The sequence below is a fragment of the Xenophilus arseniciresistens genome (genome assembly GCF_028023875.1).
GTDB lineage: Bacteria > Pseudomonadota > Gammaproteobacteria > Burkholderiales > Burkholderiaceae_C > Xenophilus > Xenophilus arseniciresistens.
Window position 1 is genome coordinate 1 of record NZ_JAQIPB010000010.1, and the last position, 111627, is coordinate 111627.

Annotated in this window: 102 protein-coding genes (1 of these 102 only partly in view); 36 read left to right on the top strand and 66 right to left on the bottom strand. The window is 69.5% G+C overall.

Features of this window, described 5'->3' with window-relative positions; all coding sequences use genetic code 11:
* The first annotated feature begins 120 nt into the window (after positions 1–120).
* The 4 genes from PGB34_RS18950 to PGB34_RS18965 all read left to right on the top strand — a co-directional run bounded on the left by PGB34_RS18950 (position 121) and on the right by PGB34_RS18965 (position 3069).
* Positions 121–1776 (top strand): alpha/beta hydrolase family protein, encoded by a 1656-nt coding sequence (locus PGB34_RS18950; RefSeq protein WP_271429670.1) that lies wholly within the window; start codon positions 121–123, stop codon positions 1774–1776.
* Between the two features lie 30 nt (positions 1777–1806).
* On the top strand, positions 1807–2319 hold the full coding sequence (locus tag PGB34_RS18955) for a GNAT family N-acetyltransferase (protein WP_271429854.1): 513 nt from the start codon (positions 1807–1809) through the stop codon (positions 2317–2319).
* Positions 2320–2429: 110 nt separating this feature from the next.
* A complete protein-coding gene (locus PGB34_RS18960; RefSeq protein ID WP_271429671.1) occupies positions 2430–2831 on the top strand; it encodes a VOC family protein in 402 nt (133 codons plus the stop codon).
* A gap of 1 nt (position 2832) precedes the next feature.
* A complete protein-coding gene (locus PGB34_RS18965) occupies positions 2833–3069 on the top strand; it encodes a VF530 family protein (protein ID WP_271429672.1) in 237 nt (78 codons plus the stop codon).
* Positions 3070–3086: 17 nt separating this feature from the next.
* On the opposite strand, the gene PGB34_RS18970 is transcribed toward PGB34_RS18965, so the two are convergent.
* The 3 genes from PGB34_RS18970 to purE form a co-directional block, all read right to left on the bottom strand.
* Entirely contained in the window at positions 3087–4088 is a 1002-nt protein-coding gene (locus PGB34_RS18970) for an L-threonylcarbamoyladenylate synthase (protein WP_271429673.1), read from the bottom strand.
* A gap of 92 nt (positions 4089–4180) precedes the next feature.
* Positions 4181–5377, bottom strand: a complete 1197-nt coding sequence (locus tag PGB34_RS18975) for a 5-(carboxyamino)imidazole ribonucleotide synthase (RefSeq protein ID WP_271429674.1) — start codon at positions 5375–5377, stop codon at positions 4181–4183.
* Between the two features lie 58 nt (positions 5378–5435).
* Positions 5436–5981, bottom strand: a complete 546-nt coding sequence (gene purE, locus PGB34_RS18980) for a 5-(carboxyamino)imidazole ribonucleotide mutase (protein WP_271429675.1) — start codon at positions 5979–5981, stop codon at positions 5436–5438.
* A gap of 93 nt (positions 5982–6074) precedes the next feature.
* On the opposite strand from purE, the gene PGB34_RS18985 reads away from it, so the two are divergent.
* Both PGB34_RS18985 and PGB34_RS18990 read left to right on the top strand, forming a co-directional pair.
* Positions 6075–6995, top strand: coding sequence for a tetratricopeptide repeat protein (locus tag PGB34_RS18985; RefSeq protein ID WP_271429676.1), 921 nt, complete (start codon positions 6075–6077; stop codon positions 6993–6995).
* Between the two features lie 101 nt (positions 6996–7096).
* Positions 7097–7567, top strand: a complete 471-nt coding sequence (locus PGB34_RS18990) for an META domain-containing protein (protein ID WP_271429677.1) — start codon at positions 7097–7099, stop codon at positions 7565–7567.
* 27 nt (positions 7568–7594) lie between these two features.
* Here PGB34_RS18990 and PGB34_RS18995 read toward each other — a convergent pair whose 3' ends face one another.
* From PGB34_RS18995 to def, 9 genes are all read right to left on the bottom strand, one after another.
* Positions 7595–8503 (bottom strand): phosphoribosylaminoimidazolesuccinocarboxamide synthase, encoded by a 909-nt coding sequence (locus tag PGB34_RS18995; protein ID WP_271429678.1) that lies wholly within the window; start codon positions 8501–8503, stop codon positions 7595–7597.
* Positions 8504–8610: 107 nt separating this feature from the next.
* Positions 8611–9498: a fructose bisphosphate aldolase gene (locus PGB34_RS19000; protein ID WP_271429679.1), complete on the bottom strand. Its 888-nt coding sequence runs from the start codon at positions 9496–9498 to the stop codon at positions 8611–8613.
* Positions 9499–9631: 133 nt separating this feature from the next.
* Positions 9632–11077: a pyruvate kinase gene (gene pyk, locus PGB34_RS19005; RefSeq protein ID WP_271429680.1), complete on the bottom strand. Its 1446-nt coding sequence runs from the start codon at positions 11075–11077 to the stop codon at positions 9632–9634.
* A gap of 200 nt (positions 11078–11277) precedes the next feature.
* Positions 11278–12471 carry a phosphoglycerate kinase gene (locus PGB34_RS19010; RefSeq protein WP_271429681.1) on the bottom strand — a complete coding sequence of 398 codons (1194 nt, stop codon included), beginning with the start codon at positions 12469–12471 and terminating at the stop codon, positions 11278–11280.
* A 79-nt stretch (positions 12472–12550) separates the two neighbouring features.
* Entirely contained in the window at positions 12551–12904 is a 354-nt protein-coding gene (locus PGB34_RS19015; RefSeq protein WP_271429682.1) for an AzlD domain-containing protein, read from the bottom strand.
* Positions 12901–13641, bottom strand: a complete 741-nt coding sequence (locus PGB34_RS19020) for an AzlC family ABC transporter permease (RefSeq protein ID WP_271429683.1) — start codon at positions 13639–13641, stop codon at positions 12901–12903. Before PGB34_RS19020 ends, PGB34_RS19015 begins: the two co-directional genes overlap by 4 nt.
* Positions 13641–14603: a methionyl-tRNA formyltransferase gene (fmt, locus tag PGB34_RS19025; protein WP_271429684.1), complete on the bottom strand. Its 963-nt coding sequence runs from the start codon at positions 14601–14603 to the stop codon at positions 13641–13643. The genes PGB34_RS19020 and fmt overlap by 1 nt, the downstream gene beginning before the upstream one ends.
* 107 nt (positions 14604–14710) lie before the next feature.
* Positions 14711–15208 (bottom strand): hypothetical protein, encoded by a 498-nt coding sequence (locus tag PGB34_RS19030; RefSeq protein WP_271429685.1) that lies wholly within the window; start codon positions 15206–15208, stop codon positions 14711–14713.
* Positions 15209–15421: 213 nt separating this feature from the next.
* Positions 15422–15952, bottom strand: coding sequence for a peptide deformylase (def, locus tag PGB34_RS19035; RefSeq protein ID WP_271429686.1), 531 nt, complete (start codon positions 15950–15952; stop codon positions 15422–15424).
* Positions 15953–16124: 172 nt separating this feature from the next.
* Here def and PGB34_RS19040 point away from each other — a divergent pair, with 172 nt between their 5' ends.
* Entirely contained in the window at positions 16125–17357 is a 1233-nt protein-coding gene (locus PGB34_RS19040) for a LysM peptidoglycan-binding domain-containing protein (protein WP_271429687.1), read from the top strand.
* A gap of 52 nt (positions 17358–17409) precedes the next feature.
* Positions 17410–18567, top strand: a complete 1158-nt coding sequence (gene dprA / locus PGB34_RS19045) for a DNA-processing protein DprA (RefSeq protein WP_271429688.1) — start codon at positions 17410–17412, stop codon at positions 18565–18567.
* A 36-nt stretch (positions 18568–18603) separates the two neighbouring features.
* On the opposite strand, the gene PGB34_RS19050 is transcribed toward dprA, so the two are convergent.
* From PGB34_RS19050 to PGB34_RS19070, 5 genes are all read right to left on the bottom strand, one after another.
* Positions 18604–21084 (bottom strand): DUF1631 family protein, encoded by a 2481-nt coding sequence (locus tag PGB34_RS19050; RefSeq protein WP_271429689.1) that lies wholly within the window; start codon positions 21082–21084, stop codon positions 18604–18606.
* Positions 21085–21210: 126 nt separating this feature from the next.
* Complete coding sequence (gene secF / locus PGB34_RS19055) at positions 21211–22164, bottom strand: protein translocase subunit SecF (RefSeq protein ID WP_271429690.1); 954 nt, start codon at positions 22162–22164, stop codon at positions 21211–21213.
* A 92-nt stretch (positions 22165–22256) separates the two neighbouring features.
* A complete protein-coding gene (gene secD / locus PGB34_RS19060) occupies positions 22257–24164 on the bottom strand; it encodes a protein translocase subunit SecD (protein WP_271429691.1) in 1908 nt (635 codons plus the stop codon).
* Between the two features lie 185 nt (positions 24165–24349).
* The gene (gene yajC, locus PGB34_RS19065) at positions 24350–24679 is read right to left on the bottom strand and encodes a preprotein translocase subunit YajC (protein ID WP_271429692.1); all 330 of its coding nucleotides are present in this window, start codon (positions 24677–24679) and stop codon (positions 24350–24352) included.
* Between the two features lie 204 nt (positions 24680–24883).
* A complete protein-coding gene (locus PGB34_RS19070) occupies positions 24884–28495 on the bottom strand; it encodes an indolepyruvate ferredoxin oxidoreductase family protein (RefSeq protein ID WP_271429693.1) in 3612 nt (1203 codons plus the stop codon).
* Positions 28496–28680: 185 nt separating this feature from the next.
* On the opposite strand from PGB34_RS19070, the gene PGB34_RS19075 reads away from it, so the two are divergent.
* Entirely contained in the window at positions 28681–29178 is a 498-nt protein-coding gene (locus tag PGB34_RS19075; RefSeq protein ID WP_271429694.1) for an Lrp/AsnC family transcriptional regulator, read from the top strand.
* 29 nt (positions 29179–29207) lie between these two features.
* Positions 29208–30830 (top strand): MFS transporter, encoded by a 1623-nt coding sequence (locus PGB34_RS19080; protein WP_271429695.1) that lies wholly within the window; start codon positions 29208–29210, stop codon positions 30828–30830.
* Positions 30831–30840: 10 nt separating this feature from the next.
* Here the strand turns inward: PGB34_RS19080 and PGB34_RS19085 are convergent, their stop codons facing one another.
* The 4 genes from PGB34_RS19085 to PGB34_RS19100 form a co-directional block, all read right to left on the bottom strand.
* A complete protein-coding gene (locus PGB34_RS19085) occupies positions 30841–31869 on the bottom strand; it encodes a Bug family tripartite tricarboxylate transporter substrate binding protein (protein WP_271429696.1) in 1029 nt (342 codons plus the stop codon).
* Between the two features lie 56 nt (positions 31870–31925).
* On the bottom strand, positions 31926–32261 hold the full coding sequence (locus PGB34_RS19090) for an NIPSNAP family protein (protein WP_271429697.1): 336 nt from the start codon (positions 32259–32261) through the stop codon (positions 31926–31928).
* Positions 32251–34026 (bottom strand): FAD-dependent oxidoreductase, encoded by a 1776-nt coding sequence (locus PGB34_RS19095; RefSeq protein ID WP_271429698.1) that lies wholly within the window; start codon positions 34024–34026, stop codon positions 32251–32253. Before PGB34_RS19095 ends, PGB34_RS19090 begins: the two co-directional genes overlap by 11 nt.
* A 103-nt stretch (positions 34027–34129) precedes the next feature.
* Positions 34130–35011, bottom strand: a complete 882-nt coding sequence (locus PGB34_RS19100) for an SDR family NAD(P)-dependent oxidoreductase (protein WP_271429699.1) — start codon at positions 35009–35011, stop codon at positions 34130–34132.
* 124 nt (positions 35012–35135) lie between these two features.
* Here PGB34_RS19100 and PGB34_RS19105 point away from each other — a divergent pair, with 124 nt between their 5' ends.
* On the top strand, positions 35136–36056 hold the full coding sequence (locus PGB34_RS19105; protein WP_271429700.1) for a helix-turn-helix domain-containing protein: 921 nt from the start codon (positions 35136–35138) through the stop codon (positions 36054–36056).
* A gap of 62 nt (positions 36057–36118) precedes the next feature.
* On the opposite strand, the gene PGB34_RS19110 is transcribed toward PGB34_RS19105, so the two are convergent.
* From PGB34_RS19110 to PGB34_RS19160, 11 genes are all read right to left on the bottom strand, one after another.
* A complete protein-coding gene (locus PGB34_RS19110) occupies positions 36119–36859 on the bottom strand; it encodes an aspartate dehydrogenase domain-containing protein (protein ID WP_271429701.1) in 741 nt (246 codons plus the stop codon).
* 13 nt (positions 36860–36872) lie between these two features.
* On the bottom strand, positions 36873–37247 hold the full coding sequence (locus PGB34_RS19115; RefSeq protein ID WP_271429702.1) for a TIGR04076 family protein: 375 nt from the start codon (positions 37245–37247) through the stop codon (positions 36873–36875).
* 32 nt (positions 37248–37279) lie between these two features.
* Positions 37280–38368 carry an aldo/keto reductase gene (locus tag PGB34_RS19120; RefSeq protein ID WP_271429703.1) on the bottom strand — a complete coding sequence of 363 codons (1089 nt, stop codon included), beginning with the start codon at positions 38366–38368 and terminating at the stop codon, positions 37280–37282.
* Positions 38369–38479: 111 nt separating this feature from the next.
* Complete coding sequence (locus PGB34_RS19125) at positions 38480–39745, bottom strand: ABC transporter substrate-binding protein (RefSeq protein WP_271429704.1); 1266 nt, start codon at positions 39743–39745, stop codon at positions 38480–38482.
* Positions 39746–39800: 55 nt separating this feature from the next.
* Positions 39801–40715 carry a branched-chain amino acid ABC transporter permease gene (locus PGB34_RS19130; protein ID WP_271429705.1) on the bottom strand — a complete coding sequence of 305 codons (915 nt, stop codon included), beginning with the start codon at positions 40713–40715 and terminating at the stop codon, positions 39801–39803.
* Positions 40716–40727: 12 nt separating this feature from the next.
* Positions 40728–41657, bottom strand: a complete 930-nt coding sequence (locus PGB34_RS19135; protein WP_271429706.1) for a branched-chain amino acid ABC transporter permease — start codon at positions 41655–41657, stop codon at positions 40728–40730.
* Positions 41654–42421 (bottom strand): ABC transporter ATP-binding protein, encoded by a 768-nt coding sequence (locus PGB34_RS19140; RefSeq protein WP_271429707.1) that lies wholly within the window; start codon positions 42419–42421, stop codon positions 41654–41656. Before PGB34_RS19140 ends, PGB34_RS19135 begins: the two co-directional genes overlap by 4 nt.
* Positions 42418–43173 carry an ABC transporter ATP-binding protein gene (locus tag PGB34_RS19145; RefSeq protein WP_271429708.1) on the bottom strand — a complete coding sequence of 252 codons (756 nt, stop codon included), beginning with the start codon at positions 43171–43173 and terminating at the stop codon, positions 42418–42420. Before PGB34_RS19145 ends, PGB34_RS19140 begins: the two co-directional genes overlap by 4 nt.
* Before the next feature lie 195 nt (positions 43174–43368).
* The gene (locus PGB34_RS19150; protein ID WP_271429709.1) at positions 43369–44244 is read right to left on the bottom strand and encodes a FadR/GntR family transcriptional regulator; all 876 of its coding nucleotides are present in this window, start codon (positions 44242–44244) and stop codon (positions 43369–43371) included.
* A 36-nt stretch (positions 44245–44280) separates the two neighbouring features.
* Positions 44281–45093 carry a biotin--[acetyl-CoA-carboxylase] ligase gene (locus PGB34_RS19155; RefSeq protein ID WP_271429710.1) on the bottom strand — a complete coding sequence of 271 codons (813 nt, stop codon included), beginning with the start codon at positions 45091–45093 and terminating at the stop codon, positions 44281–44283.
* A gap of 26 nt (positions 45094–45119) precedes the next feature.
* Positions 45120–45821, bottom strand: coding sequence for an SET domain-containing protein (locus PGB34_RS19160; protein ID WP_408647922.1), 702 nt, complete (start codon positions 45819–45821; stop codon positions 45120–45122).
* A 164-nt stretch (positions 45822–45985) separates the two neighbouring features.
* Between PGB34_RS19160 and PGB34_RS19165 the strand changes: the two genes are divergently transcribed.
* Both PGB34_RS19165 and PGB34_RS19170 read left to right on the top strand, forming a co-directional pair.
* Positions 45986–48925 carry a DNA topoisomerase III gene (locus PGB34_RS19165; RefSeq protein ID WP_271429711.1) on the top strand — a complete coding sequence of 980 codons (2940 nt, stop codon included), beginning with the start codon at positions 45986–45988 and terminating at the stop codon, positions 48923–48925.
* Between the two features lie 74 nt (positions 48926–48999).
* Positions 49000–49200 (top strand): hypothetical protein, encoded by a 201-nt coding sequence (locus PGB34_RS19170; RefSeq protein ID WP_271429712.1) that lies wholly within the window; start codon positions 49000–49002, stop codon positions 49198–49200.
* 15 nt (positions 49201–49215) lie between these two features.
* On the opposite strand, the gene PGB34_RS19175 is transcribed toward PGB34_RS19170, so the two are convergent.
* The 5 genes from PGB34_RS19175 to PGB34_RS19195 form a co-directional block, all read right to left on the bottom strand.
* Positions 49216–50376 carry an acyl-CoA dehydrogenase family protein gene (locus tag PGB34_RS19175; protein ID WP_271429713.1) on the bottom strand — a complete coding sequence of 387 codons (1161 nt, stop codon included), beginning with the start codon at positions 50374–50376 and terminating at the stop codon, positions 49216–49218.
* Positions 50377–50403: 27 nt separating this feature from the next.
* Positions 50404–51480, bottom strand: a complete 1077-nt coding sequence (locus PGB34_RS19180) for a CaiB/BaiF CoA transferase family protein (RefSeq protein WP_271429714.1) — start codon at positions 51478–51480, stop codon at positions 50404–50406.
* Positions 51481–51597: 117 nt separating this feature from the next.
* Positions 51598–53250: a long-chain-fatty-acid--CoA ligase gene (locus PGB34_RS19185; protein WP_271429715.1), complete on the bottom strand. Its 1653-nt coding sequence runs from the start codon at positions 53248–53250 to the stop codon at positions 51598–51600.
* An 85-nt stretch (positions 53251–53335) separates the two neighbouring features.
* A complete protein-coding gene (locus PGB34_RS19190; protein ID WP_271429716.1) occupies positions 53336–54157 on the bottom strand; it encodes an enoyl-CoA hydratase-related protein in 822 nt (273 codons plus the stop codon).
* Positions 54157–55341, bottom strand: a complete 1185-nt coding sequence (locus PGB34_RS19195; protein WP_271429717.1) for an acetyl-CoA C-acetyltransferase — start codon at positions 55339–55341, stop codon at positions 54157–54159. The genes PGB34_RS19190 and PGB34_RS19195 overlap by 1 nt, the downstream gene beginning before the upstream one ends.
* 136 nt (positions 55342–55477) lie before the next feature.
* On the opposite strand from PGB34_RS19195, the gene PGB34_RS19200 reads away from it, so the two are divergent.
* The gene (locus PGB34_RS19200; RefSeq protein ID WP_271429718.1) at positions 55478–55804 is read left to right on the top strand and encodes a type II toxin-antitoxin system Phd/YefM family antitoxin; all 327 of its coding nucleotides are present in this window, start codon (positions 55478–55480) and stop codon (positions 55802–55804) included.
* Positions 55797–56198 carry a type II toxin-antitoxin system RelE/ParE family toxin gene (locus PGB34_RS19205; RefSeq protein ID WP_271429719.1) on the top strand — a complete coding sequence of 134 codons (402 nt, stop codon included), beginning with the start codon at positions 55797–55799 and terminating at the stop codon, positions 56196–56198. The genes PGB34_RS19200 and PGB34_RS19205 overlap by 8 nt, the downstream gene beginning before the upstream one ends.
* Before the next feature lie 11 nt (positions 56199–56209).
* On the opposite strand, the gene PGB34_RS19210 is transcribed toward PGB34_RS19205, so the two are convergent.
* Complete coding sequence (locus PGB34_RS19210; RefSeq protein WP_271429720.1) at positions 56210–57004, bottom strand: SDR family NAD(P)-dependent oxidoreductase; 795 nt, start codon at positions 57002–57004, stop codon at positions 56210–56212.
* Positions 57005–57124: 120 nt separating this feature from the next.
* On the opposite strand from PGB34_RS19210, the gene PGB34_RS19215 reads away from it, so the two are divergent.
* The gene (locus PGB34_RS19215) at positions 57125–59875 is read left to right on the top strand and encodes a LuxR C-terminal-related transcriptional regulator (protein WP_271429721.1); all 2751 of its coding nucleotides are present in this window, start codon (positions 57125–57127) and stop codon (positions 59873–59875) included.
* Here PGB34_RS19215 and PGB34_RS19220 read toward each other — a convergent pair.
* Positions 59872–60759, bottom strand: a complete 888-nt coding sequence (locus tag PGB34_RS19220) for a gamma-glutamyl-gamma-aminobutyrate hydrolase family protein (RefSeq protein ID WP_271429722.1) — start codon at positions 60757–60759, stop codon at positions 59872–59874. The two genes, PGB34_RS19215 and PGB34_RS19220, sit on opposite strands and share 4 nt — an antisense overlap.
* Positions 60760–60909: 150 nt before the next feature.
* Here PGB34_RS19220 and PGB34_RS19225 point away from each other — a divergent pair, with 150 nt between their 5' ends.
* The 5 genes from PGB34_RS19225 to PGB34_RS19245 all read left to right on the top strand — a co-directional run bounded on the left by PGB34_RS19225 (position 60910) and on the right by PGB34_RS19245 (position 65524).
* Entirely contained in the window at positions 60910–61965 is a 1056-nt protein-coding gene (locus PGB34_RS19225) for a sugar phosphate isomerase/epimerase family protein (RefSeq protein WP_271429723.1), read from the top strand.
* Positions 61966–62369: 404 nt separating this feature from the next.
* Entirely contained in the window at positions 62370–62615 is a 246-nt protein-coding gene (infA, locus tag PGB34_RS19230) for a translation initiation factor IF-1 (RefSeq protein ID WP_271429724.1), read from the top strand.
* A gap of 431 nt (positions 62616–63046) precedes the next feature.
* The gene (locus PGB34_RS19235) at positions 63047–63679 is read left to right on the top strand and encodes a response regulator (protein ID WP_225782175.1); all 633 of its coding nucleotides are present in this window, start codon (positions 63047–63049) and stop codon (positions 63677–63679) included.
* Between the two features lie 132 nt (positions 63680–63811).
* Positions 63812–64159, top strand: a complete 348-nt coding sequence (locus tag PGB34_RS19240; RefSeq protein ID WP_271429725.1) for a hypothetical protein — start codon at positions 63812–63814, stop codon at positions 64157–64159.
* Between the two features lie 153 nt (positions 64160–64312).
* Positions 64313–65524, top strand: coding sequence for an MFS transporter (locus PGB34_RS19245; protein ID WP_271429726.1), 1212 nt, complete (start codon positions 64313–64315; stop codon positions 65522–65524).
* A 2-nt stretch (positions 65525–65526) separates the two neighbouring features.
* On the opposite strand, the gene PGB34_RS19250 is transcribed toward PGB34_RS19245, so the two are convergent.
* Complete coding sequence (locus PGB34_RS19250) at positions 65527–66987, bottom strand: hypothetical protein (RefSeq protein WP_271429727.1); 1461 nt, start codon at positions 66985–66987, stop codon at positions 65527–65529.
* A 48-nt stretch (positions 66988–67035) separates the two neighbouring features.
* On the bottom strand, positions 67036–67932 hold the full coding sequence (locus tag PGB34_RS19255; RefSeq protein WP_271429728.1) for a LysR substrate-binding domain-containing protein: 897 nt from the start codon (positions 67930–67932) through the stop codon (positions 67036–67038).
* A gap of 117 nt (positions 67933–68049) precedes the next feature.
* Between PGB34_RS19255 and PGB34_RS19260 the strand changes: the two genes are divergently transcribed.
* Positions 68050–69405 (top strand): M20/M25/M40 family metallo-hydrolase, encoded by a 1356-nt coding sequence (locus PGB34_RS19260; protein WP_271429729.1) that lies wholly within the window; start codon positions 68050–68052, stop codon positions 69403–69405.
* 29 nt (positions 69406–69434) lie between these two features.
* Here the strand turns inward: PGB34_RS19260 and PGB34_RS19265 are convergent, their stop codons facing one another.
* Entirely contained in the window at positions 69435–70937 is a 1503-nt protein-coding gene (locus PGB34_RS19265) for a M20 family metallopeptidase (RefSeq protein ID WP_271429730.1), read from the bottom strand.
* 100 nt (positions 70938–71037) lie between these two features.
* Here PGB34_RS19265 and PGB34_RS19270 point away from each other — a divergent pair, with 100 nt between their 5' ends.
* Entirely contained in the window at positions 71038–71913 is an 876-nt protein-coding gene (locus PGB34_RS19270) for a DUF72 domain-containing protein (RefSeq protein WP_271429731.1), read from the top strand.
* Between the two features lie 42 nt (positions 71914–71955).
* Here the strand turns inward: PGB34_RS19270 and PGB34_RS19275 are convergent, their stop codons facing one another.
* The 4 genes from PGB34_RS19275 to metX are packed head-to-tail and all read right to left on the bottom strand — an operon-like array spanning position 71956 to position 74898.
* The gene (locus tag PGB34_RS19275; RefSeq protein ID WP_271429732.1) at positions 71956–72483 is read right to left on the bottom strand and encodes a bactofilin family protein; all 528 of its coding nucleotides are present in this window, start codon (positions 72481–72483) and stop codon (positions 71956–71958) included.
* A 54-nt stretch (positions 72484–72537) separates the two neighbouring features.
* The gene (locus PGB34_RS19280; protein WP_271429733.1) at positions 72538–73140 is read right to left on the bottom strand and encodes an IMPACT family protein; all 603 of its coding nucleotides are present in this window, start codon (positions 73138–73140) and stop codon (positions 72538–72540) included.
* Positions 73141–73180: 40 nt separating this feature from the next.
* Positions 73181–73765 (bottom strand): methionine biosynthesis protein MetW, encoded by a 585-nt coding sequence (gene metW, locus PGB34_RS19285; protein WP_271429734.1) that lies wholly within the window; start codon positions 73763–73765, stop codon positions 73181–73183.
* Positions 73762–74898: a homoserine O-succinyltransferase MetX gene (gene metX / locus PGB34_RS19290; RefSeq protein WP_271429735.1), complete on the bottom strand. Its 1137-nt coding sequence runs from the start codon at positions 74896–74898 to the stop codon at positions 73762–73764. The genes metW and metX overlap by 4 nt, the downstream gene beginning before the upstream one ends.
* Positions 74899–75477: 579 nt before the next feature.
* On the opposite strand from metX, the gene PGB34_RS19295 reads away from it, so the two are divergent.
* Positions 75478–76014, top strand: a complete 537-nt coding sequence (locus PGB34_RS19295; RefSeq protein ID WP_271429736.1) for an RNA recognition motif domain-containing protein — start codon at positions 75478–75480, stop codon at positions 76012–76014.
* A gap of 70 nt (positions 76015–76084) precedes the next feature.
* On the opposite strand, the gene PGB34_RS19300 is transcribed toward PGB34_RS19295, so the two are convergent.
* The 12 genes from PGB34_RS19300 to rpmH form a co-directional block, all read right to left on the bottom strand.
* Positions 76085–76870, bottom strand: a complete 786-nt coding sequence (locus PGB34_RS19300; RefSeq protein WP_271429737.1) for an SDR family oxidoreductase — start codon at positions 76868–76870, stop codon at positions 76085–76087.
* 29 nt (positions 76871–76899) lie between these two features.
* Positions 76900–77562, bottom strand: a complete 663-nt coding sequence (gene lptC / locus PGB34_RS19305; RefSeq protein ID WP_271429738.1) for an LPS export ABC transporter periplasmic protein LptC — start codon at positions 77560–77562, stop codon at positions 76900–76902.
* The gene (locus PGB34_RS19310; protein ID WP_271429739.1) at positions 77559–78131 is read right to left on the bottom strand and encodes a KdsC family phosphatase; all 573 of its coding nucleotides are present in this window, start codon (positions 78129–78131) and stop codon (positions 77559–77561) included. Before PGB34_RS19310 ends, lptC begins: the two co-directional genes overlap by 4 nt.
* On the bottom strand, positions 78131–79117 hold the full coding sequence (locus tag PGB34_RS19315) for a KpsF/GutQ family sugar-phosphate isomerase (RefSeq protein ID WP_271429740.1): 987 nt from the start codon (positions 79115–79117) through the stop codon (positions 78131–78133). Before PGB34_RS19315 ends, PGB34_RS19310 begins: the two co-directional genes overlap by 1 nt.
* A 105-nt stretch (positions 79118–79222) precedes the next feature.
* Positions 79223–80008, bottom strand: coding sequence for a hypothetical protein (locus tag PGB34_RS19320; RefSeq protein WP_271429741.1), 786 nt, complete (start codon positions 80006–80008; stop codon positions 79223–79225).
* 114 nt (positions 80009–80122) lie between these two features.
* A complete protein-coding gene (locus PGB34_RS19325) occupies positions 80123–80962 on the bottom strand; it encodes a zinc ribbon domain-containing protein (RefSeq protein ID WP_271429742.1) in 840 nt (279 codons plus the stop codon).
* 139 nt (positions 80963–81101) lie between these two features.
* Entirely contained in the window at positions 81102–81569 is a 468-nt protein-coding gene (locus tag PGB34_RS19330) for a Crp/Fnr family transcriptional regulator (RefSeq protein ID WP_271429743.1), read from the bottom strand.
* Between the two features lie 87 nt (positions 81570–81656).
* Entirely contained in the window at positions 81657–83078 is a 1422-nt protein-coding gene (gene mnmE, locus PGB34_RS19335; RefSeq protein WP_271429744.1) for a tRNA uridine-5-carboxymethylaminomethyl(34) synthesis GTPase MnmE, read from the bottom strand.
* Positions 83079–83193: 115 nt separating this feature from the next.
* Complete coding sequence (gene yidC / locus PGB34_RS19340; RefSeq protein ID WP_271429745.1) at positions 83194–84948, bottom strand: membrane protein insertase YidC; 1755 nt, start codon at positions 84946–84948, stop codon at positions 83194–83196.
* Positions 84945–85220 carry a membrane protein insertion efficiency factor YidD gene (gene yidD / locus PGB34_RS19345; RefSeq protein WP_271429746.1) on the bottom strand — a complete coding sequence of 92 codons (276 nt, stop codon included), beginning with the start codon at positions 85218–85220 and terminating at the stop codon, positions 84945–84947. Before yidD ends, yidC begins: the two co-directional genes overlap by 4 nt.
* Positions 85220–85669, bottom strand: a complete 450-nt coding sequence (locus tag PGB34_RS19350; protein ID WP_271429747.1) for a ribonuclease P protein component — start codon at positions 85667–85669, stop codon at positions 85220–85222. The genes yidD and PGB34_RS19350 overlap by 1 nt, the downstream gene beginning before the upstream one ends.
* A gap of 38 nt (positions 85670–85707) precedes the next feature.
* Positions 85708–85842 carry a 50S ribosomal protein L34 gene (gene rpmH, locus PGB34_RS19355; protein ID WP_005798102.1) on the bottom strand — a complete coding sequence of 45 codons (135 nt, stop codon included), beginning with the start codon at positions 85840–85842 and terminating at the stop codon, positions 85708–85710.
* Between the two features lie 465 nt (positions 85843–86307).
* On the opposite strand from rpmH, the gene dnaA reads away from it, so the two are divergent.
* The 3 genes from dnaA to gyrB all read left to right on the top strand — a co-directional run bounded on the left by dnaA (position 86308) and on the right by gyrB (position 91606).
* Positions 86308–87696: a chromosomal replication initiator protein DnaA gene (gene dnaA / locus PGB34_RS19360; RefSeq protein WP_271429748.1), complete on the top strand. Its 1389-nt coding sequence runs from the start codon at positions 86308–86310 to the stop codon at positions 87694–87696.
* Positions 87697–87770: 74 nt separating this feature from the next.
* Positions 87771–88889, top strand: a complete 1119-nt coding sequence (gene dnaN / locus PGB34_RS19365) for a DNA polymerase III subunit beta (protein WP_271429749.1) — start codon at positions 87771–87773, stop codon at positions 88887–88889.
* A gap of 104 nt (positions 88890–88993) precedes the next feature.
* Entirely contained in the window at positions 88994–91606 is a 2613-nt protein-coding gene (gene gyrB, locus PGB34_RS19370) for a DNA topoisomerase (ATP-hydrolyzing) subunit B (protein WP_271429750.1), read from the top strand.
* A gap of 31 nt (positions 91607–91637) precedes the next feature.
* On the opposite strand, the gene PGB34_RS19375 is transcribed toward gyrB, so the two are convergent.
* Positions 91638–92504: an IclR family transcriptional regulator gene (locus PGB34_RS19375; RefSeq protein WP_271429751.1), complete on the bottom strand. Its 867-nt coding sequence runs from the start codon at positions 92502–92504 to the stop codon at positions 91638–91640.
* 197 nt (positions 92505–92701) lie between these two features.
* Here PGB34_RS19375 and hmgA point away from each other — a divergent pair, with 197 nt between their 5' ends.
* Positions 92702–94027 carry a homogentisate 1,2-dioxygenase gene (hmgA, locus tag PGB34_RS19380; RefSeq protein ID WP_271429752.1) on the top strand — a complete coding sequence of 442 codons (1326 nt, stop codon included), beginning with the start codon at positions 92702–92704 and terminating at the stop codon, positions 94025–94027.
* 15 nt (positions 94028–94042) lie between these two features.
* A complete protein-coding gene (gene fahA, locus PGB34_RS19385; protein ID WP_271429753.1) occupies positions 94043–95314 on the top strand; it encodes a fumarylacetoacetase in 1272 nt (423 codons plus the stop codon).
* A 7-nt stretch (positions 95315–95321) separates the two neighbouring features.
* Here fahA and PGB34_RS19390 read toward each other — a convergent pair whose 3' ends face one another.
* From PGB34_RS19390 to PGB34_RS19410, 5 genes are all read right to left on the bottom strand, one after another.
* Positions 95322–96530 (bottom strand): Fic family protein, encoded by a 1209-nt coding sequence (locus PGB34_RS19390; RefSeq protein ID WP_271429754.1) that lies wholly within the window; start codon positions 96528–96530, stop codon positions 95322–95324.
* A gap of 126 nt (positions 96531–96656) precedes the next feature.
* Positions 96657–98033: a sigma-54-dependent transcriptional regulator gene (locus PGB34_RS19395; RefSeq protein WP_271429755.1), complete on the bottom strand. Its 1377-nt coding sequence runs from the start codon at positions 98031–98033 to the stop codon at positions 96657–96659.
* Positions 98034–98052: 19 nt separating this feature from the next.
* Positions 98053–99909, bottom strand: coding sequence for a sensor histidine kinase (locus PGB34_RS19400; protein ID WP_271429756.1), 1857 nt, complete (start codon positions 99907–99909; stop codon positions 98053–98055).
* Positions 99910–100018: 109 nt separating this feature from the next.
* Positions 100019–101395 (bottom strand): dicarboxylate/amino acid:cation symporter, encoded by a 1377-nt coding sequence (locus tag PGB34_RS19405; protein ID WP_271429757.1) that lies wholly within the window; start codon positions 101393–101395, stop codon positions 100019–100021.
* Positions 101396–101589: 194 nt separating this feature from the next.
* Positions 101590–102528, bottom strand: a complete 939-nt coding sequence (locus PGB34_RS19410) for a LysR family transcriptional regulator (RefSeq protein ID WP_271429758.1) — start codon at positions 102526–102528, stop codon at positions 101590–101592.
* A 110-nt stretch (positions 102529–102638) separates the two neighbouring features.
* Between PGB34_RS19410 and PGB34_RS19415 the strand changes: the two genes are divergently transcribed.
* The 4 genes from PGB34_RS19415 to PGB34_RS19430 all read left to right on the top strand — a co-directional run bounded on the left by PGB34_RS19415 (position 102639) and on the right by PGB34_RS19430 (position 107367).
* Positions 102639–103841: a 3-hydroxybenzoate 6-monooxygenase gene (locus tag PGB34_RS19415; protein WP_271429759.1), complete on the top strand. Its 1203-nt coding sequence runs from the start codon at positions 102639–102641 to the stop codon at positions 103839–103841.
* A gap of 42 nt (positions 103842–103883) precedes the next feature.
* Positions 103884–104873, top strand: a complete 990-nt coding sequence (locus PGB34_RS19420; protein ID WP_271429760.1) for a Bug family tripartite tricarboxylate transporter substrate binding protein — start codon at positions 103884–103886, stop codon at positions 104871–104873.
* A 69-nt stretch (positions 104874–104942) separates the two neighbouring features.
* Positions 104943–105914, top strand: coding sequence for a Bug family tripartite tricarboxylate transporter substrate binding protein (locus PGB34_RS19425; protein ID WP_271429761.1), 972 nt, complete (start codon positions 104943–104945; stop codon positions 105912–105914).
* An 85-nt stretch (positions 105915–105999) separates the two neighbouring features.
* Positions 106000–107367 (top strand): FAD-dependent oxidoreductase, encoded by a 1368-nt coding sequence (locus PGB34_RS19430; protein WP_271429762.1) that lies wholly within the window; start codon positions 106000–106002, stop codon positions 107365–107367.
* 25 nt (positions 107368–107392) lie between these two features.
* On the opposite strand, the gene PGB34_RS19435 is transcribed toward PGB34_RS19430, so the two are convergent.
* Together PGB34_RS19435 and PGB34_RS19440 are read right to left on the bottom strand one after the other, a co-directional pair.
* A complete protein-coding gene (locus tag PGB34_RS19435) occupies positions 107393–107836 on the bottom strand; it encodes a helix-turn-helix domain-containing protein (protein WP_271429763.1) in 444 nt (147 codons plus the stop codon).
* Between the two features lie 67 nt (positions 107837–107903).
* Positions 107904–108866 carry a hypothetical protein gene (locus PGB34_RS19440; RefSeq protein ID WP_271429764.1) on the bottom strand — a complete coding sequence of 321 codons (963 nt, stop codon included), beginning with the start codon at positions 108864–108866 and terminating at the stop codon, positions 107904–107906.
* 222 nt (positions 108867–109088) lie between these two features.
* Between PGB34_RS19440 and PGB34_RS19445 the strand changes: the two genes are divergently transcribed.
* From PGB34_RS19445 to PGB34_RS19455, 3 genes are all read left to right on the top strand, one after another.
* Complete coding sequence (locus PGB34_RS19445; protein WP_271429765.1) at positions 109089–109976, top strand: acyl-CoA thioesterase; 888 nt, start codon at positions 109089–109091, stop codon at positions 109974–109976.
* Between the two features lie 215 nt (positions 109977–110191).
* On the top strand, positions 110192–111424 hold the full coding sequence (locus PGB34_RS19450; RefSeq protein WP_271429766.1) for a branched-chain amino acid ABC transporter substrate-binding protein: 1233 nt from the start codon (positions 110192–110194) through the stop codon (positions 111422–111424).
* Positions 111425–111519: 95 nt separating this feature from the next.
* On the top strand, positions 111520–111627 hold the 5' end (the start) of the coding sequence (locus PGB34_RS19455) for a SulP family inorganic anion transporter (RefSeq protein WP_271429767.1). 1350 nt of this gene lie beyond the right edge of the window; the window shows 108 of its 1458 coding nt (coding positions 1–108); it begins with the start codon at positions 111520–111522; its stop codon lies beyond the right edge, outside the window.

Here is a 111627-nt window from a genome sequence, read left to right on the forward strand (position 1 = left end):
TTGCACTCTAAGGAGACACAGGCTGCGCGGCGGTGAGTCAACCCGTTCAGCGGTCAAGGCCGGCCTCACTGCATTGACGACTGAAGTTTGAATGATCTGAGACATATAAGGAGACAACCGATGCCCAGCCAGCCGCTTCCACCCTGCCCGCAGCCGCGCCGCGCCCCCAGCGCGCACCAGCGCCTGGTGCGGCACGCGAGCACCGCCGCCGCCGTGCTGGCCACGGCCGTGCTGGCCGCCTGTGGCGGTGGCGGGGGCGGCGGGCCGGTGTTCATCCCGCCCATCGTCACGCCGCCTTCGCCGCCACCCCCACCGCCGCCCCCGCCGCCCAGCAGCCGCGGCACGCTGGTCGAGCCTGCGCAGTCGGTGGCCAGCTTCACGGCCAAGGAGTTCGGCACCCTGCTGGACCTGGACGACAAGGGCCAGGCGCTGGCGCTGATCGCGGGCACGCCCAAGTGCGGCTTCGAGCTGCAGTCGGTGCACTACCACACCGTGGGCGGGAAGGAGGAAGAAACCACCGCCAGCGCCGCGCTGATGGTGCCCACCGGCAGTGACCCGGCCTGCACGGGCCCGCGCCCGATCGTGATGTATGCGCACGGCACCACCACCGACCGCGCCTATGACCTGAGCCGCTGGGTGAACCCCGAGCAGTCCTCGGCGGCCGAGGGCGTGATCCTGGCCGCCATGTTCGCGGCCCAGGGCTACATCGTGGTGGCGCCCAACTATGCGGGCTATGCGCAGTCCAAGCTGCCCTACCACCCCTACCTCAACGGCACGCAGCAGGGACGCGACGTGGCCGATTCGCTCAAGGCGGCGCGCAGCGTGCTGCCGCTGGCAGGTGCCAGCGACAGCGGGGCGCTGCTGCTGACCGGCTACTCCCAGGGCGGCTACGTGGCGCTGGCGGCCCACCGCGAATTGCAGGCCATGGGCCAGAGCGTCACGGCCTCGGCCCCGCTGTCGGCGCCCTCGGCCATCAGCCTGCTGACCGACTACAACTTCCTGGGCTGGCCCGCGCTGGGCTCCACCATCTTCGTGCCGCTGCTGTCCACCAGCTGGCAACAGCAGTTCGGCGATGTCTACAACAGCCCCGATCTGATCTACGAAAGCCAGTACGCGCAGGGCATCGAAAGCCTGCTGCCCAGCCTCACGCCCATCGGCGACCTGATCGCCGCCGGCAAGCTGCCGCTCACCGCGCTGTACCCGGCCAATGCCGTGCCCGGCCCGCTGACGCCCGAGCTGGGCATCTTCTACGGCGCCAACAACCTGATCCGCCAGAGCTACCTCACGGCGGCGGTCAACGACCTGCAGGCCCGACCCTGCCCCGGCAACGCGCTGCCGCCCAGCGCCGGCTCGCTGGCCAACCCGGCGGCGCTGGACTGCCAGCCCGACAACGGCTTGCGCCGCGCCGCGGTCGCCAACGACCTGCGCAACTGGCTGCCCACGCGCCCGGTCTTCTTCTGCGGCGGCGCCGACGATCCCACGGTCAACTTCCTCAGCACCCAGGCCACGGCCGGCTACTTCGCCGCGCGCGGCATGCCGCAGAACATGCTGCAGGTGCTGGACCTGGAGGCCGGAAACAGCGGCGAGGGCGACCCCTACGCCGCCGCGCGCGCCGGCTTCGCCCAGGCCAAGGCCGACCGCTACAACAGCACCGAGGGCGATGCGGCAGTGAAGGCCGAAGCCGTGATCCGCGCCTACCACGGCACCCTGGTGCCGCCCTTCTGCGTGGCCTCGGCGCGTGGCTTCTTCCAGGGGGTGCTGGCGGGCGGAGGCTGAGCGGTGCCACCCGCCGTGTCGGGCTGGCGCCTGGACGCGCCCCTCGCGCTGCGCCCGCTGCGCGAGGATGACCTGCCGCTGCTGCACCGCTGGCTCAACGCGCCCCACGTGTCCCGCTGGTGGGGCGAAGAGCGGCCCGGCCTGGCGCAGGTGCGCGTGCAGTACCACCCCGAGCTGCTGGCTGCCCAGAGGGTGCAGCCGTACATCGTCACGCTGGGCGGGCAGCCCTTTGCCTACGCCCAGTCCTATGTGGCGATGGGCAGCGGCGACGGGTGGTGGGAAGAGGTGCGCGACCCCGGCATCCGCGGCATCGACCAGTCCATTGGCGAAGCCGCGCTGCTGGACCGGGGGCTGGGCACGCGGCTGGTGCGCACATTGCTGGCCCAACTCTTTGCCGACCCCGCCGTCACCCAGGTGCAGACCGACCCCGCCCCGGACAACGCGCGGGCCATCCGCTGCTACGAAAAGGCGGGCTTCAGGCGCGTGCGCACCGTGCATACGCCCGACGGGCCAGCCCTCTACATGCTGTGCGACCGGCCGTGAAGGCCCGCACATGACAGGCCGCGCTGCGCGCTTGCGCTAGGCTGCGCAGCGCTGCCCGGTGCCTGCGGCTGCCGGGCCGTTTTCCTCATCTTCAAGAGACACCCAAGAACATGTTCAGCCACATCATGGTCGGCTCCAACGACCTGCAGCGTTCCAAACGTTTTTATGACGCGGTGCTCGCCGTGCTGGGCGCCGGCGAGCCGGTGCAGAACCAGGCCGGCACGGGCCACAGGCGCCTGTTCTACCGCCATGACGGCGCCTCCTTCTGCGTGAGCGAGCCCATCAACGGCGAAGCCGCCACGCTGGCCAATGGCGGCACCATCGGCTTCAAGTGCAGCTCGCCCGAGCAGGTAGCCCGCTTCCATGACGTGGCCGTGGCCCATGGCGGCACGTCCATCGAAGAGCCGCCAGGCCTGCGCAAGGGCGAGATGGGTGCCTTGTACCTGGCCTATGTGCGCGACCCCGACGGCAACAAGCTGTGCGCCCTGCACCGGCCGCCCAAGGCTGCCTGATATGACTGCTGCCCAGCCCAACAACCCCTTGCATGGCATCACGCTGGAGGCGGTCGTGGTGCGGCTGGCCGAGCACTACGGCTGGGATGGGCTGGCGCGCAAGATCAATATCAACTGCTTCAAGAGCGACCCCTCGGTGAAGTCCAGCCTGAAGTTCTTGCGCAAGACGCCATGGGCGCGCGAGCAGGTGGAGAGCCTGTACGTCTTCACCTTCGCGCCGCGCGGCGGCGCTCAGTAGCCGAGGACCCGCAGCGTTCAGGCCGCAGCCGCGCGCTGCAGCCGGTCGCGCACGCCTTCCCATTCGGGCGTGGCGGGCGGGGTCTCGATCCAGATCAGCTTGACGCCCTCGTCGTCGAACTGGCGCAGCACCGCAAAAAGCTGCTGCGCGGCCAGGGCCGCGTCCTCGGGCATGCGCTTGAGCAGCAGCCGCTGCGAGCCGCTGCGCAGCGCCGCGCGCGACCACACGGCCATGTGCGCGGCGTGCGGGCCCAGCACGTCCAGCCCGGCCTGCAGCGCCTTGGCATCCATCAGCCGCACCTTGGCAGTGGGCGCGTAGTGCGCCTCCAGCGTGCCGGAGGCGCGCGGATCGGGCGCGTTCAGGGTTTCCCGCTCGCGCAGCGGCTGGCCGGCGGCCTGCTCGATCTGCGCGCGCGTGAGGTGCCCGGGGCGCAGCAGCACGGGCGCGCCGCGGCTGCAGTCGACGATGGTGGACTCGATGCCCACGTCGCAGGCACCGCCGTCGAGCACGCGCAGGTCGTCGGCAAATTCGCTGGCCACATGGGCGGCGGTGGTGGGGCTCACGCGGCCGAAGCGGTTGGCGCTGGGGCCGGCCAGGCCCATCACGCCGCGCGCGGCGCAGGCGCTCAGCAGGGCCTGCGCCACGGGGTGGTCGGGGCAGCGCAGGCCGATGGTGTCCTGCCCGCCGGCCGCCACGGCCCCCACGCCTTCGCGGCGGGGCACGATCAGGGTCAGCGGCCCGGGCCAGAAGGCGCGCGCCAGCGCCTGGGCAAAGGGCGGCAGCGACTGCGCGAAATGCGCCACGGCCGCCGTGCCAGCCGCGCCTGCGGCCACATGCACGATCAGCGGATGGTCGGCCGGCCGGCCCTTGGCCGCGAAGATGCCGCGCACGGCCTCGTCCTGGCCCGCGTCGGCGCCCAGGCCATAGACCGTTTCAGTCGGGAAGGCCACCAGATGGCCCGCCTGCAGGGCCTGCGCGGCCTGCTGGATGGCGGCGGGGTCGCGGCCGTCGAGAATCATCTCAGTGGCGCCCGGCCGCCCGAAGGCACTGAGGCACCCCCTCGGGGGGCAGCGGACCTCGCGAAGCGGGGGAGCGTGGGGGTAGTTTCATTTCAAGCTGCAGCGTCGGTGAGCCCCAGCAGGCTGGCGGCCTGCGCGGCGGTCTCGCGCATCTGCGCCACATCGGCGCCGGTGATGTTCAGGTGGCCCATCTTGCGGCCGCGTCGCGCCTCGGTCTTGCCGTACAGGTGCAGGTGGGTGCCGGGCAGCGCCAGCACGCGGTCCCAGGGCGGTTCCACCTGCTGGTTGCTGCCACGCGCGAACCACAGGTCGCCCAGCAGGTTGAGCATGATCACCGGGCTGTGCTGGCGCGGCGCCACCAGCGGCAGGCCGGCCAGGGTGCGCACCTGCAAGTCGAACTGCGAGACGTCGCAGGCGTCGAGCGTGTAGTGGCCGCTGTTGTGCGGGCGCGGCGCCATTTCGTTGATGACCAGGCTGCCGTCGGCCAGCACGAAGAATTCGATGCACAGCACGCCCACATAGTCGAGGCCGTCGGCCACCGAGACGGCGGCGGCCACGGCCTGCCGGGCCAGGCCGGCGTCCAGCACCTGCTCGTGCACTTCGGTCACGGCCAGGATGCCGTCCTTGTGCAGGTTGCGCTGCACCGGGAAATGCACGCTCTGGCCATCGCGGCTGCGCGCCACGATCACCGAGCATTCGGCGGCCAGCGGCAGGCGCTGCTCCAGCACGCAGGGCACGCGGCCCGTGGCTTCCCAGGCGCGGGCCAGTTCGGCGGCCGAATGCACGCTCTGCTGGCCCTTGCCGTCGTAGCCCATGCGCGCGGTCTTGAGAATGCCCGGCAAAAGGCTGGGCGACACGGCGGCCAGCTGCTCGGCGCTTTCGATCACCGCATAGGGCGCGCAGCCCACGCCGCTGGCGGCGGCGCAGCGCGTGAAATGGGCTTTCTCAAGGATGCGGTCCTGCGCGATGCCCACGGCCTGCGCGCCGGGCGCCACGGGCCGGTCGCCGGCCAGCGAAGCGAGCGCCTGCGCCGGCACGTTCTCGAACTCGGTGGTGATCGCATCGGCCAGCTTGGACAACCGGGCCAGGCCGTCGCCGTCCAGGTAGTCGGAATGGATGTGGTGATGGCTCACGCGGCCGGCCGGGCTGTCCGCATCCGGGTCGAGCACGGCCGTGAAGTAGCCCATGGCCTGCGCCGCGTGCACGAACATGCGGCCCAGCTGGCCGCCGCCCATCACGCCCAGCGTGCTGCCGGGCAGGAGGGCCGAAGTGACGGTCGCGGGGCTCATTGGAAGACCTCCGTGCTGCGCACTGCGGTGCGAGCCGCTTCGGGCGGCCGGGCGCGGCTCACAGAGCACCTCCGCCCTGGGGCGTGAAGGGGGAGACGGCCTCGATGGGCGCCACGGGCGGCAGCGTCATGGCCGTGGCGGCCTCGGTCTGGCGCGAGCGGAACTCGTCGAGCTTCGCGCGCAGCGCCGGGTCGTTGACGGCCAGCATGGCCACGGCGAACAGCGCCGCGTTGGCCGCGCCCGCATTGCCGATGGCGAAGGTGGCCACCGGTACGCCCTTGGGCATCTGCACGATGCTGTAGAGCGAATCGACGCCCTGCAGGTGCCGGCTGGCCACGGGCACGCCCAGCACGGGCACCGTGGTCTTGGAGGCCAGCATGCCCGGCAGGTGCGCGGCACCGCCGGCGCCGGCAATGATGGCCGAAAGGCCGCGCCCGGCGGCGCTTTCGGCGTAGGCGAACAGGGCATCGGGCATGCGGTGGGCCGACACCACCTTCGCTTCGTGGGCAATGCCGAATTGGGTCAGAATCTCGGCCGCATTGCGCATCGTCTCCCAATCGGAGTTCGAGCCCATGACGACGCCGACTTGGATGGTTTCACTCATGGCTTGGAATTCTACGTTTGGCCCCCAGCTTCGCGGATGCCGCGGCGCCCTGGCCCTCCAGGTGCCGCCTGTCCCCACTGCCTTGCCGCCACCATGATCGACATCACCCTCGACAATTTCCAGACCGAACTGGTCGAAGCTTCGCTCACCACGCCCGTGTTGCTGGACATCTGGGCCGAATGGTGCGGCCCCTGCAAGCAGCTGGGCCCCGTGCTGGAAAGCCTCGAGGTCGAGTACGAGGGCCGCTTCAAGCTGGCCAAGCTGGACGCCGACAAGGTGCCGCAGCTGTCCAGCCAGCTCTCGCAGATGTTCGGCGTGCGCAGCATCCCCTTTTGCGTGATGTTCGTGGGCGGCCAGCCCGTGGACGGTTTCGTCGGCGCACAGCCGGCCGCGCAGATCCGCGAGTTTCTGGACAAGCATGTGCCCGGCGCCGACGAGCTGGAAGCGCAGCAGCAGGAAGAGCAGGCCCAGGAGGCCCTGGCCGAGGGCGACACCGACGCCGCGCTGGAAAAGCTGCAACACGCCGTGGCCACCGACCCGGCCAACGAGGATGCCCGCTTCGACTACGTGAAGCTGCTGCTGCAGCTGGGCCGCGAGGACGATGCCAAGGTGGCGTTCGCGCCCGTGATCGACCGCCGCGCCCTGGTACGCCGTTTCGATTCGCTGCAGCGCTGGATGGACGCCATCGACGCCGCCGGTGACAGCAGCCAGTGGGCGCAGCGCCTGGCCGATGCCGACGCGAAGATCGCCGCCGCCAAGCGCGACTTCGACGCCCGCTTCGCACGCGCGCAGCTGCTCATGGCCCAGCAGCAGTGGACGGCGGCCATGGACGAGCTGCTCGAGATCCTGATGCGCGACAAGGCCTGGAGCGAGGAGCTGGCGCGCAAGACCTACATCGCCATCCTGGATGTGATCGAGCCGCCCAAGCCCAAGGTGGCCGAAGGCCAGATCCCGCCCGACGACCCGACGGTGGCCACCTACCGCCGCCGCCTGTCGAGCGTGGTGCTCAGCTGAACACGCTGTACTGAGCCTGCGCCGGCCCGTGCTGCCCCGGCGCCGGCGGCAACGTTAGGATGCGAACCTCTGTCACATCCTGACGCATACCTGTTGCCGCCATGCGCCTTCCTGCCCGTCATTTCTTTCGTGCACCGCGTCTCGCCCCCGTGGCGGCCACGCTGCTGATGGCTGTCGCGCTGGGCGCCTGCAGCAGCGGCATCGACCTGGACGAGCCCATCGAAGGCCCGATGTGGCGCCTGGTGCAGCTGGGCGAGCAGCGGCCCGTGCCCGGCCCCGATGCCGCGCGCGAGCCCCATGTGCAGTTCGACCTGCAGGGGCGCGTGAGCGGATCGGGCGGCTGCAATCGCCTGTCGGGCGGCTTCACGCGCAACGGCGCGCAGCTGCGGCTGAGCCAGCTGGGCGCCACGCGCATGGCCTGCGCCGATGCGGCACGCAGCGCGCTGGAAACCGCCTTCTTCCAGGCCTTGCAGACCACGGCCAGCTACCGGCTCAGCGGCCCGGGCCAGATGGCGCTGCTGGACGCCAATGGCCGCACGCTGGCACGGCTGGAGGCCGGGCAGCGGCGCTGACGACGCAGGCGCCGGCCAGCGAGGGCCTCAGCCCGTCAGCCGCTCCAGCGCCTCGCGGTACTTGGCGGCGGTCTTGTCGATCACCTCGCGCGGCAGGCGCGGCGCGGGCGGGGTCTTGTCCCAGGGCTTGCCGTTGATGCGCACGGCCTCGAGCCAGTCGCGCACGAACTGCTTGTCGTAGCTGGGCGGGTTGGCGCCGGTAGCCAGCGCCTCCTCGTAGCCCTCCACGGGCCAGTAGCGCGAGCTGTCCGGCGTGAGCACCTCGTCCATCAGCACCAGCTGGCCCTGCTCGTCCAGGCCGAACTCGAACTTGGTGTCGGCAATGATCATGCCCTTGGTCAGCGCGATGGCGGCGGCGGCTTCGTAGATCGCGATGCTGGTTTCGCGGATCTGCTGGGCCAGCCTGGGGCCGATCATCTCGACCACGCGTTCGTAGCTGATGTTTTCGTCATGCTCGCCCACGGCGGCCTTGGCCGCGGGCGTGAAGATGGCCTGCGGCAGCTTTTGCGAGTTGCGCAGCCCTTCGGGCAGCGGCACGCCGCACACGTTCTGGCCGGCCTGGTACTCCTTCCAGCCGCTGCCGGCCAGGTAGCCGCGCACCACCGCTTCCACCGGAATGGGTTTGAGGCGCTTGACCAGCATGGAGCGGCCGCGCACCTGGGGCACCTCGGCGCTCTGCACCGCGCTTTCGGGCGCGTCGCCGGTCAGGTGGTTGGGGCACAGATGGCCCAGGCGGTCGAACCACCACAGCGCCATCTGCGTGAGGATCTCGCCCTTGCCCGGAATGGGCTCGCCCATGATCACGTCGAAGGCCGACAGCCGGTCGCTGGCCACCATGAGGATGCGGTCCTCGCCCACGGCATAGTTGTCGCGCACCTTGCCGCGCGCAAGCAGGGGCAGGCTCTGGATGGAGGAGGTGTGGACGGTGTTCGTCATGGCAGTTCGGCAAAGCGGGAGGCAGCGCGCATTGTGCGCGCAGAAAAAAGCCACCGCAGCGGGTGGCTGGTGGGCAGGACGGGGCCTGCAGGCAGGCGCGGCCCGGCTCAGATGATCGAGGCCTGGTAGATAGCCTCGATGGCCTTGTCCAGCGCGCCGTTGAACTCGGCATCGCTTTGCTGGGCCGACAGGCCTTCGGTCAGGGCGCGGCTGAAGCTGGCGATGACGCCGGGGTTCTTGGCCAGCATGGCGTTCGACTCATCGCGGCTGTAGCCGCCCGACAGGGCCACCACGCGCACGACCTTGGGGTGCTTGACCAGCTCGGTGTAGAAGCCGTCCACGGTGGGGATGGTGAGCTTGAGCATCACCTTCTGGTCGGCGCCCAGCGCGTCCAGTTCCTTGATCAGCGCGGCTTTGAGCAGGGCCTCGGCTTCCTTCTTGTCGTTCGCATTGATGTTCACTTCGGGCTCGATGATGGGCATCAGGCCGGCCGCCAGGATCTGCTTGCCCACGGCGAACTGCTGCGCCACCACGGCTTCGATGCCCTTGGCGTTGGCGGCATTGACCACCGAGCGCATCTTGGTGCCGAAGATGCCCTTCTTGGCGGCGCGCGCCAGCAGCGCGTCGAGTTCGGGCATGGGCTTCATCACCTGCACGCCGTCGGCTTCGTCGGCCAGGCCCTTGTCCACCTTCAGGAAGGGCACGACCTGCTTCTTCTCCCACAGGTACTGGGCGGCGTCCATGCCTTCGAACTGGCGGTCCATGGTCATCTCGAACAGGATGGCGCCGAGCACGCGCTCGCCGGTGAAGGCCGGGCTGCTCACGATGCGCGCGCGCATGGCGTGGACCAGGTCGAACATCTCGGCCTCGTTCTTGTAGGCCGACTCTTCGACGCCATAGAGCTTCAGTGCCTTGGGCGTGCTGCCGCCGCTCTGGTCCAGCGCGGCGATGAAGCCGTTGCCCGTGGAGACTTTCTTGAGTTGGTCCTGATTCACTGTGTCGCTCGCTCTTTGCTGTGGTGTTCGGGGAGCCGCCGGTGGCGGCGCTCGGTCAGCCCGGGATTGTAGAAGGCTGGGCACGGCCCCCGGCCCGTGCCGGCGTAGGAGGGCGCCGCAGCCCGCCTGCGGCTCAGCTGGCGCGGCAGATCTTGAGCATGTTGGTGCCGCCCGGCGCGCCCATGGGCTCGCCGCAGGTGATGGCGTACACGTCGCCGCTTTGCACGATGCCGCGCTTCTTCAGGTGGGCCTCGGCGCGCTCCAGGGCGGTGTCGCGGTCGGTTTCCGAGTCCATCAGCAGCGGGCGCACGTTGCGGTACAGCGCCATCTTGCGCTGCGTGGCCAGGCGCGAGGTCAGGGCATAGACCGGGATGTGCGCCGCATGCCGGCTCATCCACAGCGGCGTGGAGCCCGATTCGGTCAGCGCCACGATGGCCTTGGCGCCCAGGTGGTGGGCCGTGAACAGCGCGCCCATGGCGATGGACTGGTCGATGCGCGAATAGTGGCCGCGGAAGTCCAGGTCCAGCGACGGGTCCTCGGCCTGCTCGGCGGCTTCGCAGATGCGGCTCATCTCCTGCACCGTCTCCAGCGGGTAGCGGCCCGAGGCGGTTTCCGCGCTCAGCATCACGGCGTCGGTGCCGTCGAGCACGGCGTTGGCCACGTCGCTCACCTCGGCGCGCGTGGGCACGGGGTTGGTGATCATCGACTCCATCATCTGCGTGGCGGTGATGACGACCTTGTCCATCTCGCGCGCCAGCCGGATCATCTTCTTCTGCAGCGCCGGCACTGCGGCGTTGCCCACTTCCACCGCCAGATCGCCGCGCGCGACCATGATGCCGTCGCTGGCCCTGAGGATCTCCTCCAGCTTCGGGATGGCCTCGGCCCGCTCGATCTTGGCGATCATGCCCGGCTTGTGGCCGAACTCCGCGCCCGCCACATTGCACAGCTGGCGCGCCATTTCCATGTCGGTGGCGTTCTTGGGAAAGCTCACGGCCACGTAGTCGGCCTGGAAGCTCATGGCGGTCTTGATGTCCTCCATGTCCTTGGCCGTCAGTGCGGGCGCCGTGAGGCCGCCGCCCTGGCGGTTGATGCCCTTGTTGTTCGACAGTTCGCCGCCGAGCCTGACGGTGGTGTGGACCTGCTCGCCGCGCACCGCGTCCACCGCCAGCACGATCAGGCCGTCGTTGAGCAGCAGCCGGTCGCCGGGCTTCACGTCGCGCGGCAGGTCCTTGTAGTCCAGGCCCACGGCGTCGATGTCGCCGGGCTCGGTGCGTGCGGCGTCCAGCGTGAACTTGGCGCCGGGCTCCAGCCAGACCTTGCCCTCGGCGAACTTGCCCACGCGGATCTTCGGGCCCTGCAGGTCGGCCATGATGGCCACCTCGCGGCCGGCGATGCGTGCGGCCTCGCGCACCATCGCGGCGCGGGCGATGTGGTCCTGCGCGGTGCCGTGGCTGAAGTTCAGCCGCACAACGCTGACCTTGTGCGTGATCATGGCTTCGAGCATCTGGGGCGTGCTGGAGGCTGGGCCCAGGGTGGCGACGATCTTGGTGGCGTGGCGCGGCAGGCGGTCGGGATTCATGCGGGGTGTCTCCGGAAGGCGCATCGCGGGCCGTCCTCCCATGAAGACGTCGACCGGTGCCAGAACATTTTCACATGCAGCAATGACGGCTCACGATACGGCGACGTTGATGAGGGCCATGCCGCGGGCGCGGCACCGTGCGGACGAAAAAAGCCCGCTTGCGCGGGCTCCGGGCTGCGTGCCGCAAGGCAGTGTGCCGATCAGCCGGCTGCGCGCTTGGCCAGGATCTCGAAGGCCGGCAGGGTCTTGCCTTCCAGCACTTCCAGGAAGGCGCCGCCGCCCGTGGAGATGTAGCCCACGTCCTTCTCGATGCCGTACTTGGCGATGGCCGCCAGCGTGTCGCCGCCGCCCGCGATGCTGAAGGCGCTGCTTTCGGCAACGGCGCGCGCGATGGCTTCCGTGCCCTTGGCGAAGGCGTCGAACTCGAACACGCCCACGGGGCCGTTCCAGACGATGGTGCCGGCCGCCTTGAGCTGCGCCGCCAGGCGGGCCGCGGTCTTGGGGCCGATGTCCAGGATCAGGTCATCGTCGGCCACCTCGCTGGCGGCCTTCACGGTGGCGGGCGCGTCGGCTGCGAAGCTCTTGGCCGTGACCACGTCCTCGGGGATCGGCACCTCGGCGCCGCGCGCCTTCATGGCCTCGATCACGGCCTTGGCTTCGCCCACGAGGTCGGGCTCGGCCAGGCTCTTGCCGATGGGCAGGCCGGCGGCCAGCAGGAAGGTGTTGGCAATGCCGCCGCCGACGATCAGGCCGTCCACGTTCTTGGCCAGCGACTGCAGGATGGTGAGCTTGGTGCTGACCTTGGAGCCGGCCACGATGGCGATCAGCGGGCGCCTGGGCGCGGCCAGGGCCTTGGAGATGGCGTCGATCTCGGCCGCCAGCAGCGGGCCGGCGCTGGCCGTCTTCGCAAATTGCGCGATGCCGTAGGTCGTGGCTTCGGCGCGGTGGGCGGTGCCGAAGGCGTCATTCACGTAGATGTCGCACAGCGCGGCCAGCTTCCTGGCCAGCGCCTCGTCGTTCTTCTTCTCGCCCTTGTTGACGCGGCAGTTCTCCAGCAGCACGACCTGGCCGGGCTGCACCTGCACGCCGTCGGTCCAGTCGGCCACCAACGGGACTTCGCGGCCCAGCAGCTCGCCCAGGCGCCTGGCCACGGGGGCTAGCGAATCCTCGGGCTTGAAGGCGCCCTCGGTGGGGCGGCCCAGGTGCGAGGTGACCATCACGGCGGCGCCGGCATCCAGCGCCATCTGGATGCAGGGCACCGAGGCGCGCACGCGCGTGTCCTCGGTGATGTTGCCGGCGTCGTCCTGCGGCACGTTGAGGTCGGCGCGGATGAACACGCGCTGGCCGGCGGCCTTGCCTTGCGCACACAGGTCGGAGAAGCGGAGAACGTTCATGGATTCGGGAGCCTGCAAGTTGAAATGAATGCCGTGGCGGCGCCGGGCGCCGCGATGGCGCACATTCTAGAAAGGGCGGCTACCAGCCCAGTCCCATGTGCAGCGGCAGGTACACGGCCATGCCCACCAGCATGGTGCCCAGCACGCCGCCGCGCCAGAAGTACCAGGCCGCACCGATGGCCGCCGCATACAGGCGCGCGTCCTGCCAGGTGCTGATCAACTGGCCGTTGCTCATCACGATCTCGGGCGCGATCACGGCTGCCAGCGCCGCGGCCGGCGCGTAGTGCAGCGCACGGTGCGCCCAGTCGGGCAGGCCCCAGGGGCGGTCCATGATGAAGAAGAAGCAGCGCGTGAGCACCGTGACCACGGCCAGCCCCGCGATCACGGCCAGTGTCCAGAGATCGGTCATGCCTGCGATGGCGCCGCTGTTCATCGTGCGTCCTCCGCCTCGGCGTCCAGGCCCATCTGCTTTTCGAGCCAGAAGCACAGCAGCACGGCCACGCCGATGCCGGCCACGATGTTGAGCTTGAGCGGCAGCGCATAGGCGACCACGGCGGTGGCGCCGGCGATGAGCGCCGCCAGCAGCCGCAGCCGCGTGGTGGCCATGGAGCACACGATGGCCACCAGGCTCAGCACGCCGGCAAAGCCCAGGCCCCAGTGCGTGGGGATGAAATTGGCCAGCGCGATGCCCAGCAGGCTCATGCCCATCCAGGTGCACCAGTTGATGGCGTAGCCGCCGACGAGGTAGGCCTCCTGCTCCTCGCGCTGCGAGGGCAGCACGCCGGGCGTGGGATAGCGGCGCGTGAACAGGGCGTAGCTCATGTCGGCCGTGAGATAGCCATGCAGCAGGCGGCGCCAGCGCGGCATGTGCATCAGGTAGGGCCGCAGGTGCAGGCTGAACACCACGAAGCGCAGGTTCACGCAAAAACCCGTGGCCAGGATCACCCAGGCCGGGGCGCCCGCGATCAGCAGCGGAATGGCCGCCAGCTGCGAGCTGCCGGCAAAGACCAAGAGGGTCATGGCCACGGCCTCGACCACGCTCATGCCCGACTTGAGCATGGCCACGCCGGTCATCAGGCCCCAGGCGCCAATGCCCACCGAGACGGCCGCCATCTCGCGCCAGCCCTCGCGGAACGCCGGGTGGCGCCGGATCGAGGCGGAGAGGAACATCAGCTTTCAGGCCCGCCGAAGACCTGGCCCGCCTTCACATCGAAGCCGCGCAAAAAATCTGCCGCACCCAGGCGCTTGCCGCCCGCGCGCTGCAGCTGCGTCAGGCGCAGCACGCCATCGCCCGTGGCCACGTCGATGCCTTCGGCGCCCGCGGCCAGCACCGTGCCGGGCGCGGCGTCGTGCGACAGCGGCAAGGCCTGCGCGGCCCAGAGCTTGAGGCTTTCGCCGTCCAGCGCGCCCAGTGCGCCGGGGAAGGGGTCGAAGGCGCGGATGCGGCGCGCCAGGTCGGCGGCCGGCAGTTGCCAGTCCAGCGGGGCCTCGGCCTTCTCGATCTTGTGCGCGTAGGTCACACCTTCTTCGGGTTGGCGCACTGGCTGCAGCGCGCCGGCTTCGGCCAGGCGCAGCGCCTGCACGATCAGCCGGCCGCCTTGCGCGGCCAGGCGGTCGTGCAGCTGGGCCGTGCTGTCCTCGCCGATGGCCAGGCTTTCGGCCAGCAGCATGTCGCCGGTGTCCAGCCCTGCGTCCATCTGCATGATGGTGACGCCGGTTTTGCTGTCGCCTGCCTCGATGGCGCGATGAATCGGCGCCGCGCCGCGCCAGCGCGGCAACAGGCTGGCGTGGATATTCAGGCACCCCAGGCGCGGCAGCTCCAGCACCCACTGCGGCAGGATCAGCCCGTAAGCCGCCACCACCATCACGTCGGCTTGGGCCGCCAGCAGCGCCTCGCGCGCGGCGGCGGCGTCCTCGGGGTACTTGCCGTCCAGGCGCAGGCTGCGCGGCTGCGCCACGGGCCAGCCCTGCTGCTGCGCGTACTGCTTGACCGGCGACGCCTGCAGCTTCATGCCGCGGCCGGCCGGGCGGTCGGGCTGGGTCAGCACCAGCGCAATGTCGAAGCCTGCCTCATGCAGGGCCGCCAGGGCCACGCTGGCGAATTCGGGCGTGCCCGCAAAAACTACTCTCACTGGGACTGTGCTTCCTCGTCGGTGTGTGCTGCGTGGCAGCGGTGCCGGCGCAGCATGCGCCACCATTGTTTCAGGCGCGCGGGCGGCGCGGCGTCGCCCAGGGGCGTTCAGGGCCTCGAGTTGGGTGGCACGAAGCGCAGGTCGTCGCCCACGTGGTAGCGGCGCACCACACCCTGCGGGTCCAGGTAGATGTAGAGCAGGCGGGGGTTGTTGAGCTGCCGGTAGCGCCACTGCCAGACGTCGCCGTTGAAGGAGCTCACGCGCGAGATCTCCTCGGGCCGGCCGTAGGTGCGCAGCACGTCGGGCACCCGCCATTCGTCCACGCGGATGTCGTGGGCGAAGCGCCCCTCGTCCATCACCTGCGTCACCGACACCACGCGGCCCTGCGCGTCCAGGTCGACATTGCTGACCTCGAAGCCCATGGGCTGGCGCGAGTACTGCAGGCGTTCGCCCTGCGCCAGCGCGTAGCTGGCGGTGGGCGGGCCCAGCCGCTGGAGGGTTTCTGCACGCGAGGTGCCGGGTGCGATCCAGGTGGGCTCCGACACGCAGCCCGCCAGCAGCAGCAGGCCCAGCGTGGCGGCAGCGGCGGGGAGGGACTTCTTCATCGTCATGTCAGTGACGCCCGGCCGCCCGAAGGCACTGACGCACCCCCTTGGGGGGCAGCGGACCGCGCGAAGCGGGGAAGCGTGGGGGCTGTTTCATGTCAGTGACGCCCGGCCGCCCGAAGGCACTGACGCACCCCCTTGGGGGGCAGCGGACCGCGCGAAGCGGGGAAGCGTGGGGGCTGTTTCATATCAGTGGCGCCCGGCCGCCGGTTCTCAAGCACCACGGCGCGCCGTGTCGCGCTGTTCGTCGCGCTGCTGCTTGAGCAGCTTGGTCTTGATGCGGTTGCGCTTGAGCGGCGAGAGGTACTCGACGAACACCTTGCCCATCAGGTGGTCCAGCTCGTGCTGGATGCAGATGGCCAGCAGGCCCTCGGCCTCGATCTCGCGCTGCTCGCCCTGCGCGTCCAGCGCCCGCACCTTGACCGAGGTCGAGCGCTCCACGCCGTCATAGATGCCGGGCACCGAAAGGCAGCCTTCTTCGTTGAGCACCTTTTCCGGGCTGGCCCAGGTGATCTCGGGGTTGATCAGCACCATGGGCTGATCGCGGTCCTCGGACACGTCGATCACGACCACGCGCTCGTGGGCGTCGACCTGCGTGGCCGCCAGGCCGATGCCATTGGCGTCATACATGGTCTCGATCATGTCGGCCACCAGGGCCTGGATGCGCGCATCCACGGCCTGCACGGGTCTTGCCACCGTGTGCAGGCGAGGATCGGGGTAACTCAGAATGGTTCGCAGGGCCATGAATACGGGGAAAGTTGTGGCTATTTTCGCCATTTCCATACCCTGAGGGCGTTGCAGCGCGCGATTGACGTTGCCGTCGGCGGGGCTTCAGCGCAAAATTCGTAGCAAATTGTGAGTATTTGTTCACCTACAGAATCGCGCAGCTATTGCGCGGTGAGCAACCATCCGATCCATGAAAAAAGTCAGTCGCCATCCCTCCTTCTGCCCGTCTGCGGTCCTCGGTGGCATCGCCCTGGCTTCGGCCCTGGGCCTGGCCGGGACGGCCCGCGACGCCCGGGCCCAGAACTACCCCATCACGCCCGCGCAGCGCGCCACGGCCCAGCAGACCGCGCAGCAGGGCGTGCCGCTGTCCGAGCTGGCGCCCAACGCGCCTGACGAATACACCGTCCGGCGCGGCGACACGCTGTGGGCCATCTCGCGGCTGTTCCTGCGCAGCCCCTGGCGCTGGCCGGAGCTGTGGGGCATGAACCTGCAGGACATCGCCAACCCGCACCGCATCTACCCAGGCCAGGTGCTCTACCTGGACAAGAGCAACGGCCGCGCCCGCCTGGCGCTGCGCCGCGGCGAAGGCTTCGGCAGCGGCGGCACCATCAAGCTGTCCCCCCGCACGCGCTACGAAGGGGCTTCCGACCTGTCGCTGCCCACCATCGACCCGAACCTGATCGAGGCCTTCCTGACCGAGCCCGAGATCCTGGACGACGAGGCCACGCTGGCGCAGGCGCCGCGCATCGTGGGCGCCAGCGACAACCGGGTGCTGCTCACCCGCGGCGACCGGGCCTATGCGCGCGGCGTGCCGGGTGCGCCGCTGCTGCTGCCGGTGGACGGCCCGCTGCCGCAGCTGCGCGTGTTTCGCTCCGCCACCCCGCTGAAGGACCCCGGCACCGGCGAGATCCTGGGCTACGAGGCCCAGTACCTGGGCAAGGTGCGGGTGGAGCGCGGCGAGACGACCGAGAACCAGATGCAGAACGGCGCCAGCAGCACGATGGTGGTGCCGGCCACGGTGGACGTGATGGCCGCGCGCGAGGAAATCCGCGCCGGCGACCGCCTGCTGCCCGAGCCGCCGCGCCAGCTGGTGAGCTACGTGCCGCGCGCGCCGCAGCTGCCCATCGAGGGCGGTCGCATCGTCTCGGTCTATGGCAATGCGGTGAGCTACATCGGCCAGAACCAGATCGTCAGCATCAACAAGGGCCTGCGCGACGGCATCGAGAGCGGCCACGTGCTGGCCATCCTCAAGAACGGCGAAACCATCGTGGACCGCACGGGCGGCACCAAGGAAACGTTGAAGCTGCCCAATGAGCGCGCGGGCCTGCTGATGGTGTTCCGCACCTTCGAGAAGGCCTCCTACGCACTGGTGCTGGAAATCAGCGCCAACCCGCGTGCCGGCGACCTGCTGGCCAACCCCTGACGGCGTTCCGGCGCCCGCTGCCGCCGCCGTCACACCCCACCCCGCGCCGCGCATGGACCGCGAAGAGCTGCAGGGCTGGCTCCGGCTGGCGCTGAGCCCCCGCGTCGGCCCGACGCAGGCGCGCCGCCTGCTGGCGGCCTTCGGCCTGCCGCAGCAGATCTTTCGCCAGAGCACCGATGCACTCGAGAGCGTGCTGGGGCCCGCCGCGGCCCGTGCGCTGAGTGAGCCGCCCGAGGCCCTGCCGGCCGCCCTTGAAAAAACCTGGCAGTGGCTGCAGCACCAGGAGCAGCAGGGCGGCGTGACGCTGCAGCGCCGCCTCCTGAGCCTGGCCGATCCCGGCTACCCGCAGGCGCTGCTGCAGATCGCCGATCCGCCGCTGTTGCTCTACACGCTGGGCCCCGCGCACCTGCAGCTGGGCGACGTCGCCTGCGCGCGCGCCCTGGCCGTGGTGGGCAGCCGCAACCCCACGCCGCAGGGCGCCAGCGATGCCCGCCTGTTCGCGCGGCACCTGGCGCAGGCCGGGCTGACCATCGTGTCGGGCCTGGCCCTGGGCATCGACGGCGCCGCACATGAGGGCGCGCTGGAGGGCATGCCCGCTGCGGCGGATGCGCCCGCGGCCACCGTGGCCGTGGTGGGCACGGGGCTGGACATCGTCTATCCCGTGCGCCATGGCGCGCTGGCGCGCCGCATCGCGGCACGCGGCTTGATCGTGAGCGAGTTCCACCTCGGAACGCCACCCCTGACGCCGAACTTTCCGCGCCGCAACCGGCTGATCTCCGGCCTGTCGCAGGGCACGCTGGTGGTGGAGGCGGCGCTGGCCTCGGGCTCGCTGATCACGGCGCGGATGGCGCTCGAGCAGGGGCGGGAGGTGTTCGCCATCCCGGGCTCCATCCATGCGCCGCAGTCGCGCGGCTGCCATGCGCTGATCCGGCAGGGTGCCAAGCTCGTGGAGTCGGCGCAGGACATCCTGGAAGAGCTGCCGGCCCTGTCGGCCGCGCCGCCTGCGGCCGCCGGCCCCGAGGAGCCGTCCGACGAGGCGCAGGATGGCCTGCTCGCGCAGATGGGCTTTGCGCCCGTGAGCCTGGACGCGCTGTGTGCGCGCACCGGCCTGGACGTGGCCCGGCTGCAGGCGGCCTTGCTGGAACTGGAGCTGGACGGCCAGGTCGGCCGGCTGCCGGGCGGGCTGTTTCAGCGCATCGCCACTGGTTGAGCGCACGCACCGCGGCGCAGGCTGCCCGGTTCAGCCTCAGTTCAACAGCCGCTCGGGATTGGCGTCCAGCTTGGCCAGCGCCTTGCGCGTGGCGCGGGCCGTGAGGCTTTCCTCTTCGGCCGGTCGCAGCAGGCCGGCCTGCAGGTAGGCCGCCAGGCGCCCTGCCTGCAGCATGAACTTGCGCCCGTCGTTGGCCGCGAACAGGTACAGGCGCTTGCGCTCGCTGCGCCAGACGAACTGCACTTGGCTGGGACGGCCGTTGTGGTCCAGCAGGTGCCAGCTGCCCACCTGCAGCTCGTGGGCCCAGGCCAGCATGCCTTCCTCGACCTTGGCGCCGCTGCTGGGCAGCACCTCGATCGAGGCGGCGTCCACGCCCAGCAGCAGCTCCACGCTGGCCACGTCGATGGGCATTTCCGCGTCGCCTTCCTCGCCCACGTAGTCCTCCAGGTTGGCCAGGCGCGAGGCCATGGCCTCGATCTGCTCGGCGCTGATGGTGGCGGTCTTGGACATGAAGGCATCGGACAGCGTCTTTCCGATGATCTTGATGTGCGCTTCCTGCGCCGACCCGGTCACGCCCAGCAGCTCCAGGCCCTGGCGCAGCCGCTGCAGCAGCTTGGGCAGCTCCTGGATCACGCGCGCACGGTCGGTGCGGCTGGGCTTGGCGCTGGCGGCCCACACGAGTTCGGAGGCCGCGCGCTTGAAGACCACGGTCTGCTCGTCCTGGGCGCCGTACTTGATGGCCGCCATGGCCAGCACCTCGGCCCAGACCTTGAAGAGGAACTCGCGGATCTCTTCGCGCACCGGCATGTCGTTGAGCATCTTGCGCAGCTCGATGGTGTACTGGATCGCCATCGTCTCCTTCTGCTCCACCTGCTGCGCCACGCTCATCGCACGCTGCGTGGCGTCGTTCTGCGTCAGGTACTTGGACAGGAAGGCGACGAACTCGTCGTACACCAGCTTGAACACGCGCTGGCCGGTTTCCGGGTACTGCTCGATCACCTGCACCACGCGGCGGATCTCGTTCTCGAGTGCGCTGCCCGAGATGGCGGCGGCGTCAAAACCCATCACCACCGAGCCCATGCGGTCGATCAGCATGCGCGCCGGATGCTGCAAGGTGGCGAAGAACTGGGGCTCGGCGATGGCCACGCGCAGCACGGGCATCTGCAGGCGGGCGAACCACACCCGGGCCGAAAAGGGAATGCGTTCCTCGGCCAGGATGGCCTGGAACATCAGCGCGACGATCTCCACCGTGGCCTTGTCGGCCGTGGTGGGCGCCTGCTTCTTGAGGTCGTTGGCATGCCGTCGCAGTTCGGCGGCGCTGCGCTGCACCAGCGCCGCAGCGGCCGCCGGGTCGCCGGTGAGGACAAAGCTGGTGGCCCGGGCGTGGTACTCGGCGCCCGCCTGGGCCACGGCCGCGGCAAAGGCCGGATGGACCGGCGCCGGCAGCGTGGCGGCGCCCGCATGGGCAGCGCGGGCCGCAGCCGCATGCGCCGGCACCATCGGGATGCCGCTCTCGCCGCCGTTCGTGCGCTGCGGGGCCGAATCGGCCCAGCCGGCCGAACCGCCGATGGCCGCCTCGACCAGCCGCCGCAGGTTCATCAGCATGCCCTGTGCGCGGTGGCGGGCCAGCTCGAAGGGCGAGGCACCGCGGGGCAGCATGGCCTCCTCCGGCTGCGTGCCGGGCGCCGCGGCCTGTACCCCGATGGCGGCCGGTGCGAAGCCCATCGGGGCGGCCGCCTGCGGCTGCGAGGGGGCCGCTCCCGCGCCGGCGCCCGGCCGGGCCGAAACCACCGTGGTCCCCGGCCCCGTCTGGGCGCGGCCTCCGAGGGCGCCAGGCGAACTGGCCGGGCCGCTCACGGGGCGGCGCACCAGCCGCTTGAGGTCGATTTCGGGCATCACGCCCTGGCCAATGAGGAAGGTGTTGGCCTCCTTGTAGGCCGTGGCCATGGCTTCCGCCACGCTGGCGTGCAGCACCTCGCGCACGGCCAGCCACAGCTCGCGGCCCATGCCGGCGGCCAGCCATTGCGCCACCAGCACGCCCGGCAGCACCTCGGGCTTGAGCACGTCCCGGGCGTCCAGGTCGTCGCGCCGTTCCAGGTGCTGGATGCGCAGGCGCAGGTCGTTGAGGTCGAAGTTGGCCTTGTCCTGGACCGCCAGCGCCAGGCGCGAGGACAGGATGTTGTTCTCCACCACCTCGTCGCCCACCAGTTCCAGCCGCATCGACAACAGGCCGCTGCCGCTACCGCCGCTGGAGCCCTGCTGGCTCTCGTCCAGCGCCTTGCGCCAGTGCAGGCGCGACTGCGAGACCCAGTTCATCTCGGCGCCGCGAAAGGCCAGCTGGTTGTCGCGGTGCTGCTGCATCTCGCGCGCAGTGGCCGACTGCATGGCCTGGTGGTCCAGGCGTTCGCGCACGGCCTGCGCCACGGCTTCGATGGCGGCTTCGGTGGATGCCACGAAGCGCTCGCGCGTCTGGCGGGCGAGCTGCAAGGCGGGGTCGTCGAATCGCGCGGAGGTCATGAAGCGTGGGGAGGGGGTGGCCGAGCTTATCGCACCCGATGCGGGTGTTGCAGCATGCGAACTCTCATCGTGGGACCCAAAAAAAAATGGCGCCTTGCGGCGCCATTCTCGATCAGCGGCGCCGGTTCAGACCGTGGCGCCCGCATTGGGGTCGTTGGGATCGTCCTTCTTGGCCGGTGCGGCCTTGACCAGGTCTTCGCGCTTGACGCCCAGCCACATGGCGATCGAGGCGGCGACGAAGGCGGAAGAATAGATGCCGAAGCAGATACCGATGGTCAGCGCCAGCGAGAAGTAGTGCAGCGTGGGGCCGCCGAAGAAGAACATCGACAGCACCACCAACTGCGTGGAGCCGTGGGTGATGATGGTGCGGCTGATGGTGGAAGTGATGGCGTAGTTCATCACCTCGGGCGTGCTCAGCTTGCGCTGGCGCCGGAAGGTCTCGCGCACGCGGTCGAAGATCACCACCGACTCGTTCACCGAATAGCCCAGCACCGCGAGCACCGCCGCCAGCACCGCCAGCGAGAACTCCCACTGGAAGAAGGCGAAGAAGCCCAGGATGATCACCACGTCGTGCAGGTTGGCGATCACGGTGGCCAGCGCGAACTTCCACTCGAAGCGGAAGGCCAGGTAGATCATGATGCCCACCACCACCATGGCCAGCGCCTTCAGGCCGTTGCTGGTGAGCTCGTCGCCCACCTGCGGGCCCACGAACTCGCTGCGGCGCAGCTGCACGTCGGGCGAGTCGGCGCGCAGCGCGCCCATGAGCTGCTCACTCTGCTGGGTGGAGTTGAGGCCCTTTTGCGGCGGCACGCGGATCAGCACGTCGCGCGAGCTGCCGAAGTTCTGGACCATCACTTCCTGATACCCCAGCTTGCCGATGGCCCCGCGCACCTTCTCGAGGTCGGCGCTTTGCGAGTAGGTGATCTCCATCACCGTGCCGCCCGTGAATTCCACCGACAGGTGCAAGCCCTTGTGGAACAGGAAGAACACGGCCAGCAGGAAGGTGATGATCGAGACCGCGTTCAGCGCCAGCGCATGGCGCATGAACGGGATGGTGCGATGGATGCGGAAAAACTCCATTCTGATTTCCTTCTTTATGGAGTTTTCAGAGAAGGCTCACATCTGCGCGAAGCGCATGTGATGCCGAAACTAAAAACTCCATGGCGTTTCCTTTACTTGCTCGTCGTCAGCGGCTTGCCGGACAGAGGGGCCTGGGGTTCGGCGTCCACGGGCGGCTTCCAGACCGTGCCGATGGCCACGCTCTTGAGCTTCTTCTGGCGGCCGTACCAGAGGTTGGTCAGGCCGCGGGCGAAGAACACGGCCGAGAACATGGAGGTCACGATGCCGATGCAGTGCACCACCGCGAAGCCGCGCACCGGGCCGGAGCCAAAAGCCAGCAGCGCGATGCCCGCGATCAGCGTGGTCACGTTGGAGTCCAGGATGGTGCCCCAGGCGCGGTCATAGCCGGCATGGATGGCCGCCTGTGGCGAAGCGCCGTTGCGCAGCTCCTCGCGGATGCGCTCGTTGATCAGCACGTTGGAGTCGATGGCCACGCCGATGGCCAGCGCCATGGCCGCGATGCCCGGCAGCGTGAGGGTGGCCTGCAGCATCGACAGCACGGCCACCAGCAGCAGCAGGTTCACCGCCAGCGCGATGGACGAGAACACGCCGAACATCGCGTAGTAGATGCACATGAACACCATGATGGCCAGGAAGCCGTAGGCCACGCTCTTGAAGCCCATCTCGATGTTGTCGGCACCCAGGCTCGGGCCGATGGTGCTTTCCTCGATGATCTCCATCGGCGCGGCCAGCGAGCCGGCGCGCAGCAGCAGGGCCAGGTCGTTGGCTTCCACCACGCCCATCGAACCGGAGATCTGGAAGCGCGTGCCCAGCTCGCCGTTGATGGACGGCGCCGTCAGCACTTCGCCCTTGCCCTTCTCGAACAGCACGATGGCCAGGCGCTTGCGGTAGTTCTCGCGGCTGACGTCGCGCATGATGCGCCCGCCCTTGGCGTCCACCGTCAGGTCCACCTTGGGCTGCTGCGTCTGCGAGTCGAAGCCAGGCTGCGCGTCGGTCAGGTTCTCGCCGGTGATGATGACCTGCTTGCGCACGATCACCGGGCGGCCTTCGCGGTCCATGAAACGCTCGGAGCCGAAGGGCACCGGGCCGGTGCCCATTTCGGCGGCGCGGCCTTCGGTGCTCTCGTCCACCAGGCGCAGCTCCAGCGTCGCGGTGCGGCCCAGGATGTCCTTGGCCTTGGCCGTGTCCTGCACGCCCGGCAGCTGCACCACGATGCGGTCCAGGCCCTGCTGCTGGATCACGGGCTCGGCCACGCCGAGTTCGTTGATCCGGTTGTGCAAGGTGGTGATGTTCTGCTTGAGCGCGGTGTCCTGCAGGCGGCGCGCGGCCTCGGGCTTGATGGTCACGGCCAGGCGCGTCTCGGCGCCGTCGGTGGTGCGCACGGCCACCAGGTCGGTGAACTGTTCCTGGATCAGGCGCTGCACCGCGTCGGCCGCAGCCGCATCGCGCAGGCGCACGTCCAGCGACTGGCCGTTGCGCGTGACCACGCCCCCGCGGATGTTGCGGTCGCGCATGCCGGTACGCAGGTCGCTGGCGAAGGTTTCGGCCCGCTTGTCCAGCGCGCCCTGCATGTCCACCTGCAGCATGAAGTGGACGCCGCCGCGCAGATCCAGCCCCAGGTACATGGGGAAGGCGTGCAGCGCGCTGAGCCAGGCCGGCGAGCGCGACACCAGGTTCAGCGCCACCACGTAGGGCGGGTCGCTGGCGTCGGGCACCAGCGCGCGCTGCAGCACGTCGCGGGCCTTGAGCTGCTCGTCGGGCGTGTTGAAGCGGGCGCGCACCGAGGTGCCGTCCAAGGTCAGCATGTCGGGCGTCAGGCCGCCGGCCTTCAGGGCCTCGGCCACGCGCGCCTCGGTGCTGGCGTCGACCTTGACGGTCGACTTGGCCGCGGAGACCTGCACCGCCGGCGCCTCGCCGAAGAAGTTGGGCAGGGCATACAGCAGCCCCACCAGGGTCACGATCACGAGGATCGCGTATTTCCAGATCGGATAACGGTTCATGGCCCGAACCTCTCAAGACCGGCCCGGGTTGCCCTCGGGCCGAAGGCCCCTGACAGCGGGGCCTGAAACAGGACACGCGGCGCCAGGGCGTCGCGTGTCACAAAAGAACACTGCCGCTGCGCCCGCCTGCCCAGCGGCTGCGTGCCGCTGCAGAGTCCAGAAGGGGCGGGCGCGGCGCGGACGGCTTACTTGTAGCTGCCTTTGGGCAGCACCTGAACCACGGCGCTGCGCTGCACCTTGATTTCGACGCCGTTGGCGATCTCGATCGTCAGGAACTGGTCGCCCAGCACGCTGATGCGGCCCAGCAGGCCGCCGGCCGTGGCCACTTCATCACCCTTCTGCAGGGCTTCGAGCATGGCGCGCATTTCCTTCTGACGCTTCATCTGCGGACGAATCATCACGAAGTACAGCACCACGAACATCAGCAGCAGCGGCAGCATGCTGGCCATCGAGGACATCATGTCGCCACCACCGGCGGCGGGCGCGGACTGGGCGAAGGCGTTGGAAATGAACAAGGGCAAAGTCTCCAGCGAACGGGGGAGGATGGGGATGCGGGGCACATCAGGAGCACCCCGCGCGTGCGGCGCTTCCTCAGGGCGCGCCGACGGCCCGGCCTGGGGCCAGGGCGAAACCGGCGGATTGTATGCGGCGCCCCGCGGGGCGCCCCGCGGCATATCCGGGCCGCGAAACGGGCATTGCGGCGGCGCCGCGCAGCGCCTTCAGGCCGCGGCGCGCGTGCCGCCCTGCGGCTCGCGCCAGCGCGCCATCAGCGCGGTCCAGCGCGTGCGCACGGCCGCCAGGTTGCGCTCCTTCACGTGACCGTAGCCGCGGATCTGCTCGGGCAACGCCGCGATCTCCAGCGCCAGGGCGTGGTTGTCCGCGCCCAGGCCGGCCAGCACCTCCTCGATGCTGGCGCGGTAGTCGGCGATCAGCGCGCGCTCGGTGCGGCGCTCCTCGGTGCGGCCGAAGGGGTCCAGCGCCGTGCCGCGCAGGCCCTTGAGCTTTGCGAGCAGCCTGAAGCCGGTCAGCATCCAGGGGCCGTACTTCTTCTTGAGCAGCTCGCCCTTGGCGTTCTTCCTGGCCGTGGCCGGCGGCGCCAGGTGGTAGTTGAGCTTGAAATCGCCCTCGAACATGCCGTTAACGCGGGCCAGGAAGGCGGTGTCGCTGTGCAGGCGGGCCACCTCGTACTCGTCCTTGTAGGCCATGAGCTTGAACAGGTAGCGTGCCACTGTCTCGGCCAGTGCGCTCTTGCCCAGCGCGCCTTCGGCCTGCTGCACCCTGGCGACGAAGTCGCGGTACTGCCCGGCATAGGCCGCGTTCTGATAGCCGGTGAGGAATTCCACGCGGCGCGCCACCAGCGATTCCAGCGTCTCGCGCTTCTTGAACTCGATCACCTGGCCCGGGTTCAGGCGCCGGGCCAGCTCGGCCGGCCGCTGCGCGGCCTGGCGGCCCCATTCGAAGGCGGTTTTGTTCGCGTCGATGGCCACGCCGTTGAGTTCGATGGCGCGCATCAGCGACTCGTGGCCCAGCGGGATCCAGCCCTTCTGCCAGGCGTAGCCCAGGATCATCGGGTTGACGAAGATGGTGTCGCCCATCAGCTGCGTGGCCGCAGCGTCGGCGTCGAAGGCGCCCAGGCCTTCTTCGCCCACCGCCTTGGCGATCTGCGCTGCGCAGGCCTCCTGCGGGTTCTGCCAGTTGGCGTTCTTCACGAAGCTGGCCGTGGGCGCGCTGTGGCTGTTCAGCGCCACATGGGTGCGGCCTTCGCGCATGCGCGCCAGGGTCTCGGGGTTGACGGTGACGATGGGGTCGCAGGCCAGGATCAGGTCGGCCGCGGCCGTGCCCACGCGCGTGGTGCGGATGTCATGCTGCGTGTCGCCGATCAGCACGTGGCTCCAGGTCGCGCCGCCCTTCTGGGCCAGGCCGGCGGCGTCCTGCGTGACGATGCCCTTGCCCTCGATGTGCGCGGCAACGCCCAGCAGCTGGCCGATGGTGATCACGCCCGTGCCGCCCACACCGGCCACCACGATGCCCCACACCTGGCCGCCGTGCAACGAGGGCAGGGCCGGCTCGGGCAGTTCGCCCAGCTCGGCCGGCGTGGCCGCCTTGCTGGCCTTGGCCTTCTTCTTGAGCTGCCCGCCCTCGACGGTGATGAAGCTCGGGCAGAAGCCCTTCACGCAGCTCACGTCCTTGTTGCAGGTGCTCTGGTTGATGGTGCGCTTGCGTCCGAACTCGGTCTCCAGCGGCTCCACGCTCATGCAGTTGCTCTGCACGCTGCAGTCGCCGCAGCCTTCGCACACCAGTTCGTTGATGACCACGCGCACGGCCGGGTCCACGGCCTTGCCGCGCTTGCGGCGGCGGCGCTTCTCGGTGGCGCAGGTCTGGTCGTAGATGATGGCCGTGGTGCCGGCGATCTCACGGAATTCCCGCTGGATCTCGTCGAGCTGATCGCGGTGGCGCACCTGCACGGGCTGGCCGTCGTAGCTGCCGGGCACCTGAACGCCCTCGTACTTCTGCGGCTCGTCGGTCACGATCACCAGGCGCCTGACGCCCTCGGCATGCAGGCTCTCGGCGATCTGCAGCACGCTGTGGCCCTCGGGGCGCTCGCCCACGGTCTGGCCGCCGGTCATGGCCACCGCGTCGTTGTAGAGCACTTTGTAGGTGATGTTCACGCCCGCCGCGATGCTCTGGCGGATGGCCAGCAGCCCGCTGTGGAAGTAGGTGCCATCGCCCAGGTTGGCGAAGATGTGCTTCTCGTTGGAGAAGGGCGCCTGGCCCATCCACGGCACGCCCTCGCCGCCCATCTGCGTGAAGCCGTAGGTGGCGCGGTCCATCCAGTTGGCCATGTAGTGGCAGCCGATGCCGGCCATGGCGCGCGAGCCCTCGGGCACCACGGTGCTGGTGTTGTGCGGGCAGCCCGAGCAGAACCATGGCACCCGGTCCGCGCCCTGCACGCCGCCAGCCTGCAGCACCTGCATCGAGCGCTCCTTGGCCTCCAGGATGGCCATCTGCGCATCCACGCGCGCCACCAGGTCGGCGCCGCCCGATTCGAGGATGCCGGTCTTCTTCAGCCGCTGCACCAGCGCCTTGGCGATCAGCGCCGGGTTCAGGTCGGCGTTGGCGCGCAGCAGCGTGTTGGCCGTGGGGTTGGGCATCGACCATTCGCCGCCCGAATGGTCGGCGCCCAGCTCGTTGAACTTGCCCAGCACGTTGGGGCGCACGTCGGGGCGCCAGTTGTACAGCTCTTCCTTGAGCTGGTATTCGATGACCTGGCGCTTTTCCTCGACCACCAGGATTTCCTGCAGGCCGGTGGCGAAGTCGCGCGTGAGCTGGGCTTCGAGCGGCCACACCACGTTGACCTTGTGCAGCCGGATTCCCAACTGGCGGCAGGCCGCGTCGTCCAGGCCCAGGTCGAGCAGGGCCTGGCGCGTGTCGTTGTAGGCCTTGCCGCTGGCCATGATGCCGTAGCGGTCGTTCGGGCCTTCGATCACGTTGTGATTCAGCCGGTTGGCGCGGATGTAGGCCAGCGCGGCGTACCACTTGTAGTGCATCAGCCGCGCCTCCTGCTCCAGCGGCGCGTCGGGCCAGCGGATGTGCAGGCCGCCGGGCGGCATCTCGAAGTCGCCGGGCATCACGATCTCGACGCGCTCGGGGTCGATCATCGCGGTGGCGCTCGATTCCACGATCTCCTGGATCGTCTTCATGCCCGACCACACGCCCGAGAAGCGGCTCATCGCGAAGGCGTGGATGCCAAGGTCCAGGATTTCCTGCACGTTGGTGGGGAAGAACACCGGCGTGCCGCAGGCCTTGAAGATGTGGTCGCTCTGGTGCGCGGCCGTGCTGCTCTTGGAGATGTGGTCGTCGCCGGCCACCGCGATCACGCCGCCCCAGGGCGTGGTGCCGGCCATGTTGGCGTGCTTGAAGACGTCGGAGCAGCGGTCCACGCCCGGCCCCTTGCCATACCAGATGCCGAAGACGCCGTCGAACTTCTGCGTTTCCCTGGGCGAGAAGCCCAGCATCTGCGTGCCCCACAGCGCCGTGGCCGCCAGCTCCTCGTTCACGCCGGGCTGGAACACGATGTTCTGGGCCTTCAGGTAGCTGCTGGCCTTCCACAGCGCCTGGTCGTAGCCGCCCAGTGGCGAGCCGCGGTAGCCGCTGATGAAGCCGGCGGTGTTCTTGCCCTGCTGAGCGTCGCGCAGGCGCTGCAGCATGGGCAGCTTGACCAGCGCCTGCACGCCGCTCATGAAGGCGCGGCCGTAGTCCAGGCTGTATTTGTCGTCGAGCGTGACGGTTTCCAGGGCCTTGCGGATGTGCTCGGGCAGTGGCGCGTTCATCGTGTCTGTCTCCAGTTTGGCGTGGCCTTGTGAGCCTGGCGTGTGGGTCTTGTGCCCGGTGGGGGCGGATGAAACCGACCCCCATGATGCTCGCAAAAGTGTATGCCTGCGTGCCCGACAGGTGTTTGCTTTTCATGCCCTCCAAAACGAGAATCAAGAAAGATTCTTTCTTCAAGGGGGCGTGTTTGGAAACGCTGGATAGCTTTGATCTTGCCATCCTGCAAGAACTGCAGGCCGATGGGCGGCTGACCAATGCCGAGCTGGCCAACCGCGTGGGCCTGTCGGCCGCGCCCTGCTGGCGCCGCGTGCGTGCGCTGGAGGAGGCCGGCTTCATCAAGGGCTACCACGCCGAGATCGACCGCCGCAAGATCGGCCTGGGCGTGCTGGCCTTCGTGCGGCTGGACACCGAGCGCGCCAACAGCGAGGTGACCAAGAAGATCGAGAACGCGATCCGGGAGCTGCCCGAAGTGATTGCCTGTCACTACATCAGCGGCACCGGCATGTTCGAGCTGCAGGTGGTGGCGCAGGACCTGGACGCCTTCTCGCGCTTCGCACTCAACAGCCTGATGCACCTTCCCAACGTGAAGGACCTGCACACCAGCTTCTCGCTCGGCGAGGTCAAGGCCAGCCATGCGCTGCCGCTGGGGCATTTGCTCAAGCATGCGGCGCTCGCGCGGCGCTGAGCCTTCGCTCAGGCCAGAATCGCTCACCCATGCCGATCAATCCCGAAGAATCCGAGCTTCCCCCGCTCAAGCCCCGCCCTCCCAAGCTGGCCGCCCTGGAGCCGCTGCGCATGCCGGTGTTCCGGCTGCTGTGGAGCACCTGGCTCATGGCCAACGTGTGCATGTGGATGAGCGACGTGGCCTCGGCCTGGATGATGACCACGCTGACCACCTCGCCGATCTGGGTGGCGCTGGTGCAGACGGCCTCCACCCTGCCGGTGTTCCTGCTGGGCATTCCCAGCGGCGCGCTGGCCGACATCCTGGACCGGCGGCGCTGGCTGGTGGCCACGCAGTTCTGGCTGGCCGGCACGGCCGTGGTGCTGTGCAGCGCCATCGCGATGGACATGATCAACGCGCCGCTGCTGCTGGCCCTGACTTTTGCCAACGGCATCGGGCTGGCGCTGCGCTGGCCCGTGTTCTCGGCCATCGTGCCCGAGCTGGTCACGCGGCCGCTGCTGCCGGCGGCCATGGGCCTGAACGGCATCGCGATGAACGCCTCGCGCATCATCGGCCCGCTGCTGGCCGGCGCGCTGATCGCCAGCGCGGGCACGGTGTGGGTGTTCGCGCTCAACGCCGTGCTGTCCATCGCCTCGGGCTTCGTGATCCTGCGCTGGCGCCGCGAGCAGCGGCCGCAGCCGCTGGGCCGCGAGCGCCTGATCAGCGCCATGCGCGTGGGCGTGCAGTTCGTGCGCCAGTCGCCGCGCATGCGCGCGGTGCTGGTGCGGGTGGCCGTGTCCTTCCTGCACTCCTCGGCCGTGATGGCGCTGCTGCCGCTGATCGCGCGCGGGCTGGACGGCGGCGACGCCGGCACCTTCACCCTGCTGCTGGCCGCCATGGGCGCGGGCGCCATCGTGGCCGTGCTGTGCCTGCCGCGCCTGCGCGAGCGCTGGTCGCGCGACCAGCTGGTGCTGCGCGGCACGCTGCTGCTGTCGCTGGCGACCGCCGTCGTGGCGCTGGCGCCCCATGTGTGGCTGGCCGCGCCGGGCTGCTTCTTCTGCGGCGCGGCCTGGATCACGGTGGCCAACTCGCTGTCGGTGTCGGCCCAGCTCTCCTTGCCCGACTGGGTGCGCGCGCGCGGCATGTCGATGTACCAGATGGGCATCATGGGCGCGAGCGCCGCGGGTGCCGCGCTGTGGGGCCAGGTGGCCACCCTGAGTTCGCTGACCATCAGCCTGCTGGTCGCGGCCGCGAGTGGCACGGTGGTCATGGCGCTGGTGCTGCGCTACGTGACCGACGGCCCCGGCGAGGACGACGTGAGCCCCGCGCAGGCCGGCTGGTCCGCGGGCCCGCCGCAGGCCGGGCCCGGTGAATCGGGCCAGGTGGTGGTGACGGTGGAATACATCATCGACCCGGCGCGCGCGCGGGCCTTCCGCGTGGTCATGCAGCAGACGCGCCGCGCGCGCCTGAGCGAAGGCGCCATCGCCTGGGAACTGCTGCACGACATGAGCCAGCCCGAGCGCTACCTGGAACACATCGTTGACGAGTCCTGGACCGAGCACCTGCGCCGCTTCAACCGCGCCACGGCCGCCGACCTGGCCCTGCGCGAGCGGCGCCTGGCCTTCCACAAGGGCGAAGGCCCGCCGGTGGTGACGCGCTACGTGGTGCAGCGCTGACGCCGGCCCCTCAGTCCAGCACGATCCCGCGCGCCTGGATCAGCTGCTTGAGCACCGTCGTCTCGCTGGCGATGGTCTTGCCGAAGGCGGCGCCGTCCTGGGCGACGGGCTCCACGCCCAGCTCGGTGTAGCGGCTCTTCACCTCGGGCAGCTGCAGGGCCTTGGCCACTTCCTGCGCCATGCGCTGCATGACGGCGGGCGGCGTCCTGGCGGGGGCGAACAGGCCGAACCAGTTGCCCAGCTCCACGCCCTTCACGCCGGCTTCGGTGAGCGTGGGCGCGTCGGGGAAGAAGGGCGAGCGCTGCGTGCCCGACACGGCCAGCAGCTTCGCGCGGCCTTCGCGGATGTGGCCGAAGCCCGAAGCCGGGTCGAAGTAATAGTCGATCTGGCCGGCCAGCACGTCCTGCAGCGCGGGTGCGGCGCCCTTGTAGGGCACGTGAACCACGTCCACGCCGGCCTGCTGCTTGAACAGCTCGCCCACCAGGTGCATCTGCGTGCCCGGCCCGCCCGAGCCGTAGCTCAGTCCGCCCGGCTTGCTGCGCGCCAGGGCGAGCAGCTCGCCCACGTTCGCCACGGGCAGCCCCTTCTTGGCCACCAGGTACAGCTGGGCGTAGCCCATGCTCACCACCGGCCGCAGGTCGCGCTCGGGGTTCAGCGCGGGCTTGTAGAGCGAGGGGTTGGCCGTCTGCACCGAGATCGGCGCCACCATGAAGGTGTAGCCGTCGGCGGCGGCGCGGATGGTCTCGCTGGCCGCGATGTTGCCGCTGGCGCCGGGCCTGTTGTCCACCACGATGGGCTGGCCCAGCGCCTTCTGCAGCGGCGTGCCGACCACGCGGGCCATGATGTCGGTGGTGCCACCGGCCGGAAAGCCGACGATGAATCGGATGGGCTTGGCGGGCCAGGCGTCCTGCGCCAGGGCGCTGCCGCTTCCCAGCGTCGCCAGCAGGCCAGCCGCGGCCGTGCTGCGCAGAAGGGCGCGCAGTGCGGCGCGGCGTGGGCGCGCCGGCGGTGTGGCGGCATGGGGTGCAGAGGTGTTCATGGTGTGTCTCCGTGGTGGTTGTGAATGAGGTGCGAGGGAACGGGGAATGACGGGCGTCAGGCGGCGGGCCAGCCCGGCATCGCGGCGGCGCGCACCAGGCGCGTTTCCTGCGCCACGATCAGGTGCTCCGAGGCGGCCAGGTAGGCCGCAAAGCCGGGGTGGGTGTCGCGGGCCAGGCTGCGGCGTTCATAGTCGGCCAGGCTCTCGTAGGCCCACAGGTGGACGAACTGGTTCTGCGGCCCGACCAGGCTGGTGTAGAAGCCCAGCGGGTGCTCCAGCGTCTGCAGCAGGATGGGCATGGCCAGGCGGTTGAACACCTCCAGGAACTCGTTCATCTTGCGCAGGCGGATGGTGTAGATGCGGTGGTCGATCAGCGGGCGCTCAGGCGACATGGCGAAGCTCCTTGTCCGTCGCGGCGGTGCTGCCGGTCTCGTCCTGCAGGCCGGCGATGTGCCGCGCCGTGAGCCAGCCGAAGACCATGGCCGGGCCCAGCGTGATGCCGGCGCCGGGGTAGTTGCCGCCCATGATGCTGCCGCGGTCGTTGCCCACGGCGTACAGCCCGGGCACGGCCGTGCCGCCTTCGCGCAGCACTTCGCCCTGCACGCTGGTGCGCAGGCCGTCGAAGGTGCCCAGGTCGCCCATCAGCAGCTTCACGGCGTAGAAGGGCCCTTGCGCCACCGGGGCCACGCAGGGGTTGGGCTGGTGCTCGGGGTCGGCCAGGTAGCGGTTGAAGGCGGTGCTGCCGCGGCCGAACTGCGCGTCCACGCCGGCCCGGGCGCCCGTGTTGAACTCGCGCACCGTCGCCTCCAGACCCGCCGCATCGATGCCCGCCGCCTGCGCCAGCTCGGCCAGCGTGCGGCCCTTGAACAGGTAGCCCTGGCGGATCAGCCCGCCCAGCGGCATGGGGGCGGGCTTGGCATAGCCCAGGCCGTACCTGGAGATCGTGGCCTGGTCGCACACCAGCCACATCGCGGTCTCCTTCTGGCCCGCGCAGGCCTCGATCATCGCGGCGCCCACGTCGTGGTAGGAGTTCGATTCGTTGGTGAAGCGCCTGCCGTCGCGCAGCACGCCGATCACGCCGGGCTTGTAGCGGTCCAGCAGGTGCGGGAAGACGCCCGTGCGGCCGCCGGGCAGCGGCACGCGCGAGACGGGCATCCAGGCCGCCGCGCCGGTGCCGGCGAAGCGGCTGTCGACCTGCCCGCCCAGCGCCTCGGCCAGCGCCTCGGCCAGCGCCAGCCCGTCGCCGGTGTTGTCCTTCGGCACGGGCGAGAGGTGCTCGCCGCCGCGCGCCAGGTGCGGGTAGCGCTGCGCGGTGCGCGCCAGGTCGTGCGCGTAGCCGCCACAGGCCAGCACCACGCCGCGCCGCGCCGCCACGCGGACCTCGCGCCCCTGCAGGGTCAGGCGGGCCCCCGTGACGCGGCCGCCCTGCGTGAGCAGCTCATGCGTCTGCACGCCGGTGTGGATGGGGATGCCCAGGTCGAAGCAGCTCTTGGCCAGCCGCGCGGCGAGCGCGTTGCCGCTGGTCACCTGCACGCCGCGCCGGTAGCGCAGCAGGTCGATGAAATGCGCGGCCAGCCGCCGGGCCACGTAGGCCGCGGACACCAGCGACTTCGTGGCGCGGAAGAAGTGCTTCAGATCGGCGTTCGACGAATTGAACATCATGCCGACGAAGGTGATGGTTTCCAGTGGCGGGCGCAGGCGCGCGAGTTCCTTGCCCAGCGCGCTGGCATCGAAGGGCGCGGCCAGGATGGAGCGACCCACCGGTGCGCCACCGGGCGCATCGGGGTGGTAGTCGGGGTACAGCGTGGGCACGAATTTCACGGCCGTCTCGCGCTCGAACCAGTCCACCATGGCCGGGCCGTGGTCCAGGAAGGCCGTCACCGCTGCCTCGTCGAAGAACTCGCCGGTCTGGTCCTTCATGTAGGTGAGCATGGCCTCGCGGGAATCCGCGCGCCTGTCGTGGTGGCTGCCGGGGATCCACAGCACGCCGCCCGAGAAGGCCGTGGTGCCGCCGAAGACCGGCGCCTTCTCGATCACCACCACGTCCAGCCCGTGCTTTTTGGCCGTGATGGCGGTGGCGAGGCCGCCGGCACCCGAGCCGACGACCAGGAGGTCGCAGATCAGGTTCTGCGCAAGAGGCGTGGATGAAGAAGTCATGCGGAGTCTCCAGGGATGAGCGAAGCCCCCGCGCGCCAGCGGCGCGCGGAAAAACGTATGCGGGGAACGAAGAAAGGGCAGGGGTGCGCCAGAAGGCGCGGGCTCAGGCCGCCCGGGCCGTGCCTGCGTTTGCGCCTGCGTTGAAGCCGGGGCGCGGCACGCCGTCCATCAGCATGCAGCCCAGGCCGCCATCCACCAGCAGCTCCGCGCCGTTGACGTAGGCCGCCCGATCGCTGGCCAGGAAGAGCGCGGGCTCGGCGATGTCCAGCGGCTCGCCGATGCGGCGGCTGGCGGTGGCGGCGGCGCGGCGCGCCTCGAAGCCCGGCTCTTCATAGAAGCGGGCTGACAGGGCGGTGCGGATCATGCCCGGGCACACCACGTTGCTGCGCACGCCGCGCGGCCCCCATTCGGCGGCCAGCTGGCGCGACAGCAGCAGCACGCCGGCCTTGCTGGCGCTGTAGGCGCCGCTGGCCGTCTGCGGGTGCAGGGCCGAGATGGACGCCACATGCACGATGCTGCCGCGGCCCGCGGCCAGCATGTCCTGCCCGAAGGCGCGCGAGCACAGCAGGTAGCCCGTGAGGTTGACCGCCAGCACCGCGTTCCATTCGGCGATGGAGACCGACTCCAGCGCACCCGGGCGCAGCAGGCCGGCGTTGTTGACCAGCGCGGCCACGGGGCCGAGCTGCTCGCGCACCTGGTGCGCGGCGGCCTGCACCGCCGCCTCGTCGGCGATGTCACAGGCCACCGCCAGGGCGCGCGCGCCCCGCTCGGCCAGCCGGCCGGCCAGGCTGCGGGCCGCGGCGATGTCGCGGTCCACCAGTGCAACCTGCGCGCCCGCGGCGGCAAAGGCCTGCGCGATGGCCGCGCCGATGCCGCTGGCCGCGCCCGTCACCACGCACACGCGGCCGGCCAGGCCCAGCCAGTGGTCGGAACGCGTCGGGTCGGACGATTCGTTCGCCGCCGTGAGGGAAGGGATGGATGCCATGCAGTTCGTCTCCGTATCGATGCCTTGTCTGTGGTGCGAAGCATCGCGCCAGAGGCGCCTGCGCTCAATCGACAAAAGCGGCCATGAACCGGACAATTCGTGCATCCCCAGGAGACCACACAGCATGCGGACAGAACCCGGCACCGTGCGCAACTTCGCGCTGTATGGCAGCAGCGACACGCAGCCCGCCTGGGCCGAGCTGGTGCACCTGGAAACCGTGCCCGAGCGCTCCAGCCTGTTCGACTGGGAGATCGACCTGCACTTTCACGAGGGGCTGATCCAGCTGCTCTACCTCACGCAGGGCGGCGAAGGCGCGGCCTTCATCGACGGCACGCGCTGGGCGCTGCGCCCGCCCTGCCTGATCGTGGTGCCGGCCCGCGCGGTGCATGGCTTCAGCTTCCATCCGAAGACCGACGGCCCGGTCATCACCGCGGCGCAGAAGCCGCTGGAATCGCTGGCCGCGCTCACCGCGCCCGAGCTGCTGGAACACCTGCACCGCCCCGCGGTGCTCGAAGTGCCGCGGGGCAGCCGCCAGGGCCAGGCGCTGCTGCCGCTGTTCGAGGCCATCGGGCGGGAATCGCAGCTGCAGGCCAGCGGTGGCATGACGGCCGGCATGGCGCTGCTGACGGCGCTGTTCGTGCAGGTGGCGCGGGTGGCGCGCGCGGCCAGCGCCCTGCCGGGCGCGGCGCACGGCACGCGCTCGCGCAAGGCCGCGCAGATCGAGCGCTTTCGCGCGCTGCTGGACGAGCGCCTGCGCCGCCGCGAGCCGGTGCAGGCCTATGCGCAGGCGCTGGGCATCACGCTGGGCCAGCTCACGCGGCTGAGCAAGGAGCTGCTGGGCCTGTCGGCGCAGGAGGTGGTCAATGCGCGCGTGGTGCACGAGGCCCAGCGCGAGCTGGTGTACTCCTCGCTGACCATCAAGCAGATCGCGGCCGAGCTGGGTTTCGAGGACGAGGCCTACTTCGGCCGCTTCTTCAAGAAGCACACGGGCCAGCGCCCGACCGAGTTCCGCACCGAGGCGCGGCGGCGGCTGGCGGCGCAGTGAGGGCGCGGCGCCCGCCCGCAGCGGGTGCCGCCCCGCAACGCTGGCGACGCCAGGGGGTGGCGTCAGCCCACCCAGATCGGCCGCAGTTCCTGCCGCAGCGCCGCCACGATGGAGGCGGCCACCGGATGCGCCCCGGGCGCCACGCGCGGCTGCGCTTCGGCCCGCACGCGGCCATAGCGGCTTTGCGCCTCCAGCGCGAGCTGATTGGCGAGCACGGGCCCCGGCCGGCGCACGCGCACCGTGCTCGCGTCCAGCCCCGGGCCGGCCCAGGCGGCGGCGGCCGCCACGTTCACGCTGTGCGGAAAGCGCCGCGCAGCCTCGCGCACGCTGCCATGGAACAGCTCCTGCGCCGGTTGCGCGTCGGGCAGCAGCTCGATCTCCAGGTGCAGCCGGGCCTGCGGATCGGTGGCGGCCATGGCCACGCCGTCCAGGCCCGCAATGGCGCCCGGCAGCACGCGCAGCCGGTGGCCGCTGGCGCGCACGGCTGCTTCGATGCGCGCGCACAGCGCCGGGTCGGCCAGGGCCACGGCGCTCACGGTCCACAGCGGCGCCACGGCCAGCGCGGCTTCGGCGTGCGCGGCCAGGGCCTCGGGGCCGGCGGTGTCGATGATCACGTCGGGCGCGCTGGCCCGCAGGCAGGCCGCATCGGTGTGCAGCCAGGGCGGCGCGGCGGCAGGCCGCGTGCGCACCAGCACCGCGGCCAGCTCCCAGCCGGGCAGGTCGCCCGCTTCCCAGGCCTGCACCACGGCCGCGCCGATGCGGCCGTGCCCGATGAGGGCGAAGCGCCGCACCGTCGCTGCCACGCCGGCCCCCGCTTCAGCCGTTGCTTTCACCCAGCGGCACCACGCTGAAGTCGCCATGGTGCAGGGCGCGCTTGCCCAGCCGGGTGATCTTGAAGCGCGCGCCGCAGGCCGGGTCGGTGGAGGCGATCAGGCAATCGGAGGTCATCCAGTCGTGCGGGTGCGTGGGGCGCTGCTTGGCCGGGATGAAGGGCAGCACGGCCAGCAGGCCGTAGAGCGAGAACGAGGGGTTGTCGGCGGGCAGCACCACCCGCCCGCCGATGACGTCGAAATAGTCGCCCTTCTTGACGTGCATGATGAAGGGCCTGTCGGATTCGACGACCTCGACCCGCAGGTCGTAGAGCTCGAACAGGTCCGGCGTGCCGTCCGGCGTCTTCTGGGTGTGGTCCATGGAGGCTCCTGGGACTGGGGTGGAAAAGGGGGTCAGCGGCGCAGCGCGTCGAGCTGGGGCGACAGCTCCATCTTCTCGGGCGCGCCGTGCGTGTTCTGGTTCATCTGCATGATCTTGGCGTGGATGCTGTTCTTGTCGCGCTCCACGCTGTAGCAGTCGCCTTCGATGCGGTCGCCCGCAGCGGCCAGGGAATCCAGCAGCGCCCGGTCCTGCGCATCCAGCTGCAGCGCGAAGATGGCCAGCGTGTCGTCCAGGTGGCGGGCATCGCGGGCGCCCACCAGCGCGCAGGCGACCTGCGGCTTGTCGAGCACGTAGCGGGCGGCCACGGCCGCGATGCTGCTGCCGTGCTTCTTCGCAATGCCGTCCAGCGCGCGCAACAGGGCCTGGAAGGCCTCCCAGCCGCCGAACTCCTCGACGATGAGCCGGTACTTCACCAGCGAGCGGTTGGCATAGGGCTGCGGCGGATCGGGCTGGCCCAGCCATTTGTCCGACAGGAAGCCGCCGGCGATGGTGCCGTAGCAGAACAGGTGGATGCCGTGCGCGCGGCAGAACTCCACCATGCCGCGCTCGGGCCGCAGGTCCATCACCGAATACTGCAGCTGGTGGGTCAGCAGCGTCACGCCGGCGTCGACGATCTCCTGCAGGTGCGCGACGTCGAAGTTGGTGGTGCCTATGTGGGCCACCTTGCCGGCCTTCTGGAACTCCTGCAGCCACAGCAGGGCCTGCGTGCAGCCGGGCACGTCGTAATCCCACCAGTGGAACTGCACCAGGTCCAGCCGTTCGCCGCCCAGGCGCTGGAGCGAGGTGTCGACGGCGATCTCCACGTCGCGCCGCGTCAGGCGCGGGATCAGGTCGATGTCGGGCGTGTACTTGGTCGAGACGCGCAGCTGCCGCCCCAGTTCCGGGTACTTGCGGCGGAAGACGCCGATGGTGTCTTCCACGCCCACGTAGTGGTCGGCGCAGTCGAAGGCGTTGATGCCCGCCTCGACGAAGCGGCGCATGTCTTCCACCGCGTCCTCCTGCGCGTAGGGGGCGCCGTGGCGCGTGGCCAGCTGCCAGTTGCCCTTGGCGACGCGGGAAATGGTGTAGTCCGGGGCCAGGGTGAGGGTGTCGATGCTCATGGGATGGATCCGTGGAGCGCGCGGGGCGCGGGAAGAAGAGGGGAAAGCCCGCCCCTTCCCGCTGCCTGGCGGCGCGGGTTCGGGGCGTGGAGGGCCGGGTGGTGCCGGGTCTTAGAAGCCGGCCTTCTGGGCCAGGGCCTGCATGTCCGCCAGCGGAATGAGGCTGTCGGTGACGATCTCGCCCTTGTCCAGCTTCCACACCAGCATCGGGCCGTTCACGTCGCCGTTCTTGTCGAAGCGGAAGGCGCCGGTGGCGCCCACGTAGCGGATCTTCTGGCCGGCCTTGAGCGCCTCCAGGCCCTTGCGCAGCCCGTCGACGCCGGTGCCGACCTCCACACCCGCCGGGTCCTGCACCGCGCGCATCGCGTCGCGGATGGCCGGGCCTTCCAGCGAAGGTGCGGCCTGCATGGCCAGCAGCGTGATGGCCGCCGCGTCGTACATGGTGTGCAGCCCCGGGCCCACGGCCGGGCGGCCGGTGGCGGCCTGGAAGTCCTTGTTGAACACATCCACGCTCGGCCCCGAGGCCTGGCCGTTGTCGATGCCGACGGCCTTGTCGAGGAAGCGCGCGCCCACGCCCTTGATCACGTCCATCGAGCGCATGGTGTTGTGCAGCACCACGTTGCGCGTGCCGCCCAGCGCGAACCAGTCGCGCAGCAGCACCGTGCCGTCGGCCGACAGGCCCACCAGCACCAGCGAATCGGGCTCCATCGCCAGTGCCTTGGTCACGTCGGAGCGGTACGAGGGCTGGTTCTCGGCGTAGCCCAGCGTGCCCACCACCTTGCCGCCCATCTTCTCGATGGCGACCTTGGCGTCGGGCGCCACGCCGTTGCCGAAGTCGTTGTTGATGTACATGATCACCGTCTTCTTGTAGCCCCGGTCGGTCACCACCTTGGCGTGCGCGAGCGCCGTCGCGCGGGCGGTGGGAATGGTGCGGAAGAAGTAGCCGCCGGTGCGGCCTTCCTCGGCCATGCGGGTCAGGGCGGGCGTCACCGCGCAGCAGGCCACGGTGGGCACCTTGTTCGGCGCCGAGACCGAATTGACCACCGACAGCGCGGTGCCGCTGCCCACCAGGCCGACGATGGCGTGGACCTTCTGCACGTCGACCAGGAAGCGGGCCGCGTCCAGGCCCACCGAGGGCTGGCTGGTGTCGTCGCGGATCACGAACTCGACCTGGCAGCCCTTCACGCCACCGGCCTTGTTGATGTGGTCCACGGCCAGCCGGCCCGATTCGGCGATCACCTTGCCGATGGCGCCCTGCGCGCCGGTCTGCGCGATGACGCCGCCGAGCTTGGCGCAATTGCCCTGCGCGAAGGCCTGGCCCGAGGCCAGCGTGAGGGCGAGGGCGGCTGGCACCGTCCAGCGATGGAGGGTCTTCATGGCATGACTCCTGGGGGGGTGAGGGTGGAACGAGGGAGGGGAATGAAAGGGGGGCTCAGCCGCGGCGGCGCGCGCCCAGCAGCCCCTGCGGCCTGAACAGCAGCGTGCACACCAGCACCAGGCCGACCAGGATGTACTGCAGGGCGCCGCCCTGGGCCTGCCATTGGGGCGGCAGCACCGAGACGATGACCATGCCCGAGAGCGTCCACAGGCCCCAGATGGCGAAGCTGCCCGCGATGGCGCCGGCATTGCTGCCGCTGCCGCCCACGATCAGCATGGCCCAGATCTGGAAAGTGAGGATGGGCAGGAATTCCGACGGGCTGGTCGTGCCCACGAAGGCGGCGTACAGCGCGCCCGACAGGCCCATCAGCATCGAGCCCATGACGAAGGCCGTGAGGCGCTGGCGCACCACGTTCTTGCCCAGCGCGGCGCAGACCACCTCGTCTTCGCGCAGGGCGCGCTGCACGCGGCCCCAGGGCGAGCGCAGCAGCGTCTGCAGCGCGAAGAAGGCCGCCGCCAGCACGCAGGCCACCAGGGCCAGCCAGGCGATGCCGTAGCCGCGCGGCCCCCAGCCTTCGAAGGGCCGCGGAATGCCGACCAGGCCGCGCGAGCCGCCGGTCAGGGGCTCCAGGTTGTTGGCCAGCACCTGGATCGAGGTGGCGATGCCGAAGGTCGCGATCGCGAGGTAGTCGCTGCGCAGCTTGAGCGTGGCCACGCCCACCAGCAGCGCCGCCACGCCGCTCACGACCAGCGCGCCGATCAGGCCCACCGCGAAGGGCGCGTGCAGTTGCACCAGCAACGCCTGGCTGGCGGGCATGGTGAGGATGGCCTGCGTGTAGCCGCCGATGGCCATGAAGCCCACCACGCCGGCATTGAACTGGCCCGACACGCCCCATTGCAGGTTGAGCCCCAGCGTGGCGATGGCCAGGATGGACGCCACGGTGAGGAAGAAGATCAGGTAGGACAGCATGGTCGCGCTCCCTCAGTGGCCGCCCTTGGGCGCGAACAGGCCCGAGGGGCGGAAGTACAGCACCAGCAGCAGCAGCACGAAGGGCACGATGGGCTTGTAGGTGCTCGGGATCACCAGCGTGACCAGGTTCTCGGTGAGGCTGATCAGCAGCGCACCCAGCACGGCGCCGCTGACGCTGCCGACGCCGCCCAGGATCGCGGCCGTGAACAGCGGCAGCAGCAGGTTCAGGCCCATCTCCGGGCGCACCTGCACCGTCACGCCGTAGAACACGCCGGCCAGTGCGGCCAGCATGGACGAGACGATCCAGGTCATGCGCACCGTGGCCGCGATGTCGATGCCCGCGATGCCCGACAGCACCGGGTTCTCGGCCACCGAGCGCATGGCAATGCCGTGTCGCGTGCGCTGCAGGAAGAACCACAGCGCGCCCAGCACCGCCAGCGTGATGCAAAAGACCAGCAGCTGGTCGGGCATGACCAGCACCGGCCCGGGCAGGCGCACCGCCATCTGGATCTCGCTGCTGTAGTTGTGCGCATCGGGCCCGAAGAGCAGCAGCACCGTGTTGCGCAGCACCAGTGCCAGGCCGAAGGAGGCGAACACCAGCGTCAGCGGATCGGCCGAACGCTGGCGCAGGCGGCGGTACACCAGCGCGTCGAGCAGCAGCGACACCGCCACCGCCAGGGCCATCGCAAAGGCCAGCGCCAGCGGCAGGCCCCAGCCGAAGGAGAAGGGGCCGAGCGGCAGGTTCCAGGCGCTGTCGGCGCCGCCGGCCGCGCCCGCCAGCATGGCCAGCACGAAGAGCGCGGCATAGCCGCCCACGCCCAGCAGATCGCCGTGCGAGAAGTTCGCAAAACGCAGGATGGACAGGCTGAAGGTGACGCCGATGGCCCCCAGCGCCACGATGGCGCCCGAGAGCACGCCATCGACCAGGGCTTGCGCGATCATGCTTGTTCCTTTGCGGCGGGCGCGGCTGCGTGGGCGTGGCGGCCCAGGTACAGCTCGGCCACCTGGGGGTCGGACTGCAGCGCCGGCGCGCTGCCCTCGTGCGCTGCGCGGCCCGAGACCAGGATCAGGCCGCGGTCGGCGATGCGAAGCCCGGCCTTGACGTTCTGCTCGACCATCAGCACCGCGATGCCGCTGTCGGCAATCTGGCGCACCTGCTTGAAGACCTCGCTGACCATCAGCGGCGACAGGCCGGCGCTGGGCTCATCGAGCAGCAGCAGGCGCGGCGCGGTCATCAGCGCACGGCCCATGGCCAGCATCTGGCGCTGGCCGCCCGACAGCGCATGGCCCGCATGGCGGCGAAGGCGCGCCAGGTCCGGGAAGCGTGCATAGGCCTCGTCCAGCCGCTGCGCCAGTTCACCGCCGCGCAGCAGGTAGCCGCCGATGCGCAGGTTTTCCTCCACGGTCAGCGAGGTGAAGACATTGGCCGTCTGCGGCACGAAGCCCACGCCGGCCGCGGCGAGCCTGTGCACGGGCACGGCCGTGATGTCGGCCTCGCCCAGCATCACGCGGCCGCCGAACTTGGGCACCACGCCGGCCAGCGACTTGACCAGCGTGGACTTGCCCGCGCCGTTGGGGCCGAGCACCACCAGGATCTCGCCGGGCGACACCTGCAGGCTCACGCCATGCACGATGGGCAGGTCGGCCACGTAGCCGGCGACCACGGCCTCGGCCCGCAGCAGCGGCGACGTGGGGCCCCCGCTCATGGCTGGTCTCCCAGGTAGGCATTGACCACGCGCGGGTCGGTGCGCACCGCTGCGGGCTCGCCCTGCATCACCACCTTGCCCTGGGCCATCACCACCACCGGGTTGCACAGGCTCATCACCATGTCCATGTTGTGCTCGATCAGCAGGAAGGTGATGCCCTGCCGGTTCAGCGCGACGATGCGCTCCATCAGGCTTTCGAGCAGCACCGGGTTGACGCCCGCGGCCGGCTCGTCGAGCAGGATCACGGCCGGGTTGACCATCAGGATGCGGGCCAGCTCCAGCAGCTTCTGCTGGCCGCCCGAGAGCACGCCCGCGGGCTGATCGGCCAGGTGGCCGAGGCCCATGAACGCGATCACCTCGCGCGCCTTCTCGAGGTTGCGGCGGTCCTGCGCGCGCACCGCGCCGCGCCGCAGCCAGGCATTCCAGAAGCGCTCGCCGATCTGGCCGTGCGGCGACAGCAGCATGTTCTCCGTCACCGTGAGCGTGCCCAGCGGCCGCGGGATCTGGAAGGTGCGGCCCAGGCCGCGGTGGAAGATCTGGTCGGCCCGCAGGCCGCCGATGGCCTGGCCGTCCAGCCGGATCTGGCCACCGTCGGGCACATAGGCACCGGCGATGGTGTTGAACAGCGTGGTCTTGCCGGCGCCGTTCGGCCCGATCAGCCCCGTGATGGTCGCGCGCTGCACCTCCAGGCTGACGCCGTCCACGGCCCGCAGCGCACCGAATGTCTTGACCACGTTATCGAGTTGAAGCACTTGCCGGACTCCTGCCATCGCGTCCCATCGCGGCGATTCTGGACAGCGCATCCCGGCGCCACATCCGGGTATGCACCGAAAGATTCAAAAAAGAACCGAATTCGGTATGTTTTTATACCGATGTACGCAACAAGCATGCCTGCCGCAATCAGGGCGCGAGGCCTTCCAGGGCCGTGCGAGCGGGGAAGAAGGGCGTCAGCCGCGTGCGCGCGACTTCTGCTTTGGTGCAGGCGGTGTGAGGCTGCCCCGGGACGGTGCGGACGACGGCACGGCGAGCGGCAGCGTGTCGGCCACCAGCCGCGGGCGGCGGCGCAGGCGGCGGCCGGTCGCGCGTTCCCAGGCGGCTTCGAGCAGGCCGATGCGCTCGTAGGTGGCCTTGTCGATCAGCTCGGGGTCGCCGCTCTCGATGGCGGCCAGCGAGTTGGCCAGCGTGCGCGTGGACACGGTCACGTCATCCAGCTCGCTGAGCGCGTGCATGCGCACCGGCTCCATGCGCCGCAGCAGGATCTCCATCACCTGCACGATCACGCTGTTCTGCGTGGCGCGCGCCACGGCGATGTTGAAGCGGGTGCTGGCAATGGTCATCAGTTCCAGCCCTTCGCGCCCGATGCGCCGGCGGCGGTAGGGCGCGCCGGCCTCGGCGCTCAGCGCCACGGCATCGCGCATGGCCTGCAGGTCCGCGGGCGTGCCGTAGGCGGCGGCCATGCGCGACACATGCGGCTCGATCAGGCGCCGCGCTTCCAGCACGCCGGCGATGTCGTCCATCGGCATCTCGGGCAGCGGCAGCCCGCACAGCTCCGGCGGCACCGACTGGCTGATGACGAAGATGCCGCCCGAGGAGCCGGGCAGCACGTTCAGCACCCCGGCCTGCACCAGCAGCTTGATGGCCTCGCGCAAGGTGGGCCGGCCCACGCCCAGCTGTTCCGACAGGTTCTGTTCCGAGGGCAGACGCTCGCCTACGCGCACGTCGCCGGCGCGGATGGCCTCGGAAATGCGGAAGGCCACCAGCTCGGCGGGCCGCACGAGCTGAACGGGCTGGAAGACGAACTTGGTGGGTTGGGTGCGTGCCACCGGCGGATCGTAGCAAGCGCGCGCGGCGCGCCGCGCCTACAGCGCCATGCCGCGCGGCCGCACGCTGACTTCGGCGCTGCTGATCTCTTCGAGGCCCTGCGCCGTGCGCACCCGCAGTTCGCCGCCCGGGCCCACGCCTTCGCAGCGGCCTTCGCGCCCGTCGCTCAGATGCACGTCCTGGCCCATGAGCGCGTCGCGCGCGGCGAAGCGGGGCTGCACGGGCGCGAAGCCCGCGTGCTCGAAGCGCCGGACCTCCCCGGCCAGCGCGGGCGCCAGCGCAGCCAGCGCGCCCAGCGGCGTGGCCTGGGGCCACCACTGGCGCACCCAGGCCGGGGGCGTGCGCATGTCCGTGCCGGGGCGCTCGCCGATGTTCAGGCCGATGCCGATCACCACGTAGCGGCGCACCCGCTCGGCCGCCAGCGCGGCGGTTTCGATGAGGATGCCGCCCAGCTTGCGCTGCTGCACCCACAGGTCGTTGGGCCACTTCAGGCGCAGGCCGGCCGCGCCGTCGGCGTCCAGCGATTCGGCCACGCTCACGCCCACGGCCAGCGACAGGCCCGACCAGTCCTGCGGCGCCAGCGGCAGGCCCAGCGAAAAGGTCAGCGAGGCGGCCGGGTCCTGCACCTGCTGCGCGCTCTGCCAGGCGCGGCCCAGGCGGCCTCGGCCTGCCGTCTGGCGCTGCGCCACCAGCAGCACCGGCTCGGCCTCGCCGGCGCGCGCACGGCGCATCAGCTCCAGGTTGGTGGAATCCACTTCCTTGCGCCACTCCAGGCGCAGGCCGGGCCAGGCTTGCGCCAGCGCCTCGCGCAGCGGCTGCAGTTGGGTGTCCTCAGGCACAGGGGCGCTCATCGCTCAGGGCTTCGCGGCGGCCGGCTTCAATCGTCTGCGTGCTTCTTCGCAGACTTCTCTTTCCTGGCCTTCTTGCTCTTCTTTTTCTTCTTCTTCCCGGCGTCCTTGTCCGCGTCGGCCTTGTCCTTGCTGCTCTTGCTCTTCCTGGCTTTTTTCTTCTTTTTCTTCTTCTTGCCAGGCAGGTCGTCCTCGTCCTTGGGCGACAGCAGCGTGCCGCGGCAGTTCTCGCTGCCGCACCAGCAGGGGAAGTCGGCCAGCAGCTCGGGCGTGTACGGCTCGTCGATGATCAGGCCGTAGTCGTAGTTCAGCTCCTGCCCGGCCGGGATGTCGCGCAGCGCCCTGATGTAGATGCGCCCGTCCTGCTCGTCGGCCTCGCAGTTGGGGTCGCAGGCGTGGTTGATCCACTTGGCGTCGTTGCCGCCCGCGCCGCCATCGATCACGTTCTTGTCATCGATGTGGAAGTAGAAGGTGTGGTTGGGCTGCGCGGGGTCGTGCGGGTGGCGGCGCAGGGCCTCCTTCCAGTCGATCACCTCGCCCGTGTATTCGATCAGCAGCTCGCCGGCCTTGAGGTCCTGCACGGCGAACACGCCGTTGCCATGCACTTCCGAGCGGCGCATCTGCACGCGCGCGCCCAGCGGCTCGGGCTCGTGCGCGGCCGTGCGGGCGGCGGGCGCATGCGGCGCGGCCGGGGTCGAAGCCGAGGACGGGGTGGGGGATTTGGAAGGCATCGCCGAGTTCTGATAGCTTGAATAGGCACACAGGCGCGCATGTGTGCGTGTGTGTGCGCATGCCCGGGCGTGCGTGCGCACGCGCGAGAGGCGCCGAGTATAGAGACGCAGCGTGATGGCGATGAACCCGATGTCGCCCACGTTGCCATGAAAGAGAAACCCAGATGACGAAGACCTTGGTGATTGCGGAAAAGCCGTCGGTGGCGCAGGACATCGTGCGCGCGCTCACGCCCGTGGCAGGCAAGTTCGACAAGCACGACGAGCATTTCGAGAACGAGCAGTACGTCGTGACCAGCGCCGTGGGCCACCTGGTGGAGATCCAGGCGCCCGAGCAGTACGACGTCAAGCGCGGCAAGTGGAGCTTTGCCCACCTGCCCGTGATCCCGCCGCACTTCGACCTCAAGCCCGTGGACAAGACCAAGACCCGGCTCAACGCCGTGGTCAGGCAGGCCAAGCGCAAGGACGTGACGGCGCTGGTGAACGCCTGTGACGCGGGCCGCGAGGGCGAGCTGATCTTCCGCCTGATCGAGCAGTACGCGGGCGGCGCCAAGCCGCTGGGCAAGCCGGTGCAGCGGCTGTGGCTGCAGTCGATGACGCCGCAGGCCATCCGCGACGGCTTCGACAGCCTGCGCAGCGAGCAGCAGATGCAGGGCCTGGCCGATGCGGCGCGCTCGCGCTCCGAGGCCGACTGGCTGGTGGGCATCAACGGCACGCGCGCCATGACGGCCTTCAACTCGCGCGACGGCGGCTTCTTCCTGACCACCGTGGGCCGCGTGCAGACGCCCACCCTGAGCGTGGTGGTCGAGCGCGAAGAGCAGATCCGCAAGTTCGTCAGCCGCGACTACTGGGAGATCCACGGCGTGTTCGCGGCCGAGGCCGGCCATTACCCGGGCAAGTGGTTCGATCCGGCCTTCAAGAAGGCCAGCGCGCCGCTTTTGTCCAACGGCGAGCCCGACCCAGAACAGCGCGCGGACCGCGTCTGGAACGAGGCCCAGGCCCGCGCCATCGCCGAGGCCGCGCGCGGCCAGCCGGCCACGGTGACCGAAGAGAGCAAGCCCAGCACCCAGGCCAGCGGCCTGCTGTTCGACCTCACGTCGCTGCAGCGCGAGGCCAACAGCCGCTTCGGCTTTTCGGCCAAGACCACGCTGGCGCTGGCCCAGAGCCTGTACGAGCGCCACAAGGCGCTGACCTACCCGCGTACCGATTCGCGCGCCCTGCCCGAGGACTACCTGCCCGTGGTCAAGGACACGATGAAGATGCTCGCGAACAGCGGCATGCGCCACCTGGCGCCCTTCGCGCAGCAGGCCATCGATGGCAACTACGTCAAGCCCAGCAAGCGCGTGTTCGACAACGCCAAGGTGTCGGATCACTTCGCCATCATTCCCACGCTGCAGGCGCCCAGCGGCCTGAGCGAGGCCGAGCAGCGGCTGTACGACTTCGTGGTGCGGCGCTTTCTGGCCGTGTTCTTCCCGAGCGCGGAGTTCCAGGTCACCACGCGCATCAGCACGGTGGAGCGCGACGCCAAGAAATACGCCTTCCGCTCCGACGGCAAGGTGCTGGTCAAGCCGGGCTGGATGGCCATCTACGGCAAGGAAGCCGTGAGCGAGGACGACGAGAAGGACGGCAGGAACCTGGTGCCGGTCAAGCAGAACGAGCGCGTGCTGGCCGAAAGCGTGGACACCAAGGGCCTGAAGACCCGCCCGCCCGCGCGCTATTCGGAAGCCACGCTGCTGGGCGCCATGGAAGGCGCGGGCAAGCTCATCGACGACGACGAGCTGCGCGAGGCCATGCAGGAAAAGGGCCTGGGCACGCCGGCCACGCGCGCGGCCATCATCGAAGGCCTGCTCAATGAGAAGTACATGCTGCGCGAGGGCCGCGAGCTGATCCCCACGGCCAAGGCTTTTCAGCTCATGACCCTGTTGCGCGGGCTGGGCGTGGAGGAGCTTTCCAAGGCCGAGCTGACCGGCGAGTGGGAGTACAAGCTCTCGCAGATGGAAAAGGGCCAGCTCAGCCGCGACGCCTTCATGCGCGAGATCGCGCAGATGACCGAGCACATCGTCAAGAAGGCCAAGGAGTACGACCGCGACACCGTGCCCGGCGACTACGCGACGCTGGCCGCGCCTTGCCCCAACTGCGGCGGCGTGGTGAAAGAGAACTACCGCCGCTATGCCTGCGCCGGCCCGCAGGGCAGCGGCCAGAACGCCTGCGGTTTTTCCTTCACCAAGTCGCCCGCGGGCCGCACCTTTGAAATCGCCGAGGCCGAGGCCCTGGTGCGCGACAAGCACATCGGCCCGCTCGAGGGCTTCCGCTCCAAGGCCGGCTGGCCCTTCGTGGCCGAGATCAACCTGGCCTTCAACGAGGAAGAGAAAAACTTCAAGCTGGAGTTCGACTTCGGCGACGACGGCAAGGACCCGGCAGAGACCGGCGAGATCGTGGACTTCGGCGACCAGACCAGCCTGGGCCCCTGCCCCAAGTGCCGGGGCCGCGTGTTCAGGCTGGGCGCCAACTACGTCTGCGAGCACGCCGTGCCCACGGCCGCGCAGGCCACGCCCAGCTGCGACTTCAAGACCGGCCAGATCATCCTGCAGCAGCCCGTGGACGAAGCGCAGGTGCACAAGCTGCTGACCGAAGGCAAGACCGACCTGCTCGACAAGTTCGTGAGCATGCGCACGCGCCGCACCTTCAAGGCCTTCCTGGTCTGGAACAAGGAAGAGAGCAAGGTCACTTTCGAGTTCGAGCCCCGCACCAGCAAATTCCCGCCGCGCAAGACGGCTGCTGCCGCGCCGGCGAAGAAGACCGCCGCGGCCAAGAAGGCGCCGGCCGCCAAGAAGGCCGCCGCGCCCAAGGCCCCGCGCAAGGCCGCGGCCGGGACGGGCCTCAAGCCCAGCGCCGACCTGGCAGCCGTGATCGGCAGCGAGCCCGTGCTGCGCACCGAGGCGACCAAGAAGCTGTGGGACTACATCAAGGCCCAGGGCCTGCAGGACCCGCAGGACAAGCGCAGCATCAAGGCCGACGCCAAGCTGCAGGCCGTATTCGGCAAGCCCAGCGCGACCATGTTCGAGCTGGCCGGCATCCTGGGCAAACATCTGTCGTCCGGTGATTGAGCCGTTCGGCCAACAGCCCCTGCCTCGCACGGGCTGTTACCCGGCCGCCGCTTCGAGCAACCTATAGTGAAGGCATGAACCCAAACCGTCCTGCCCTGATGCGCCTGCCGCTGGCTGCTCTGATGGCCAGCGTGATCGCCGCGCTGGCCCTGACGGGCTGCGCTGGCACGGCCCCGGCCGATGGCAGCCCCGGCGCCGGCCGCAGCGGCGTCGAGGTCTTCGGCACCATCGATGCCGGCGTGAGCCGCACCGTCAACAAGTCCGAGCGCCGCTGATCCGCGGGCGCGCCCTCAGAGCGCGCGCGAGATCACTTCCTTCATGATTTCGCTGGTGCCGCCGTAGATGCGCTGCACCCGCGCGTCGGCGTACATGCGCGTGACCATGTACTCGTTCATGAAGCCGTAGCCGCCGTGCAGCTGCACCAGCTCGTCGAGCACGCGGCCCTGCGCCTCCGATCCCCAGAGCTTGGCCATGGAGGCCGTGGCGGTGTCGAGCTCGCCCGCCACGATCTGTTCCACGCAGCGGTCCATGAAGGCGCGGCCCACCATGATCTGCGTGGCCACTTCGGCCAGCTTGAACTTGGTGTTCTGCATCTCGGCAATGGGCTTGCCGAAGGCCTTGCGCTCGCGCACGTAGGCCAGCGTGGCCTCGTAGGCGCCTTCCATGCAGGCCACGGCCGACAGGCCGATGATCAGCCGCTCGTAGGGCAGGTCGCTCATGAGCTGGAAGAAGCCCTGGCCTTCCTGGCCGCCCAGCAGCTGGTCGGCGCCCACGCGCACGCCGTCGAAGAACAGCTCCGAGGTGTCCTGCGCCTTCATGCCCATCTTGTCGAGCACGCGGCCCACCTTGAAGCCCGCGCAGTCCTGCGTTTCCACGATGAGGATCGAGGTGCCGCGCGCGCCCTGCGCCGGGTCGGTCTTGCACACGACGAGGATCACGCCGGCCAGGAAGCCGTTGGTGATGAAGGTCTTGCTGCCGTCGATGCGCCAGCCCCCGCCTTCCTCGTCGTTCAGGCGCGTCGCGCGGGTGCGGATGCCCTGCAGGTCCGAGCCCGCGCCGGGCTCGGTCATGGCGATGGCGCCCACCAGCTCGCCGCGCGCCATGGCCGGCAGGTACCTGCGCTTCTGCGCCTCGGTGCCGTGGTTGAGGAAGTAGTGCGCGACGATGGAATGCACCGAGTTGCTCATGCCCGTCAGGCCGCGCCGCGCCATCTCCTCGTGCAGCACGGCCTCGTGCCGGAAGTCGCCGCCCCCGCCGCCGTACTCGACGGGGATGTCGGTGCACAGCAGCCCGAGTTCGCCCGCGCGGCGCCAGATCGCGTGGCCCACGTGGCCGCGCTTTCGGGCCGCCTCGTCCTCGGGCAGCATCTCGGTGTCGATGAAGCGCACGGCGGTGTCGCGCAGCGCGTCCAGTTCCTCGTTGCGCCAGGAGCGCTGGAAGGACAGGGGCATGGTCGTTCCTCGGTAGGGCTTCGGGCCTCAGCGGCGCCAGGCCGCCAGCGCGTCGGCCAGCGAAAGGGCGCGCGGCGACTCGGGCGCGCGGGTCTGGCTGCGTGAAAAGCGCGGCGCAGGCGCGGGCTGCATCACGCCGCCCTGTTCCACGAAGGTGCCGCGCGCGCGGTTGTGGGCATGCTGCGGCGCCTCGTCCCAGTCGAGCACGGGTGCGAAGCAGGCGTCGCTGCCTTCGAGCAGCGCGCACCATTCATCGCGCGTGCGGGTGCGGAACACGTCGGCCAGGCGCAGCTTGAGCAGCGGCCAGCGCGCCGCATCCATCTGGCCGTCGAACAGCGGGTCCTGGATGCCGCAGCGCTCGCGCAGCAGCGCATAGAACTGCGGCTCGATGGCGCCGATGGCCACGTACTTGCCGTCGGCGCAGGCATAGGTGTCGTAGAAATGCGCGCCGCCGTCGAGCATGTTGTCGCCGCGCTGGTTGCTCCACTGGCCCTTGGCCTTGAAGCCGTACATGAAGGCCGAGAGCAGGGCGCTGCCGTCGGTCATCGCGGCGTCGATCACCTGGCCCTGGCCGCTGCGGTGCACCTCCTGCAGCGCGGCCAGCAGGCCCACCGTCAGCAGCATGCCGCCGCCGCCGAAGTCGCCGATGTAGTTCAGCGGCGGCACCGGTGCCTCGTCGGCACGGCCGATGGCATGCAGCGCGCCCGAGATGGCGATGTAGTTGATGTCGTGCCCCGCCGCATGGGCCAGCGGGCCGTGCTGGCCCCAGCCCGTCATGCGGCCATAGACCAGGCGCGGGTTGCGCGCCAGGCAGGGCTCGGGGCCCAGGCCCAGGCGTTCCATCACGCCGGGCCGGAAGCCCTCCACCAGAAGGTCGGCCCCGTCGATCAGCGTGAGCGCGGCGGCCTGGCCGTCGGGGCTGCGCAGGTCGATCTCGACCTGTGCGCGGCTGCGCGTGGTGATGTCCTGCGGATCCACGGGCGTGCCGGGGCGCACGATGCGCAGCACCTGCGCGCCCAGGTCGGCCAGCAGCATGGCGCAGAAAGGGCCCGGGCCCAGGCCTGCGAATTCGACCACCCGGATGCCCTGCATGGGACCAGCCATAACTTGATGTCTCCTCGGTGCGGCACGCGGCGAGGCCGGCGCACGATTGCATGATGGCCCAAGCGTAGCGCGCAGGGCATCGTCGCAATGGACGAATGTGCGACAGGCCCCGCGTGTTCAGCCCTCGGGCAGGCGGTAGTCCTTGTACTGCTCGCGCAGCCGGGTCTTGAGCAGCTTGCCCGTGGCCGTGTGCGGCAGCTCCTTCACGAAGACCACGTCGTCGGGCAGCCACCACTTGGCGATGCGCGTGGCCAGGAACTGCAGCACCGAGGCCTTGTCCACGGCCTGGCCCTCGCGCGGCACCACGATGAGCAGCGGCCGCTCCTGCCACTTGGGGTGGGCCACGCCGATGATGGCGGCCTCGGCCACGCCCGGGTGGCCCATGGCGGCGTTCTCCACGTCGATGGACGAGATCCACTCGCCGCCGGACTTGATCACGTCCTTGGCCCGGTCCACCAGTTGCAGGTAGCCGTCGGGGTCGATGTTGGCCACGTCGCCGGTGGAGAAGTAGCCTTCCTCGTCGAGGGGGGAGCCGCCTTCGCCTTTGAAATAGCCAGAGGCGATCCACGGCCCGCGCACGCGCAGGTGGCCGCGCGCTTCGCCGTCCCAGGGCTGCACCTGGCCGTCGTCGTCCACCAGCTTCAGGTCCACGCCCCAGACGCCGCGGCCCTGCTTGAGCTTGACGCGGGTCAGCGCCTCCTCGGGCAGCCCGTCGTGGCGGGGCAGCAGCTTGCTGATCACGCCGATGGGGCTGGTTTCCGTCATGCCCCAGCCCTGCGTGACCTCGGCGCCGAACTGCGTTTCGAAGCGCTCCAGCATGGCCCGCGGCACCGCCGCGCCGCCGATGCCGATGCGCCGGATGCCCATTTCGCGGGGGTCGATCTCGGGGTGGGCGTCCAGGTACTGGAAGAGCATCAGCCAGACCGTGGGCACGCCCTGGGAGAAGGTGACTTTCTCATCGCGCATGAGCGTGTAGACGCTCTGCCCGTCCAGGTGCGGGCCGGGCAGCACCAGCCGGCAGCCCACCATGGCGGCGGCATAGGGCGTGCCCCAGGCGTTGGCATGGAACATGGGCACGATCAGCATCACGGTCTCGCGCGAGCTCAGGCCGAAGGTGTCGGGCGCCAGCTCCATCAGCGTGTGCAGCAGGGTGGAGCGGTGCGAATACAGCACGCCCTTGGGGTTGCCCGTGGTGCCCGAGGTGTAGCAAAGCGAGGAGGCGGTGCGCTCGTCGAACTCGGGCCAGCTGAAGTGCTCGCTCTGGCCGCCGATCAGGTCTTCCCAGCAATGCAGGTGGGGCAGGTCGATGGCAGGCATGGCCTCGCGCGCGCACATGCACACGAAGGCCTTGACGGTCTTCAGGCGCGGCGCCAGCTGCGCGACCAGCGGCGCGAAGCTGCTGTCGAAGAAGATCACCTGGTCTTCGGCATGGTTCACGATGTAGTCGATCTGGTCGGGGAACAGCCGCGGGTTCACCGTGTGCAGCACCGCGCCCGTGCCCGAGACGCCGAAATACAGCGCCAGGTGCCGGTAGCTGTTCCAGGCCAGCGTGCCCACGCGCTCGCCGGGCGCCACGCCCAGCTGCTGCAGCGCATGGGCCACCTTGCAGGCCTCGCGCCGCACGCCGGCCCAGTTGGTGCGGTGCAGGGCGCCGTCCTTCGACTCGGGCAGGCGCGAGACGATCTCGACCTGCGGGTGAAAGCGTGCCGCATGCTCGATCAGCGACGAGATCAGCAGCGGACGGTCCTGCATCAGGCCCAGTAGTGGCATGCCATGCTCCTCCTGTGGATCGGGACAGAAAAAAGGGCGCGCGCCGCGGGAGCGCGCGAGGCAGCGGGAAGCAAAAAACGAGCGTTCAGCCGCGCCCGGGGAAGACCGGCGCGCGCTTGCCGGCGAAGGCGGCCACGCCTTCGTTGAAGGCCGGTCCGCCCACCAGTTCGCGCTGGCGCTCCGATTCGTAATGCAGCTGCTCGGCCAGCGTGTGCGTGGCGGCGGCGTCGAACGCGCGGCGCGCCTCCAGCACCGCATGGGCCGGCAGCCGCGCCAGGCGCTGCGCCAGTGCCAGCGCCTGCTCGCGCAACTGCGCATCGCCCACCTGCGCCCAGGCCAGGCCCCAGGCCACGGCCTGGTCGGCGCCGATGCGCTCGTCGAGCAGGGCCGCGCCCAGCGCGCGCGCCCGGCCGGCGCGGCGTTCGAGGAACCAGGTGGAGCCCAGGTCGGGCACGATGCCCAGCCGTGGCAGGAAGGGGAAGTACAGGTAGGCGCTGCTGGCCATCAGCGTGAAGTCGCCGGCCAGCGCCAGGGCGGCACCGGCACCTGCGGCTGCGCCGTTGACCGCGCACACCACGGGCACCGGCAGCGCCTGCAGGTCCAGCACCAGCGGGTTCGACAGGGTCTGCATGGTGTCGGCCGTGTGGTCGCCCACGCTGCGCCCGTCCGCCTCGTCGGGGGCTTCGTTGATGGACGACAGGTCGGCCCCCACGCAGAAGCCGCGCCCTTCGCCCGTCAGCACCAGCGCGCGGATGCCGCGCTCCCGCGCCACTTCGGCCAGCTGCGCGCGCAACTGCTGCTGCAGCGCGATGCTCAACGGATTGAGCCGCGCCGAATCGCACAGCGCGATGACGGCCACGTCGCCATCGCGTTGCAGGCGCACCAGCGTTTCGGGGGTTTCCGGCATCAGAGCCTTTCCACGATGGTCACGTTGGCCATGCCCCCGCCTTCGCACATGGTCTGCAGGCCGTAGCGCCCGCCGCGCTCGTGCAGCGCATGGACCAGCGTGGTCATGAGCTTGGTGCCCGAAGCGCCCAGCGGGTGGCCCAGCGCAATGGCGCCGCCGTTGACGTTCAGGCGCTCGGGGTCGGCGCCGGTCACCTGCAGCCAGGCCAGCGGCACCGGGGCAAAAGCCTCGTTGACCTCGAACAGGTCGATGTCGTCGATCTTCAGCCCCGCCTTCTTCAGCGCCAGCTGCGTGGCGGGAATGGGCGCCTCCAGCATGACCACCGGGTCGTGGCCCAGCAGGGTCATGTGGTGGATGCGGGCCAGCGGCTTCACGCCCAGGGCCTTGAGGCCACGCTCGTTGACCACCATCACGCCGGTGGCGCCATCGGCGATCTGGCTGGCCGTGGCCGCCGTGCAGCGCCCGCCTTCCTGGATCAGCTTCACGCCCGCGATGGCCTCCAGCGTGGCGTTGAAGCGGATGCCCTCGTCCACCGTGTGCGGCTGGCCTTCGCCCTCGGCGCCGGCGTCGGCGCTGCGCACGGCCACAGGCAGGATCTCCTTGTCGAAGCGGCCGGCCCTGGCGGCCGCCGCGGCGCGCAGGTGGCTCTGCAGCGCGTAGGCGTCGAGCTGGTCCTTGGAGAGGTCGTACTTCTTCGCGATCATCTCGGCGCCCATGAACTGGCTGAACTCCACGCTAGGGTAGCGCTTCTGCATCGCGGGGCTCATGTAGTAGCCCATGCCGGCCTTGCGCGGCATCTCGCTGGTGCTGAACATGGGCACGCGCGTCATGCTTTCCACGCCCGCGGCGATCACCACGTCCATGGTGCCGCTCATCACGGCCTGCGCCGCGAAGTGCAGCGCCTGCTGCGACGAGCCGCATTGCCGGTCCACCGAGGTGCCGGGCACCGACTCGGGCAGCGACGAGGCCAGCACCGCGTTGCGCGCCACGTTGATGCCCTGTTCGGCCGTCTGGCTCACGCAGCCCATGATCACGTCCTCGACCATCGCCGGATCAGCGCCCGTGCGGCGCACCAGCTCGTCGATGACCTGCGCCGCCAGATCGACCGGATGCCAGCCCGAGAGCTTGCCGTTGCGCCTGCCGGCGGCCGTGCGCGTGGCCGCGACGATGAATGCTTCTGCCATGGTGTCTCCTTCAGTGCTGCAGACATTGTGGGATTAGCGGTGCGGCGGCCCTTCGTCGGAATGGACGATCTTTCGTCCGCGCCTTTAAACTGCACAGAATTCTGATCACTTCACCGCCGACCCTCAGGAGCCAGCCATGGGCTTTACCAGCATCGACGTCGTGCCTTTCACCCACGCGCGCGCCCACCTCTCCGAGCTGGCCGAGCAGGCCAAGGCCGGCGCTGAAAAGATCATCACGAAGAATGGCGAGAGCTATGTGGCGCTGATCGACGCCACGCGCCTGGACTACTACCACCAGCTCGAACGCGAACGCATCCACCTGCTGCTGATCGACGACGCCCGACGCGGACTGGCCGACATTGCCGCCGGCCGCACCGTGCAGGCCGATCGCGCGCTGGCAGACCTGCAGCAGCGCCGCGCCGCGTCCGCGCCCAGGCCCGCACGCACGCGCACCCGTGACTGAGCCGCTTTTCGGTGTCGAACTGACGGCCAGCTTCCTCGCGCGGCTGGACGACATCGAGGCCTTCCTGGTGCAGGCCGATGCCGGCTTCGCCTTTGACCGGCTGCTGGATGAACTGCGCAGCACCGTGATCCCCAACCTCGCGCGCTTTCCGCGAATCGGCCGGCGCTACCTGGGCCATGCGCCGCAGTCTGCAGAAGCATTGGCATTGCTGGCTTCACTGCCGCGCGGCGCGGCGCAAACCTTGCGCGAATACCTGCACGGCGACTACCTGCTGCTCTACACCGTCCCGGACGCGGCAGGCACCGTCTACCTGCTGTCGATCCGGCACCACCGCCAGCTTTCCTTCGACTTTGCTCGGCTGTGGCCGGGCACCGCGTCGCCCGATCAGCGCTGAGCTTTCAGCCTCTAGCGCGGCGCCATGCGGATCGCGCCATCCAGGCGCACGCACTCGCCGTTGAAATAGCCGTTGGTGATCATGACCTCGGCCAGTTGCGCGTACTCGTCGGGGTGGCCCAGCCGCTTGGGGAAGGGCACCGAGGCGGCCAGCGCGGCCTTCACGTTGTCGGGTGCGCCCTGCATCAGCGGGGTGTTGAAGATGCCCGGCAGGATGGTGTTGACGCGGATGCCTTCGCCCATCAGGTCGCGCGCGATGGGCAGCGTCATGCCGACCACGCCGGCCTTGCTGGCCGAGTAGCTGGCCTGGCCCATCTGCCCGTCCTCGGCCGCCACCGAGGCGGTGTTGATGATGACGCCGCGCTCGCCGGAATCGTGCGCATCGGCCAGCGGCGCCAGGCTCAGCATGCCGGCCGCGGACTTGGCGATGCAGCGGAAGGTGCCCACCAGGTTGATCTGGATGATGCGGTCGAAGTTGGCCAGCGGAAAGTGCTTGATCTCGCCGGTGGTCTTGTCGCGGCTGGCGGTCTTCACGGCGTTGCCGGTGCCCGCGCAGTTGACCAGGATGCGCTCCTGCCCATGCGCGGCGCGCGCCTTGGCGAAGCCGGCGTCCACCTCGTCCTCGCGCGTCACGTCCACGCGGCAGAAGATGCCGCCGAGTTCGCGCGCCAGCGCCTCGCCGGTGGCCTCGTTGAGGTCGAACAGCGCCACCTTGACGCCGTGCGCGGCCAGGCGGCGCGCCGTGGCTGCGCCCAGGCCGGAGGCACCGCCGGTGATGACCGCCGCCACTTGGGCATCGAGCTGCATGGGAAGTCTCCTGAAGCGGGAAGGAAAGGGCCGCGCTGCATGGCAGTCGGCTGCGGGACAGTCTAGGAAGCAGCCCGCATTGCCGCCATCGTCCAAAGCGACGAAAGTCCGCGCCAGCGCATGCAAGCCCACCGCCCCTTCTTCCATTCCGCCGCCGTGGTCCCGGCCGCCAAGCTCAGTCCGCCGCGCCCCGGCAGCGCGCAGGTGCGCCGCGCCGCGCTGGCCGCGCGCGGGGCCGAAGCCCTGGCCGCGCGCCTGGTGCTGGTGCGCGCGCCCGCGGGCTTTGGCAAGACCACCGCCATGCGCCAGTTGCGCGACCAGTTCGAGTCCGCCGGCCTGGGCTGCGCCTGGCTCACGCTGGACGCGGCCGACAACGACCTGCCGCGCTTCCTGCACGGGCTGGGGCAGGCGCTGCAGGGGCTGGAGCCGCAGGCGCCCGGCGCGGGCGACCCCTTCGGCATGCTGGAGACGCTGGCGCGCGAAGACACGCCCTTCGCGCTGTTCCTGGACGACTTCGAGCAGCTGCACAGCGAAGCCGTGCTGGGCCTGATGCGCCAGCTGGCCGAGCAGCTGCCGCCGCGCGGGCGGCTGGTGATCGGCTCGCGCGCGCTGCCCGAGCTGGGCCTGGGCCGCCTGCGCGCGCGCGGCCAGCTGCTGGAGATCGACACCGCCGCGCTGCGCTTTTCCGAAGGCGAGGCCGAGGAGTTCTTCCGGCTGCGCGGCACCCCGCTGCCGCGCGAGGCGCTGGTGCAGCTGCTGGACAAGACCGAAGGCTGGATCGGGGCGCTCTGGCTGGCCTCGCTGGCGCTGGACCGGCATGGGCCGCACAGCGATTTCGTCGCGCGCTTTTCGGGCTCCGACCGTGCCATGGCCAACTACCTGGCCGAGGACGTGCTGGCCCAGCAGAGCCAGGAGGTGCGCGACTTCCTGCTTCGCACCAGCATCCTGCGCACGCTGGACGCGCAGGTCTGCCAGGCGCTGATGCCGCGCAGCGATTGCGCCGCGCTGCTGGCGCGGCTGGAAGCGGCGCACCTGTTCCTGGCGCCGCTGGCCGACGATGCGCGCAGCTTGCGCTACCACAGCCTGTTTGCCGACTTCCTGCGCATGCAGCTGCAGCGCGAGCGGCCCGACGAGTGGGCCCGCCTGCACCTGGCCGCCTCGGGCTGGTACGAATCGGTGGGCCGGCCGGTGCCGGCCATCGAGCACGCGCTGCAGGGCGGCGACCCGCCGCATGCCGTGCACCTGCTGGTCCAGCACGCGCGCGCGCTGCTGGAGCAGGGCCGCATGCGCCTGCTCTCGCGCTGGTTCGCCAGCCTGCCGCCGGCCCTGCTGGCCGACCAGCCGCTGCTGCAGGCCGTGGCCGTGTGCGCCGACTGCTTCACGCATGGGGCCTGGCAGGCGCAGCAGCGGCTCGATGGCTGCACGGCCTGCCTCGAAAGCCGGGACCCGGCCGTGCAGGCGCTGGTCAATGCCCTGCGGCCGCTGCTGCTGGCCATGATGGACCGGGTCGAGGAGGCTGCGCCGGCCGCCCGCGCCGCCATGGCGCGCCTGCCCAGCCAGTGGCCCTTTGCCGACAACACGCTGGCCAATGCGGCGGCCTATGTGCAGTCGCTCATGGGCGCGCGGGGCGAGGCCCACCGCCTGGTCGATGCCGCGCGCCGCACGCAGGCCGGCAGCCTGTTCAGCCGCATGTACACCGAGGCCATGGCCGGCGTGCTCGACCTGTCCGAAGGCCGGCTGCGCCAGGCGGCGGCGCGCTTTCGGGTGGCGCTGGCGGCCACGCCGCGCGCGGCCTCGTACAACCCCAGCAACGGCAACGCCTGGGCCGGCGTGCTGCATGCGGGCGTGCTCTACGAAGGCAATGACCTGGCCGGCGCGGACCACCTGCTCAACGTCTACCTGCCGCTGGCGCGCGACGTGGGCCTGCCCGATCACCTGATCGCCAGCTACCGCATGCGCGTGCGCATCGCCTTCCTGCGCGGCGACGTGGACGCGGCCTTCGGCCTGCTCACCGAACTGGAATACCTGGGCCAGCAGCGCCAGCTGCCGCGCGTGACGGCCAGCGCGCGGCTGGAGCTGGCGCGCATCTTCACGCTGCAGGGCAATCGGCAGGCCGCCGCCGACGCACTGGCCCGGGCCGACGATGCGGCCGTGTGGCCGCGCGTGCAGCGCCTGGGCTTTGCGGCGCACGAAGTGGAAGACATCGCCATCGGCCGGCTGCGCTGGCAGTTGCGCTTCGGCCAGGCGGACCAGGCCCGCGCCCTGCTGGCCGGCGAGCTGCCGGCCCTGTGCGACGCCGCCGAAGCGCGCGGGCGGCGCCTGCGCGGCCTGAAGCTGCGCCTGCTGGGCGCCCTGGCGCAGGCCCGCGCGGGACAGGGTCCGCTGGCGCTTCAGGCGCTGGCCGAGGTGCTGGCGCAGACCTCGCGCGAGGGCTTCATGCGCCTGGTGCTGGACGAGGGCCCGGGTTTGGGCGCGCTGCTGCGTCCGCTGGAAGAGCGCCTGCGCAGCGCCGATGCGACCGACCCGCTGCTGCTGGACCATGTGAGCCAGCTGCTGGCGGCCTGCGGCGAGGCGGCCGACGCGCCCTGGCGCGCCGAGGGCGGCGCCGAAGGGGAGGGCAGTGAAGAAGCCTCCCCCGCCGACGATGCCGGCGTGCCCGCGCTGCCCATGGGCATGGAGCCGCTCACGCGCAAGGAAATCCGCGTGCTGGAGCTTCTGGCCAACGGCTATTCGAACGCCGCCATGGCCGAGAAGCTCTTCGTGTCCGACAGCACCGTGCGCACGCACCTGCGCAACATCAACGCCAAGCTGGGCGCGCGCAGCCGCACGCAGGCCGTGGCGCTGGCGCGCCGCGTGGGCGTGCTGCGCTAACGCCGCAAAAGCGCCTGGCGCAGCATGCGCGAGGCGCGGTCGCGGATGCGCCCGGGCATGCTGCGGTGGGCGCGCTGCGGCTGCACGCGCGCGGTGGCGCAGGCCCACAGGAAGTCGTGCAGGATCGGCGCGTCGTTGATGGTCTCGGTGCTGCCGAACTTGTGGAACTCCGGGTGCCACTGCGTGGCCGCGATGTAGCTGCGGCCGCGGTCGGCCTGGCGGCGGATGGCCTCGGGCACGCGGTCGGGCAGGCTCCACGCCTCCACGTCGAAGCCTGGCGCCAGGTCCTTGATGCCCTGGTGGTGGATGCTGTTGACGCGGGCCGTCTGCACGTCCGGGTAGAGCCTGGCCAGGCGCGTGTCGGGCACGATCTCGATGGCGTGGAAGTTCTGGTCGTAGGTCACCGGGTCGCGGTGCCTGAGCGTTTCGGGGTGGCCGTGCTGCTCCTCGATGTCCTGGTACAGCGTGCCGCCGAAGGCCACGTTGATCAGCTGCAGCCCGCGGCAGACGCCGAAGATCGGCTTGCCGGCCTGCTCGAAGGCCTCCACCAGCGCCAGGTCATACAGGTCGCGGATGCGGTCGCCGATCCAGGCGTCCTTGAGCGGCACCTCGCCGTAGCTGCCCGGCCACACGTCTGCGCCGCCGTGCATGACCACGCCGTCCAGCCATTCGGCGTAGTGGGCCAGGCTGGTGTCGCCGCGCGCCGTGTCGCCCGTGGGGCAGGGCACCATCACCACCATGGCGCCGGCCGACATCAGCCAGTGCGCGATGGACTGCTCGACGTACTGCAAGGTCTTGTTGGTGAACAGCGAGCGCGCCGGATCGGCGTGCGAGAAGCAGGCCGACAGGCCGATCTTGAGGCGGGCGGAGACGGGTTGCGTCATACGGGTGGAAGTGGGCGTCAGGCCGGGGTGGGCGTCAAGCGCAAAGTTCATTCTGTGCGCAACGGGCTTGCGCCGGGTGTCAGCCAATGCCACCCGCTATGCTCGGGCGCTCGTTGCACACAGGTGCTGCCACCCACGGAGACGCGCCGCATGAAAACCATCCAGGGTCCTGCCATCTTCCTGGCCCAGTTCGTGGGCGATGCCGCCCCCTTCAACTCGCTGGACGCCATCGCCGGCTGGGCCGCCGGCCTGGGCTACAAGGCGGTGCAGATTCCCAGCTGGGACAGCCGCCTGATCGACCTTCAACGCGCCGCCGAGAGCCAGACCTATTGCGACGAGATCACCGGCACGCTGGCCGCGCACGGCCTGGTGATCAGCGAGCTTTCCAGCCACCTGCAGGGCCAGCTGGTGGCCGTGCACCCGGCCTATGACGCGGGCTTCGACGGCTTTGCGGCGCCCGAGGTGCGCGGCAACCCGCAGGCGCGGCAGCAATGGGCCGTGGCGCAGCTGCACCTGGCGGCCCGGGCATCGCAGCGGCTGGGGCTCAAGGCGCATGCCACCTTCTCGGGCGCGCTGGCCTGGCCCTACTTCTATTCCTGGCCGCCGCGTCCGGCCGGGCTGATCGAAGAAGCTTTTGATGAACTGGCGCGGCGCTGGAAGCCCATCCTCGACGCCTTCGACGCCGCGGGCGTGGACGTGGGCTACGAGATCCATCCCGGCGAAGACCTGCACGACGGCGTGAGCTACGAGATGTTCCTCGAGCGCGTGGGCAACCACCCGCGCGCCAACCTGCTGTACGACCCCAGCCACTTCGTGCTGCAGCAGCTCGATTACCTGGCCTACATCGACCACTACCACGAGCGCATCAAGCTCTTCCACGTCAAGGACGCCGAGTTCAACCCCAGCGGCAAGCAGGGCGTGTACGGCGGCTTCCAGAGCTGGATCAACCGGGCCGGGCGCTTCCGCTCGCTGGGCGACGGGCAGGTGGACTTCGGCGCCGTCTTTTCGAAGATGGCGCAGTACGACTTCGGCGGCTGGGCCGTGCTGGAATGGGAGTGCTGCCTCAAGCACCCCGAGGACGGCGCGCGCGAAGGTGCGCAGTTCATCGCCGAGCACATCATCCGCGTGGCCGACCGCGCCTTTGACGACTTCGCGGCCGGCGAGGTGGACCGCGAGGGCAACCGCCGGATGTTGGGTCTGCGCTGAATCGGGCGCGAATCCGGCGCCAGCCGGCCCGCGGCAGGCCGCCCAGGATGGCAAGGACCGTGCCATCCGGATACAATTGACGGGTTTCGCTCGCACGACGACGCGCATCGCCCCTGTGTGGGCACGGCGGCTCGGGGCCAGATGCACGGCGGCTTGGGGCCACGTGCCAGTGGCCCGCCCGACTGCCGAGGCAAGCCCGCCCAAGAGTCCATCCGCACCGCTGTAGCCGCCTGCCCCCGTGGCAGTGCAGGCATCGGCCGTGCCCCGGGCCCGGCGCCATGGCCTGCCGTCCACGCCTGCGAATGTCAGCCCGGCCGCATCCGTTCCGGGCGGCGGTGGCCGCGAGCCCCGCTTGTTGGAGCCGCGCCAATAAAGGAAGGCGCGCACACGCTTGAAAGGACTTTATGGCCAAGGAAGAACTCATTGAAATGCAGGGGGCAGTCACCGAAGTGCTGCCCGACTCGCGCTACCGCGTGACGCTGGAAAACGGCCACGAAGTCATCGCCTACAGCGGTGGCAAGGTGCGCAAGAACCACATCCGGATCATTCTGGGCGACAAGGTGTCGCTGGAAATGTCGCCCTACGACCTGACCAAGGGCCGCATCACCTTCCGTCATCTGGAGCGCCGCGGCCCCCCGCCCGGCCGCTGAGCCCGTCGCTCGCCAAACAAACTGCATCGGCCCGCGGCACGCCGCCACGGCCGCCCATGCCAAGCCTCCTTCGGGAGGCTTTTTCATTGCCGGGCCGCCCCAAGATGAAAAGCCCCCTTGGGGGGCAGCGGACCTCGCGAAGCGGGGGAGCGTGGGGGTCATTTTTCATTGCCGGGCCGGCGCCCTTTTCAAGGGCAGAACCTGCCGCGGATGCGCCCCGCGCCTACACGGCAGGGCCCGCGCGCGTCAAAGGCGCATGGCCGCGCGCGCACCGATCCCGACCTCGTGCAGGACAAACGCTCGACGTGCCCGGCGCCCCTTCGCAGCCGCCCGCGCGATGGCATGCTTGGCTCCTACAACAAGACGCGCGGCTGGGCCGGCGTCCGCCCCCGGCGCGGGCCGGGGCCTCATCGGAACAAGAAAGGACAGTCATGATCAAGATTGGAATCGTTGACGACCATGCGGTGGTGCGCGCAGGCCTGCGCGATTTCTTCTCCACGCATGTGGACCTGCGCGTGGTGGGCGAGGCGGCCTCGGGCCGCGAGGCGATCGACCTGGTGCGCAACACCGAGATCGACGTGCTGCTGATGGACCTCTCCATGCCCGGCCAGAGCGGGCTGGACGCGCTGTCCATGATCCGCGCCAAGGCGCCGGACATGGGCGTGCTGATCCTCAGCAGCTACCCCGAAGAGCACTACGCGATGAACCTGATCCGCCAGGGCGCGAGCGGCTACCTCAACAAGGAATGCGAGCCCGACGAGATCGTCAAGGCCGTGCGCACCATCGCGCTGGGCCGCCGCTACATCACGCCGGCCGTGGCCGACCTGCTGGCCAACCAACTGGGCAAGAAGGACAACGCGGCGCCGCACGAGCAACTGTCGGAGCGTGAGTTCCAGGTCTTCCTGAAGCTGGCCAAGGGCGAGACCGTGGGCAAGATCGGCGAAGACCTGTCGCTGTCGGTCAAGACCATCAGCACCTACCGCACGCGCCTGATGGAAAAACTGGCGCTGCAGACCAACAGCGACCTGACCTACTACGCGATGAAGGCGCAGCTCATCAACTGAGTGCCTGCCTTTTTCGCAGGGCGGCTGAGCGAAAGAGCCCTTGCGATCGCGCAAAAAAAGCCGCGCCCGTCATGGAGCGCGGCTTTTTCTTGCGCCCCCCTCGTTCGCGCGGCCTTGACCGACACTGTGCCCATGCACCCCCAAGACCCCGATTCGCAGATCCACGTCCCCGACGCCTTTTTGGCGCTGTACAGCGACCCCCGGCGCCAGCGCCTGAAGGAGCCCGTGGCCTGGGTCATGGCCCGCCATGAGCTGTGCGAGGACCTGGCGCAGGCGCTGGTGCCCACGGCGCTGACCCAGTCGCATGGCGGCAGCGTGAGCGAAGGGGCTGTGCTGGCCCGCTGCCATGCGGGCCTCTCGCAGGGCGATGCCGGCCTGAACGCGGCCGAGGCCCAGTGGGTCGTGCAGCGCCTGGCCGAGCTGCTGGACTGGCCCATTCCGCACTTCGAGGCCGAAGACCGGCCGGGCACCGGCGCCTGAACTGTCGCCCCGGCTCAAGCACCAAAGGCCGCAAACCCTTACGCTAGCGGGCGAGACAACCGCCCGGAGCCCTTCCTCATGCGCCCACCAGCCGACACGGCAAGCGCCCCCGCAAGTTCACCCCTGCCGGTGAAGTCCTCCAGGACCTGGCTGATGCTGCTGATCCTCAGCAGCGCCTTCCTCCTGAGCCAGGCCTTCCGCACGCTGGCCGCCATCATGGCCGCGCCCCTGGCGCAGGACTTCGGCCTGTCGGCGCAGGCGCTGGGCGTGTTCGCCGGGGCCTTCCACTTCGCCTTCGGCGCGCTGCAGCTGTTCATGGGCATCGGCATCGACCTGCAGGGTGTGCGCCGCACGGTGCTGGCGGCCTTTCCGCTGGCCATCGTGGGCGCGGCGATGTCGGCCCTGGCGCCCAGCTTCCACTGGCTGCTGCTGGGGCAGGTGCTGATCGGCATCGGCTGCGCGCCGGCCTTCCTGGTCTGCACGGTGTTCATCGCGCGCCACTTCGCGCCCGAGCGCTTTGCCGCCGTGTCCGGCGCGATCCTGGGCTTTGGCAGCGTGGGCATGCTGCTCACGGGCACGCCGCTGGCATGGCTGATCGAGGCCAGCTCCTGGCGCATGGGCTTCTGGGTGTTGTGCGCGCTCTCGGTCATCGCCTGGTGCGCCATCGCGATGTGCGTGCGCGAGCCCCATGTGGCCGCGCCGGCAGGTGCCCGGCGCGAAACGCTGGGCCAGGCCGTGCGCACCTTCGGCGGCCTGCTGCTGCTGCCCCACACGCTGGGCATCGTGGCGCTGGCCCTGGTCACCTATGCCGCCTTCGTCGCCCTGCGCGGGCTGTGGCTGGGGCCCATGCTGATGCAGCGCCATGGCTTCTCGCTGGTCGCCAGCGGCAACGTGGCGCTGCTCATGACCCTGATCGCCATGTTCAGCCCGCCGCTGTTCGGCCGGCTCGACCCGGGCCCGGCGCGCCGCCGGCGCTGGATCGTCGGCTTCACCCTGCTGGTGGCTGCGCTCTTTTGCGCCATGGGCTTTGCCGTGAACGCCATGCTCGACGTGGCCCTCATCATCGCGGTGGGCTTCCTGTCGGGCTACATGGTGCTGCAGTACCCCGACGTGAAGGGCGCCTACCCCGCCGCCGTCACGGGCCGCGCCATGGCCCTGTTCACCATGGCCATGTTCCTGGGCGTGGCACTCATGCAGTGGCTGACCGGCGCCATCGCCACCTACGCCCAGCATCTGGGCGTGGACCCCTTCATGGCCGTGTTCCTGTCCATCGGCGCCCTGCTGGCGGCGGGCGCGGCGGGCTTCGTGTGGCTGCCCAAGCCGCCGGTGGTGCCGGCCGGGGCCGCGGCGCAGCCGGCGCGCTGAGGTCAGCCGGCGATCGCGCCGCGCTTGCAGTGCTCGCGCAGGTAGGCCAGCACCCGGTCCAGTTCAGCATGCTCCCTTTGTCTGCCTTCAGGCGACCAGTCCTTGCTCAGTTGCCGGGCTTGGTGTTCGATCTCCTCGAAATGGTCGCTCCCAATCAGCCAGGCAAAGATCAAAGCGGGAGAGCCCCCTCCTGTCTCCCGCCACTGCTGAGCCAGTGTCCTAGGATCTTTGGGGCTGACCTGATGCAAGGTGAAAAGCTCCATCTCCGTCAAGATGCGATGCATGCCCGGCACCGTGCGCGTGATATCCAGGATCTGGAAGCCGGGTGATTCCTTGATCGTCCGCAGAATGGCCAGTGCTTGCTCTGCCGACTCGACTGGTACATCTGTCGAAGGATTGCCGTGAAAACTGCCGAAATCAAAGCCAACCTGTTCGTTGAGGCTACTCTCGAGCCTGTCCGGAAACAACGCATGCATGACCTGGGCTACGGCTTGACTGCCTACTGATGCTCTAACTGTGCATTGCGGCTCACCATGGATAGCGCGGCAGCCGACGTAGATGGATTGAGTGCCTGCCTCGGTGACGCGGCTGAACCTGAACCCGGTGGCGGTAGTGCGCGATTCATCCAACCTGAAATCCGTGTGCGCCAGCAACTGGGCAATGCGGTCCTTCATCTCCTTGCGCGCCTTTGACACGCTCCACCGCTTTTGCGGCGCGTCCATTTCCCGCTTTGCGCTTTGCCACAGGGCCGCATGCTCGGGCGGCAGCACCTGATCCGGCGGAACAAAGACCATGCCGATCTGATCGTCCAGCACGGTCAGGCCCAGGGCATTGGCGTTGTCCACCACAAAGCGCAGCGCCCGCACAGGGTCTTCAGTCGGCAGCTCGAAAGCCCATACCGCCTCGGTGCAGTTTTTCGCCTGCTCGCGCGGGTCGCCCAGCCATGCAGCGCCGTTGCCGTCGTCTTCTGTGGCCGAGACAAATTGTTGTTCCCGCCCCAGAACCGGGTAGCGGGCGGCCATGCGCTCGGCCAGTGCCATGAACTTGGGGTTGAGGCCGGGCCTCAGGCGCTCCAGCGCCTGCATGGTGCGCCCGGCTTCTTCCAGGCTGGTGGGATTGGGCTGGCCCATGGGGCGCTCCCAGATGCGTATGTCGTGACTCATGGTGCAACCGATATCAAAGAACAGGAAATGGGGCGCGATGAGCGAGGCGCTTTTTTTCAACGCGCATGTCCGCTTGGGCGAAGGCGTTGGCCGCCGGGCCATCAAGATAAGTGGCCCCCATGAACCGACAAAACAACTTTTGAGCACTTGGAGCCGATAGTTGTGGGCGATCTTGTCGCGGCTCGGGGCTGGCGAAACACCGACGCACCGGATTCCCCGGCCTCGTGCCGGGCCCTGCACGCTGCAGGAGTCGATGGCGCAGGCCCAGGCCTGGCTGGCCCGCGCGGCCGAGAACGCCATGCGGCAGCTGCGTGTGGGCGCGCGCAGTGGGCCTGAGCGCGCAGCCTCTCAGGGCGCGTCGGCCACCTCGCCCAGCCATTGGGCAAAGGCCGTTGCGAGCGGGTGCTCGCGCATGTGAGGCGCCGTGAACAGGCTGTAGCCAACGGCGCTGTGGCCCTCGCGCGCATGGGCCTGAGCCAGCTCGCCATGCTGCAGCTCGCGCGCCACGCAGTAGTGCGGCACCAGGCCCACGCCCAGGTCGGCCCGCACCGCTTCGAGCAGCATGGAGAACAGGTCGAAGCGATGGCCGCTCATGGCATTGGCCGGCCTTTTCTGCGTGATGCCGGCCTGGCCGAACCAGGTCTCCCAGGCGCCCAGCCGCGAGCTCAGCTGCAGCAGCGGCACCTGGCGGAAATCGCCGCGCGCCAGCGCGGCCTTCCAGCGCGAGCCCGGCGCGCTCACCACCACGCAGCGTTCGCGCATCAGCGGGCGCACCTGCGCACCGGGCCAGCTCGCGTCGTCGTACTGCAGGCCCATGTCGTAGGGCAGCTCGTCCATGTAGATGCGCGTGGGAAAGACCTTCAGATGCACGCTGCAGGCCGGATGCCGCGCCAGGAAGGCGGGCAGCCGCGGCAGCAGCCAGCGCTCGGCCAGCACGGGCACGGCGCCCACGATCAGCCGCGCGCCGTCGGGCCGCTGCGCCATGGCGTCCAGCGTGTGGTTCTCCAGCCGCAGCAGATCGGCCGCCACCTGCGCGTGGTAGCGCCGCCCGGCATCGGTGAGCACGGTGCCGCGCGAGCTGCGCTGCAGCAGCCGCACGCCGAGCTGGGCCTCCAGGCTGCGCAGTTGCTGGCTGATGGCGCTGTGGGTCAGGCACAGCTCGTCGGCTGCGCGGCTCAGGCCGTGGTGGCGCGCCACGGCATCGAAGATCTGCAGGGCGCGGGTGCTTGGAATGTGGCGGGGCATGGGGCAGGGCGGCGGCGGTCGTGCTGTCAGAAAAACTGACAGCCGCTGAGATTAACGCCAAGGCAGGCGCGCAGGCGCTGGCCACAATGGCGCCGTCACATCCCTTTCACACACGCCATGCCTGCTCATCCCGCCTCTCGCTTCCTCACCCGCGTGGCCGCCGCCACCGTGCTGGCCTGCAGCGGCGCCGGCGTCTTCGCGCAGGCCGTGGCCCCCACGCCCGCCACCGTGCGCCCGGCCGTCGACCAGGCCTACACCCAGCTCATGGCGGCGCCGCAGATCCAGCAGCTGCTCGAGGCCGTGAAGGCAGACCATGCGCGCGCCACCGACGACCTGAAGCTGCTGACCGAGATTCCGGCGCCGCCCTTCAAGGAGCAGAAGCGGGCCGAGGCCTTTCTGGCGCGGCTGAAGGCGCTTGGTCTGGCAGACGCGCACATCGACGCCGAGGGCAATGTGGTGGGGCTGCGCAAGGGCAGCGGCAACGGCCCCAAGCTGCTGATCTCGGCCCATCTGGACACCGTGTTCCCCGAGGGCACCGACGTCTCGGTGAAGGAGCGCGACGGCCGCCTGTACGCGCCCGGCATTTCAGACAACACGCGCGGCCTGGCGGTGCTGCTGTCCTGGCTCAAGGTGCTCAACGACAACAAGATCCAGACCGTGGGCGATCTGCTCTTCGTCGGCAACGTGGGTGAAGAGGAGCTGGGCAACCTGCGCGGCATGAAGCACCTGTTCGCGCAGCACAAGGACATCGACGGCATGGTGGGCCTGGAGCCCGCGCCCGACGGCACGGTGCTGGTGCTGGGCACGGCCAGCCATCGCTACGAGGTGAACTTCAAGGGTCCGGGCGGCCACAGCTATGCGGCCTTCGGCCAGGTGCCCAGCGCCATCCATGGCATGGGCCGCGCGATCGCCAAGATTGCCGAGGTGAAGACGCCCACCTTCCCCAAGACCACCTTCACGGTGGGCACGGTGGGCGGCGGTACTTCCGTCAACACCATCGCACCCGACGCGAAGATGGCGGTGGACATCCGCTCCGACCAGATGGGGCCGCTGCTGGAGACCGAAAAGCAGATCCTGGCCGCCATCGATGCGGCCGTGGTGGAAGAGAACAAGCGCTGGAACGTGGATACGCTGCGCGTGGAGAAGAAGCTGATCGGCGACCGCCCGGGTGGCCGCACGCCGGCCGATTCGGTGATCGTGGAGGCGGCCACGCGCGCCAATGCGGCCTTCGGCCACAAGACGCTGCTGACCGGCGCGAGCACCGATGCGAACGTGCCGATGTCGCTGGGCATCCCGGCCATCATCATCGGCGGCGGTGGCAAGACCGGCGGCTTCCATGCGCTCAGCGAATGGATCGACCTCACGGATGGCTGGAAGGGCGCGCAGAACTCGCTGGTGACGGTGCTGGGCCTCGTGGGCGTCCAGAACATCTCGGCGCCGGTGCTGGAAAAGCGCGCAGCGGCTGCAAAGTAAGCGCCGCGCGGGCCGCGCGCAGCCGGGCCTCAGGCCTGTGCAGCAGCGGCCTGCTGCGCCGCCGGCAGCGCGGCAATCACTTCGGCCACGGCGGCCGTCAGCTTCTTGGCATAGGGCACGTGCAGGAACTCGTTGGGGCCATGGGCATTGCTCTTGGGGCCCAGCACGCCGCACACCATCATCTGCGCCGACGGAAAGCCCGCGCTGAGCATGTTCATCAGCGGGATGGTGCCGCCCTGCCCGATGTAGCCGCAAGGCGCGCCGAAGTGCGCCTGGCTGGCCGCGTTGAGCGCGTTCTCGAACCAGGGCACCATGGCCGGCGCATTCCAGCCCGTGGCGCCGCCGCTGCCGTCGAAGGTGACCTTGGCCTGGTAGGGCGCGTTGTCCTCCAGCAGTGTCTTGAGCTCAGCCATCACGGCGGAGGCTTCCACCAGTGGGGGCAGGCGCAGCGACAGCTTGAAGGCGGTATAGGGACGCAGCACATTGCCCGCATCCTTGAGCGCCGGAAAGCCTTCGGCGCCGGTCACGCTCAGGGTGGGCTTCCAGGTGCGGTTGAGCAGTGCTTCCACCGGGTCGCTGGTGGTGGGCAGCGCGAAGGTCGTGGCGCCACCGCAGTCGTAGTGCGCCCACGGAAAGCGCTTGTACACCTCATCGCCGAGGATGGCCGCGGTGGCCCGGGCCTGGGCCAGCCGGTCGGCCGGCACTTCGCAGTGGAAGCTGGCGGGCAACAGGCGGCCGGTCTTGCTGTCCTCGAGCCGGTCCAGCACCTGACGCATGATGCGAAAGCTCGAAGGCACCAGGCCCGAGGCGTCGCCCGAATGGATGCCTTCGGTGAGGATCTCCACCTTCAGCGTGCCGCCGGCCAGGCCGCGCAGCGAGGTGGTCAGCCACAGCTGGTCGTAGTTGCCGGCGCCCGAGTCCAGGCAGATCACGAGGGCCACGTTGCCCAGGCGCGGGCGCAGCGCTTCCACGTAAGGCAGCAGATCGTAGGAGCCCGACTCCTCGCAGGTCTCGATGAGGCCGACGATGCGCGGATGGGCCGCGCCCTGCGCCTTCAGGGCCTGCACCGCCGCGAGGCTCGCGTACACGGCGTAGCCATCGTCCGCGCCGCCGCGGCCATAGAGCTTGCCGTCCTCGTACTTGGGCGTCCAGGGGCCCAGGTCGTTGCGCCAGCCCGTGAACTCGGGCTGCTTGTCCAGGTGGCCGTACATCAGCACGGTGTCGGTCATGGAAGTGCCGCTGGCCGGCACTTCGAAGAAGAGCACCGGCGTGCGGCCCGCCAGCCGCACGATCTCCAGCTTCAGGCCTTCGACCTTCTGCGCTTCCACCCACTGCGCGGCATTGCGCAGCACGGTCTCGAGGTGGCCGTGCGCGGCCCAGTCGGCGTCGAAGCCCGGCGACTTGGCCGGGATGGCGATGTAGTCGGTGAGCTGGCGCACGATGTCGCGGTCCCATTGGGCCGTGACATCGGCCAGGGCGCGTTCGGTGTCGAGCAGGGCGGCAGGCATTTCGCGGTGCAGGGGGGCGTTCATCGGGGTCTCCGCACGAGAAAAAGGGGAAGGAGGGGCGTGGGCCATTTTGCGCCTTCGGGCGCTTGTGCGTAGAGTGCAGCACGACTTGCCGGAGCCCGCCATGAGCCCATCCACAAAGCCCGCCGCCGCGAAGAAGGCGGCGCCCAAAGCCGCCAGCAAACGCGCGAAGAAATCAGCGCCTGCGGCCGATGCGGCGCCGGCCGGCGCCGCGGCCATCCCTGCGGCGAGAGTGGGCATTGGCGGCTGGACCTACGAGCCCTGGCGCGGCAGCTTCTACCCGGAGGGCCTGGCCCATGCCAAGGAGCTGCAGCATGCCAGCCGCCAGCTGACGGCCATCGAGGTCAATGGCACCTACTACAGCAGCTTCAAGGCCGCCACCTTTGCCAAGTGGCGCGACGAGACGCCCGAGGGCTTCGTGTTCTCGCTCAAGGCCAATCGCTTTGCCACCAACCGCAAGCTGCTGGCCACGGCCGGCGAATCGATCAGCCGCTTCATCGACAGCGGCATCGAGGAGCTGGGGGCCAAGCTGGGCCCCATCGTGTGGCAGTTCATGCCTACCAAGGCTTTCGAGGCCGAGGACTTCGAAGCCTTCCTCGCGCTGCTGCCCCAGAAGGCGGGCTCGCGTCGGCTGCAGCATGTGATGGATGTGCGGCACCCCAGCTTCATGGTGCCCGAGTACCGCGCGCTGGCCCAGGCGCACGGCGTCTCCACGGTGTTCACCGATGCCGAGAAGTTTCCGTCCTTCGACGAACCCGAAGGACCGATTGCCTATGCGCGGCTGATGGAGGCTTCGGCCAAAGAGGCCACGGGCTACGCGGCGCATGCGCTGGACCAATGGGCCGCGCGCGCCACGCAATGGTCGGCGCAGCGGCCGACCTATGTGTTCTTCATCAACGGTGCCAAGGAGCGGGCACCGGCCGCAGCACAAGGCTTGCTGCGGCGACTGGGCTGGTCGCCGCAGCAGGCGGCCGCTTGAAGATCGTCGGCCGCGACGCGCTGGCGCGCGCGCTATGAAGACTCAGGCCGCAGCCTGCAGCGAAGGCTTGCTGGCGCTGTCGCCCTTGGCCGTGCCCACGCTGACTTCACCCGACAGCTGGCCGCCTTCTTCGATGACGATCTTGCCGTAGCGGATCTTGCCCGTGACCTTGCCGGTCGCATGGATCACCAGCTTCTCGCGCGCCGTCAGGTCGCCGTCGAACAGGCCGCGGATCTCGGCGATGTCGATGGCCACCGAGCCCTTGAAGGAGCCCTGCTCGGAAATCTGGATCACCCGCGAATCCATGGTGGCTTCGACGATGCCTTCCACGACCAGCGTGTCGCAGTCGGTGATCTCGACGCCCTTGAGCTTGATGTTGGGGCCGACGGTGAGCTTGCTGCCGGCTTCCTTGACCGGGGCGCTGGCCGCCGAAGGCGTGGCGGTCGTCAGCGAGGAGGGATTCACGGGTGCGCCGGAGAGGTTGCTGCCACCACCGACCAGGGGCGCGGGCCGCGAGTTGAAGTTGTCATCCGAGTTGCGCTTGCCGAAGAAGGGGGATTGCGATGCCAATGGGAGCTCCTGGGAAAAGCCGCATCGTAGGGAACTGCTTCGCCGCGTCACACTTCATTGCGCAAGATCGGTAACCAAAATCCAGCCAGCACGCCCCTGCGTGCCGTCATCCACGCGCAATTTCAGCGCGGGAGCCTGTGTCTCGGGCACCTCCAGCTGCAGCTCGACCAGGCTGCCGTGCCGCACTTCGCCCAGCATGCCCTGCACGGCCGCGAGTTCGCGTCGCACCAGGCCTTCGAAGGCATAGGGCACGGTGCAGATCAGCCTTGTGCGCCGCTGCAGCGGCACCAGCGTGGCCGCCGAAAGGGCCTGGGCCACGCTGTCGGTGTAGGCCCGCACCAGGCCGCCGGCGCCCAGCTTGACGCCGCCGAAATAGCGCACCACCGTGGCCAGCACGCCTTCCAGGTCATGGTGGCGCAACACCTCGAACATGGGTCGGCCCGCGGTGCCGCTGGGTTCACCGTCGTCCACGGCTGCGGATTGGCCGCCCGCCAGGAGGGCCCAGCACACGTGCGCGGCCGAGGGGTGCTCGGCCCGCAGCGCCGCCACCACGGCCTGCGCCTGCGCGCGGTCTGCGACGGGCTGCACGCAGGCCAGGAAGCGGCTCTTGCGCACCAGCAGTTCGGCGTGGGCCGGCGTGTTCAGCGTGGCAGGCATCGCAGGCGGGTGGCGTGCAGGATGGCGCGCCGCGGGGTCATCACTCGCGCTCGAAGCGGAACACGGCGGTGCTGGCGCGGGCGTTGGGCAGCCAGCGCACCTCGGCACCCTGATGCACGCCGAAGGCATCAAGCACCCGCAGCCGGTTCTTGCGCGCCAGCACCTCGAAGTCCTTGAAGGTGCCCACGCGGATGTTGGGCGTGTCGTACCACTGGTAGGGCAGTCGCCGGGTGACCGGCATGCGCCCGCGCGCGATGCTGATGCGGTTGGGCCAGTGCGCGAAGTTGGGGAAGGCCACGATGCCGGTGCGGCCCACGCGCGCCGTCTCGCGCAGCATCACTTCCGCATTGCGCAGGTGCTGCAGCGTGTCGATCTGCAGCACCACATCGAAGCTCGCGTCCTCGAACATCGACAGCCCTTCGTCCAGGTTGAGCTGGAGGACCTGGACGCCGCGGCGCACGCATTGCAGCACGTTGCCATCGGCGATTTCCACGCCGTAGCCGCTGCAGCCGCGCTCGCGCTGGAGCCGCTCCAGCAGCACGCCGTCGCCGCAACCCAGGTCGAGCACGCGCGCGCCCTCGGGCACCAGGCGCACGATGGCACTTTGCAGGTCGAAGTCGCTCATGCGGCACCTCCCAGTTCGGCGGCGATGCCCTCGAACCACGCGCGCACCACGCCCAGATAGCGGGCGTCGTCCAGCAGGAAGGCGTCGTGGCCGTGCGGTGCGTCGATTTCCGCGTAGCTCACGCTGCGGCGGTTGTCGAGCAGGGCCTTGACGATCTCGCGGCTGCGTGCCGGTGAAAAACGCCAGTCGGTCGAAAAGCTCACCAGCAGGAACTTGGCGGTCGCGCGAGCCAGTGCTGCGCGCAGCTCTCCGCCGTAGGCGCCGGCCGGGTCGAAGTAGTCCAGGGCGCGCGTGATCAGCAGGTAGGTGTTGGCGTCGAAGTACTCGCTGAACTTGTCGCCCTGGTAGCGCAGGTAGCTTTCGATCTGGAACTCCACATCCTGTGTGGAGTAGTGGATGGCGGTGCCATTTCTCAACTGGCGACCGAACTTCTCGTTCATCACGTCGTCGCTGAGGTAGGTGATGTGGCCGATCATGCGCGCGATGCGCAGGCCGCGCCGCGGCACCACGCCATGCTCATAGAAATGGCCACCATGGAAGTCGGGGTCGGTCACGATGGCGCGGCGTGCCACTTCGTTGAACGCGATGTTCTCGGCGTTGAGATTGGGCGCGCTCGCGATCACGGCGGCATGGCGCACCCGCTCGGGATACTGCAGCGTCCACGACAGCGCCTGCATGCCGCCCAGACTGCCGCCCATCACCGCGGCCAGGGTGTCGATGCCCAGCGCATCGAGCAGCCGCGCCTGGGCATCGACCCAGTCTTCCACCGTCACGACAGGGAAATCGGCACCGTAGATGCGGCCGGTGTCGGGGTTCACATGCATCGGTCCCGTGGAGCCGAAGCAGGAGCCCAGGTTGTTGATGCCGATCACGAAGAAGCGGTTGGTGTCCAGCGACTTGCCGGGGCCGATCATGTTGTCCCACCAGCCCTCGGATTTGGGCTGATCCGCATAGCGCCCGGCTACGTGATGCGATGCGTTCAGCGCATGGCACACCAGCACGGCGTTGCTGCGCTCGGCGTTGAGCTGGCCATAGGTTTCGTAGGCCAGCGAATAGTCGCGAATCTGCGCCCCGCTGCGCAGGGGCAGCGGCGCTTCGAAGCGCATCGACTGGGAGGTGACATCAAAAGACATGGCGCAAAAAAACCGGCCTCGCCAAAAACGAGCCGGGTCATGTCATGTCCGCGTCCGTCTTTAGCTGAATTTGTTAAGCGCCCGCAAGCTGGAGCAAATCGGCGCGTGGCCGGGAGTATAGGGCCAGGGCGGGCGTTGGGCGCTGGCGCCTACCTGTGAGCTTGCCCCGGAGCCGGGGCCAAGGAGCGAGCCCAACGTTGCGGGCCTTTGCAGAGACGGTGCTTGCATGTGGCCCAAAACCATGCGGAAAACTTGCGCCTGCGTGTCAATCCTGGGCACTGTTTCGGGGCTTTTTTGCCGGCATGGAGCCGCTGGCCACTGATGCTTTGCCATAGGCCATCAGCCTTTTGTAGTAGGGCTCATATTGTGAGCAAGCGCACACATCAACAATATTTAAACGCCTTGCGGGAGCGCGGGCAAATTCCTACTTGCAAAAGAAGCAAATCCACCATAATGGACGTGCCTGCGGGTTGGGAATGCCCGCAGTCATCGGTGATCGGACAGTTTCGCCGGGCTTGCCCGCCAAGCCCTGCTCTCGGGACTCCATCGCTTTTTATCTGTGTTCATAGGAGTCCCTTGATGGGCAACAAACTGTACGTCGGCAACCTGCCTTATTCGGTGCGCGACGGAGATCTGGAGCAGGCTTTCGGGCAATTCGGCGCCGTGACCAGCGCCAAGGTCATGATGGAACGTGAAACCGGCCGCTCCAAGGGCTTCGGTTTCGTGGAAATGGGCAGCGACGCTGAAGCGCAAGCCGCCATCGAGGGCATGAACGGTCAATCGCTGGGTGGCCGCAACGTCGTGGTCAATGAAGCGCGTCCGATGGAGCCGCGTCCCCCCCGCAGCGGTGGCGGCGGTTACGGCGGCGGCGGTGGTGGTTACGGCGGCGGCGGTGGCGGCGGCTACGGCGGTGGTGGCCGCAGCGGCGGTGGTGGCGGCGGCTACGGCGGCGGTGGTCGCAGCGGTGGCGGCGGCAACGACGGCGGCTTCCGCAGCCCCTACGGCACTGGCCCCCGCGGTGGTGGCGGTGGCGGCCGCAGTGGCGGCGGTTACGGCGGCGGCGGTGGTGGTGGTTACGGCGGCAGTGGCGGCGGCTACGGCGGCGGCAACTACTGATCGCCCAGATCGCTCGCGTTCAAACGCTAAGCATGCAAAGGCCCTTCGGGGCCTTTGTTGTTTGTGCCGCTCAGGCCTCGCCCTTTCTCTTCTTGCGCCCCCGCCCTTGCACCGCACGGTCGTACAGCGCGTTCGGAAGCCAACGCATGATGCGCGCTACCCAGCCCATCTGCCAGGGGATGACGCGGTAGCTGTGCCCCGCGTCGATGGCCTGGAACGCACGATCGGCGAAGTCTTCGGCCCGCATCAGAAAGGGCATGCCATAGCGGTTGCCGCGTGTCAGCGGGGTGTCGATGTAGCCCGGACACAGCGTCACCACACGCACGCCACTGCCATGCAGTTCCGTGCGCAGGCTTTCACAGTAGGCCACCACGCCGGCCTTGCTGGCGCAGTAGGCACCGTGCCCGGGCAGTCCGCGTATGGCCGCCACGCTGGCGATGCCCACCAGCCGGCCGCTGCCGCGCTGGCGCATGCCGGCCACAAAAGGATGGAAAGTGGCCGCCAGGCCGGTGTTGTTGAGCGCGAAGGTCTGGCTCATCACCTCCAGGTCTTCGCGCTCCGCGGTGTCCATGCCCACGCTGATGCCGGCATTGGCAATGACCACGTCGGGCAGGCCTTGTTCCACCAGGCAGTGCTGGCCGGCCGCCACGATGCTGTCGATCTGTGAGACATCCGCGCCGTAGACCCGGCAGCGGCTGGCATCGAGCTGATGCGCGTCCGCCCAGGCCTGCATCTGCTCGGTGCGCCGGGCGACCAGCGCAAGCCGGTAGCCGGCCTGCGCAAAGCGCTGCGCCAGTGCTTCGCCAATGCCGCTGGATGCGCCGGTGATGAAGACCAGGGGAGGCGTTGTCTGCATCTTGTCGCGCCGGTGGTTGGCCGGTCCGCTCAGCGTGCGGGTGCCTGCGGCGTCGCGGACGGGGCGATGAACCCGCGCACGCGGCCTTGCAGGTTGGCCACGCCGTCGAGGTTGTCGTAGTCCATCGAATCGGCCGTGAAGCGGTCGTTGCCACGCGTGAGCGTGACAGGCAGGTGCGAGCGCACACGTTCGGTGTTGACGAAGGCGTGCAGGAACTCGCCACGGAATTCCAGTCGCGGCATCGCGCGGCCGTTGGCCAGGGTCGCGGCGTCGCGCACCACGATGGCATTGCCAAAGAGCTGGATTTCGCTGCCGTCCCCGTTGGACACGCCGCGGTCGGCGCTGGCATGGGTGACCAGCCCTTCGGGCGAGACCGAGCGCAAGCGCACCTGGTCGACTTCCAGCGTGTCGGTGTCGGGGTAGTGACGCCCTTCCTTGCCCGTGAGCTCGCTGCGCAGCGAGCCGCTGGGCAGGAAGTTCTTGACCGTGAAGTCGCGCATGAAGAAGTCGGGCTCGTGGGTGGGTGCTGCTGCCACCGTCGGATCGGCCAGGCGGGGCGCGTTGCGCACCAGCCAGTAGGTGCCCAGCGCCAATGCACCCGTCAGGATGATGGGCAGGTACAGGCTGAGCCGGTCCAGCGCGAGACGCCAGGTCCAGCGGCGGCCCAGCGGTGCGGTGATGCTATTGCTCAAGCTGCACCTCCGTGCAGGTCGTCCAGCAGTCGGCGGTAGTGTCCGCCGGCCATCAGCAGCAGATCGCAGCATTCGCGCGCGGCGCCTTCGCCGCCTTTGGCCGTGGTCACGTAACGCGCTGCGGCGCGGACTTCGACATGGGCATTTGCCGGCGCCACGGCCAGGCCCACGCGGCGCAGCACCGGCAGGTCGGGCCAGTCGTCGCCCATGGCGGCGGCCTGCGACCAGTCCAGGCCCAGGCTCTGCAGCATGGCTTCGGCGGCCGGCAGCTTGTTGCTGATGCCGTAGCGCACATGTTCGACGCCGAGGGCTTCCAGGCGCACGCGCAGGGGCTTGGAATCGCGGCCCGTGATCACGGCCGGCACGATGCCCGCGCGCTTGATCAGCTGCAGGCCATAGCCATCGAGGATGGAAAAGCGCTTGAGGGTTTCGCCTTCTTCGCTGAAATAGACGCCGCCGTCCGTCAGCACGCCGTCCACGTCAAAGAAGGCCACGCGCATGCCCTGGGCGGCCAGCAGCAGCTCGGGCGCAAATCGCTGCATGGGCGCCGATGAAGAGCTGTCGTTCATCAGATGACCTTGGCCCGCATCAGGTCGGTGGTGTTGAGCGCGCCCACGAGCTGGCCCTCCCCATCCACCACGAACAGCCGCGTGATGCCGTGCTGCTCCATCAGTTCCGCGGCTTCCACGGCCAGCGCATTGGCGCGGACGGTGCGCGGGTTCGCATGCATGACCTGGGCAGCGCTGGGCGTGCGCAGGTCGGCGCCGGCTTCGATCAGGCGACGCAGATCGCCGTCGGTGAAGATGCCCACCGCCCGGTCCTGTCCGTCGACGATGGCCGCGGCGCCGAAGCCGCCACGGCTCATGGCCCGCATCAGTTCGCTGATTCCGACCTCCAGGCCCACGCGCGGCACTGCATCGCCGGCACGCATCACGTCGCTCACATGCGTGAGCAGCTTGCGGCCCAGCGCGCCGCCGGGGTGCGAGCGGGCGAAATCCTCGGCGCCGAAGCCGCGCGCATCCAGCAGCGCCACGGCCAGCGCATCGCCCAGCGCCATCTGCGCGGTGGTGCTGGCGGTGGGCGCGAGGTTCAGCGGACAGGCTTCCTTGGCCACGCCGCTGTCCAGCACCAGGTCTGCATGGCGGGCCAGCATGGACTGCGCGCCGCCGGTCATGGCGATCAGCGGCACGCCCTGGCGCTTGACCACCGGCAGGATGGCGGCCAGCTCGTCGCTTTCGCCGCTGTTGGAGATGGCCAGCACGATGTCCACGTCCTTGATCATGCCCAGATCGCCATGGCTGGCTTCGGCTGGGTGCACGAACATGGCCGGCGTGCCGGTGGAGGCCAGCGTGGCGGCGATCTTGCGGCCCACGTGACCGCTCTTGCCCATGCCCATCACGACCACACGGCCGCGCACGGACAGCATGCGCTGCACGGCTTGCGCGAAGGACGGTCCCAGCCGCGCCTTCAGGCCCAGCACGGCGGCGGCCTCGATGTCGAAGGTTTCGCGCGCGCGCGCCAGCACCGCGTCTGAATCAAAGGCCATGGAACTCATCGGCGCAATTTTAGGGCGCCGCTGTCTCTCCCCAGAACCCGCAGAGGCTCTTGCGCGATGGCGCCGCGCGGCTGCGGCGTGCAGCGGGGGCGGCCCCAAGGCCGCTCAGAACGGCGGGTTGGAACGCGGCGGCAGCTGGCTCACGCGCTCCAGGTTTTCGGCGGTCAGCCACTGGCCGTCGTGCCAGAAGAAGTGGCGGCGCTGGATCAGGGTCCAGCCTTCGGCGCTGGCGGTCCAGCGCGCGCCGCGCCAGGCGGGCCATTGCGGGGCCAGTGCGGCGGCCTGCGCCTGCGATGCGAGCCAGGGGGCAAGTTGCTCGGGCGCCCAGATGACGTCGGCGGCCACGCCCCTGTAGGCCTCCCCGCGAAAGCGCATGGACTGCACTTCGCTGACATTGCGCACGCCCAGCAGGCGGACGGCCCGGGCCATGCACAGCCGGCGCTCGCTGCCCCAGCCCTCCAGCGCCGGCAGGGGCCGGTAGACCTGCAGCGGCGTGCCGTCTTCCGTATGCGCCAGGGCCTCGGGCTCGGCCGCGTACAGGCCCACGCGGACCAGCGCATCCATCCAGGCCACGGTTGCGTTGTTGCTGCTTTGCACGTGCACCAGCTCGCGGTCATAGGGCAGGCCGTTGGCAATGCAGACCGGTTCTGCGCCCGGTCCGCCGCCCAGAGCCAGCGACTGCGTCACCGCCTGCTGCAAGGCCTCGGGCGAGGCGCGGCTGGTCCAGCCATGCCAGCCGGCAGGCCAGCCCGCCCAGGCGATGGCCGCCACCCCCAGCGCCAGCGCGGCAATGGCCAGCAGGCCGGCGGTCCACAGCCTCCGGCGCTTCGGTCGGGAGGCCGCGGGCGGCGCTAGCGTCTGCGCGTCACCGAGTTCGCTCAGCAGGGTCATCCGCTGCGACGGGTAGACCGTCGCGCCGCACTCGGTGCAGACACGCGCGGTGTCCGGCAACAGGGCAGAGCAGGCGGCGCAACGCATGGTGGGACGAGGGCGCGGTGGCAGCGGTCAACCGCCTTCGGGATTGCGGATGCGCTCCTCGCGCCGCTGCTGCTCGCGCACCGCCTCGCATTGCGGATGCTTGGCCAGCGCCGGCTTGGCGCATTCCGCCGCCATGCAGCGCGCCTTGGCAAAGAAGCCCAGCGCCCCGCAGGTCTGCTCCGGAGGGACTGGAGCCGGCGCTGGCGCAGGGGCGGCCGGCACGGGTGCTGCGGGAGCCAGCTCCGCCGGGGCGGGTGCCACCGGCGCCGCGGCACTTTCGCGGCGCGGCCGGGGCCGGGGCGCCGCAGCCGGTGCCGAAGGCGCGGGCGCTGGTGCAGCCGCAGGGGCCGGCGCGGGTTGCACGGCGCTGGGTTCGGGTGCCAGCGAGGGCGTGACGGCGGGGATGGCCGAAGAAGGCGTCTGCACCGGTTCAACCGGCGCCAGGACCGTGGGCGCGGGAGCCGGGGCAACCGGCGCCGGAGCCGCCGCCGCGGGCTGAGGGGGGGCCGGATCGGCTGCCTTGCCCGCGCCGCGCAGCCACAGCACGAATGCGGCGGCCACCACGAGCAAGCCCAGTGCAAGGCCCACCCACAGCAGCCAGCGGCGCGGTGCGCTCGCGGCCGATGCGGCGTCTGGCGCAGGGGTGGCTTGAGCTTGGGGCGCTGCCGGCGGGGCGGGCGCCACGCGCTTGGCGGCCGGCTTGATGAGCACGGTCTGCTCCTGTTCCAGCAGATCGGCCGGCTGCGTGTGTTCCCAGTGGGCAGGGCCGGGCGCAGCCACCTGCTCGCCCAGGCGCGCGCCGCAGCCTCGACAGAACTTGGCCGCGTCCCTGTTGTCCGTTCCGCATGCCGAGCAGACTTGCGCCATCACTGGTCCCAAAACACGCCTTGTAACATCCTAGCGCAAGGATCCGCATTGTGTCGATGCGGCAAAAGTTGTTACTTTTCGGGGGTGCAGGCACTTCTGAGGGAGCTTGCAACAACCGGGCGCGGCGTGCCGCGGGCGCTCAGGTCACGGCCACGCGCTTGAGCTTGTGGCGCAGCCGCCTGGCCATCACCAGGCCCAGGGCCAGCGTCAGTTCCAGTGCCACGCTGGGCTGGCGGTTGGCCATTTCGCCGAAGCGCAGCGGCGTCAGGCGCCACAGGCGGCTGGCCGTGGCGCCAGTCACGGTGGCGGTTCGCGGCAGGCGCGAGAAGAAGGCGCCTTCGCCCAGCACCGAGCCGGCATTGACCAGCGACAGCTGCACCTGTCCGGAGCTGCTGAGCCGGTGCACGCTCAGCGAGCCCGATTCGATGAAGTAGAGCGTGCGGTCTTGCGCGGCCTCGTTGATCAGGACCTGGCCCGCGGGCAGTTCGACGAATTGCAGGTACGACCCAAGGATCTCCCACTGCGCGGGTTGGAGCGCAGGCGCGAAGGCGTCGTCGCTGGTGTTCTGCGCGACGGCATCGCAAAGGGCCTGGATGGGGGAAGACATGGCTGAGGTTCTCGCTGGAGATGAATGGCTGCCTTGCGAATCGCACGAATATCGCCACCCGTGGCCGCGGATTGTTGCGCCTAGGTTCTACTTTCCAATACAGAAGCGGGAAAAAATGACGCCCAGCAAGGCTTCCGCATCAAATTCGCCCGTAATGGCATTGAGCGCGCCTTGTGCCAGCCGCAATTCTTCTGCCAGCAGGTCCAGCGCCGGCGCGCTTTGCGCCAGCAGTGCAGCGGCTTGAGACAGGTGTTCGCCCATCTGCTGCAGCGCCTGCACATGGCGGGCCCGCGCCAGGAACACGCCCTCGGGCAGCGCCTGCCAGCCCGCGATCTCCAGCAGGCGCTGGCGCAGCGCCTCGATGCCCAGCCCCGTGCGGGCCGACAGCTGCAGCGCGCCCGTACCAGCCTCTCCCGCCTCAGTCGCGCCGGGCGCGGCGTCGGCCTTGTTCCACACCTCCAGCACCGGCACCGTGGCCGGCAGGTGTGCGAGCAGGCGCTCGCGGATGGCGGCATCGGCGGCGATGTACTGCGCCTGCTGCGCGCGCGTCAGGTCGTGCAGAAACAACAAGGCATCGGCCTGCTCGATCTGGCGCCAGGCCCGCTCGATGCCGATCTGCTCGACTTCGTCGCTGCTCTCGCGCAGGCCCGCGGTGTCCACCACATGCAGCGGCACGCCCTGGATCTGGATGGTCTGCGCGACCACGTCGCGCGTGGTGCCGGCCACACTGCTCACGATGGCCAGCTCGGCGCCGGCCAGCGCGTTCAGCAGCGAGCTCTTGCCGGCGTTGGGCTGGCCGGCGATGACCACCTTGATGCCTTCGCGCAGCAGGGCACCCTGGCGCGCGCGCTGCTGCACGGCCGCCAGCTGCTGCTGCAGACCCTGCAGCTGACCCTTCGCATCGGCCTGCTGCAGGAAGTCGATGTCTTCCTCGGGGAAGTCCAGCGTGGCTTCCACCAGCATGCGCAGGTGGATCAGTGCCTCGCGCAGCGTGCCGATCTCACGCGAGAAGGCGCCACCCAGCGAACGGCTGGCGCTGCGGGCGGCCGCTTCGGTGCTGGCGTCGATGAGGTCGGCGATGGCTTCGGCCTGGGCCAGGTCGATCTTGCCGTTGCGAAAGGCGCGTTCGCTGAATTCGCCGGGCCGCGCCACGCGCAGCCCGGGCAGGCGCGCGCGGCCGGTGGTGGCCTCGGGCTCGGCCGCGGCGGCCAGGCAGCGCGCCAGCAGCAGCTCCAGCACCACCGGGCCGCCGTGGGCCTGGAGTTCGAGCACGTCCTCGCCCGTGAAGGAGTGCGGTGCGGGGAAGAACAGCGCCAGGCCGTGGTCCAGCGCGCCGCCTTGCCCGTCGGCGAAGGGCAGGTAAGTGGCCTCTCGCGCACGCAGCGGGCGCCCGCACAGCGCCTGCACCAGAGGCGCCAAGCCGGTGCCGGACACGCGCACGATGCCCACCGCGCCACGGCCCGGCGCCGTGGCGATGGCAGCGATGGGATCGTGAAGCTGGCCCAGCATGGCGGTCATTGTGCGGTGTTCATGAGGAGGGTCTTGCGGGCAAGGAAAAGGCCGCTTGCGCGGCCTTCGGGGTTGGTGGGCGACATGCATGCGGGTGTCGCCTCTTCCAGCCGCCTTATTTGCCCAGCACGCCCAGACGCTTGTTGATGAACCACTGCTGCGCGATGGACAGGATGTTGTTCGTGATCCAGTACAGCACCAGGCCGGCCGGGAAGACGAAGAACATCACGCTGAAGGCCAGCGGCATGATCCACATCAGGCGCGCCTGCAGCGGGTCCGGCGGGGTGGGGTTGAGCCAGGTCTGAAGCAGCGTGGTCCCGGTCATCACCAGCGGCAGGATGAACCAGGGGTCGGGTGCCGACAGATCGCGGATCCACAGGATCCAGGGCGCATGGCGCATCTCGACCGAGGACAGCAGCACCCAGTACAGCGCGATGAACACCGGGATCTGGATCACGATCGGGAAGCAGCCGCCCAGCGGGTTGACCTTCTCGTCGCGGTAGATGCGCATCATCTCCTGCTGCATCTCCTGCGGCTTGTCCTTCAGGCGCTCGCGCATTTCCATGATGCGCGGGTTGATCGCCTTCATCTTGGCCATGCTGGAGTAGGCCTTGGCATTGAGCCAGTAGAAGGCCGCCTTCAGCAGCACCACCAGCGCCACGATGGACCAGCCCCAGTTGCCCAGGAGGCTGTGCAGCTTGTCCAGCAGCCAGTACAGCGGCTTGGAGATGATGGCGAAGATGCCGTAGTCCTTGATCAGCTCCAGGCCGGGCGAGAGCACTTCCAGCTTCTTCTCGTCGGCCGGGCCGGCGAACAGGCTGCTTTCCACCGTCTGCGTGGCGCCGGGCGCCAGGGCGGGCAGGCTGGCAACCATGGAGATCGCGTACTGGTTGGCGCCCAGGTCCGACACCCGGAATTCGCGCTTGAAGTTGTCGCTGCCCGGCTGGTTCAGCAGCCATGCAGAGGCGAAGTAGTGCTGCACCATTGCGATCCAGCCGTCCTGTGCGGCAGGCGGCAGCTCCACCTTGTTCTTGGAGATGTCGGCGAAGGACACCTTGTGGAACTTCTTCTCGTTGGTGTAGACGGCCGGGCCCGAGAAGGTGCTGGTGCCGAACATGGAGCCGCCCTGTTCCGCGCCATGGCGCGCCAGCTGCATGTACAGCTGGGGCTCCAGCGGCTGCTGGCTCAGGTTCACCACGTCATGCTTGACGCGGATCACGTAGTCGCCGCGGCGGAACTGGTAGGTCTTGATGTACTTGAGGCCGCCCACGGGCTGCGACTCGAAGACCACATCCAGCTGGTTCTGGCCGTCGGCCATCTTGTAGGGGCCGGGTTTCACGGCCATCAGGCTCAGGTGCGTGGGGAAGGCGCCGCCGCCGGCCACGGGGTTGAGCAGGCCGGTCTGCGCCAGGTAGCGCGTGGCAGGGCTGCTGTCGTCCATCAGCAGCACCGGATGGTCGCGCACCGGCACTTCGGTCTGGCCCGTGATGCGGCGGAACCAGGGCATCAGGCCCGTGCGTTCCTTTTCCTCCATGAACTGGCTCAGCTCCAGGCGCGTCAGGGTGCCGCCCTGGCCATCGAGCACGGCGTTGTAGACGTCGGTCTGGACCTGAACCTTCTCTGCCGAGACGGCGGCCGGAGCCGCCGTGGGCGGTGTGCCGGCGGGCGCAGCGCCGCCGCCAGCGGCTGCCGTGGGCACGCCCGCAGCGGCGTTGCTGGCGGCAGCCGGATCAGCCGGCGCAGCGGCGGGCGGGCGGGCCGAGGGCAGGAAGGTGGGCTGGCGGCCGTTGTGCACCTGCCATTGGTCCCACAGCATGACCAGGGAGAAGCCAAAGATCACCCAGAGGATGGTGCGGCGAATGTCGTTCATGACGAGGACTTGGAAGTCTTGCTAACGAGTGAGGAGAACAGGCCGGCGGCGCGGGCGCCTTCCGCGGGCACGGGATCATGGCCGCCCGCGCACCAGGGTCCGCAACGCAACAGGCGGCGGGCGCTCAGGCCGGCGCCGCGCCAGGCGCCGTGGCGCTCCAGCGCCTCGATGGCGTAGAGGGAACAGGTGGGCGAGAAGCGGCAGGCGCTGCCCAGCCAGGGACTGAGCAGCAGACGGTAGCCGCGAACGATGGCAATCAGAAGACGCTGCATCACGCGCCCCGAGGGCCTGCCGGCGAGGCGGATGCGCCCTTGCCGGAATTGCGTGCGGCCCGCGCGAACAGCTGCTGCAGCTCGGTGCGCACGGCCTGCTTCAGCGCCGTGGACGTGGCACTGGGAAACTGGCTGCGATCAAACGCCGCCCGCAGCCGGACCACGTGCGCGGCCTGCGGCAAGGCATGCGCCTGCGCGTCGGCCAGCGCGTAGATCTGGCGACGGATCGCATTGCGGGTGACGGCCCGGCGTGCCCAGCGCTTGGGCACCATGGCGCCCAGCCACACGCCGTCGGCCGGCCACAGTGGCGGCGAAGACGTGACAGCGCTCTCTCCTGCCGGGGCAGGAGAGAGCAAGTTGCAACGATGCAGCGCGAAGTGCGCCGTCCGTGCCACTGTGGAGCCGGACAAAGCCGCCTGGAACTGCGCTCGGGTCTTCAACCGGCGCATGGCCGGACCCGTTGACGCCTGCGGCGGCAACAGCTCGTTCAGACGGCCAGACGCTTGCGGCCCTTGGCGCGGCGCGCATTGATGACCGCGCGGCCGCCGCGGGTCTTCATGCGGACGAGGAAGCCATGGGTGCGGGCACGGCGGGTCTTGGACGGTTGATAGGTGCGCTTCATGATCTGAATATTCCTGTGGGTGCCGGCGGGATCCATCCAGGCCTGGGCATGCACAGGGCGGCGGCACGTGATGAACACATGCGCAACCCCGAAGTCACACCAGACCGACGGGCTGTCGGCGCTAGATCCCTGCGACGTCCATGCGGATGTGGCGCCGGGCTTCGGGCTGCCCCGAACCGGCCAGCACCTGCGCATGCCGGACTGTCGCATGCCAGCCCCTAAAGACCGGACGCGACCCCACATGAACAGGTATGAGGTTGCAGGGAAACCCGCGATTATCACAAACATTCGGCTGCACCACAATGCAAAGCCCCGCAGCCCGGGCCCGGACGGGCCGCGCGCACGCCTTCATACAGGATGTGGATAACTGGGTGACAAGTTAGAATCGCCGCCGAATGCCGAAGCCGCCTATCCACAATACCTCTTACCTCGGACCCTCGGCTCAACCGTCGGCCGCACGCCCGCATGTCCACTGAAGACATTGCCGCCAGCCTCTGGCAGGCCTGTGTCGATCAGCTGGCGCAGGAGCTTTCCGAACAGCAGTTCAACACCTGGATCAAGCCGCTGTCCGCGCAGGTGGCCGATGACCTGTCGCGCATCACGATCTTCGTGGCCAACCGCTTCAAGCTGGACTGGATCCGGGCCCAGTACGCCGCACGAATCGCCGACATGGCGGGCAACCTGTCGGGCCAGCCGGTCATCATTGAGTTGGCGATCACTCCGCGGGAAACGCCCGTGCGCATGGCGCCTGTCATGCCGGCCGTGTCAGAGCCAGATGTGCTGCGCGAGGTTCCCGGTGCCGCCAGCGCACCGGAGGAGCCGGCCGGTGGCCTCAAGAACCGACTCAATGCCCAGCTGACCTTCGACACGCTGGTCGAAGGCTCGGCCAACCGCATGGCGCGCGCCGCGGCCATGCACGTGGCCGGCACGCCGGGCCATCTGTACAACCCTCTTTTCATCTACGGCGGCGTGGGCCTGGGCAAGACCCACCTGATGCATGCCGTGGGCAACAAGCTGCTGGCCGACCGCGCGGACGCCAAGGTTCTCTACATCCACGCCGAGCAATTCGTGTCGGATGTGGTCAAGGCCTACCAGCGCAAGACCTTCGACGAGTTCAAGGAGCGCTACCACTCGCTGGATCTGCTGCTCATCGATGACGTGCAGTTCTTCGCCAACAAGGACCGCACGCAGGAAGAATTCTTCAACGCCTTCGAGGCGCTGCTGGCCAAGAAGAGCCACATCGTCATGACCTCGGACACCTACCCGAAGGGCCTGACGGACATCCACGAGCGGCTGGTGTCGCGCTTCGACTCCGGCCTGACGGTCGCGATCGAGCCGCCCGAGCTGGAAATGCGCGTGGCGATCCTGATCAACAAGGCGCTGGTCGAAGGCGCCGAGATGCCCGAGGAAGTGGCCTTCTTCGTGGCCAAGAACGTGCGCTCCAACGTGCGCGAGCTCGAGGGCGCGCTGCGCAAGATCCTGGCCTATTCGCGCTTCAACCAGAAGGAGATCTCGATCCAGCTGGCGCGCGAGGCCCTGCGCGATCTGCTGTCGATCCAGAACCGGCAGATCAGTGTGGAAAACATCCAGAAGACGGTGGCCGACTACTACAAGATCAAGGTCGCCGACATGTACAGCAAGAAGCGGCCGGCCAGCATCGCGCGGCCGCGCCAGATCGCGATGTACCTGGCCAAGGAGCTCACGCAAAAGAGCCTGCCCGAGATCGGCGAGCTGTTCGGCGGCCGCGACCACACCACGGTGCTGCATGCCGTGCGCAAGATTTCAGGGGAGCGCCAGCAGCTCACGGAACTGAACCAGCAGCTTCACGTGCTGGAGCAGACGCTCAAGGGTTAGGGGCACAGGGAATCCGTCTTGCCGCTTGGCGACAATGCGGCGCCGACAGAGAAGAGTCGTCAAAAAGGACAATCATGATTGTTTGGAAAGCACCCCAAAGCGAAGTCCTGGCTGCACTGCAGTCGGTGGCGGGCATCGTCGAGCGGCGGCACACGCTGCCCATCCTGGCCAACGTGCTCGTGCGCAAGGCCGGCGAGCAGCTGCACCTGACCACCAGCGACCTGGAAATCCAGATCCGCACCAGCGCCACGCTGGGCGGCGACGAGGGCGCCTTCACCACCACCGTGGGCGCGCGCAAGCTGATCGACATCCTGCGCACCATGCCGGCCGACCAGGTCGTGAGCCTGGAGAGCAACGCCAACAAGCTGGTGCTCAAGGGCGGCAAGAGCCGCTTCACGCTGCAGAGCCTGCCGGCCGAAGACTTCCCGCTGGTGCAGGAATCGGCCAGCTTCGGCCCAGCCTTCAGCGTGCCGCAGAAGACGCTCAAGACGCTGCTGTCGCAGGTGTCCTTCGCGATGGCCGTGCACGACATCCGCTACTACCTCAACGGCATCCTGTTCGTGGCCGAAGGCAAGCAGCTGAGCCTGGTGGCCACCGACGGCCACCGCCTGGCCTTCGCCTCGGCCACGCTCGATGTGGAAGTGCCCAAGCAGGAAGTCATCCTGCCGCGCAAGACCGTGATCGAGCTGCAGCGCCTGCTGTCGGACGTCGGTGGCGAGGAGCAGCCGCTGATCGAGATGCAGTTCGCGAACAACCAGGCCAAGTTCAGCTTCGGCGGCATGGAGTTCGTCACCAAGCTGGTCGAGGGCAAGTTCCCCGACTACAACCGCGTGATCCCCAAGGGCCACAAGAACAGCGTCACGCTGGGCCGCGCCGCGCTGCTGGCCAGCCTGCAGCGCACGGCCATCCTGACGAGCGAGAAGTTCAAGGGCGTGCGCCTGAACATCGAGCCCGGCACGCTGCGCATCGCGTCGAACAACGCCGAGCAGGAAGAAGCCGTGGACGAGCTGGACATCGATTACGGCGGCGACGCCATCGAGATCGGCTTCAACGTGACCTACCTGATCGACGCGCTGGCCAACATGAGCCAGGACATGATCACCGTGGATCTGCAGGACGCCAACAGCTCGGCGCTGCTGAGCATTCCCGAAGACGCGCACTTCAAGTACGTGGTGATGCCGATGCGCATCTGAGGCGCCCGCCAGCGCCGTGCGCAGACACCCCGCGGCCCGCCGCGGGTTTTGTCTTTCAAGACAGAGCGAAATTCAGGGGGCCCAGGCCCCGAGGACGATTGCAGATGAGCGACAACAAGCAGCCCGACACGCCCAAGACCGAACCCGTGTACGAAGCCGAGATCGACAAGGCGATCCCGGTGGAGGTCACGGCCGACACGGGCTACGGCGAAGGCTCGATCCAGATCCTGGAAGGGCTGGAAGCGGTGCGCAAGCGTCCGGGCATGTACATCGGCGACACCTCCGACGGCACGGGCCTGCACCACCTGGTGTTCGAAGTGGTGGACAACTCCATCGACGAGGCCCTGGCTGGCCACTGCGACGACATCGTCGTCACCATCCACTCCGACAACTCCATCAGCGTGACCGACAACGGCCGCGGCATTCCCACGGGCGTGAAGATGGACGACAAGCACGAGCCCAAGCGCTCGGCGGCCGAGATCGCGTTGACCGAGCTGCACGCGGGCGGCAAGTTCAACCAGAACAGCTACAAGGTCTCGGGCGGCCTGCACGGCGTGGGCGTCTCCTGCGTGAACGCGCTCTCGAAGATGCTGCGCCTGACGGTGCGCCGCGAAGGCAAGGTCCACACGCTGGAATTCAGCAAGGGCGTGGTGCAGAACCGCATCCTCGAGACCGCCGACGGCGTCGAGGTCTCGCCCATGAAGATCATCGGCGACACGGAAAAGCGCGGCACCGAGGTGCACTTCCTGCCCGACACGGAGATCTTCAAGGAGAACAACGACTTCCACTACGAGATCCTGTCCAAGCGCCTGCGCGAGCTGTCCTTCCTGAACAACGGCGTGCGCATCCGCCTGAAGGACGAGCGCAGCGGCAAGGAAGACGATTTCTCGGGCGCCGGCGGCGTGCGCGGCTTCGTGGAGTTCATCAACAAGGGCAAGACGGTGCTGCACCCCACCACCTTCTATGCCGAAGGCGAGCGCCCCGCTGAAAGCTATGGCGGCATTCCCGGCACGCAGATCGGCGTGGAAGTGGCGATGCAGTGGAACAGCAGCTACAACGAGAGCGTGCTGTGCTTCACCAACAACATCCCGCAGCGCGACGGCGGCACCCACCTCACGGGCCTGCGCGCGGCCATGACCCGCGTCATCAACAAGTACATCGAAGAGAACGAGCTGGCCAAGAAGGCCAAGGTCGAGATCAGCGGCGACGACATGCGCGAAGGCCTGTGCTGCGTGCTCAGCGTGAAGGTGCCCGAGCCCAAGTTCTCGAGCCAGACCAAGGACAAGCTGGTGTCCAGCGAAGTGCGCGCGCCGGTGGAAGACATCGTCGGCCGCCTGCTGACCGACTTCCTGCAGGAGCGCCCGGCCGACGCCAAGATCATCTGCGGCAAGATCGTGGAAGCCGCCAGGGCCCGCGAAGCCGCGCGCAAGGCCCGCGAGATGACGCGCCGCAAGGGCGTGCTCGACGGCATGGGCCTGCCTGGCAAGCTGGCCGACTGCCAGGAGAAGGACCCGGCGCTGTGCGAGATCTACCTGGTGGAGGGTGACTCCGCCGGCGGCTCCGCCAAGCAGGGCCGCGACCGGAAGTTCCAGGCCATCCTGCCGCTGCGCGGCAAGATCCTGAACGTGGAAAAGGCGCGCTACGAGAAGCTGCTGTCGAGCAACGAAATCGTCACGCTGATCACCGCACTGGGCACCGGCATCGGCAATGCGGGTGCCACGGGTGGCAACGGGGCCGACGACTTCAACGTTGCCAAGCTGCGCTACCACCGCATCATCATCATGACCGACGCCGACGTGGATGGCGCGCACATCCGCACGCTGCTGCTGACCTTCTTCTACCGCCAGATGCCCGAGCTGGTGGAGCGCGGCCACATCTACATCGCGCAGCCGCCGCTGTACAAGGTCAAGAACGGCAAGGAAGAGCTGTACCTCAAGGACGGCCCGGCCCTGGACGGCTTCCTGCTGCGCGTGGCGCTGCGCGATGCCGTCGTCACCACGGGCGGCGAAGCCTCGCGCGCCATCCAGGGCGAAGCGCTGGAAGACCTGGCGCGCAAGCACCAGGTGGCCGAAGCGGTGATCGACCGCCTGTCGGTCTTCATGGACGCCGAGGCCCTGCGCGCCATTGCCGACGGCGTCTCGCTGGACCTGGACACCGTGGCGGCCGCCGAGCAAAGCGCGGTGGCGCTGCAGGCGCGCCTGCGTGAACTCGCCAGCAACGGCGTGCCGGCCGAAGTGGCCAGCGAGTTCGACACCCGCACCGACAAGCCGGTGCTGCGCATCAGCCGCCGCCACCACGGCAACATCAAGTCCAGCGTGATCACCCAGGACTTCGTGCATGGCGCCGATTACGAGGCCCTGGCCCTGGCCGCGCAGACCTTCAACGGCCTGCTGGCTGCGGGCGCCACCGTGCGCCGCGGCGAAGGCGACAAGGCGCGCGAGGAAAAGGCGAGCGACTTCCGCCAGGCCATGCGCTGGCTGATCAGCGAAGCCGAGCGCACCACCAGCCGCCAGCGCTACAAGGGCCTGGGCGAGATGAACCCCGAGCAGCTGTGGGAAACCACGATGGACCCGGAAGTGCGCCGCCTGCTGCGCGTTCAGATCGACGACGCCATCGAGGCCGACCGCGTGTTCACCATGCTCATGGGCGACGAGGTGGAGCCGCGCCGCGACTTCATCGAAACCAACGCGCTGCGCGCGTCGAACATCGACGTCTGACCCGGCCTCAGGCGCGGCGCCTGGGCCGCGCTCAGCCCGCCTGGCCCACGCTGCCCAGGCGCTGCGCCACCTCGCGCGCGCAGTCCTGCAGCGCACGCGCGACCGCGCCGCTCCAGCGGCTGTCGAAGGTGGCGGCCGGGCCGATGGCCACCAGTGCCAGCACCATCGCGCCAGCGGGCTCGAACACCGGGGCGGCCATGGCGCTGATGCCGGGCACGATCTCGCCTTCTGAACGACTCAGGCCGCGCGCGCGCACCTCGGCCATTTCGGCTTCGAAGGCTTTCCAGCTGGGCACGGGCTGCGCGGTGGGCATGCCGGCTGCAGGGACGCTGGCGGATTGCGCCTCATGCTCGGCGCGGCGGCGGTCGGCTTCGAGCCGGGCCTGCACCACCGGCGGCGCCAGGTGTGCGCCGAACAGCCGGCCCGAGGCCGTGTGCGCGAGCGAGAACACGGTGCCATGGCGCAAGGTCACGCGCAGCGGCGTGTCGGCCTCGGCAATGCGCACGATGGTGGCGCCACGCTCGCCCCACACGGCCAGCGCCACCGTGTGGCCCAGCGCCTGCGCCAGCGGCGCCAGCAGCGGCGTGGCGGCCTGCACCGGGTCGGACTGCTGCAGGCCGATCAGGCCCAGCTGCACCGCCAGCGGCCCCAGCCGGTAATGGCCGCTGGCCTCATCCTGCGCCACCAGGCCGATGCGGCCGAAGCTCACCATGTACGGATGCGCCTTGGCCGCGCTCATCTCGGCATCGCGCGCCAGATCCTTCAGCGCCATCGGCCGGCCATGGTGCACCAGGGCCTGCAGCAACTGGCCGCCGACTTCGATGCTCTGGATGCCGCGCTGCAGGCGGTCTGCTTCGGGAGCCGCGGCCTCTGGAAAGGCTTTGCTTTTTTCGTTCATGGCGAATGCATTAGACACGATGGCTCTTGCTGGCTACACTGCGGTTGAATTTGGATAAGACAAATGAGTTCGCCAAAAACGAATTCAAGGAACATGGAGCGCGGCGCCGAAAAGACCCCGCGCACAGCAGAGACAGCCCGGCCACCCTGCGCCTTGCGCGGGCCGGCTTCATGATTGAGAAAGGCAAAGGACATTCCATGAGCAGCGACACCGCAAGCGCTTCCTCCTCCGCTTTGCGCTACCAGAGCGGCTTTGGCAACGAGTACGCCACCGAAGCCGTGGCCGGCGCCCTGCCGCAGGGCCGCAACAGCCCGCAGCGCGCGCCTTTTGATCTGTACCCCGAGCTGATCTCGGGCACGGCCTTCACGGCACCGCGGCATGAGCAGCGCCGCAGCTGGATGTACCGCCGCCAGCCTTCGGTGGTGGCCGGGCGCTACCAGCCCTATGCCCAGCCGCTGTGGACCACGGGCGGCGACCGCGACATGGCATTGCCGCCCGAGCCGCTGCGCTGGAACCCCATCGCCTTCGAGCCCGGCGTGGAGGCCGACTTCGTCGACGGCATGCGCACCCTGGCCGCCAATGGCGATGCCGACGCCCAAAGCGGCGTGGGCTCGCTGGTGTACCTGGCCACGCGCTCCATGGGGCGCCGCGCCTTCGTCAATGCCGATGCCGAGCTGCTGCTGGTGCCGCAGCAGGGCCGCCTGCGCATCACCACCGAGCTGGGCCTGCTCGACGTGAAGCCCGGCGAGATCGCCGTGCTGCCGCGCGGCCTGGCCTTCAAGGTCGACCTGGTCGATGGCCCGGCCCGCGGCTATGTCTGCGAAAACTACGGCGCCCAGTTCCGCCTGCCCGAGTTGGGCCCCATCGGCTCCAACGGCCTGGCCAATGCGCGCGACTTCCTCGCGCCCGTGGCGGCCTACGAACAGGAGGAGGGCGCCTACGAGCTGATCAAGAAATTCGGCGGCCGCTTCTGGCGCGCGCCGGCCAAGGGCACGCCCTTCAACGTGGTGGCCTGGCACGGCAACCTGGCGCCCGTGAAGTACGACACCGTCAACTTCATGACCATCGGCTCGATCAGCTTCGACCATCCCGATCCGTCCATCTTCACCGTGCTCACCTCGCCCAGCGACACGCCCGGCACGGCCAACTGCGACTTCGTCATCTTCCCGCCGCGCTGGCTGGTGATGGAAGACACCTTCCGTCCGCCCTGGTACCACCGCAACCTCATGAGCGAATTCATGGGCCTGGTCTATGGCGAGTACGACGCCAAGCCCGGCGGCTTCAAGCCCGGCGGGGCCAGCCTGCACAATGCCATGGTGCCGCACGGCCCCGACGAAGAGGCTTTCGAGAAGGCCTCCTCGGCCCCGCTTGCGCCGCAGAAGCTGGACAACACGCTGGCCTTCATGTTCGAGAGCCGCTATCGCTTCATTCCCACCGCCTACGCGATGAACACCGCGCCGCTGGACCACGGCTACGCCGACTGCTGGGCCGGCCTCAAAGACAAGTTTTCCGCTGCCGCCTGACCCCCCGGAGACCCCATGACCTTCACCCTCGACGCCACCCATGACACCCAGCGCAAGAGCTGGGTCGAATCCGCCAATGCCGCCGGCAGCGACTTCCCGATCCAGAACCTGCCCTTCGGCCGCTTCCGTGCGGCTGGCAGCAGCGAAGCCTTCCGCATCGGCGTGGCCATCGGCGACCAGATCCTGGACCTGCGCGCAGCGGGCCTGATCGCCACCGACGACATGAACGCGCTGATGGCCGCCGCACCCGCCGAGCGCCAGGCGCTGCGCCTGAAGATCTCGGACGGCCTGGCCGCGGGCAGCCCGCAGCAGGCCGCATGGGCCCAGGCCCTGCTGCCGCAGGCCCAGGCCGAATACACCGTGCCCTGCAAGGTGGGCGACTACACCGACTTCTACACCGGCATCCACCACGCCACCACCATCGGCAAGCTGTTCCGCCCCGACCAGCCGCTGATGCCCAACTACAAGTGGGTGCCCATCGGCTACCACGGGCGCGCCAGCTCCATCGTGGTCAGCGGCCAGTCCTTCAAGCGCCCGCAGGGCCAGACCAAGGCGCCCGATGCCACCGAACCCAGCTTCGGTCCCTGCAAGCGCCTGGACTACGAGCTGGAACTGGGCTTCTACGTGGGCCAGGGCAATGCGCTGGGCGAATCCATTGGCATCGACCAGGCCGAGGCGCACCTGTTCGGCGTGGGCCTGTTCAACGACTGGTCGGCGCGCGACCTGCAGGCCTGGGAATACCAGCCGCTGGGGCCCTTCCTGGCCAAGAACTTCGCCTCCACCGTCTCGCCCTGGATCGTGACCATGGAGGCGCTCGCCCCCTTCCGCGCTCCCTTCACGCGGCCCGAGGGCGACCCGCAGCCGCTGCCCTACCTGGACGGCGCAGTCAACCGCGCGCAGGGCCAGCTGGACATCACGCTGGAGGTCTATGTGCAGACCGCGAAGATGCGCGCCGAAGGTGCCGAGCCCGCGCGCCTGACCCATGGCCGCGTCAAGGACGCCGCCTACTGGACCGCCGCGCAACTGGTGGCGCACCACACGGTCAACGGCTGCAACCTGCAGCCTGGCGACCTGCTGGGCTCGGGCACGCTCTCGGGCCCCACGCTGGACGCCGCCGGCTCGCTGATGGAACTCACGCTGGGCGGCAAGCAGGCCATCACCTTGCCCAACGGCGAGCAGCGCACCTTCCTGCAGGACGGCGACACGCTGATCCTGCGCGGCTGGTGCGAACGCGAAGGCGCGGTGCGCATCGGCCTGGGCGAGGCGAGCGGGACGGTGCTGGCCTGAGGCCGCGTCAGTCCATGACGGCCGCGCCGGCCTCCGGATAAAGGTTGGGGAACAGGATGCCAAGCGTATGCAGCGGAAAGCCGCTGCGCAGCACGCCGCGGTGGCCTTCGCTGCGCAGCAGGCCGTCCTTGAGCAGGCGCGAAATCACCTTTCGCGCCGTGCGTTCCTCCAGCCCGGTCATGCGGGTGAATTCGCCGCGCGACAGGCTGCCTGCAGCCGCCACCATCTGCAGCGGCAACACGGCCTCGGGGCGGTACTCGCTGCCGCCGCTGGTGGCGCCTTGCAGCAGCACGAAGGCGTGCAGCCGGTCCTTCAGGCGATCCAGGTCCAGCATGCGGGTCATGAAGTCGACCTGGTCTTCGCACATCGCCAGAAAGTAGTGGCACCAGTCGCGCAAGGTGCTTTCGCTGAGATTGCCGCGCCCGTCCAGATCGCCTTGCCGCATGGCGTCCGCAGCGTCCAGCGCCAGGTAGTAGCGCTCACGGTCGCGCGCCAGCCCCCGGTTCACCGACCACAGGCCGCCGCTGAGCGGAAACAGCGCGCAATGGGTCTGCAGACGCACCGCCCGGCCATTGCCATCCTCAAAGGGGTGGACCCACATCATTCGGTGATGGGCGCTGGCGATGGTGTAGAGCACGGCGTCGACGCCCTTGAGGCGTCCGTACACCTCGTCCATGCGCGCCAGAAAGCGCGGCACCGCAGCCCACACGGGCGGCTGGTGGCGGCCGATGGCGACATCGTGCTGCCTGAGCGCGCCGGGCACCAAGGTGCGGCCATCCTCGGTTCGCCGATCCTCGTCGGGCAGCCGCGCATAGAGGCTGCGGTGGGCCTGCTGCACAAAGTCGCTGCTCAAGGCCGCCGCTTCGGTGCTGACCCCGGCTTCGAGTTCGCGTTCGGCTTCGATGTGTGCCAGCGCCAGCCGCTGACGCGCAGCCACATCCGGGCGGGCTGAAAAATCCTGGCGCAGCGCGCGTTCGATGTGGGCCGGATGGGTGCTCTGCCCCTCGATGCCGTTCGAATAGTGGGAATTCATCGAGCGCACGATTTCGCGCAGCGCAGCGCGCACGGGCTCGCTGGCCGCGCCGCGCAGGGCGGCCGACTTTTCGAAGATGCGGCGGGTGCTTTCGCGCAGCGGATCCAGTTGCAGGGCCGGCGTCAGCGGCTCGAACTGGTGAGGCTGCTCAACAACCGCGATGGGACGGGGCGGGGCGGACATGATTCCGGTTTGGTTTCCGGAAAACTGATGGATTTTTCATTTCCTGAAAACAGGTTATGAAAAATGGCAGCGATTCAATTTCCGGTTCGAGTGCCGGTTCGAATGCTGGTTCTGAGGCCTCAGCGCTCAGCCTTCCTCGCGCCTGAACCCCGCCGCATCGATCCCCATGCGCTTGAGCTTGTCGTACAGCGTGGCCTTGGGGATGCCCAGGTCGCGGGCGGCCTGGCCCACGTCGCCATGCTGGCGGCGCAGCGATTCGGTCAGCAGGGTGCGCTCGATCTGCTCCATGTGCTCGGGCAGCGACACGCCGGCCGCGCCGCCGCCCAGCGAGGCCGCGACGTTGTCGCCCAGCAGGCCCAGCACGAAGCGGTCGGCCACGTTGCGCAGCTCGCGCACGTTGCCGGGCCAGGCATGGCCCAGCAGGGCCGACAAGGCCTGCGTGTCGGGCACGGGCGCGTTCTGGCCATAGCGCTTGGCGGCCTGCAAGGTGAAATGCTCGAACAGCAGCGGAATGTCCTCGCGCCGCTCGCGCAGCGGCGGCAGCTCGATGAAGGCCACGCCCAGCCGGTAGTACAGGTCGGCGCGGAAGCGCCCGGCGTCGCTGGCCTCGCGCAGGTCCACCTTGCTGGCGGCGACCACGCGGCAGTCCACGGCCACGGCCTGGTTGGAGCCCACGCGTTCGATGCTGCGCTCCTGCAGCGCGCGCAGCAGCTTGACCTGCACGGCCAGCGGCATGCTTTCGATCTCGTCGAGGAACAGCGTGCCGCCGTCGGCATGCTCGAACTTGCCGATGCGGCGCTTGACGGCGCCGGTGAAGGCGCCGGCCTCGTGGCCGAACAGTTCGCTGTCGACCAGGTTCTCGGGCAGGCCGCCGCAGTTGACGGGCACGAAGTGGCCGCCGCGCCGGCTGCTGCGCTCGTGCAGGCAGCGCGCGACCAGGTCCTTGCCGGTGCCCGTTTCGCCGTAGATCACCACGTCGGCCGGCGTGGCCGCCAGGGTGCGCACCATCTGGCGCACGCGCTCCATGGCGGCCGAGCGGCCGATCAGCGTGGCCTGGATGCCGCTCCAGTCGTCCAGTTCGCGGCGCAGGGCCTGCACTTCCAGCGCCAGGCGGCGCTGCTCGGCCGCGCGCCGCACCACGGCCACCAGCCGCTCCGAGGCAAAGGGCTTTTCGATGAAGTCATAGGCGCCGTCGCGCATGGCCTGCACGGCCATCGCGATGTCGCCATGGCCCGTGACCAGGATCACGGGCAGTTGCGCATCGAGCCGGTGCAGCTCGGCCAGCCAGCCGGTGCCGCTCTGGCCCGGCAGCTGCACATCGGTCACCACCACCACGGGCGCGCCGGCCTCGATGGCGCCGCGCGCCGCTTCCACCGAGCCAAAAGGCTGCACGGCAAAACCCGCCAGCTCCAGCGCCTGCGCGGCGCCCAGGCGCACGTCCTCGTCGTCCTCGACCAGGATCACGCGGATGGGGTGCTGCGGGGCGTCGCTGAGGGTGGGCATGGGCAGGGAGGGCGCCGTCTCAGGGCGCGGCGGGAAGCTCGAGGACGAAGGCCACGGACAGGCCTTCGGGGCGCTCATTGTCGGCGGCCAGGCGCAGGCTGCCGCCAAAGCCCGCCACCAGGTGCGAGGAGATCATCAGCCCCAACCCCAGGCCCTGGCCCACGGGCTTGGTGGTGAAGAAGGGCTCGAACAGGCGCGCCGCCACTTCCGGGGCGATGGCCCTGCCGCCGTTGGCCACCTGGATGCGCGCCAGCCGCTGGCCTGGCTCGGGCGCCTGGGCGTCGATGCGAAGCTGGCGCTCGGGCGCCTGCGCCTCGGCCAGGGCATCGACGGCATTGCCGATCAGGTTGCCCAGCACCTGCACCAGCCGCACTTCCTCGGCCAGCACCTCCAGCGTGGCGGGCGTGGCCGCCACCTGCACCTCCACGCCCAGCGCGCGCAGGCGCGGCATGTGCAGGGCCAGCGCTTCCTGCACCGCGGCGGCCACGCTCACGGGGGCGGGCGGCGCGCTGCGCTTGTGGGCAAAGGCCTTGAGCTGGCCCGTGAGCTTGCCCAGCCGCGCCACCAGCTGGGCGATGCGCGAGAGGTTGGCGCTGGCTTCTTCGGTGCGCCCGCGCGCCAGCAGCAGCGCCGCGTTGTCCGACAGCGTGTGCAGCGCGGCCAGCGGCTGGTTGAACTCGTGCACCACCCCGGCCGACATCTGGCCCAGCACCGCGAGCTGGCCGGCATGCACCAGCTCGGCCTGGGCCGCATGCAGTTCGGCCGTGCGCGCCTGCACGCGCTGCTCCAGCGAATCGTGCGCGGCCTGCAGCGCGGCGCGGCTGGCCAGTTGCTGGCGCACCAGGCGCCGGCGCTGGCGCCAGACCAGCGCGGCCAGCAGCGCCGCCGTGGCGCCCAGTGCGGCGCTGGCCGCCGCCCAGCGCGCGGTGGCCAGCACGGGGGCCTCTTCATTGAGCAGCACCAGCTGCCAGCGGCCGCCGTCCACGCTGCGCTCGGTGGCGACGAAGGCTTCGCCCTCGACGCGCACGCGCCGTGCGGCCAGGGTGCCCGGGCCGCCGAGCTGCAGCAGCTCGCCATCGCGCCAGGCCAGCGGCTGCAGCGTGGCGCTGCCATAGCGGCGTGCGTCAGTGGCCTCGCGGTGCGCGGCCTCGTCCAGCGGCTGGCGCGGGCGGTACTTCCAGTCCTCGCGCGAGGCCAGCACCACCACGCCATGCGCATCCAGCGCCAGCATCTGGCCCGGCATCTGGCGCCAGGCGCGCTCGGCCGGCTGCAGGTCGATCTTGACCGTGGCCACGCCCTGGGCGGGGCCGCCGCGCGGCAGCGCATAGGCCAGGTAGTAGCCGGGCACGCCGCTGGTCACGCCAATGCCGTAGAAGCGCCCGCGGCCACGGGCCAGCGCCTGCTGCAGGTAGGGGCGGTACGAAAGATCGCGCCCGGCCGGGCTGCCGGGCCGGCCGTCGTCGCTGGCCGCGACCGCCAGGCCGTCGGGTGCCAGCACGTAGAGCATCTCGGCGCCCGCGATGGCGTTGAGCGCGCGCAGGTAGGCGCTGGCCTGGGCGCGCAGGCCGGCGTCCTGCGGGTGGGTCAGCAGGGCGCGCACGGGCGGCGCCGTCTCCAGCAGCGCGGGCAGGTAGTCGAAGCGGGCCAGCTCGCCCTGCAGCCGCGTGGCTTCCACCTCCAGCCGGTGGCTGGCCTCGCCGGCCAGGCGCTGCAGGCCCTGGCGCAGCATCAGCGCATGGGCGCCCCAGGCTGCGAGCGCGACCAGGGCCAGCATGCCCAGCGCGTCGCGCAGCACGCGCGGGCGACGCCAGTGCGGCACCTGGCGCGGGGCGGAAAGAGGGCGGGGCGCCGTGGGGGCGCCGGAAGCAATGGACACGGGCCGAGTATGCGCGGCGGCCGCGGTCGGCGAAAGGCAAAAGGGCCACCCCGCGGGTGGCCCTTTTGGTTGCCAGCGCGCCCCGGCGAGCGGCCGCGGCGCGTCGGGATCAGGCCGAGGCCGGCTTGCCCGCATCGGTGGCCGGGAAGTGCTGCGTCACGGCGTCCAGCACCTCTTCGGGCTCCTGCGCCTCGGCCGGCGTCTCGTTGTTGAGGACCTGCTTCATGCGCTGGGTGTCCAGGTCGCCCGTCCACTTGCCCACCACCACGGTGGCCACGCCGTTGCCGATCAGGTTGGTGAGCGCGCGTGCCTCGGACATGAAGCGGTCGATGCCCAGGATCAGCGCCAGCCCCGCCACCGGCACGTTGCCCACGGCCGACAGCGTGGCCGCCAGCACGATGAAGCCCGAGCCGGTGATGCCGGCCGCCCCCTTGCTGGTGAGCAGCAGCACCAGCAGCAGCGTGATCTGCTGGGTCAGGCTCATGGGCGTGTTGGTGGCCTGCGCGATGAACACCGCCGCCATGGTCAGGTAGATCGAGGTGCCGTCCAGGTTGAAGGAATAGCCCGTGGGCACCACCAGCCCCACGGTGGACTTGCGCACGCCCAGGTTCTCCAGCTTGGCCATGATGCGCGGCAGCACCGATTCGGAGGACGACGTGCCCAGCACGATCAGCAGTTCCTCCTTGATGTACTTGATGAACTTCCAGATCGAGAAGCCGTGCGCGCGCGCGATGCCGCCCAGGATCACGAAGATGAACAGCAGGCAGGTGACGTAGAAGGTGGCCATCAGCTGGCCCAGCTGCACCAGCGAGCTCACGCCGTACTTGCCGATGGTGAAGGCCATGGCGCCGAAGGCGCCGATGGGCGCGACCTTCATGATGTAGCCCACGATCACGAACAGCACGTGCGAGAACTTCTCGATGAAGTCGAACACCAGCGTGCCGCGGCCGCCGAACTTGTGCAGCGCGAAGCCGAACATCACCGAGAACAGCAGCACCTGCAGGATCTCGCCCTTGGCGAAGGCGTCCACCACGGTGCTGGGGATCACGTGCAGCAGGAAGTCCACGGTGCCCTGCATCTGGCCGGGCTTGGTGTAGGCGGCGATGGACTTGGTGTCCAGCTGGCTGACGTCCACGTTCATGCCCACGCCGGGCTTGATGACGTTGATGATCACCAGGCCCACGATCAGCGCGATGGTCGAGACGATCTCGAAGTACAGCAGCGCGTAGCCGCCGGTCTTGCCCACGCGCTTCATGTCCTCCATGCCCGCGATGCCGACCACCACGGTGCAGAAGATGATGGGCGCGATGATCATCTTGATCAGCTTGATGAAGCCGTCGCCCAGTGGCTTCATGGCCGCGCCGGTCTCGGGCCAGAAGTGGCCCAGGATCACGCCGATCACGATGGCCGTGATGACCTGGAAGTACAGGGATTTGTAGAAGGGTTGGGCGCGGGGCGCGGGGCTGCTCGGGTCGGTGTGTTCCATGGTGGGCCTCCTTAAGGTGTCTCCGGCGTTCGGTCGCCAGAGAGGGCAAGAGCAATGCCAGCCCCGCCGGGCCTTGCGGATGCGCCCAAGCCGTTGATCTGGAACGACTTTTATGGAGGCCCGCCGCCGCGGGCGTGGAACTTCCGGAATGCGCCGCCCCGGCGCTTCCGGATGGTCAGAACGGCAGCAAAGGGTTAACCCTGGGGGTCGACGGCCACCGGCGTGCCGCCGGCGGGCGGGGCATGGCCCGGGAAGAGCTGGGCCAGGGTGCGCCGCAGCCAGGCGTTGCCCGCGTCTTCGTGAAAGCGCGTGTGCCAGTGCTGCTTGACGGCGTAGGAGGGCAGGGCAAAGGGCGGCGCCAGCAGCCGGACCTTTTCCTGGGTGGCCAGGATGTGGCCCAGCGCGCTAGGCACCATGGCGATCAGCTCGGTGCGCGCGACGATGCGCGCCACGCTCAGGAAGCTCGACAGGTGCACCGCCACCTGCCGCTGCACGCCCAGCCGCGCCAGGTTCTTGTCGACGATGGCATGGCCCGTGCCCGAGGAGGCCACCACCGCGTGGCCTTCCAGCTCGAAGCGCTTGCGCGTGAGCCGCTGGCCGATGCGCGGGTGCGCGCTGGCGGCCAGGCACACGAAGTTCTGCATGAACAGCTTCTGCTGGTAGAAGCCCGCGTCCAGCTGCGGCATGAAGCCCACGGCCAGGTCCAGCGCGCCTTCTTCGAGGCGCCGGGCGCTGGCGTTGGAAATGATCTCGGTCTCGATGTGCACGCCCGGCGCCTGCTGGCGCAGGTGCCCCAGCAGGGTCGGCAGCAGCACCACCTCGCTGATGTCCGTCATGCAGATGCGAAAGCTGCGTTCGGCGCGTGCCGGGTCGAAGCCGCGCTGGCTGCCTCTGGCCTGCGCAAGCTGCGCCAGCACCTCGCTCAGGTGCGGGTGGATGCGCTGCGCATGGGGCGTGGGCAGCATGCCCTGGGCCGTGCGCGTGAACAGGCGGTCGTCGAAATGCGCGCGCAGCTTGTTGAGCATGGTGCTGGCCGCGGCCTGGGCGATGCCCAACCGCTCGGCCGCGCGCGACACGCTGCCGGTGCGGTAGACCGCATCGAACACCGCCAGCCATTCCAGATCGAGGCGCATCTCCTTGAACCACTATCTCGTTTCGAGATAAAGAGTATCCGCTCTGTGCGCTTGATCGGATAGTGGGGCCTTGCGAACAATGCGGGCAGCATCCACACAGAGACATTGCGATGAGCCAGACTGAACTTGAAAAACTGCCCGTGCTGGTGGCCGGCGGCGGCATCGGCGGCGTGGCCGCGGCGCTGGCGCTGGTGCGGCGCGGCTTCGACGTGCAGGTGCTGGAGCAGGCGGCCCAGCTGGGCGAGATCGGCGCCGGCATCCAGCTCGGGCCCAATGCCTTCGCGGCCTTCGACGCCTTGGGCATCGGCGAGATCGCACGCTCGCGCGCCGTCTACACCGACGAGATGGTGATGCACGACGCGCTGGACGAATCCCTGGTCGGCCGCATCCCCACGGGCGAGGCCTTCCGCCAGCGCTTTTGCAATCCCTATGCGGTGATCCACCGGGCCGACGTGCATGGCTCGCTGCTCGAAGGCGCGCAGGCCACCGGCCGCATCGAGATCGCCACCGGCACCACGGTGCAGCGCGTCGAACAGGACGGCGCGGGCGTCACCGTGCTGTGCGCGGGCGGCCGGCAGTTCCGCGGGCAGGCGCTGATCGGCGCCGACGGCGTGAAGTCGGCCGTGCGCCGCCAGTACGTGGGCGACGAGGCGCGCGTCTCGGGCCATGTGGTCTACCGCGCGGTGGTGGAGCGGGCGGACTTCCCGCCCGACCTGCGCTGGAACGCGGCCAGCATCTGGGTCGGCCCCAACTGCCACCTGGTGCATTACCCGCTGCGCGGCGGCGAGCAGTACAACGTGGTCGTCACCTTCCACAGCCGCGAGCAGGAAGAGTGGAGCGTGCGCGAGGGCAGCCGCGAAGAGGTGCTGAGCTACTTCGAAGGCATCTGCCCGCGCGCGCGCCAGCTCATCGAGCTGCCCAAGGACTGGAAGCGCTGGGCCACGGCCGACCGCGAACCCATCGCGCAGTGGGTCTTCGGCCGTGCCGCCTTGTTGGGCGATGCCGCGCATCCCACCCTGCAGTACCTGGCGCAAGGCGCCTGCATGGCGATGGAAGACGCCGTGACGCTGGGCCAGGCGCTGCGCGTGCATCACAACCGCTTCGACGCCGCTTTTGCGCTGTACCAGCGCTCGCGCGTGGCCCGCACGGCGCGGGTGGTGCTCTCGGCGCGCGAGATGGGGCGCATCTTCCACGCCCACGGCGTGGAGCGGCTGGTGCGCAACGAGCTGTGGAAGGACCGCACCCCGGAACGCTTCTACGATGCGATGGAGTGGCTCTACGGCTGGACGGAAGCCAACTGTCTGGCCGAATAGAAAAACCAACGAGCGATCATCAAAGAAACCTGGAGACAAAACATGCTGAACACGAATTCGCGCCGCAGCGCGCTGGCGCTGGGCCTTGCGCTGCTGGGCGGCGCCGCCTTCGCGCAACCGGCCGCGGCCGACTTCCCCACCAAGCCCGTCACGCTGATCACCCCCTTCGCCGCCGGCAGCGGCCCCGACGCCGTGCTGCGCCTGGTGTCGGACAAGCTGGGCCGGCTGTGGAACCAGCGCGTGGTGGTGGACAACAAGCCCGGCGGCGGCGGCTTCATCGCCATCGACCAGGCACGCCGCGCGGCCCCCGACGGCTACACCCTGCTGCAACTGGACAGTGAGCACATCGCCGCGCTGCCGCACCTGTACAAGTCGCGCAACTTCAACACGCTGCAGCATTTCGACCCGGTGGCCTCGCTGTTTCGCACGCCCTTCTTCGTGGCCGTGGGCAGCGAGTCCAAATACAAGACCATGGGCGAACTGATCGCCGATGCCAAGAGCAGGCCTGGCCAGGTCGTCTACGGCTCCTGGGGCGTGGGCAGCCCGGGTCACCTGGGCGGTCAGCAGATCGACGCGCTGACCGGCACGCAGATGCAGCACGCGCCCTACCGCGAGGTGTCGCAGCTCTATGCCAACGTGGGTTCGGGCGAAGTGCCCTGGGCCTTTGCCAGCATCCCGTCGAGCCAGGGCATCTACAAGGCCGGCAAGCTGCGCTACATCGCGGTGGCCGCCGCCAGGCGCATCCCGCAGATGCCCAACGTGCCGACCATGGGCGAGGCCGGCGGGCCGCAGGGGCTGGAAGTCAACTCCTTCGTCTCCATCGTCGCGCCCAGGGGCGTGTCGCCGGCCGTGCAGGCCAGGATCAACGCCGACGTGGCCAAGGTGATCGCCGACCCCGAGATCCGCGCCCGCTTCGACACCTTCGCCTTCGAGCCGCTGGCCTGGTCGCCCGAGCAGATCCGGCGCGAAGCCGAGGCCAAGTCGCGCGTCTATGGCGACCTGGTGCGGCGCGGCAACATCAGCCTTGAATGAAACTGCCGGTTCACATTTCCTCCATGCCGCATAGACTCTGCGGCTTTGTCACATCTGGTAGCCACTGACATGCTTCTGAGCCGCAAAGCCTTCCTGCTCTCCGCCCTCGCCCTGGGCACCGCCGCCGCGACCGGCGGCGCCCAGGCCCAGGCCTGGCCCACCAAGCCGGTGCGCCTGGTGGTCGGCTTTCCGGGCGGATCCACGCCCGACATCGCTGCGCGCGTGATCGCCGAGCCGCTGGCCAAGGCGCTGGGCCAGCCCGTGGTGGTGGACAACCGCGCGGGCGCCTCGGGCAACATCGCGGCCGACATCGTGGCCAAGGCCACCGACGACCACACGCTGGGCATCGTCATCAACGGCAACCTCACGTCGTCGAAGATGCTCTACCCCAAGCTGCCCTACGACCCGGCCAAGGACTTCAGCTACCTGTCGCTGATCGCCACGGCGCCGCTGGTGCTGGTGGCCACCAACGACATGCCTGAGGGCAAGGCCTTCCTCGACGCGGCCAAGGCTTCGGGCAACAAGTGGAACTACGGCTCGGTGGGTGTGGGCTCGGTGGGCCATCTGGGCATGGAGCTGCTCAAGAGCCGCGTGCCGGGCTTCCAGGCCGAGCATGTGCCGTACCAGGGCAACCCGCAGGTCGTGACGGGCATGCTGGGCGGCCAGGTGCAGATGGCGCTGGTGCCCCCGGGCATCGCGCTGCCGCAGGCCCAGGCCGGCAAGCTCAAGGCCGTGGGCCTGACCAGCGGCCGCAGCACGCTGGCGCCGCAGATCCCGCCGCTGGCCGACATCGGCGTGCGCGACTTCAACCTCGAGGTCTGGACTGCGCTGCTGGGCCCGGCCAACCTGTCGCAGGCGGCCAAGACGCGCATCGGCGAAGAACTGGCGCGCATCATGCGCACGCCCGAAGTGCGCCAGTCGCTGTTCGACAAGGGCTGGCAGCCCGTGGGCACCTCGCCCGAAGGCATGCGCCTGCGCGTGCAGGAGGAGGCGGCCATCATGACCAAGATCATCCAGACCCGCGGCATCAAGATCCAGTAAGCGCCGGCCCTGCTGGCGTGGGGCTTCGCGGCATCTGCACCTGGCAGATGCGCGAAGCCTTTTTTGTTTTTTCGGAGTGAATGCGATGACTTCTTCCCTGCATGAACCAGCCCGCGAGCTGCCGGTCTTTGGCGAGTACGACGTGGTGGTGGTGGGCGGCGGCCCGGCCGGCATTGCGGCGGCCGCCAGCGCGGCCAGACATGGCGCGCGCACCCTGCTGGTGGAGCGCTACGGCTTCCTGGGCGGCATGGGCACGGCCGGCGGAGTGACCAACTTCGCGGGGCTGTACGGCAAGCGCGGCGGCCAGATGCAGCTGCTGGTGCGCGGCGTGGCCGACGAGCTGCTGGCGCGCATCGACGCGCTGGGCGGCCTGAACAAGCCGCAGGACGGCATGGGCGGGCGCATCCGCGTGCGCTCCTACGACACCTCGATCTACAAGATCGCGGCCGACCAGTTCATGGTCAGCGCGGGCGTGGACCTGCTCTTCCATGCCTGGGCCGCCGCGGTGCTGACCGAGGGCGAGGGCGCAGACCGACGCATCGCTGCGCTGGTGGTCGAAACCAAATCGGGCCGCCAGGCCATCCGCGCCAGGGCGTTCATCGACGGCAGCGGCGATGCCGACCTGGCGGCCTTTGCGGGCGTGCCCTTCGAGCTGGGCGACGGCGCGGGCAGCGGCCTGTTCCCCACCACCATGTTCCGCGTCGGCCAGGTCGACGCGCAGCCGGCGCTGGCGGCCGTGGGCGAGTTCAAGGCCATCAACGACGTGATGGCGCGCGTGCAGGCCGACAAGCCCGGCGCCTACCGCTTCCCGCGCGAAGGCGCGATCCTGCGGCCCAACATCGATCCGCGCGAATGGCGCGCCAACGTCACGCAGATCCGCAACGCGCAGGGCAAGGCCATGAACGGCGTGGATGCGCGCGAGTTCAGCGCGGGCGAGGTCGAGGGCCGGCGCCAGATCGCCGAGTACTTCCGCTTTCTCAAGGCCGAGGTGCCGGGTTTTGCGCAGGCGTCCATCGTCGAGATCGCGCCCCAGGTGGGGCTGCGCGAGACGCGCCGCATCACGGGCCTGTATGCGCTCACGGGCGAGGACATTCTTTCGTCCGCGCGCTTTGAAGACAGCATCGGCCTGAACGCCTGGCCCATGGAACTGCATGCCGACGGCGGCGTGCAGTGGGCCTTCCCGCGCGACGAAGCCAATGCCTACAACCACCTGCCCTGGCGCATGCTGGTGGCACAGGGCGTGGGCAACCTGCTGGTGGCGGGCCGCTGCGCGAGCATGACGCACGAAGGCCAGTCGGCCGCGCGCGCCAGCGGCGGCTGCTTCGTGATGGGGCAGGCGGCCGGCACGGCTGCCGCGCACCTGGGCGGGCAGGCCCGTTTTGCCGACGTCGACGTGAAGGCGCTGCAGCAGCGCCTCAAGGCCGACGGCGCGGATCTGGACGGCGCGGCCTGAGGCGCGCGCGCGCCGCGGCGGCCGTTCAGGCCGCTTCGTCGCGCTGCAGCTGCGCCGCGGCCGAGGCCTTGGTCAGCGCACGCACGGCCACCAGCTTCTTGAGCTGCTCGGGCCGCGGCCGGGCCTGGCCCTGCTCCCAGTTGTAGATGGTCTGGCCCGAGACCCCCACCAGCTGCCCGTAGGCGGCGGCAGACAGCCCCAGCTTGCCGCGATGGCTGGCCAGGCGGCCGGCGCTGAAGCGGCGCGCGGGGCCTTCGTCTGCGGAGGGTGCTTCCTTGGCGGCGCCGGCCTCCAGGCTGCGGCTGGCGCGGCGCACGGCGCGCTCCAGGTCCTGGATCTGCCGCCGCAAGGCTGCGATGTGGCTGCGCTGCTGGGCGCTGGCCTTGCGCAGCGTTTCGATCTCTGCGCGGACTTCCTTGCGGGCGACGCGGGAAATCTCGGCCTTCAGAAGGGATGCGAGGTTGCTCATGCCTCGCATTTTGCATCGCGCAATTCACAGTCCATGCCATGGCGGCATGAACTGTTTCTCAACGTGCTCAGCGGTAGCCGCTTTCGTTGGGGTTGTGGATGATCCAGATCAGGTTGCCGCTGGTGAAGTCGCCCATGCCGCCGCCCGCGAAGATCAGCCGGCCCTGGCCCTTGTAAGTCATCTCGAAGCGGTGGCGATCGCCGCCGAAATAGAAGGGAATGAAGGCCTTGCCGGTGATGTAGGCGCCCTGGTCGGTCGGGGGGCCGATCAGGTCCGTCACCTGGCGTGCGGGCATGCCGATCTGCAGCCGCGTGAACTTGCTGCCCGGGCCGGGGTTGCCCGTGATCTCGCCTTCGTAGTCGTTGATGCCCTTGACGGTGCGGCCGCTGCCGGCCTCGACCTTGGACGAATCGACGACATTGCCGCGCGCGTCCATGCCGGGCTTGCCGGCGCCCACGCTGCCGGCGCCGCCCGATGCGGCAGGCGCGGCGGCGGGTGCCGGTGCAGGTGCCGGCGCGGCGGCCCGTGGTGCGGGCGCAGGGGCGGCCTGCGGGGCATTGCCGGCTTCGCAGCGGGCCAGCTCCACCGTGCGCGTGGCACCTGCAATGCGCACGGCGCGCACCTCGGTGCTCACCGCGCCGCCCTGGAAGCCGCGCTCGCTGCGCAGGCAGCGGAAGAACACGTTGTCGCCGGCCTGGACCATGTAGCTGCCGGCCGGCGCGCCGCGGCCCGAGGCGCGCTGCAGGTCCACCGTCACCAGCTGGCCCACCAGTTCCTGGCGCGCCTTGGCGATCGGGCCCTTGACGGTGCTGCTGATCTCGGCATAGCCCATGCCGGCCGGCGCGGCCGGTGCCGGCGCGGGCGCGGCGGCAGGCGCCGGCGCGGCTGCGGGTGCCGCTGCCGGGGCGGCCGCGCTGCCGGCCGTGCCGCCGGAGCCGGAGGCACAACCGGCCAGCACCAGCGCGCTGGCCAAGGCCAGGCTCAGGCCCGTGAGAGAAAGGGGAGTCTGCTGAAACTGCTGATGCTGCATGGTCGGTTCTTTCCGCAGGAGCTGTTGCGTTGGGACGGAAGGCGCACCGCGACTTCGCGGCGACGGCATTGTGCCCAAAAGCGATGGCGGCGCACCCCGCGTTTTTCACGGGCGGCCCGGTTGTGTGCGCCGGCGGCGGCGAGCCTGCACAGCCTGCAGGACAGCGCCGCGGCCCGGGCTTTGCTATGTTCAGGCATTCTTTTGCTGACTGCCTGCGACACGATGACCGAGATTCCCACCACCGCCTGCCTCGTCGAGGACCTGGTTGCCCTGATGCGCCTGGAGCAGGTGGCGCCCGACCGCTTCCGCGCCCAGAGCGAGGACCTGGGCACGCCCGCCGTCTTCGGCGGCCAGGTGCTGGGCCAGGCCCTGATGGCCGCCAGCCAGACCGTGGACGCCGACCGGCCCGTGCATTCCATGCACGCCTACTTCCTGCTGCCGGGGGAGCATGCGCCCATCGACTACAGCGTGGACCGCGTGCGCGACGGCCGCAGCTTCACCACCCGCCATGTGCTGGCCCGCCAGGAGGGGCGCATCATCTTCGAGATGGCCGCCTCCTTCCAGACCGTGGACCAGGGCCTGGAGCACCAGCTCGAGATGCCCGCCTTGGCCGGCCCCGAGAGCCTGCCCAGCGAGCTGGAGCAGCGCCTGGCCATCGGCGACCGGCTGCCCGCGCGCTGGCGCGTCAAGGGCACGCAGCCGCACGGCATCGAATACCGCCGCGTGGAAGACGACGACCTGCTGGCCCCCGTGCCGCGCGAAGGCGGCAGCGCGCTGTGGATGCGCGCCGTGGCGCCGCTGCCCGACGACCCCATCGTGCACCGCGCGCTGCTGGCCTATGCCTCCGACCACGGCCTGCTGCGCGGCGCCATGGTGCCGCATGGCTACAGCTTCCTCTCGGGCCGGGTGCGCGCGGCCAGCCTGGACCATGCCATGTGGTTCCACCGCGATTTCCGCTTTGACGACTGGCTGCTGTACGTCATCGACTCGCCCAGCGCCAGCGGCGCGCGCGGCCTGTGCCGCGGCAGCGTGTTCACGCGCGACGGCCGCCTGGTGGCTTCCACGGCGCAGGAAGGCATGCTGCGGATCCTCGAAAAACCCATGCTCTGAGCCAGTGGCCGCGCGCCCGTTCGCGCGGCTGCCACGCCTGATGAATGGCGGACCATGCACCGAATGAATGGGCCGCCGGCCGCGAAGTCGCCTGCATGACTTCGCGCGGCCGGCTGCGGGTGATGTACTGCGAGCGCGCTTTTTCTTTCGGCTGCACGGCCGGGGCGCAGGGCTTCATGCCCCATGAACAACACATCGCAGGAGACAGCATCACCATGTTCAGACGCGCAAGCCGCGCGGCCCTGGCCGCCGCACTGACCTCTCTTCTTGCCGCGCCCGTGCTGGCGCAGATCAAGGTCGCGTACATCGACCCGTTGTCGGGCCCCTTTGCCAACGTGGGCGAGCTGCAGCTGCAGCACTTCCAGGCCGCGGCCGCGCAGATCAATGCCAAGGGCGGCGTGCTGGGCCAGAAGATCGAGATCCTGCCCTTCGACGGCAAGTCCAGCGCCAACGAAAGCGCCAGCGCGCTGCGTGCCGCCTACGACAAGGGCGCGCGCTACGTGTTCCAGGGCAACGGCTCCAACGTGACGGCGGCGCTGGTGGACGCGGTGCAGAAGATGGTCGCGCGCGGCGAGGAGCCGATGCTGGTCATGAACTACTCGGCCTTCGACCCCGACATGACCGGCCCCAAGTGCACCTTCTGGCACTTCCGCTTCATCCAGAACGTGGACATGAGCATGAACGCCATCACCTCGGCGATCGCGGCGCGGCCCGAGATCAAGAAGGTGCACCAGATCAACCAGGACTACGTGGCCGGCTACCAGGCGCAGAAGGCCTTCCGCGAAATGCTGCCCAAGAAGCGCGCCGACCTGGAGCTGGTGGGCGACGACCTGCACCCGCTGGGCCGCGTGAAGGACTTCGCGCCCTACGCGGCCAAGATCAAGGCCTCGGGCGCCGACACCGTGATGACCACCAACTGGGGCAACGACCTGACGCTCCTCATCAAAGCCATCAAGGAAGCGGGCCTGAAGGTCAACATCTACACGCTGTACGCCAACACCGTCGGCGTGCCCACCGTGCTGCAGGACAGCGGCATCGGCACCGTCTTCAGCCTGTCGGAATGGCATGCCAACGTCGAGAACAACGGCGCCGAGGCCTTTGCCAACGACTTCAAGAAGCAGTTCAGGAACGACTTCCTGCTGCTGCGCGCCAAGACCTCGCTGGAGATGCTGGTCGAGGGCATGCGCCAGGCCAAGTCCGCCAAGGCCATCGACGTGGCGCGCAAGCTGGAGAACATGCGCTACAAGAGCGACGTGGGCGAGGTGTGGATGCGCCCCGACGACCACCAGCTGCAGCAGGACCTGTTCGTGCAGACCTTCGCCAAGGTGGGCGACAAGGGCGTGAAGTACGACCTGGAGAACACCGGCGTGGGCGTGTACACGGCCAAGAAGATCGATGCCAAGGACGCGATGCTGCCCAATACCTGCGACATGAAGCGCCCTTCCTGACGCAGGCCGCGCGCTGAAGGGCGCTTTCTACAATCGCGCCTTCACTGTCCGACGTCCGCTGCACGGTGCCGTGCGCGGACGTCTTCTTTTTCCCCATGTCCGTTTCCCACAGCCGCTGGCGCGCCGAATGGGCGCCCAGCATCCCGCGCGAACTGATGGCCGGCGCTGTCGCCACCTTCGCGCTGATCCCCGAAGTCATCGCC

What these genes read in the sequence shown, in the direction of transcription:
- PGB34_RS19440 (WP_271429764.1), bottom strand. Translation starts at nt 108,866, where the DNA reads ATGCAGCATCAGCAGTTTCAGCAGACTCCCCTTTCTCTCACGGGCCTG.
- PGB34_RS19185 (WP_271429715.1), bottom strand. Translation starts at nt 53,250, where the DNA reads ATGCCACTACTGGGCCTGATGCAGGACCGTCCGCTGCTGATCTCGTCG.
- PGB34_RS19175 (WP_271429713.1), bottom strand. Translation starts at nt 50,376, where the DNA reads ATGCCCCTGTCCTTCCAGCGCTCCTGGCGCAACGAGGAACTGGACGCG.
- PGB34_RS19395 (WP_271429755.1), bottom strand. Translation starts at nt 98,033, where the DNA reads ATGCCCACCCTCAGCGACGCCCCGCAGCACCCCATCCGCGTGATCCTG.
- PGB34_RS19250 (WP_271429727.1), bottom strand. Translation starts at nt 66,987, where the DNA reads ATGGCGTTCTCGGCCGCGCGGGCCAGCCAGGCCTGGGCCTGCGCCATC.
- PGB34_RS19100 (WP_271429699.1), bottom strand. Translation starts at nt 35,011, where the DNA reads ATGGCATCCATCCCTTCCCTCACGGCGGCGAACGAATCGTCCGACCCG.
- PGB34_RS19105 (WP_271429700.1), top strand. Translation starts at nt 35,136, where the DNA reads ATGCGGACAGAACCCGGCACCGTGCGCAACTTCGCGCTGTATGGCAGC.
- PGB34_RS19350 (WP_271429747.1), bottom strand. Translation starts at nt 85,669, where the DNA reads ATGCGCCGGTTGAAGACCCGAGCGCAGTTCCAGGCGGCTTTGTCCGGC.
- PGB34_RS19375 (WP_271429751.1), bottom strand. Translation starts at nt 92,504, where the DNA reads ATGAACGAAAAAAGCAAAGCCTTTCCAGAGGCCGCGGCTCCCGAAGCA.
- metW (WP_271429734.1), bottom strand. Translation starts at nt 73,765, where the DNA reads ATGAGCGACTTCGACCTGCAAAGTGCCATCGTGCGCCTGGTGCCCGAG.
- PGB34_RS18960 (WP_271429671.1), top strand. Translation starts at nt 2,430, where the DNA reads ATGTTCAGCCACATCATGGTCGGCTCCAACGACCTGCAGCGTTCCAAA.
- PGB34_RS19280 (WP_271429733.1), bottom strand. Translation starts at nt 73,140, where the DNA reads ATGCCTGCCACGCTGAACACGCCGGCCCACGCCGAACTGCTGGTGCGC.
- PGB34_RS19090 (WP_271429697.1), bottom strand. Translation starts at nt 32,261, where the DNA reads ATGTCGCCTGAGCGCCCGCTGATCGACCACCGCATCTACACCATCCGC.
- PGB34_RS19315 (WP_271429740.1), bottom strand. Translation starts at nt 79,117, where the DNA reads ATGAGTTCCATGGCCTTTGATTCAGACGCGGTGCTGGCGCGCGCGCGC.
- purE (WP_271429675.1), bottom strand. Translation starts at nt 5,981, where the DNA reads ATGAGTGAAACCATCCAAGTCGGCGTCGTCATGGGCTCGAACTCCGAT.
- PGB34_RS19015 (WP_271429682.1), bottom strand. Translation starts at nt 12,904, where the DNA reads ATGAACAGCGGCGCCATCGCAGGCATGACCGATCTCTGGACACTGGCC.
- PGB34_RS19215 (WP_271429721.1), top strand. Translation starts at nt 57,125, where the DNA reads ATGCAAGCCCACCGCCCCTTCTTCCATTCCGCCGCCGTGGTCCCGGCC.
- PGB34_RS19330 (WP_271429743.1), bottom strand. Translation starts at nt 81,569, where the DNA reads ATGTCTTCCCCCATCCAGGCCCTTTGCGATGCCGTCGCGCAGAACACC.
- PGB34_RS19010 (WP_271429681.1), bottom strand. Translation starts at nt 12,471, where the DNA reads ATGAACGTTCTCCGCTTCTCCGACCTGTGTGCGCAAGGCAAGGCCGCC.
- PGB34_RS19240 (WP_271429725.1), top strand. Translation starts at nt 63,812, where the DNA reads ATGCACCCCCAAGACCCCGATTCGCAGATCCACGTCCCCGACGCCTTT.
- PGB34_RS19155 (WP_271429710.1), bottom strand. Translation starts at nt 45,093, where the DNA reads ATGAGCGCCCCTGTGCCTGAGGACACCCAACTGCAGCCGCTGCGCGAG.
- PGB34_RS19220 (WP_271429722.1), bottom strand. Translation starts at nt 60,759, where the DNA reads ATGACGCAACCCGTCTCCGCCCGCCTCAAGATCGGCCTGTCGGCCTGC.
- PGB34_RS19140 (WP_271429707.1), bottom strand. Translation starts at nt 42,421, where the DNA reads ATGAGCGGGGGCCCCACGTCGCCGCTGCTGCGGGCCGAGGCCGTGGTC.
- PGB34_RS19160 (WP_408647922.1), bottom strand. Translation starts at nt 45,821, where the DNA reads ATGCCTTCCAAATCCCCCACCCCGTCCTCGGCTTCGACCCCGGCCGCG.
- PGB34_RS19225 (WP_271429723.1), top strand. Translation starts at nt 60,910, where the DNA reads ATGAAAACCATCCAGGGTCCTGCCATCTTCCTGGCCCAGTTCGTGGGC.
- PGB34_RS19415 (WP_271429759.1), top strand. Translation starts at nt 102,639, where the DNA reads ATGAGCCAGACTGAACTTGAAAAACTGCCCGTGCTGGTGGCCGGCGGC.
- dnaA (WP_271429748.1), top strand. Translation starts at nt 86,308, where the DNA reads ATGTCCACTGAAGACATTGCCGCCAGCCTCTGGCAGGCCTGTGTCGAT.
- PGB34_RS19320 (WP_271429741.1), bottom strand. Translation starts at nt 80,008, where the DNA reads ATGACCCTGCTGAGCGAACTCGGTGACGCGCAGACGCTAGCGCCGCCC.
- PGB34_RS19095 (WP_271429698.1), bottom strand. Translation starts at nt 34,026, where the DNA reads ATGACTTCTTCATCCACGCCTCTTGCGCAGAACCTGATCTGCGACCTC.
- PGB34_RS19125 (WP_271429704.1), bottom strand. Translation starts at nt 39,745, where the DNA reads ATGAAGACCCTCCATCGCTGGACGGTGCCAGCCGCCCTCGCCCTCACG.
- secD (WP_271429691.1), bottom strand. Translation starts at nt 24,164, where the DNA reads ATGAACCGTTATCCGATCTGGAAATACGCGATCCTCGTGATCGTGACC.
- PGB34_RS19165 (WP_271429711.1), top strand. Translation starts at nt 45,986, where the DNA reads ATGACGAAGACCTTGGTGATTGCGGAAAAGCCGTCGGTGGCGCAGGAC.
- PGB34_RS19170 (WP_271429712.1), top strand. Translation starts at nt 49,000, where the DNA reads ATGAACCCAAACCGTCCTGCCCTGATGCGCCTGCCGCTGGCTGCTCTG.
- dprA (WP_271429688.1), top strand. Translation starts at nt 17,410, where the DNA reads ATGGACCGCGAAGAGCTGCAGGGCTGGCTCCGGCTGGCGCTGAGCCCC.
- PGB34_RS19390 (WP_271429754.1), bottom strand. Translation starts at nt 96,530, where the DNA reads ATGTCCGCCCCGCCCCGTCCCATCGCGGTTGTTGAGCAGCCTCACCAG.
- PGB34_RS18995 (WP_271429678.1), bottom strand. Translation starts at nt 8,503, where the DNA reads ATGACGAACACCGTCCACACCTCCTCCATCCAGAGCCTGCCCCTGCTT.
- PGB34_RS19050 (WP_271429689.1), bottom strand. Translation starts at nt 21,084, where the DNA reads ATGACCTCCGCGCGATTCGACGACCCCGCCTTGCAGCTCGCCCGCCAG.
- dnaN (WP_271429749.1), top strand. Translation starts at nt 87,771, where the DNA reads ATGATTGTTTGGAAAGCACCCCAAAGCGAAGTCCTGGCTGCACTGCAG.
- PGB34_RS19435 (WP_271429763.1), bottom strand. Translation starts at nt 107,836, where the DNA reads ATGAGCAACCTCGCATCCCTTCTGAAGGCCGAGATTTCCCGCGTCGCC.
- PGB34_RS19425 (WP_271429761.1), top strand. Translation starts at nt 104,943, where the DNA reads ATGCTTCTGAGCCGCAAAGCCTTCCTGCTCTCCGCCCTCGCCCTGGGC.
- PGB34_RS19080 (WP_271429695.1), top strand. Translation starts at nt 29,208, where the DNA reads ATGCCGATCAATCCCGAAGAATCCGAGCTTCCCCCGCTCAAGCCCCGC.
- yidC (WP_271429745.1), bottom strand. Translation starts at nt 84,948, where the DNA reads ATGAACGACATTCGCCGCACCATCCTCTGGGTGATCTTTGGCTTCTCC.
- PGB34_RS19405 (WP_271429757.1), bottom strand. Translation starts at nt 101,395, where the DNA reads ATGGAACACACCGACCCGAGCAGCCCCGCGCCCCGCGCCCAACCCTTC.
- PGB34_RS19085 (WP_271429696.1), bottom strand. Translation starts at nt 31,869, where the DNA reads ATGAACACCTCTGCACCCCATGCCGCCACACCGCCGGCGCGCCCACGC.
- PGB34_RS19295 (WP_271429736.1), top strand. Translation starts at nt 75,478, where the DNA reads ATGGGCAACAAACTGTACGTCGGCAACCTGCCTTATTCGGTGCGCGAC.
- PGB34_RS19235 (WP_225782175.1), top strand. Translation starts at nt 63,047, where the DNA reads ATGATCAAGATTGGAATCGTTGACGACCATGCGGTGGTGCGCGCAGGC.
- PGB34_RS19450 (WP_271429766.1), top strand. Translation starts at nt 110,192, where the DNA reads ATGTTCAGACGCGCAAGCCGCGCGGCCCTGGCCGCCGCACTGACCTCT.
- PGB34_RS18970 (WP_271429673.1), bottom strand. Translation starts at nt 4,088, where the DNA reads ATGATTCTCGACGGCCGCGACCCCGCCGCCATCCAGCAGGCCGCGCAG.
- PGB34_RS19310 (WP_271429739.1), bottom strand. Translation starts at nt 78,131, where the DNA reads ATGAACGACAGCTCTTCATCGGCGCCCATGCAGCGATTTGCGCCCGAG.
- infA (WP_271429724.1), top strand. Translation starts at nt 62,370, where the DNA reads ATGGCCAAGGAAGAACTCATTGAAATGCAGGGGGCAGTCACCGAAGTG.
- metX (WP_271429735.1), bottom strand. Translation starts at nt 74,898, where the DNA reads ATGTCTTTTGATGTCACCTCCCAGTCGATGCGCTTCGAAGCGCCGCTG.
- PGB34_RS19265 (WP_271429730.1), bottom strand. Translation starts at nt 70,937, where the DNA reads ATGAACGCCCCCCTGCACCGCGAAATGCCTGCCGCCCTGCTCGACACC.
- PGB34_RS19255 (WP_271429728.1), bottom strand. Translation starts at nt 67,932, where the DNA reads ATGCCCCGCCACATTCCAAGCACCCGCGCCCTGCAGATCTTCGATGCC.
- PGB34_RS19195 (WP_271429717.1), bottom strand. Translation starts at nt 55,341, where the DNA reads ATGGCAGAAGCATTCATCGTCGCGGCCACGCGCACGGCCGCCGGCAGG.
- PGB34_RS18950 (WP_271429670.1), top strand. Translation starts at nt 121, where the DNA reads ATGCCCAGCCAGCCGCTTCCACCCTGCCCGCAGCCGCGCCGCGCCCCC.
- PGB34_RS19245 (WP_271429726.1), top strand. Translation starts at nt 64,313, where the DNA reads ATGCTGCTGATCCTCAGCAGCGCCTTCCTCCTGAGCCAGGCCTTCCGC.
- PGB34_RS19420 (WP_271429760.1), top strand. Translation starts at nt 103,884, where the DNA reads ATGCTGAACACGAATTCGCGCCGCAGCGCGCTGGCGCTGGGCCTTGCG.
- PGB34_RS19410 (WP_271429758.1), bottom strand. Translation starts at nt 102,528, where the DNA reads ATGCGCCTCGATCTGGAATGGCTGGCGGTGTTCGATGCGGTCTACCGC.
- PGB34_RS19180 (WP_271429714.1), bottom strand. Translation starts at nt 51,480, where the DNA reads ATGGCTGGTCCCATGCAGGGCATCCGGGTGGTCGAATTCGCAGGCCTG.
- PGB34_RS19135 (WP_271429706.1), bottom strand. Translation starts at nt 41,657, where the DNA reads ATGATCGCGCAAGCCCTGGTCGATGGCGTGCTCTCGGGCGCCATCGTG.
- fahA (WP_271429753.1), top strand. Translation starts at nt 94,043, where the DNA reads ATGACCTTCACCCTCGACGCCACCCATGACACCCAGCGCAAGAGCTGG.
- PGB34_RS18985 (WP_271429676.1), top strand. Translation starts at nt 6,075, where the DNA reads ATGATCGACATCACCCTCGACAATTTCCAGACCGAACTGGTCGAAGCT.
- def (WP_271429686.1), bottom strand. Translation starts at nt 15,952, where the DNA reads ATGGCCCTGCGAACCATTCTGAGTTACCCCGATCCTCGCCTGCACACG.
- secF (WP_271429690.1), bottom strand. Translation starts at nt 22,164, where the DNA reads ATGGAGTTTTTCCGCATCCATCGCACCATCCCGTTCATGCGCCATGCG.
- PGB34_RS19270 (WP_271429731.1), top strand. Translation starts at nt 71,038, where the DNA reads ATGAGCCCATCCACAAAGCCCGCCGCCGCGAAGAAGGCGGCGCCCAAA.
- PGB34_RS19070 (WP_271429693.1), bottom strand. Translation starts at nt 28,495, where the DNA reads ATGAACGCGCCACTGCCCGAGCACATCCGCAAGGCCCTGGAAACCGTC.
- PGB34_RS19260 (WP_271429729.1), top strand. Translation starts at nt 68,050, where the DNA reads ATGCCTGCTCATCCCGCCTCTCGCTTCCTCACCCGCGTGGCCGCCGCC.
- yidD (WP_271429746.1), bottom strand. Translation starts at nt 85,220, where the DNA reads ATGCAGCGTCTTCTGATTGCCATCGTTCGCGGCTACCGTCTGCTGCTC.
- PGB34_RS19200 (WP_271429718.1), top strand. Translation starts at nt 55,478, where the DNA reads ATGGGCTTTACCAGCATCGACGTCGTGCCTTTCACCCACGCGCGCGCC.
- gyrB (WP_271429750.1), top strand. Translation starts at nt 88,994, where the DNA reads ATGAGCGACAACAAGCAGCCCGACACGCCCAAGACCGAACCCGTGTAC.
- PGB34_RS18965 (WP_271429672.1), top strand. Translation starts at nt 2,833, where the DNA reads ATGACTGCTGCCCAGCCCAACAACCCCTTGCATGGCATCACGCTGGAG.
- pyk (WP_271429680.1), bottom strand. Translation starts at nt 11,077, where the DNA reads ATGAATCCCGACCGCCTGCCGCGCCACGCCACCAAGATCGTCGCCACC.
- PGB34_RS19210 (WP_271429720.1), bottom strand. Translation starts at nt 57,004, where the DNA reads ATGCAGCTCGATGCCCAAGTGGCGGCGGTCATCACCGGCGGTGCCTCC.
- PGB34_RS19190 (WP_271429716.1), bottom strand. Translation starts at nt 54,157, where the DNA reads ATGCCGGAAACCCCCGAAACGCTGGTGCGCCTGCAACGCGATGGCGAC.
- hmgA (WP_271429752.1), top strand. Translation starts at nt 92,702, where the DNA reads ATGAGCAGCGACACCGCAAGCGCTTCCTCCTCCGCTTTGCGCTACCAG.
- PGB34_RS19115 (WP_271429702.1), bottom strand. Translation starts at nt 37,247, where the DNA reads ATGGACCACACCCAGAAGACGCCGGACGGCACGCCGGACCTGTTCGAG.
- PGB34_RS19020 (WP_271429683.1), bottom strand. Translation starts at nt 13,641, where the DNA reads ATGTTCCTCTCCGCCTCGATCCGGCGCCACCCGGCGTTCCGCGAGGGC.
- mnmE (WP_271429744.1), bottom strand. Translation starts at nt 83,078, where the DNA reads ATGCTGGGCCAGCTTCACGATCCCATCGCTGCCATCGCCACGGCGCCG.
- rpmH (WP_005798102.1), bottom strand. Translation starts at nt 85,842, where the DNA reads ATGAAGCGCACCTATCAACCGTCCAAGACCCGCCGTGCCCGCACCCAT.
- PGB34_RS18975 (WP_271429674.1), bottom strand. Translation starts at nt 5,377, where the DNA reads ATGAGCCCCGCGACCGTCACTTCGGCCCTCCTGCCCGGCAGCACGCTG.
- PGB34_RS19040 (WP_271429687.1), top strand. Translation starts at nt 16,125, where the DNA reads ATGAAAAAAGTCAGTCGCCATCCCTCCTTCTGCCCGTCTGCGGTCCTC.
- PGB34_RS19325 (WP_271429742.1), bottom strand. Translation starts at nt 80,962, where the DNA reads ATGGCGCAAGTCTGCTCGGCATGCGGAACGGACAACAGGGACGCGGCC.
- PGB34_RS19030 (WP_271429685.1), bottom strand. Translation starts at nt 15,208, where the DNA reads ATGAAGAAGTCCCTCCCCGCCGCTGCCGCCACGCTGGGCCTGCTGCTG.
- PGB34_RS19130 (WP_271429705.1), bottom strand. Translation starts at nt 40,715, where the DNA reads ATGCTGTCCTACCTGATCTTCTTCCTCACCGTGGCGTCCATCCTGGCC.
- PGB34_RS19430 (WP_271429762.1), top strand. Translation starts at nt 106,000, where the DNA reads ATGACTTCTTCCCTGCATGAACCAGCCCGCGAGCTGCCGGTCTTTGGC.
- PGB34_RS19120 (WP_271429703.1), bottom strand. Translation starts at nt 38,368, where the DNA reads ATGAGCATCGACACCCTCACCCTGGCCCCGGACTACACCATTTCCCGC.
- PGB34_RS19300 (WP_271429737.1), bottom strand. Translation starts at nt 76,870, where the DNA reads ATGCAGACAACGCCTCCCCTGGTCTTCATCACCGGCGCATCCAGCGGC.
- PGB34_RS18990 (WP_271429677.1), top strand. Translation starts at nt 7,097, where the DNA reads ATGCGCCTTCCTGCCCGTCATTTCTTTCGTGCACCGCGTCTCGCCCCC.
- PGB34_RS19445 (WP_271429765.1), top strand. Translation starts at nt 109,089, where the DNA reads ATGACCGAGATTCCCACCACCGCCTGCCTCGTCGAGGACCTGGTTGCC.